Origin of the sequence: Acrocarpospora catenulata, assembly GCF_018476525.1 — a bacterium.
Classification (GTDB): Bacteria; Actinomycetota; Actinomycetes; order Streptosporangiales; family Streptosporangiaceae; genus Acrocarpospora; species Acrocarpospora catenulata.
Genome location: NZ_JAHCST010000002.1, coordinates 114,207 through 229,549 on the forward strand (window position 1 = coordinate 114,207; position 115,343 = coordinate 229,549).

A 115,343-nucleotide genomic window follows, 5' to 3' on the forward strand; every position below is an offset into this window, starting at 1 on the left:
GCCCGCAAGTTCCTCGGCCTCATCCCGGCCGGTATCCGCGACTATTTCGCGAAATTTCAGAGCGCCCAGAAGCACCTGGACGACATCGTGCGCGCCCTCCGCTCCGGCCAGGACGAGCTGCGCAAGGACAACGCGGCCATCGATGGCGAGCGCCGCCTGCTCTGGGAGCAGATGCAGAAGCTCCAGGAGTACGTGGTGCTGGCCGCCGCCCTGGACGCCGAGCTGGAGTCCAGGATCATGGTCGCCGACGAGGAGCAGGCCACCGCGCTCCGCTCCGACGCCCTGTTCTACGTGCGCCAGAAGCACCAGGACCTGCTCACCCAGCTGGCCGTCTCGGCCCAGGGCTACCTCGCCCTCGACCTGGTACGGAAGAACAACCAGGAGCTCATCAAGGGCGTCGACCGGGCCACCACCACGACCGTCGCGGCGCTGCGCACCGCGGTCACGGTGGCCCAGGCGCTGGCCGGCCAGAAGCTGGTGCTGGACCAGATCTCCGCGCTCAACCAGACCACCTCGGACCTGATCGTGGCCACCTCCGAACTGCTGCGCACCCAGGCCGCCGAGGTCCAGGCGCAGGCGGCGGGCACCACGGTCAACATGGACGCGCTCCGCAAGGCGTTCGACAACATCTACGCCACCATCGACACGATCGACACCTTCCGGGCGCAGTCCGTGGAGAACATGGCGTCCACGGTGAGCAGCCTCAGCGTGGAGCTGGAGCACGCCCAGTCGTACCTGAACCGGAGCAACCGGAGCGCCGAATGAGGATCCTGCTGGCGCTGGTGCTCGTCCTGGGCCTGGCGGCCTGCTCGCCCGGCGACGGCGGGGACACGCTGAAGATCCTGGCGGGCAGCGAGGTCAAGGACCTGGAGCCGCTGCTCAAGGAGTCCGGCATCGACGTGGAACTCACCTACACCGGCACACTGGACGGCGCCGAGCAGGTCGCCTCCGGCCGGGCCGGGGAGTACGACGCGATCTGGTTCTCCTCCAACCGCTACCTGTCGCTGATCGACGGCGCCCGCGCCCGGCTGGGCACCCAGACCAAGATCATGGTCTCCCCGGTGGTGCTCGCCCTCAAGCCGGAGAAGGCCGCCGAACTCGGCTGGACGGGCAAGACCGTCTCCTGGTCCGACATCGCCACCGCCGCCACCGCCGGACGCTTCACCTTCGGCATGACCAACCCGGCCTCCTCCAACTCGGGCTTCTCCGCCCTGGTCGGGGTGGCCGCCGCGCTCTCGGACGCCGATGAGGCGCTCAGCGCCGAGCAGATCCACGCGGTGACGCCCCGGCTGAAGGGCTTCTTCTCGGCCCAGCGGCTAACCTCGGGGTCCTCAGGGTGGCTGGCGGAGGCGTACACCAAGCGCCCGGACGTGGACGGCCTGATCAACTACGAGTCGGTGCTGCTCGGCATGGGGGGCAAACTCACGCTGATCTACCCGAGCGACGGCGTGGTGACCGCCGACTACCCGCTCACCCTGCTCACCAGCTCCCCCAAGAAGGAACTGTACGACCGCCTGGCGGCCTGGCTGCGCACGCCGGAGACGCAGCGGAAGATCATGACGACCACGTTCCGCCGCCCGATCCTGCCCGAGGTCCGGCCGGACGACCGGTTCGGCGCCGCGCCCCTGCTGGAACTGCCCTTCCCCAACCGGCGCTCGGCGGCCGACGAGCTGATCGGCGCGTACCTGAACGAGGTGCGTCCCCCGGCCAGGACCAGGTTCGTGCTGGACACCTCGGGGTCGATGGAGGGGGACAGGATCGACGCGCTGCGCCAGGCGCTGGTCACGCTGACGGGCGCCGACACCTCCGCGTCCGGCACGTTCTCCCGGTTCAGCAACCGGGAGACGGTGACCCTGCTCCCGTTCAACAACCTGCCGCAACCGGGGCGGGAGTACGTCGTGCCCGAGAAGAACCCCGAGTCCACGCTGATGCTGATCCGCGGGTACGCGGGCGGCCTCCGGGCGCAGGGCGGCACTGCCATCTACGACGCGCTCCGGGAGGCGTACCAGAAGGAGGTACGGCCGGGCGGGTACACCTCGATCGTGCTGATGACCGACGGCGAGAACACCGACGGCTCCTCGCTGGCGGACTTCGAGCTGTTCTACCGGCAACTGCCCGAGGCCAACCGGGCGGTGCGCACGTTCGTGGTGCTGTTCGGGGAGAGCGACGTCGCGGAGATGACCCGGATCGCCGACCTGACCGGCGGGGCCGTCTTCGACGCGCGGCAGGGCTCACTGGCGGCGGCGTTCAAGGAGATCCGTGGCTACCAGTAACCGGGTGCTGGCCTACCTGGGGTCCCCCCGCAACATCGTGGGGTCGATCCTCGGGCTGATCGGCGTCGGGCTGGTGTTCCTGGGCGTGGCGGGCGCGTACTGGCCGGTGGTCGTCTTCGGCCTGTACGGCGTGGGCGCGCTGCTCGCCCCGGCCGGCCGCACCCGGGTGGTGATCTCGCACGCCGAGCTGGAGACGGCGGAGCTGCGGGAGGACCTCGACCGGCTGGTGGCCGGGGTGCCCGGCGCCTACCCCGCCGACGTCACGGCCAAGGTGAGCGCGCTGGCCGAGCTGCTGAGGGACGTACTGAAACGTGCCGAGGTGCTGACCGCCTCCCCCGACCAGCTGCACGTGGTCGCCCAGGCCATCCGCGACTACCTGCCCACCAGCCTGGCCGCCTACCAGAACCTGCCGCCGGCCAGGCGGGTGGCCGCGCACCCCGAGCTGCTGGCCCAGCTGGACACGCTCGCCGCCGGGCTCGGCCGGGTCGCCGACGCCGTCTACCAGGGCGACGAGCAGGCGCTGCGCGCCCATGGCCGGTTCCTTCAGGACCGGTTCGGGGGCTCAGAACTGGACCTGTAGAGCAGGTCGGCGGCCTGGGCGGGCGTGAGCGTCCCGGCCAGGACCTGGCGTTCCACCTCGGGGGCCAGGTCGCGGGTGCGTTCCCGCAGGTCGGTCAGCACCCGGTCGCGGACCATGGCCCAGGTCCAGTCCACCGCCTGGGCCTGGCGCTTGGCCACCAGGTCGGTCTGCTCCTGGTGGTGGAGCACCTGCGCCCAGAGTTCGGACAGTCCCTTGCCGGTCAGGCCGCTGCAGGTCAGCACGGGGGTGTGCGAGCGGAGCAGGCGGAGCGCGCCGCTCAGCTCGCGGGCGGCCCGAAGGGCGGCCGTCTCGAACTCGCCGTCGGCCTTGTTGACCGCGATCACGTCGGCCAGCTCCAGCACGCCCTTCTTGATGCCCTGCAGCTGGTCGCCGGTGCGGGCCAGGGTGAGCAGCAGGAAGGTGTCCACCATGGCGGCCACCGCGGTCTCCGACTGGCCGACGCCGACCGTCTCCACCAGCACGGTGTCGTACCCGGCGGCTTCGACCACGACGATCGCCTCGCGGGTGGCCTTGGCCACGCCGCCGAGCGTGCCGGCCGTCGGCGAGGGGCGGATGAACGCGTTCGGGTCGACCGACAGCCGCGACATGCGGGTCTTGTCGCCCAGGATGCTGCCGCCCGACCGGGTCGAGGAGGGGTCCACGGCGAGCACCGCGACCGAGTGGCCGAGGCCGGTCAGGTGGGTGCCCAGCGCCTCGATGAAGGTGGACTTGCCCACCCCCGGCACGCCGGAGACGCCCACCCGCCGGGCCTTTCCCGCGTACGGGGTCAGCTCGGCCAGCAGTTCCTGGGCCAGCTCGCGGTGGTCGGGGCGGGACGACTCGACCAGCGTGATCGCGCGTGCGATCCACCGGCGCGAGCCGTCCAGCACCCCGGCGGCGTAGGTGGCGAGGTCGGGGGTCATCCCTGCGGGGCGAGGTCGCGGAGGAGTTCCAGCGCGGCGTCGGCGATCACCGTGCCGGGCGGGAAGATCGCGGTGGCCCCGGCGGCGCGCAGCTCGGCGAAGTCGCCGGGCGGCAGCACCCCGCCCACCACGATCACGATGTCCCCGGCGCCCAGCTCGTCCAGGGCCTTCTTCAGCGCCGGGACCAGGGTCAGGTGGCCGCCCGCCAGCGAGGAGACGCCGACCACGTGCACGTCCGCCTCGACCGCCTGCCTGGCCACCTCCTCGGGGGTCTGGAAGAGCGGGCCGACGTCCACGTCGAAGCCGAGGTCGGCGAAGCCGGTGGCGATCACCTTCTGGCCCCGGTCGTGGCCGTCCTGGCCCATCTTGGCGACCAGGATGCGGGGCCGCCGCCCCTCCCGCCGCTCGAACTCGGCGCAGACCTCGCGGACCCGCTCGACATCCCCGACCTCATCCCGGTACACCCCGGAAATGGTACGGATGCGGGCCTCGTGCCGCCCGAACACCTTCTCCAGCGCGTCGGAGATCTCCCCCACGGTGGCCTTGGCCCTGGCCGCGTCCACCGCCAGCGCGAGCAGGTTGCCGGTCCCGGCGGCGGCCTCGGTCAGCGCGGTCAGCGCCGCCTCGACCCGGGCGGGGTCGCGCTCCTCGCGCAGCCGGCGGAGCTTGGCCAGCTGCTGGTCGCGGACCGAGGTGTTGTCCACCTTGAGGACCTCGATCGGCTCGTCGGCCTCGGGGCGGTACTTGTTGACGCCGATGACCGGCTGGCGTCCGGAGTCGATGCGGGCCTGGGTACGGGCGGCGGCCTCTTCGATGCGGAGCTTGGGCAGGCCCTGGTCGATGGCCTTGGCCATGCCGCCGTACGCCTCGACCTCCTGGATGTGCGCCCAGGCGCGTTCGGCGAGTTCGGCGGTGAGCCGCTCCACGTAGTAGGAGCCGCCCCACGGGTCGATCACCCGGGTGGTGCCGGACTCGTGCTGGAGCAGCAGCTGGGTGTTGCGGGCGATCCTGGCGGAGAAGTCGGTGGGCAGCGCGATGGCCTCGTCCAGGGCGTTGGTGTGCAGCGACTGGGTGTGGCCCTGGGTGGCGGCCATCGCCTCGATACAGGTCCGGACCACGTTGTTGAAGACATCCTGCGCGGTGAGCGACCAGCCGGAGGTCTGGGAGTGCGTGCGCAGCGACAGCGACTTGGGGTTCTTGGCGCCGAAGCCGCGGACCAGTTCGGCCCAGAGCAGGCGGGCGGCGCGGAGCTTGGCGACCTCCATGAAGAAGTTCATGCCGATGCACCAGAAGAACGACAGCCGGGGGGCGAAGGCGTCGATGTCCAGCCCGGCGCCCACTCCGGCGCGCAGGTACTCCACGCCGTCGGCCAGCGTGTAGGCGAGCTCCAGGTCGCAGGTGGCTCCGGCCTCCTGGATGTGGTAGCCGGAGATGGAGATCGAGTTGAACTTGGGCATCCGCTCGCTGGTGTACGCGAAGATGTCGGAGATGATCCGCATCGACGGTTCCGGCGGGTAGATGTAGGTGTTGCGGACCATGAACTCCTTGAGGATGTCGTTCTGGATGGTCCCCTGGAGCTGCTCAGGCGCGACGCCCTGTTCCTCGGCGGCGACGATGTAGAGGGCGAGGATGGGCAGGACCGCGCCGTTCATGGTCATCGAGACCGACATGCGGTCCAGCGGGATGCCGTCGAAGAGCTGGCGCATGTCGTAGATGGAGTCGATGGCCACGCCCGCCATGCCGACGTCCCCGGCCACCCGGGGGTGGTCGGAGTCGTAGCCGCGGTGGGTGGCCAGGTCGAAGGCGACCGAGAGGCCCTTCTGGCCGGCGGCGAGGTTGCGGCGGTAGAAGGCGTTGGACTCCTCGGCGGTGGAGAATCCGGCGTACTGGCGGATGGTCCACGGCTGGTTGACGTACATGGTCGGGTACGGCCCGCGCAGGAACGGGGCCGTGCCCGGATATGTCGGGAGATAGCCGGGGAGGTCGTCGGGGCCGTAGAGGGGTTTGACCGCGATGCCCTCGGGGGTCTCCCACGGCTCCCTGCCGGGGATCGTGGTGTGGTCCCGCCCGGCCCCCAGCTCGATGCCGGAAAAATCAGGAATTGTCGTCATTTCATCCCCCCGGCCGGAAAGTCGCTCGTGATGCCCAGGTCGGCGAAGGTGGTGTGCAGGACCTCCAGCGCGTCCGACCCCGCGTGCAGGGTGGCGTCCACGCCGGGGAACTCGCCCCGCCCGGCCAGCCAGATCTTCTTGGCTCCGGCGGCGCGGAGCGCGGCGGCCACGGCTTCGGCGTGGTCACCGTACAGGCGGTCGCTGGAGCACAGGCAGGCGACGGGCGTGCCCGCGTCGCGGAAGGCCTCCGCCATCGCGGCGGCGTCGGTGCCGGGGCCGCTGGTGACGGTGGCGATGCCGCCGGCCGCGAACAGGTTGGCCGCGAAGGACGCCCGCCCGGTGTGCACGGCCACCGGGCCGATGGTGGCCAGGAAGACCAGCGGCCGCTCCGGCTGGGCGTCGGCCAGGTCACGGAGCGCCTCGAACTCCTCGGCGTACCGGACGAGCTCCCCCGAGACGGCCAGGCCGCGGCCAGGCTCGCGGGTGAGCGGGCGCTCGGTCAGGTGCGGGAACTCGCTGACGCCGGTGATCGGGTGCTTCCTGCGGGCGATGGCGCGTGCCCGGGCCGCCCGGGTCTCGGCCACCCGCTCGGGAATCAGCCGCTCCCTGGCCGCCGCCAGGCCGCCCGCGCGTTCGATCTCCTGGAACCAGGCCCAGGCGCGCTCGGCCAGTTCGCCGGTGAGGCGCTCCACGTACCAGGAGCCGCCCGCCGGGTCGGTGACCCGGGCCACCCCGGCCTCCTCCACCAGCAGGGACTGGGTGTTGCGGGCGATCCGGCGGGCGAAGCCGTCGGGCAGGCCGAGCACCGCGTCGAACGGCTGCACGGTCACCGCGTCCGCCCCGCCGACGCCCGCCGCGAAGCAGGCCAGCGTGGTGCGGAGCATGTTCACCCAGGGGTCGCGGGCGGTCATCATGGCCGAGGAGGTCACCGCGTGCTGCGCCTGGACGGCGGCGGGGGCCCCGCACACCTCGGCCACCCGGGCCCACAGGCGCCGCGCCGCGCGCAGCTTGGCGATGGTGAGGAACTGGTCGGCGCTCGCCGCGTACCGGAACTCCAGCTGGCCGAAGGCCTGCTCGGGGGCGAAACCCGCGTCGGTGAGCGCGCGCAGCGCGGCCACCCCGCCCGCGATCGAGCAGCCCAGCTCGACCACCTCGCCCGCTCCCGCGTCGTGGTACGGCAGCGCGTCCACCACCACGCTCCGCAGCGCGGGCTGCTCGGCCAGGCACCGGTGGGCGAACTCCCCCAGCTCCGGCATGAGCGGGTCGGCGCCCAGGTTCCCTCCGGCCAGCGCGGTCCCGGAGGCCAGCGCCAGGAAGCTCGCGGCCGCCTCGGGGGTGCGCGGGCCCGCCTCCAGCACCACCGGGGCCAGGTCCAGGAAGACCCCGTCCAGCACGGCGGGCAGCGCCGCCGGGTCCAGCGCGGTCAGATCCAGCCAGAGCGAGGTGACGCCGTTCTCCAGGTCGGCCAGGATCGCCTCCCTGGTGACCGCGGGGTCCGGGTGCGCGTGCCGCTGCCGCACGTCCCACGCTTCCCCCGGCCGCACCACGCGGGGGCCGTCGGGAAGCCGGTCGTAGAGCGGGTCGATACGGATGCCGTCGTCGGTCGTACTGGCGAGCCGGCCCTCGGGGTCGTCGCCCTCGTAGCCTGATTTGCGCAGCACACCGAGGGCGAGCTCGCGCCACCGTTCCCGGGTGCCGGGCGGGAACGCGGCGGCGAGGTCAAGAGGTGACACCGTCATGCATACGGATGCTAAGCCGCCCGCCTGCCTACCTATGCCACCGGGTCGGCCAATCCGCGGTCACGGTTTGGCCTTGAACGAGGCTTCCCAGGTCAGACGGCCCACAACGCCGTCATCTTCAAGGTTCACCCGCCGCTGGAAGGTCTTGCACACGTTCCTGGACTGCTGCCCGTAGGCCCCGTCCGCGTCCAGCGTGAACCCGAGGCGCTTCATCTGCGCCTGCCAGGTCCGCACATCGTCGCCGCGCATCACCGGCGGGTAGGTCAGCAGCCGTCCCGGCCACGCCGGCGTCGTGGGATCGGTCGGCGTGCTCCCGCCTCCCCCGGGCCGCGGCGCGCCCTGCTGCACCCACTTGTACAGCGGCTCCCCGGGGCAGTCGGTGGAGTACCCGTCCCGGTGCCCCTTGATCTCCCGCCCGGCGCCGCCCTCGGCGCGCAGGTACTCGATGGCGTCCAGGATCGCGTGCAGGATGGTGTCGGTGGGCTGGATCAGCCCGGCGTTGCCGACCAGGCCGAGCACGGCGTAGTGGGCGGAGTTGAGACCGGAGCCGTTGGCGGCGGGCACGTGGCGGGGGCCGCGCCCCACGAACACCTTGCGATGGGGACAGGCGATCATGGAGTAGCCAATGTCTATCCAGCCATTTCCATCCATGTGGAAATTCTGAATGGATTTCACCATCTCAACGCATTTGTTGTGGTCGTTGACGATGGCGGGGTCGACCCGGCCGCCGGTGTAATGCACCTTGACACCGCGGGTCGAGGATAACGGCGAGTAGGAACCCTTCGGGGCTCGCGCGCCCCAGGCATTTCGGGTCACGAGGTCGATGGCCACGAAGATCTCCCGTACGTTGTGAACGGCAACCGAGCGTAATGCGGAACGCGCTGGAGCAACTGCCGATTGCCCAGATTGGAATGTTCCATGTCCGGCCGGGCGAAATCTCCGCCCGGCCGGACCGGTCCGCAGCACCCTAGCCGGGGGTCGTCACATACGGGCGGCGAGGTCGAGCAGGGTCTCGTCGTGGCCGCGGGCCGTCATCAGGGTGAGGCCCAGGGGGCGGCCGTCCAGCAGGCCCACGGGCACGCTCAGGGCGGGGGTGCCGGAGAGGGCGGCCAGGCAGGTCAGCCGTACGGTGGCCAGGCGGCGGGCGGGGTCGGCGGGGCGGTCCAGCGCGGGCGCCGCGCCCGGGGCGGAGGGCAGCACCAGCACGCCGCCGCCGTCCAGCAGGACCCTGATCCGGTCGGCGGCCTCGGCCACCGATTTGCGGGCCAGCGTGACCTCCTCGCCGGTGAGGCTCTCGGCGCGGCGGAACCGGGCGGCGACACCCGGGCCGAACTCGGGGCGTTCCCTGGCGATCCACTCGCCGTGGCTCGCCCACGCCTCGGCGGCCTGCACGACGGTGAAGGCGTCGGTGACCTCGTGCCCGAGGGGGGTGCGGTGCACCGGGAGCCCCAGCCTGGCGATGGCGGGGGCGAGCGCGGCCCCGACCCTGGGCGACAGTTCGCCCCACAGGTCGGCGGGCACCTGCGCCCGGGTCGGCTCGCCGGTGCCCCCGCCGCCGTCCAGTAAGACGGCGGCGGCCCGGGCGAGCAGGCCGAGGTCCCTGGCGAACAGTCCCGGCACGTCGAAGGAGGGCGCGAGCGGCACGATCCCGGCACGGGAGACCCGCTCGTGGGTTGGCCGGTACCCGTAGATCCCGGTGTAGGAGGCCGGCACCCGGATCGACCCCGCGGTGTCGGTGCCCAGCCCGAGCTCGGCGCTTCCCCCGGCCACGGCCGCGGCGGACCCGCTGGAGGACCCTCCGCAGACGTGTCCGGGCGCGATGGGGTTCTCCACGACGCCGTAGTGCTGGTTGGTCCCGCCCAGGCTGTAGGCGAGCTCGTCGCAGTGCGTCTTCCCGGTCGGTACGGCGCCCGCCGCGCGCAGGCGGGCCACCACCGCCGCGTCCTCTCCCGGGATCTCGTGCGTCTCCAGCCACCGGGGATGTCCCGCCCCCGTCGCCACCCCCGCGACGTCGACGACATCCTTCACGGCCACTCGCACCCCGTTCAGCGGCCCGTCGCCCGACTTTCCCGAACATGTCCCCCACGGCACGTACGGATCGATGCCCACCCATCCTCCCAACTGGCCCTAGGCGGTTACTCCCCACTCCTACGCCTCAGCAATTTCACCCCCGGTCTACGCCGGTTTCAGGGAGGTTACACCTAAGATTCACGCCCGTACGGCGCCTGGAAAATGCTTCGACAGTGAAAGGGGTTCGTCGGGATCATTGCGATATGACCGTGGTTAAGGAGGTTCAGTTCCCCGCTTCCCGTGAAGGTGCGCGTGAGGTGTCACGTGAACCGCTCCCGATGAAGGTGTGGATCGACGACAGCGACAGCCCCGCCGACGTCATCGACGCGATGGCGTTGTCCCCGTTCGCCACCGGCACGCAGCCGTGGGCGCGGACGGTGAGCCTGGACCGGGTACGGGCCGACGCCCCGCTGGCGGTGTCGCGGGGGCGGCTGCTGCGGGCGGCCGACGCCGTGGACGGCCCGAGCTCACGACTGTACGCGGGGGACGGCTGGACGCTCCGGGTGCAGCGGTACAGCAACCAGGCCGCCACCGTGGGGGTGACGGCGGTCTCCGAGGAGCTCGCCAAGGCGATCATGGACGAGGTGCTCAAGGACGCCGAGGAGCCGGTGCCCACCAACGCCGACGTGGTCTCCATGGGCTTCTGGTGGATGAGCGAGCACGGGCGGCGCCGCTCGGGCAAGAAGATCACGACCTCGTCCTGGGAGTCGGTGCGGGCGAACTACCCCCGGGCCGCGGCGGACCGGCTGGACCGGCTGATGGCGGCCCGCCCTGCGGACGTGAACGGCAGGCTGCTGCTGCTCCACGGCCCGCCGGGCACCGGCAAGACCACGCTGATCCGCACGCTGGCCCGGGAGTGGGCGGGCTGGTGCCAGGTGGACTGCGTGCTCGACCCGGAGCGGCTGTTCAACGATCCCGGCTACCTCATGGAGGTGGCGGTCGGCTGCGAGTGCCCCGACCACGAGGAGGGCAAGTGGCGGCTGCTGGTGCTGGAGGACTGTGACGAGCTCATCCACGCCGAGGCCAAGCAGTCGACAGGGCAGGGTCTTTCCCGGCTGCTCAACCTGACCGACGGGCTGCTCGGGCAGGGCAGGGACGTGCTGGTGGCCATCACCACCAACGAGGACCTGGCCCGGCTGCACCCGGCGGTGGTCCGGCCCGGGCGCTGCCTGGCGCAGATCGAGATGGGCCGGTTGGAGCCCGACCAGGCGGCGGCCTGGCTGGGGACCTCGGAGGGAATCGGGCCGAACGGGGCGACGCTCGCCGAGCTGTTCGCGCTGCGGGCCGGTTACCTGTCGTACGAGCCGGAGCCGACGGGCGGCATCGGCCTGTACCTGTAACCCCAGTGGTGATCTCGGCGACCGGCGCGGGGGCCCGGTCGCCGCAGTTCGGCCTGCTTCCGGTCAAGGTTCCGCTCTTGGGACAACTCGCCCCCCAGAACGCGATCTCCTGGGCCCGTATGCAGCAGAATGTCACGGGTGACGCGAACCGAGGCCGCCGAGATCTGCTCGAACCTGATCAGATTCGACACCACCAACCCGGGCCGCGGCGAGCGCCCCGCCGCCGAGTACGTGGCCGAGTTGCTGGCCGAACGGGGCATCGAGCCGATCGTGCTCGAATCCGCCCACCGCCGGACCAACGTGGTGGCCCGCATTCCCGGCGACTCCCCTGACGCCCTGCTCATCCACGGCCACCTGGACGTGGTGCCCGCCGAGGCGGCCGGCTGGAAGATCCACCCGTTCTCCGGCGAGATCGCCGACGGCTGCGTACACGGCCGGGGCGCGGTGGACATGAAGGGCAGCCTGGCCATGACGCTGGCCTGGGCCCGCCAGGGCGTCCGCCCCAAGCGCGACATCGTGCTCTGTTTCCTGGCCGACGAGGAGTCCACCGGCGAGTACGGCTCCCGCTTCCTGGTCGACCACCACCCCCACCTGTTCGAGGGCTGCTCGGAGGCGATCAGCGAGTCCGGCGGCTTCACGGTCACCGCGGACGGGGCCAGGATCTACCCGGTGGCGCTCGGCGAACGCGGCACCGCCTGGATGAAGGTGACCGCGCACGGGGTCGCCGGGCACGGCTCCAAGCCGCCGACCGACAATCCGGTGGCCGAGCTGGCCCGCGCGCTGACCCACCTGGTGGAGTACCAATGGCCGATCCGGCTGACCCCGGCGGTGGCGACACTGATCGAGAGCCTGGGCCGGGCCCTGGGCACCCCGATCGACCTCGACGACCTGGACGCGGAGCTGACCCGCCTGCCGCCCGCGGCGACCGCGCTGTTCCGCGGGGTGATCCGCAACAGCGCCAACCCGACCATGCTCAACGCGGGCTACAAGGTCAACGTCATCCCGGAGACCGCCGAGGCCCACATCGACGGCCGTTTCGTGCCCGGCACCCAGGAGGAGTTCCTGGAGACCGTCGACCGGCTGCTCGGGCCGAAGATCACCCGCGAGTTCGTGAACCTGGAGGAGGCGCCGTCCGCCCCCGCCGAGGGCATCTTCCACGAACTCGGCGCCGCCCTGCGCGCGGAGGACCCGGCCGCGATCCCCGTGCCGTACGTGATGTCCGGCGGCACCGACGCCAAGAGCTTCGCCCGCCTCGGCATCCGGGGGTACGGCTTCGCGCCGCTGGAGCTCCCGCCGTCGCTGGACTACTTCGCGATGTTCCACGGAGTCGACGAACGTGTGCCCGTGGCGGGGCTCGACTTCGGCGTACGGGTGCTGAACCATCTTCTGGGCGGGTGACGGAGGGGGTCGGCGATGCGGGTCGCGGTAACCGGGCACATGGACCTCACCTCGGAAACCACCCGCCTCGTCCGCACCGCGATGCGCGACCTGCTCACCCGGTGCGGTAAGGCCCTGACCGGCATCTCCTGCCTGGCGCCCGGCGCCGACCAGATCTTCGCCGAAACGGTCCTCGCCCTCGGCGGCCGGCTGGAGGCGGTCATTCCCTCCCTCGACTACGCCGACGACCTGCCCGACCACGCCAAGGCGACGTTCGAGCTCCTCCTCGGCCAGGCGGAGACGGTGCACAGTCTCCGCTATCCGGTCGCCACGCCCGCCGTCTACAAGGCCGCCAACGACACCATGCTGGACCTGGCCGACGCGCTGGTGGCGGTCTGGGACGGCAGGCCCGCCCGAGGTGAGGGCGGCACCGCCGAAGTCGTCGGCGACGCCCGCCGCCGTGCCATCCGGGTGGAGATCCTCTGGCCAAATGGCTCATCCCGCCTCGGAACACCACAAAAAGCTTAAGAACATCGCATTAGGCAGTCGAAGAAAGAAAGATACCCGGACTGCGAACGGCTCATCAGGGCTAACGTACGCAGAGTTCGGATGGGACCGACGACAAGAGGCTGAGCCGCGGTGCGCGAATGGCCGCTTGGCATGGATGTCCAACGGGTGCGGCGCGGCTGGCGGGCGCGGCGATCCGGGCGTCGGAGCAGGAGTGGGTCCGCGCGGCGGCCGCCGCCGTGATCGGCCGGGTGGCGGGCGCGACCACGACGCGGCGATCTCGGTGAGCATGAGGAGGCCATACTGCGGCTGGAACGCGCTCATGGCCGGCGGGTGACCGTACCGGCGGGGGCGTGGGTGGACCCTTGCCGACCCCGGTAGCGCAGCCGAGCGGGGCGCTCGGGAAAACGCTCGAAGAGCGGGTCAACTATTCTTTCGCCGTGCCGGTTAGGAAAGGGCAGTTGCCACCTGAGATATGCGAGCTCTTCGCCGACCAGGGCGAGGGGCGGTGCCTGAGTGTGGAGTTGCCCGAGGGGGCGGCCGTGTGGCCGGATCCCAACTTCGAGCGGCGGCGGGCGCATCGGCGGCCGGCCTTCTGGCTGAGCGACGATCCGGTGTCGGGAGAGCTGTGGGGGCGGTTGCGTGCCGAGCATCCGGAGTCGGGGCTCTGGCCGCTGCTGCTGGAGGAGTCGGTGCAGCCCTGGTCGATCGGGCAGATCGCGCCGGACATGGCTACTGAGATCGACAATTTCCGGGCCGGGGACTTCATGGACGAGGTCTGGGCGGACTGGGTGGAACAGGCCGATCCCGACCAGATCGGCAACCTGGAACCCTTCGGACCCGTCTCCCCCGGCCTGGCCGAACCCGGTGTGCTGATGGCCGATCCCGGCGTCGTCGCCGACTGGTACGCCGGGATCCTGGCCCGTAACGGCACCCCCCTGGGCCTGGTCGCGGCCGACCGCGGCGCCGACGCCCTGGCCGTCATGGGCTGGCAGGGCGCCATCAACCACAACGAGTGGACGGTTCCGCTGGCGGCGGTCATCCGCAGCTGGGAGGACCGCTTCGGCGCCCGCGTCGTCGGCGTCGGCTTCAACACCCTCGAACTCAGCATCGCCGCCCCGCCCTCCCACCACCTGCACGCCCTGCACGTGGCCGCGGAACACTGGACCTTCTGCCCCGACAGCATCATTCAGGGCCCCGGCACTCTTGAGGACTACGCGGAACAGATCCGCGGCAAGAACGCCTGGTCCTTCTGGTGGGACTAGCCGGGCTGGTGGGACTAGCCGGGCGTCAGCCGGTAGACCAGGCCGGCCTTGTCGTCGGTGAGGTAGATCGACCCGTCCGGTCCCGGCACGGCGGTCACCGAGCGGCCCCACCGGGAGCCGTCGGCGTTCTGGAACCCGGTGACCAGCTCCGCCGGCGCGCCGAGCGTCTTCGTCGCGTCGTTCCAGGCGCTGTAGGCGACGTACGGCGGACGGGGCGGCTGCCGGTTCCAGGAGCCGTGCGCCGTGATCAGGGCCCCGTTCCGCAGCGGCTCCGGCAGCTTGGAGTCGTGGGTGAACGCGAGCCCGAGCGGGGCGCTGTGCGCGGGCAGGCCGACCATCGTCCTGCCGATGCCGCCGCAGTTCAGCGCCCGGCCGTTGGGGTTGTTGATCGGGTCGTCCGCGTACGGCAGGTTCAGCAGGTCGCGGCTGCCACGGGTGTCGGGAACGCAGTACGGCCAGCCCAGGTCGGTGCCCGGCGTGATGCGCGAGACCTGGTCGACCGGGTTCTCGTTGATGTACTCGCGAACCGTCTGCCCGTACCGGCCGGTGCGGTCGTGGAACGGGTAGGGCTGGTTGTCGCTCTGGTTGACCGCCGCGAAAAGGGTGCCGTCCGGGGCGAAGGACAGGCCGAAGCCGTTGCGGACCCCGGTGGCGATCGTGCGGTTGGCGGTCCCGTCCAGGTCGACCTCCGCGATGATGGCGCGTTCCGGGGTGGAGGTACGGTCGACCGGGTCCCGGTTCGTGCCCGAGCCCACGCTGTAGTGGACGATCCCGTCCCGGACGGCCACCGCCTTGCCGCCGTGGCCACCGCCGGGCAGCCCGTCGAGGATCACGCGGCCCTTCGACACGGCGCCGTCGGCGTAGTCGAAGGCGACCAGCCGGGTCTCCTCACCGACGACGAGGATCGTCCGCCCGTCCTGCCGGGTGAACGCGAGCCCCTGCGGGTTGGCCAGGCCGTCCAGCAACGTCGCCACGGTCGGCGCCTGCCCCGCCGCGCCGGGCGTGAGGATCGACACGACGCCGCGGTCCCCGGTCGAGACGACCAGGCGCCTGTCCGGCGCCCACGCCGCCAGGCGCGCCTTCGGGACACTCGCCCACACCTGCGCGGTCCAGCCGGCCGGCAGGTTCAGCGAGCGGCCCTTCGCCGCGCCCGCGTCTACTCCGTCGGCGACCGCGAGCGGTACCGGGGTGAGCGGCCCGGCCCCTTGTTGTCCGATCGAGGGGAACTCGGGCGAGGTGGCGGGCGGAGCGGGCGGCAAGCCCGTCGCGCCGCCGTCTCCCTCGCTCGCGCAGGCGCTGAGCCCGATGAGCGCGATTGACAGGGTGGCGGCCGTACTGATCGTGCGGAGGCTTCGCGTCGTCTGTGATCTGGTCGGCATGGGTCGACGCTACGGGTGACGGTCTCGGGGAGGCAGGCCGCGTGACCACCCCTTTACGTGAGCTACTGCGGGCGGCGACGGATTGGCCCGGCTCCGCCGGGCACGGCGGCCCGCTGCCAGGAGAACGGCGACACCGCCGGAGGTGTGTCTCCGGCGGTGTCGCTGTTCTGGGGATCGCTAGTTGATGTTGAGGGTGAAGGTCGATGTCGTGTTCTTGATGTTCTGGAAGTTGTTGCTCATCACCAGGTTGTTGAAGGTCGCGGAGCCGACCGCCGGGCCCTGGCCGGGTTCGGGCAGTTCGTTGACCCAGATGCCGAAGCCGGACTTGGCGTCGAAGGCGTCGCCGCTCTTGCGGGCACCGGTGATGGTGATGTTGGTGAAGATGGTGTCCGTGACCGGGTTCTCCGGGTTGGGGCCGGTGTACTTGGTCTGGAACATGATCCCGGAGTAGGTCGGGTCGATGATGTCGACATCACTGACCCGGATGCCCTGGAACACCTTGGAGGCGGAGAAGACCCAGATGCCGGGGAAGGTCTGCTGGCCCCAGAAGTGGCCGCCGGCCCGGACGATCGAGATGTTCTCGAACCTGGTGGGCGGGTTGGCGCCGAAACCGTTCATCGGGTACCCGAAGTCCAGCGAGCTGATGGTGATGCCCGAGTAGACCAGGGTGTCCGCGATGTAGATGTTCCGGAACGTGTTCGCGTATCCGCCGTACACCGCGATGCCCGCGGCCCGCCAGGTCAGCGTGGTGGACAGGTTCTCGTAGACGTTGTCCTTCATGTCCGCCCCGCCAGCGTCGATCGCCGAGAACAGCGCGAAGCTGTCGTCACCGGTGGCCCGGGCGTCGTTGTTGCTGACCAGGTTGTTGGTGCTGCCGTTGGTCATGTTGATGCCGTCGGCGAACATGTTCCGGATACGCGAGTTCTTGATGGTGATGAAGTCGGTGTTCGCCCCCCAGTAGAGGCACACCATGTGCTCGTTCCAGATGTTGTCGATCGTGATGTTGGCCACGTTCTGGAAGTCGAACACCTTCCCGGGCCCGTCGATCCGCGAAACATAGTTACCGAAGTACGCGAATCCGGAGAACGAGGACCCCGCGGCACTGTTCTCCGCCCGGAACCCGATGTCGGTGTTCTCCTGGTTGGACGGTGCGAAGAACTGGGTGTACCAGGGTCCCGCGCCGACCACCTGGACGGCCTTGCCGTACACCTGGAACTTGCCACCCGTCTGGTACGACCCCGGCGGCAGGTAGACGCCGATCAGGTTGCCGGTGGTGTCCATGCGCACCCGGTCCAGGGCGTCCTGCACGTTCTGGTGGGTGAAGCCGGTGGGCACCGTGTACCGGGCGGGGTTGGGGTTGGCGATCGGCGACACCTGCTCGGTGTTGATGAAGTCGATCGCGTACTGGCTGGTGTTGGCCGCGTCCTTCTGCAGCTTGATCTTGGTGCCCGCCGGGAACGACGCGTCCAGCATGATGTTGGCCTCGTCGTAGATGTGCCGCGGCCCACCGGACCCGGGCGAGTTGCCCGGCGAGGCCTCGTCCCCGTACAGCCAGGCGTACTTGGAGGTCAGCTGGATCGCCTTGTGGAAGGTCCCGTTGACGTACACGTTCAGCGAGGCGTTGGTGCCGCCGCCACCCGCGGCGTCCGGGATGGAGAACCGGGTCACCAGGGTGTTGGTGCTGGACTTGGTGGTGAACTCGACGAAGGCGCCGTTGGTGTTGAGGGTGACCGCCTTACGGCCGCTGGCCTCGCCGGCGATGTCGCCGATGGTGCGGTTGGGCCCGACCACCTGCGCGCCGCCGCCGACCACCGCGTCCTCGGCTTCGAGCATGTCGTACGGCATGTTGGCGCCGCGCCCGACGAAGAACGGGTGGTTGGTGGTGTTGTTGGCCCGCTTGACCGGGACCTCGTTGCCGTCGTCGGCGAGCACCACGCGCACGGTGTACTTGCCGTTGACGGCCGTCCAGGTGCCCAGGTTGATCGGGCTGGTGGTGGCGCCGGCCGCGATGGCGCCGCTGTAGGAGCCGGTGAGCGTGGTGACCGTCCCGCCCTGCTGGTTGAGCAGGGTCAGCGTGATGCCGTGCGCGCCGGAGGCCGAGGCGATGGTGCCCTGGTTCTTGATGGCGACGCTGAAGGTGACCGGCTTCCCGGCCGCCGGGTTGCTCGGCGTCCAGGCCACCGGCGAGGCGATCAGGTCGGAGCTCTGCACGGGGGTGACGGTGAGCGAGGTCGGGTTGGCGAAGGAGTTGTTGGTGTCGTTCTGCTCGATCACCGTGTTGGCCTCGTCCACCTTGGCGCTGACCGGGTAGGTCGCCGCGTCCCGGGTGCCGATGTTGGCGTTGACCGTGGCGGTGGCGTTGGCGGCCAGGCCGGGCACGTTGGCGGTGCCGACCAAGGTGGTGCCGAGGTAGAAGTTGACGTTGCTGGCCGGGGAGGCCGCGTTGCCGATGTTGCGCACGGTGGCCGACAACGTGATGGGGTCAGTCTCCACCGGGCTGGCCGGGGTCCACGACATGCCGGTGATGGTCAGGTCCGGGTTGGGGGCCGGGACACCGAACACCTGGAACTCGGCGACCTGCCCGCCCGGGGCGCCGGTGTTGCTGTTGAACTTCAGCTGTACGTCGGCGACGGTCGCGTTGAAGGTGACGGTGACCGAGTTTCCGGTGGCCGGGTTGAAGATGTAGTTGGCGGCCGAGACCAGGTTGGTGTAGCCGGTGGCGCTCTGCTCGCGGCCCAGGATCTGGATGTTCTGGGTACGGGTGCCCCATTCGGTGCCCGGGTTGAGCTTGAGCACCACGGAGCTGACCACGGCGTTGGCGCCGAGCTTGACGGTCAGCGTGTTGGGGAAGGCGCCGGAGTTGCCCTCCCAGTAGGTGCTCAGGTTGTTGTCGTTGGCGTTGGCCGCGACGAACGTGTGCACGTGCCCGGATTCCACCATCTCCTTGCCGATGGCCAGGTTGGACGGCGGCTGCCCGGTGCCGTTCCGGGTCACGCTGTTGCTGTTGCCCGACTCGTTCCCGGCCGCGTCCTTCGCCCGGACGAAGTAGGTCACCGTCGCGCTGTCCGGCTGGTTATCGGTATAAGTCAGGACATTTCCGGCTACTGAGGCGCGGAGGGCGTTGTTGGCGTAGATGTCGTACCCGGTGACCCCCACGTTGTCGGTGGAGGCGCCCCAGGTCAGCCGGATCTGGCCGCTGGCGGGCTGGGTGTAGGCCAGGTTGGTGGGCACGGTCGGCGACTGGGTGTCACCGGTCTGGCCCTGCCGGGTGACGCTGTTGCTGTTGCCCGACTCGTTCCCCGCCGCGTCCTTCGCCCGGACGAAGTAGGTCACGGTCGCGCTGAGCGGCTGGGTGTCGGTGTAGGTGGTGACGTTGCCGACGCTGGCCCGCAGCTGGTTGTTGGCGTAGATGTCGTACCCGGTGACGCCCACGTTGTCGGTGGAGGCGTTCCAGGTCAGCTGGATCTGGCCGTCCGTGGGCTGGGTGTAGGCCAGACCGGTCGGGGCGGTGGGCGGGCTGGTGTCGACCGGGCCGCCGGGGCCGTAGATCTCGAACTCGGAGATCTGCCCGGCCGGCCAGCCGGTGTTGGCGGTGATGTTCAGCCGCACGTACCGGGTGCTGGTGGCGTTGAAGTTGATCGTCGCCTGGTTGCCGGTGTCCGGGTTGAAGACGTACCCGGCGGAGGCCACCAGCTGGCTGAAGGTGGAGCCGTTGGTGCTGGTCTGCACCGAGAGCGTCTGGGTCCTGGTCTGCCAGGACGGGGAGGCGGGCAGCTTGAGGACCAGGCGGTTGATGCTCACCGTGGCGCCCAGGTCGACCTGGAGCCATTGCGGGAAGGCGTTGTTGGTGCTCTCCCAGTAGGTGGCCTGGTTGGCGTCGTTGGCGTTGCTCGCCACGTACGTCTGGGAGACGCTGCTGCCGGTGATCGTCTTACCGATGGCGAGGTTGCTGGAGCCGGTGCTGGTGCCGTACACCTCCAGCTCGGAGAGTTGCCCCGCGGGCCAGCCGGTGTTGGCGGTGATGTTCACCCGGACGTAGCGGGTGTTGGTGGCCGGGAAGTTGATGGTCACCGAGTTCCCGGAGGCCGGGTTGAAGGTCTGCCCGGCGGAGGAGACCAGGGTCTGGAAGCTGGTGCCGTCCTGGCTGCCCTGGATGGACAGGGTCTGGGTGCGGGTCTGCCAGGCGGAGTCGGCCGGAAGTTTCAGGATGACCTGGTCGATGCCGGTGCTGGCGCCCAGGTCCACCTGGGCCCACTGCGGGAAGACGTTGTTGGTGCTCTCCCAGTACGTCGCCTGGTTGCCGTCGTTGATGGCGCCGGCCGCGTGGCCGCCGGTGGCGGAGCTGGCGGAGGTCGCCTTACCCAGGGAGAGGTTGGGCCCGCCGGCGGCGGTGGCCGGTACGGCCCCCAGCCCCATGACGAGCAGACAGGTCGCGACCGCGGTCGCGACCAGCCGTAACGGTCCGTGCTTCTTTCTCATCGCGTTCTTCTATCTCTCGGCAGGAACGACAGGGTTGGCCGGGGAGGCGGGCGGCCTCCGGCGGACGCGGGTGGGGGGAGGTGCACGGACGCAGTGCAATCCCTGAAGTTGCGAGGAACAGCGAGAAATTGAACATGACTTTGCAAGATTCTTGCGCAGCGCTGGCCAAAGGTTACATACGTGATTCGCGGTCGTCAACGGGGTGTTGACTACCGTGTTTCACGGCGGGAAACGATGATCGTTAAACCTGCTGTTCTCTCCCGAGGGATCCCAGGGCGACGAGTGGCCCTCTATGCCCGATTGATCGGGGCAATTAGCCTGATCAGCATGTCGACCGCGCATGACACCCAGCAGATCGAGTTAGCCAACAACTCCGGCAAGACACCCGTGGTGTTCGTCCACGGGCTGTGGCTGCTGCCGAGCAGCTGGGACCGGTGGGCGGAGGTGTTCGCCGAAGCCGGGTACGCCCCGGTCACCCTCGGCTGGCCGGACGATCCGGACACGGTGGCCGAGGCCAAGTCCCACCCCGAGGTGTTCGCCAACAAGACCGTCGGGCAGATCGCCGACCACCTGGAGGGCCTGATCGGCGGTCTGGAGCGGAAACCGGCCGTGGTCGGCCACTCCTTCGGCGGGCTGCTCACCCAGATCCTGGCCGGGCGCGGGGTGTCGGCCGCCTCGGTGGCGATCAGCCCGGCGCCGTTCCGAGGAGTGCTGCCGCTGCCGCTCTCCGCGCTGCGCGCGGCGGCGCCGGTGCTCAGCAACCCGGCCAACGCGCACCGGGCCATCCCGCTCACCTACGACCAGTTCCGCTTCAGCTTCGGCAACGCGGTCCCCGAGGAGGAGGCCAGGGAACTGTTCGAGACGTACTCGGTGGCGGGTCCCGGCGCGCCGCTCTTCCAGGCCGCCACGGCCAACCTGAACCCGTGGACCGAGGCCAAGGTGAACAGCCGCAACCCCGAGCGCGGGCCGCTGCTCGTCATCGCCGCCGACCGGGACCACACCGTGCCCCCGGCCATCGCCAAGGCCTCGTACAAGAAGCAGCAGCGGAACGAGGGCGTGACCGAGTACGTGGAGATCCCCGGCCGGGGCCACGCGCTCACCATCGACCACGGCTGGCGGGAGGTCGCTGACACCGCCCTGACTTTCATCGGCCGCTTCATCTCATGATCCGCTTATTGTGGTAAATAAGCGGACATGATGGGACAACCGGGAGACCGGGCCATCGCGCCCGGTTCGCTCGCGCTGGTGCAAGGATTTGTGAACAGCGTCACCATCGAGACCGGCCAGGATGAGTTCGCCGACCCCGAGGACATGGCGGCCTGGCTGTTCCGTAACGGGCTGGGCGAACTCCGCCCGGATCCGCTCGACCGGCGGGACGCCGTCACCCTGCGCGAGGCACTGCGCGCCCTGCTGCGCGAGAACAACGGCGGCGACCCCGACCCCGAGGCGCACCGCACCGTCGCCCACGTGGCCAGGGACTGCCCGCTGGTGGTCACCGGGTCGCTCGGGCTCGGCCCCGCGATGACCGACATGCGCGGGGCGCTGGCCACCGTACTGGCCTCGGTCGCCCTGGCGGTGGCGGACGGGTCCTGGCGGCGGCTGAAGGCGTGCGGCGAGCCCCGGTGCGAGTGGATCTTCTACGACCGGTCCCGGAACCGGGGCAGCCGGTGGTGCTCGATGGCGGTCTGCGGGAGCCGGGCCAAGATGCGCGTCTACCGTCAGGCCAGGCGCGCGTCGCGGTGACACTCCCCCGGGGTGTCCACGGCGACCGTGGCGGTGCGCCCGGCGGCTGAGATCTCGTACGTGCCGGGGAAACCGGTGAAACGGGCGGTGCCGTCCTGGCCGGTGCGCAGCGTGGTGGGCGGCAGCCACCATTCGCCCTTGATCAGGTCTTTCAGTGCCTGGTAGGAGGGTTTGGGGCTGCCGTCCAGGCGAACCAGGCCGCCGGGGGCGCCGAGCCAGGCGCCCTCGTCCGCCATGCCCCAGTACGTCAGGGCCTGGACGGCCGGGTGGGAGACCACGGTGCGGTAGTGGCGGACGATCTCGTCGGCCTGGCGGGCCTCGCCCTCGGGGGTGGTGGGCCACTCGGGGATCTGGTAGTCGTTCAGGTCGACGATCTCCGGGGGCATCTGGTGGCCGGAGAGCAGGGTGGTCTCGGTGAAGTGAATGGGCAGGCCGTACCGGGCGAAACGGTCGATGGTGGCGAGGGTTTGCTCCTCGCCCCAGTAGCCCTGGTGCATGTGGCTCTGGAGGCCGAGGGCGTCGATCTTGATACCGGCTTCGAGCACGCCCTCGATCAGGCACTCGTACGCGGCGGACATGTCGAAGTCGTTGAGGAGCAGGGTGGCGTTGGGGCCGGCCTCGCGGGCGGCGTCGAAGGCCATGCGGATCATGGGGATCCGGCCGATGTCGCGGCAGAGCCGGGTGATGCCGTTATCGTATTTATCGAAAATGGGCATGATGACGACTTCATTGATGACATCCCAGGAGTCGATAACCCCCTCGAATTCCGAAATTTCGCGCTTTATGCGGTCTACTTGGACGCGGGCGATCTCCTCGGTGGGGAGGTCCAGGAGCCAGTCGGCGGTGACCGTGTGCCAGGCCAGCGGGTGGCCCTTGACCACGCAGCCGCGGTCGGCGAACCAGCGGGCGGTGCGGAGCAGGCGGGCGGTGTCCGGCTTGCCGCGTTCGGGTTCGAAACGGCCCCAGTAGAACGGCAGGGTCACCGCGTTGAACAGGTCTAACCACAGGTCGGCGAGGGCCTCGGTTTCCGGGGTGCCCTCGCCGTTGGCCAGCGGGATGAAGTCGAAGCCGATGCAGCCGAAGAGGAAGGCGTGGTCGCGCTGGGCGACGACGATCTCCTGCTCGGCCGGCGGTGCGCCGTCCGCGGTCACGGCCACCACCACCTCAGCCAACCGCTTTTCCACGATTTCTCGCGACATTTGCTGACTCCTTCGCACGGGCTTCCGTCCGGAAATATCACGATTCTTGCGTCCGAAAGGGGTGTCGGGTAGCAGCGCTGGGTGAGATCATCTCCACCCGGGGTGAGCAGCACCAGGTCCGCCTATCCTGGGTTAGGTGTACGCGGATAGTACGGTGACCTGCACCGACAGCGAGTTGATCATCAACCGCTACTACTTCCCGTGGGGAGCGGCCAAGCGCATCCCGCTGCCCGCCATCCGCGCCGTGATCTGGCTCCCCCTCCCGAACGGCAGCTGGCGGATCTGGGGCTCCAACGACCTGGTGCACTGGTTCAACCTGGACGCCAACCGGCCGCGGAAACGCACCGCCCTCATCATCGACACCGGCCGGAGAATCCTGCCCGCGATCACCCCCGACCACCCCGGCCGCCTGGTCGCCGAACTGACCGCCCACGGCATCATGACCAACAGCGCCACCGGCGACGGCCCCACCCACTCCGCCTGACCACGCTGGGACCTCCCCCGACGTCAGGCTCAGGTCCCCTGGTACGGATCGGTGATCTCGCGGAGCCGGGTGAGCGCCTCCCGGAGCTGCGCGGTGGCCCGCCTGCCCAGGTGCTGGGCCCATTCGGCCTCCACCTCCGCCTCCACCCGCCTGGCCAGCGCGACCGCCTCCTCCCCCCGCGCGGCGATCTTCACCAGCCGGGCCCGGGCGTCCGTGGGATCGGGCACCCGCTCCACGTATCCCGCGCGTTCCAGCTGATCGACCAGGAAGGTCGCGGTCTGCTTGGCCACCCGCGCCTGTTCCGCCAGGTCGGAGACGCGCGTGCCGGCCGGCCCGATGCGCTGGAAGATCCGCGCCTGCGCGAGCGTGATGTCGTCGAACCCGGCCGCGGTCGCCGCCGCCATCACCCGGGTCTCCATCGCCCGGTACGGGAAGAAGCAGAGCAGGCCGAGGTTCACCTGGTCATCACCCACCGGGCGACCCCCTTGACAATAGACAGATTATCGAACCAATATGGTTCCATTATCGTACCAAATGGAGGGACGGGGGATGGACCTCGACCAGGTATGGCAGGCGATCGACCACGAACGGGCTCGCCTCGCCCTGCTCTTCGACGAGCTCACCGACGAGGAGTGGGACACCCCCTCCCTCTGCACCGGCTGGCGCGTCCGCGAGGTCGCCGCCCACCTCACCCTCGCCCACACCGGCGCGCTCACCGTGACCTACGAACTCCTCAGGGCCCGCGGCAACTTCAACCGCATGATCCACGACACCGCGCTCCGCCAGGCCCGCCTCCCCATCGAGAAATACAGCGAACTCCTCCGAGCCATGATCGGCTCCCGCAAGAAGGCCCCCGGCATCACCCACCTAGAACCCCTGATCGACGTCCTAGTCCACGCCCAGGACATCACCATCCCTCTCGGCCGCCCGTACCCCATCCCCCCAGAACCCGCCGCCGCGGCCGCCACCCGAGTCTGGACCATGGGCTGGCCCTTCAACGCCCGCCGCAACCTCACCGGCCTGAAACTGACCGCCACCGACCACCCCTGGACCCAGGGCCACGGCACCCCACTCGAAGGCCCCATGGGCGCCCTCCTCCTCCTACTGACCGGCCGCGGAAACCCCCTCAACCAACTTTCCGGCCCCGGAATACCAGAACTCCTGTCCCGCCAAACCAGCCGATAGCCTCTTTGTTTCCACCGGAACAGGTATTCCTCTTTCGGGCACCCCTATTGTGGGGCCGTACCAAAAAATGTTGACCGCAGCCAATACACGCCCTCCGCAGGGAAAGGCATGCGCTCATTTCGTCGCCAGAGCAATCGGACGGGATGGATAAAGCGACGCGTCGATGAGGACGCGGTCGCCCAATGGCTCGTCGAGGGTGACGGTGAAGGGGGTTTGGGGGTTGCCTGGGCAGGTGGCGGTGTCGAGGTGGCGTACGCCGATGGTCAGGTGGATTTCGGTGGGGGTGGATTGGATTTCGGCCAGTTGAATGCGGCCGTCGGCCGGCTTTCCGCTGGCGCATTCGTGTTCGGTGATCAGGAGGGATATCCGGCGGGAGTCGGGGGCGGGCGGGGTGGCGGGGTCCAGTTGCACGTCGGCGGGGCTGAGGGAGCCGAGGTCGTAGTAGAGGTTGCACCGGGTGGAGGCTCTCATGTGCCAACTGGGGCGACTGGTTTGGCCGGGTGGGGCGACGCGTTCGATGGAGAGGAACTCGTGGGTGCGTTGGCCGCCCGGGATGTTCGGTTCGGGGGTGGACTTTTCGCGGATGATGGCCACGCGGGTGTCGGTCTCTTCGGCGATGGTCCAGGTGGATAGGTCGTCTATCGGGCGGACTTCGGTGCCTTTGAGCGCTGCCCGGCCGTTCGGGCCCAGGTTGGTGGCTGGTATGGGGTTCTTCAGGGCTTGGAGTGGTATCTCCTCGTGGTGGCAGAGGACGGTCTCCTGGCTGAGGCCGGGCAGGTCGCATCCCGTCAGCAGGAGCATGATCAGGACACCTGAGATCAGTCTCGCCATCGTCACCCCGTTCATGATCTTCGGAACCGGGCCATTGTGACCTGATTTCAGCGGGGTTTGATAGAACTCGGGCACACGGAAGGGAAGGGTGATGTCGGATTACCTGCAGGTGGCCACCACGGTGGAGAGCGACGAGGATGCGCGTCGGCTCGCCCGTGGTGTGGTGGAGGGGCGGCACGGGGCGTGCGTTCAGATTGTGGGGCCGATCCGTTCTGTGTACTGGTGGCAGGGCGAACTGGAGGAAGCCCAGGAATGGCAGTTGCTCGTCAAGACGACCGCCGACGCCTACCCGTCTCTTGAGGCGTACCTGAAACAGCACCATTCCTACGAGACCCCGGAAATCATCGCCACCGCGATCGTCACCGGGAGTCCGGAATATCTGGCGTGGATTGCGGCCGAGGCGACATCGGGTGGCGGTTCCGCTTAGCGGCTCACGATTGATGCCCAGCTCATCGAGTCCGGTGTGCTCGGAAAGGGACCTGCGGGTCAGCCGCCGATGTGGAGCACCGCCGCGCCGTTCACCCGGTCGGCGGCCAGGTCGGTCAGGGCGGCGGCGGCCTGGTCGAAGGCGTACGGGGTGGTCGTGACCTGGAGCGGGTGATCGGCGGCGAACCTCAGGAAGGCGTGGCCGTCCTCGCGGGTGTTGGCGGTGACCGAGCGCAGGGTGCGCTCCTCGAACAGGTGCCGGTCGTAGTTGAGTACGGGGATGTCGGTCAGGTGAATGCCGGCGACGGCGAGGGTGCCGCCCCGGTCGAGGGCTTGGAGGGCCACCGGGACCAGGTCCCCCACTGGGGCGAAGAGAATGGCGGCGTCGAGGGGCTCGGGGGGCGCGTCGTAGGCGCCTCGCGCGGAGGCGGCGCCCAGTTCCAGGGCCAGCTCCTGCGCGGCGGTGGACCTGGTCAGCACGTGTACGGCCGCGCCCTGCGCGATCGCCACCTGCGCCGTGAGGTGGGCCGAGGCGCCGAACCCGTAGATCCCGAGCCGCCCGCGCGGCGGAAGATCGGCCCGGAGCAGGGCGCGGTAGCCGATGATCCCGGCGCACAGCAGCGGGGCCAGCGGCTCGGCCGGATAGTCCTCGGGCAGCGGGTAGACGTAGTCCTCGAGCGCGACGAGGTACTCGGCGTAGCCGCCGTCCGCGTCCCAGCCGGTGTAGGTGGAGTTGGGGCAGAGGTTCTCCGCGCCGCGCGCGCAGTACCGGCAGACACCGCAGGTGGACCGCAGCCACGCCACCCCGACCCGGCCCCCGACCGGCCCGCCGGAGCCGTGCGCGACGACCCGGCCGACGGCCTGGTGCCCGGGCGCGGTACGGGGCCGGCGGGGTTCCAGGTCGCCTTCGGCGAGGTGCAGGTCGGTACGGCAGACCGCGCAGACCTCGACTTTGACCAACACCTGGCCAGGCAGCGGAACCGGAACGGGCAACCGGGTGAACTCCAGCGGCCCACCGGCCATCGGCCCGGGCTGGGCGACCACCCAGGCGTTCATCTCCGCCGGGATCCGTACGGGACTCTCAGCCGGGTTCTCCGTCATGGCTCCGACGATAGGACGACAGCCCGGCCCGTTTGTCCGTGTTCGCCCCGCCATTTGGCCAATGTTGGCCCAGCCCTTGGCAGAGGCCCCGACAGCGGGGCCGGCCCGCACGAGCTCGGCGGCAGGTGTGACCCGCCTGGCGGCGGCAGCGCCGGGCCCCTCGGTTCAGCAGCCGCACCCGCAGGTTGGGGTGGTCGTGGGGTTGTGCGGCGAGGTCATCGGGGTGGGTCCTCCGCGAGTTCGGCGTAGGGCAGGGGGCAGTCGGCGCAGGTGCAGTTGGTCAGGCTGTCGCAGCGGGCGGCCACGACCTGGGTGAGGGTGTCCCGGATGGTCACCAGGTCGGCGATCCTGTGTTCGATCTCGGCCAGCTTGGCGATGGCGCGTTCTCGCAGGTCGGGGCGGGGATGGCCGCGGCGACCGGCTTCCAGCAGTTCCGCCACCTCGTCCAGGGTGAATCCGAGCCGCTGCGCCGCTTTGATCACCCCGAGCAGGGTGACGGTCTCCGGCGGGTACGTCCGATGCCCGCCCAGGCTCCGCTCGGGTTCGGCGATCAACCCCCGGCGTTCGTAGTAGCGCAGGGTCTGGATGTTGACCCCGGCCCGCTCGGCCACCTGGCCGGTACGCAACCGGCGCGTGATCTCGTACGTCATGCGGCGTCCCCGAAGAGCGCCGTGACGAGGTCGCGGGCCGCGTCGGGCGCCTGCGCAGTGAACGCCATCCCGGCGGGGCCGATGCTGAGGGTGAACGTGAAGAACGAGCAGCATTCGTACTCGACGGCGGCCAGCCGGCCGAGTTCGCCGGCGAGCCGCGAGTCGTGCTCGAAGGTCAGCGTGACGCCCCCGGCGGCGGGTTCCCGGTCGGTGGCCTGGGAGATCGCCGACCGCCAGTCGGCCAGCCGTGCCTGCCTGGCCTCGGGTCCGCCGGCCAGTGTGCACACCAGGGCCGGTCCGTCGTCCTCCCGTTCGGGAGTACAGCAGGCGCATCCCGTCATCAGAGCCTCCTAGTGGTCGTGAGCGCTCTTCGACGGTAAGCCTGTACCTGGGTACCGGATTCAAGGCCGAGCATTGGTGACCTGGGTCACATCAACCCCCAGGCGCATTCCACCTTTATCCGCTCTTTGTCGGCTTTTATGTTCTTGTGTCCACTTATCGGGCATGGCGGCGGATTGAGGAGGATCAACCAACGCGGATCTTCTCTGTGTGGCGTTTGCGCTTGACGTCGGTTCGGGTGCCGAAGCCGCCGGAGGGAGGACAGGACAATGAATCGTGTCAAGCTGGCACTCGCCGTCGTCATCGGGTACTGCCTGGGCCGTCATCGCAAGCTGCGGATGGCCGCCGGAGTGGCCGTGGCCGTAGCGGTAGGGCGGTCACGGGCCAAGAAGGGTGGCCTGGTGGAGCGGGGCGTCGGCGCCCTCGGCTCCCCCGAGTTGACCGAGCTCACCGGACGGCTCCGCCAAGACCTGCAGGAGGTCGGGAAGTCGGTGGCGATGGCGGCCGCCAGCAAGCAGATCAACGCCCTGAGCGACGCCATCCACGAGCGCGCCGAGACTCTGCGGCACCCGGAGGAGCACGTCATGGCGGCCGCCGGCGCCGGCGAGGCGGTCGGCGCGCAGGCCACGCAGGCCGCGGGTCAGGCCGGCGAGGCGGCGGGAAAGATGGCGGGGAAGCTCACCGGGGAGCAGGCCGAGCGACTGCGTAAGGCCCCCGAAGAGGAACCGGAAGAGGCGGAGACCGGCCCGTCCGCGAGAAGCACCGCCAAGTCCGGTTCGCGGGGGTGACGACGATGACCGTCACGGAGAAGGAGAAAGGAAAGGAAAGCAAGCTTCCCGGAACCGGCGGGTTGCCGTGGAACCGGCTGAGAGGCGAGGTCGGCAACCTGCTGGGCGCCCTCGGCAAGCGGGGGCTGGGTTCGATCACCAATCGGGTCACCTCGGTGACGGACCGCCTGACCGAGTACGCCGGCGAAGGGACGGCGAAGAAGGTCGGCGAGGGCGGCGGCTTCCTCGCCCGGATCGGGCAGGTGGTCAAGGGCGCCACCACGATGGCCAAGGGCGCCGGGCAGCTCGTCAAGGGTCTGACCGGCAAAGGCAAGAAGGCGGGCCAGGGCACCCGGGTGACCAACATGGTCGAGACGATCGACATCGGGGCGCCGCTCCAGGTCGTCTACAACCAGTGGACCCGGTTCGAGGACTTCCCGAGCTTCATGAAGAAGGTGGAGAGCGTCAATCAGGAGTCCCCCGAGCAGGTCAGCTGGAAGGCGCAGATCTTCTGGTCGCACCGATCCTGGAAGGCGCACATCATCGAGCAGGTGCCGGACGAGCGCATCATCTGGCGTTCCGAGGGCGCGAAGGGCTACGTGGACGGCGCGGTCACCTTCCACGAGATCGCGCCCGGCCTCACCCGCGTCGTCCTGGTCCTGGAGTACCACCCGAAGGGATTCTTCGAGCACACCGGCAACCTCTGGCGCGCCCAGGGCCGCCGCGCCCGCCTGGAGCTCAAGCACTTCAGGCGCCATGTCATGACCCAGACGATGCTCCGCCCGGAGGAGGTCGAGGGCTGGCGAGGCACCATCCACGAGGGGCAGGTCGAGGAAGGCGAAGCCGAGCGGGCAGCCGAAGAGCGCGAGCCAGAGCCGACCAGATCCTAGAAGGCGGGCGGCGCCCACCCAGGCGCCCGGTTCGGGCTGCGCGACCTGGGCCGGGCGCCCCGCCGCGCGGGAGCGCACCGTCGGCACGGCCACCGAGGAAATGGGCGCTTGACTCGCATAACCGGCATTTCCTACTCTGAATGTAGGTAAAGAGTGCCGACGCCAAGCCCCGGCTGGTCGGCCGGCAACCCTCGCTCCCGCATGGGGTGCCCCGGGGAAACCTGGCGGCGACGACCGTTCGCCGCAATGCGCGGGCCCTCCGGGCTCATGGTCGTGAGGCGCCCTGGCGCGCCTCCGGAGAGGTGACCCTCTTGCCCTCTTTCCGCTCCCCCCTGGCCGCCCTGGCGATCCTCCCGATCCTCGCCCTCACCGCCTGCGGCGGCGGCACCCCTCCCGCCCAGACCGAGACAGCCGGAGCGCCTGTCAAGGGCGGCTCCCTCGTCTTCGGCGTCAACACCGAGCCCCTCAACCTCGACCCCCACGCCAGCCCCCAGGACGTGACCGGCCTGTTCACCCGCCCGGCGCTCGACTCATTGGTGGCCCTCGACGACCAGGGCGGCATCCACCCCTGGCTCGCCTCCTCCTGGGAGATCTCACCGGACGGCAGGACGTACACCTTCAAACTCCGTCAGGACGTGAAGTTCACCGACGGCGGGGTCTTCGACGCCGAGGCGGTCAAGACCAACCTGGACCACATCGTGGACCCGAAGACCAAGTCGCAGCTGGCGGCCGCCGCCTTCGGCCCGTACGAGAGCACGGAGGTGATCGACGCCCAGACGGTCGCGGTGAAGTTCAGCAAGCCGTACTCGCCCTTCCTGGCAGCCCTGGCCACCGCATATTTCGGCATACAGTCCCCGAAATCGCTCGCAGAGGGGCCCGAGGCGCTGGCCAAGAAGGTCGTCGGCACCGGCCCGTTCATCATCGACGCCTTCGTCCCCCACCAGGGCATCACCTACCACCGCAACCCTGACTACAACTGGCCCCCGGCGGGCGCCAAGCACACCGGCCCGGCCTACCTGGAACGCCTGGAATTCAAGATCCTCACCGAGGACGCGGTAAGGCTGGGCGCGCTCACCAGCGGCCAGATCGACGCCATCGCCAGCGTGCCCCCGGTCAACGTCAAGCAGGTGGAGGCCGACCCCCGGCTGGCCATCGTGCGCAAGCAGGCCCCGGGCGGCAACTACAACTACTACCCGAACACCGCCTCGGGCGTCTTCGCCGACCAGAAGGTACGCCAGGCCTTCCGGGACGGCATCGACTTCGCCACCATCGTCGGCAAGCTCTACTTCGGCACCTTCGACCCCGCCTACAGCCCGATCTCCCCGGCCACCCACGGCTACGACGCCGCCACCGAGACCCAGTGGCGGCACGACCCCACCGGCGCGGCGCGACTGCTGGACGAGGCGGGCTGGACCGGCAAGGACGCCGAGGGCTACCGCACCAAGGACGGCAAGCGGCTGACCGTGCGCTGGCCGTTCCTGAAGTCCTTCGCCCGGGAGCAGCGCGGCACGCTCGCCGAGCAGGTGCAGGCCGAAGCCAAGAAGCTCGGCTTCGACGTGGTCTTCACCGACGTGACCCCGACCGACTTCGCCCCCAAGGCCATCGCCGGCGACTACGACCTGATCGACTTCAGCTGGCAGCGCGCGGACGGGGACGCGCTGCGCGCCCTGTTCGCCATCTCCAACATCCCGAGCGCCTCGTTCTTCGGCCAGAACCTGGCCCGGTACAAGAACACCGAGGTGGACGGCTGGCTCAGCGACGCGCTGGCCACCACCGACCTGGCCGACCGGGCCGCCCTGTACGCCAAGGTGCAGCAGCAGGTGAACACCGACGTGGCGGTCTTCCCGGTCTACGTCTTCAACTACCTGCTGGGCGTGTCGAAGAACGTCCGGGACATCGCCTGGGAGCCGCAGGCGTACCCGACCTTCTACGACGCCTGGGTGTCCAAGGCATGACCAAGCGGATCCTCACCCGGCTCGGCACCTCGGTGCTGGTGCTCTGGGGGGCGGTGACGGTCTCCTTCACCGCCCTGCACCTCACGCCCGGCAACGTGGTGGACGTGCTGATCGGCAGCTCGATCGTCACCCCCGAGGTGCGGGCGCAGATCATCGCCGACTACGGGCTCGACCGGCCGCTGCCCGTGCAGTACGCGACCTACCTCGGCCGGGTGCTCCGCGGCGACCTCGGGCAGTCCTACCAGTTACACGAGTCGGTGGCCACCGCGATCGGCACCCAGCTGGGGCCCTCGCTCCAGCTGGCCGGGGCCACGCTGCTGGTCACGGTGGTGGTGTCGACGACGCTGGCGCTGCTCACCGCCCGGCGCAGGCGGTGGATCCGCGGCCTGTCCTCCGGCCTGGAGCTGGTCGGCGTCTCGATCCCCACGTTCTGGGCGGCGATCCTGCTGCTGACCGTCTTCTCCTTCCAGCTGGGCTGGTTCCCCGCGGTCGGCGCCGACGGCTGGAGCGGCCTGGTCCTCCCGGTCATCGCGACGTCGATCCCGATCACCACCATGCTCACCCAGCTGATGCGGGAGAGCCTGGAGCTGACCCTGGAGGAGCCCTTCGTGCTGACCGCGCGCTCGCGCGGCATGTCCGACCTGGGGGTACGGCTCCGCCACGCGCTTCGGCACGCCCTGGTCCCGGCGGTGACGCTGCTCGGCTGGGTGGTCGGGCTGCTGGTGGGCAGCATGGTGGCGGTCGAGCAGATCTTCTCCCGGCAGGGCATCGGCCAGCTCACCCTGGCCGCCGTCACCGGCAAGGACCTGCCGGTGGTGATGGGCGTGGTGCTGGTCACCGCCGTGCTGTACGTGGTGGTCAACATCGTGATCGACCTGCTCTACCTGGTCATCGACCCCCGGTTGCGGAGCGCGGCGTGAGGGCGCGGGTGGGGGTCGGGGCGGCCTCGGCGGTGCTCGCCCTGATCACGCTGGCCGCGCTGGCGCCCGGCCTGCTCACCGGCGGCCCGCCGGACCAGGCGGACGCGCTGGCCGCGCTGGAGGGCCCGAGCGCCGCGCACTGGTTCGGCACCGACGCCAACGGCCGGGACGTGTTCACCCGCGTGGTGTACGGCGCCGCGCCGTCGCTGCTGGCCGGTCTCGGCGCGACCGCGCTGGCGGTGACGGTGGGCACCGCGCTCGGGCTGCTGGCCGCGCTCGGCGGCCGGGTGCTGGACGAGGTGGTGATGCGGCTGGTGGAGGTGGTGCTCGCGCTGCCCACCCTGCTGCTCGCGCTGCTGGTGATCACGGTCACCGGCCCGGGCACGGTCAACGTGATCCTGGCCATCGCGCTCTACACCGCGCCCAGCTACGCCCGCCTGGTCCGGGCCCAGACCATGGTGATCCGCCGGGCGGGTTACGTGGAGGCGGCCACCTCGCTGGGCCTGAGCCAGGGCCGGATCATCCTCCGCCACGTGCTGCCCAACGCGTTCGAGCCGCTGCTGGTGCTGGCCACCATCGAGGTCGGCATCGCCCTGGTGGCCGCCGCCTCGCTCAGCTACCTCGGTCTCGGCCCGCAGCCACCGGCGCCGGAGTGGGGCGCGATGCTCTCCGGCGGCCGGGACTACTTCTCCGTCGCGTGGTGGATCGCCATCTTCCCCGGGGTGGCGATCACGCTGACCGTTCTGTCCATCACCGTCGTCGGGCGGCACCTGCAGCGGAGGATCTCGTGAGCGTACCGGTGGTGGAGGTCGCGGACCTGCACGTGAGCTTCGGTCCGGTGGCGGCCGTGCGCGGGGTGTCGCTGGCGGTGCATCCGGGCGAGTGCGTGGCCCTGGTGGGCGAGTCGGGCTCGGGCAAGAGCGTCACCGCCCGCACCCTGCTCGGCCTCACCGGGGAGCAGGCCGAGGTGAGCGCCACCCGGCTGCGGATCGAGGGCCTGGACGCCTCGGGGTTCAGCGAGCGCCAGTGGCGGTCGGTCCGGGGGCGGCGGATCGGGTTCGTGCTCCAGGACGCGCTGGTCTCGCTGGACTCGCTCCGCCCGGTGGGCAAGGAGATCGCCGAGACGCTCCGGCTCCACCGCGCGGTCCCCCGCGACGCCGTACGGGGACGGGTGCTGGAGCTGCTCACCGAGGTCGGCGTGCCGGAGCCGGAGCGCCGCGCCCGGCAGTACCCGCACGAGCTCTCCGGCGGGCTGCGCCAGCGCGCGCTGATCGCCTCGGCGATCGCCTGCCATCCCCGGCTGCTGATCGCCGACGAGCCGACCACCGCGCTGGACGTCACCGTGCAGGCGCAGATCCTGCGGCTGCTGGGCGAGCGCAAACGGGCGGGCACGGCGTTACTGCTGATCAGCCATGATCTGGCGGTGGTGGCCGAGCTCGCCGACCGCATCCTGGTGATGAAGGACGGCGTGGTCGTGGAGAGCGGCCCGGCCCAGCGGGTGCTGCGCGAGCCGGAGCACCCGTACACCCGGGGGTTGCTGGCGGCGATTCCCACGGCGGCGGCCAAGGGCGCCCGGCTGTCGGATCCCGCCGCTCCCCCGCTGCGGCGCGCGCCCGCGGGCGAGGTCGTGATCGAGGCGCGTGACCTGGCCAGATCCTTCCGCGGGCACCGGGCCGTGGACGGTGTGTCGTTCGAGCTGCGCGCCGGGGAGACGCTGGGCATCGTCGGGGAGTCCGGCTCGGGCAAGACCACCACCGCCCGGCTGGTGCTCGGCCTGCTCGCCCCGGATCGGGGTTCGGTCGCGATCGACGGGCAGCCGTGGGCCGGGCTCACCCCTCGACGGCGGCGCGAGCTGCGGCGGCACATCCAGGTGGTCTACCAGGATCCGCTCAGCTCGTTCGACCCCCGGTTCACCGTGCGGCGCATCCTGGCGGAGGCCCTCGACGTCGGCGGCCGGCCCCGGGGCGAGGCGGTGCGGCTGCTGGAGCAGGTCGGCTTGGACGCCGGCGTGCTGGACCGACGTCCGTTGCGGCTGTCCGGCGGGCAGCGGCAGCGGGTGGCGATCGCCCGCGCGCTGGCGCCACGCCCGCGCGTGATCGTCTGCGACGAGCCGGTGTCGGCGCTGGACGTGTCCATCCAGGCCCAGGTGCTGGACCTGCTCGCCGAACTGCAGGCCGAACTGGGGGTCGCCTACCTGTTCATCTCCCACCACCTCGGGGTGGTTCAGCACGTCAGCGACCGGGTGCTGGTGATGAAGGACGGCAGGGTCGTCGAGTCCGGCGACGTGCACCAGGTCCTCACCGCCCCCACGGCCGCCTACACCCGCGAGCTGCTGGCCGCCGTTCCGCAGCTCGACACCACCGCATCCCTGGTCAGGAGGGCGTCATGACCAAGCAGATCCATCTGGCCGCGCACTTTCCCGGCGTCAACAACACCACAGTCTGGTCCGACCCCCGGTCGGGCAGCCAGATCGACTTCGACTCCTTCCGGCACCTGGCGCAGACCGCCGAACGGGGGAAGTTCGACTTCTTCTTCCTGGCCGAGGGACTGCGGCTGCGGGAGATGAAGGGCCGCATCCACGACCTGGACGTGGTCGGCCGCCCCGAGTCGCTGACCGTGCTGGCCGCCCTGGCCGCCGTGACCACCCGTCTCGGTCTCGCCGCCACCGTCAACTCCACCTTCAACGAGCCGTACGAGGTGGCGCGGCGGCTGGCCTCCCTGGACCACCTGAGCGGAGGCCGGGCCGCCTGGAACGTGGTGACCAGCTGGGACGCCTTCACCGGCGAGAACTTCCGGCGCGGCGGCTACCTGGCGGAATCCGACAGGTACACCCGCGCGGCCGAGTTCCTCCAGACCGTCAGGGAACTCTGGGACTCCTGGGCCCCTGACGCGATCACCGCCAAGGACGGGCAGTTCATCCGGCCCGGCGGCATCAGCACCTTCCACCACGACGGGCTGCACTTCACCATCACCGGCCGGTTCAACGTGCCCCGCCCCCCGCAGGGCCACCCGGTGATCATCCAGGCCGGGGACTCGGAGGAGGGACGCGACTTCGCCGCCGCCTCCGCCGACGTCATCTTCAGCCGGCACAGCAAGCTGGAGGAGGGCCGCGCCTTCTACAAGGACGTGAAGAGCCGGCTCGCCCGGTACGGCCGCGAGCCCGGCGACCTGAAGATCCTGCCCGCGGTCACCTACGTGCTCGGCGACACCCAGGAGGAGGCCGAGCGGCACGCGGCCGAGATCCGCAGGGCCCAGGTCAGCCCGCAGACCGCGATCTCCTTCCTGGAGGGGATCTGGGGGCGCGACCTGTCGGCGTACGACCCGGACGGGCCGCTGCCGGACATCGAGCCGGACCTCGGCAAGGGCGTCTCCGAGGGCCGGGCGCAGTTCCGGGGGGACCGGGGCGCGGTGGCGGCCAAGTGGCGGGCGCTGGCCGCCGAGAAGAACCTGTCCATCCGCGAACTGGTCATCGAGACCGCCGCGCCGCAGACCTTCGTCGGCACGGCCGCCACGGTGGCCGAGCAGATCAACACGTTCGTGCAGACCGACGCCGCCGACGGCTTCATCTTCGTCCCGCACCTGACCCCCGGCGGCCTGGACGACCTGGTGGACAAGGTCGTGCCGCTGCTCCAGGAGAAGGGCGTGTTCCGCGCCGACTACACCGGCCCCACCCTCCGCGACCACCTCGGCCTCAAGACGAAGGAGCTGTGATGACCCTGCACCTCGCCGTAGCCCTGGACGGCGCCGGCTGGCACCCCGCCGCCTGGCGGGCCGAGGGCGCCCAGCCCGACCGGCTGTTCACCGCCGGGTACTGGGCCGAACTGGTCCTGGAGGCCGAGCGCGGCCTGCTCGACTGGGTGACCTTCGAGGACTCCCTCGGTCTGCAGTCCGCCCGCTTCGACGGCCCCGACGAGCGGCTGGACCAGGTGCGGGGACGGCTGGACGCGGTGCTGCTGGCCGCCAGCCTGGCCCCGCTGACGTCCAGGATCGGGCTGATCCCGACCACCAGCGTCACCCACACCGAACCCTTCCATGTGGCGATCGGCATCGCCTCCCTGGACTACGCCAGCCGGGGCCGGGCGGGGTGGCGTCCCCGCGTGTCCGCTCGTCCTGACGAGGCCGCGCACTTCGGCCGCCGTGAGTTCCCGCCGATCGACCTGGCCAGCCCCCAGGTGGCGGAGCTGTTCGCGGAGGCGTCCGACGCCGTGGAGGTGGTACGGCGGCTCTGGGACAGCTGGGAGGACGACGCCGAGATCAGGGACGCCGCCACCGGCCGGTTCATCGACAGGGACCGCCTGCACTACATCGACTTCGAGGGCAGGTTCTTCAAGGTCAAAGGCCCGTCCATCACCCCGCGCCCGCCGCAGGGGCAGCCGCTGGTGACCTCGCTCGGGCACAACACGGCGCCGTACGAGTTCGCGGCGCGCGGCGCCGACGTGCTCTACATCACCCCGCAGGACCGGGACGACGCGCGCAGGATCACCGAAGAGGTCAGGGCGGCGGAGGCGACCGTCGGCCGGACCGGGCCGTCGCTGAAGGTCTTCGCCGACCTGGTGGTCTTCCTCGGCGGTCACAAGGCCCGCCTGGACGACCTGGACGGTGGCGCCCTGGAGTCGGACGCGCACATCTTCGAGGGCACCCCGGCGGAGCTCGCCGACCTGCTGCTGGACTGGAGGCCGGCCGGCCTGGACGGCTACCGCCTCCGTCCCGGCGTGCTCCCCCACGACCTGGCGGCGATCACCCAGGGCCTGGTGCCGGAACTCCAGGCCCGGGGGGCTTTCCGGAAGGCGTACGAGACGGCGGACCTGCGCGGGCGGCTCGGCCTGGCGCGGCCCGGCAGCCGGTACGCGAGGGCGTCTTGAAGTTCCTCGCGCTCACCCTCGCCTTCCACACGCCGCATCCGGTCACCGGTGAGCTCACACCGGTCAGCCGGCGGTTCCGCGAGGTGGTGGCGAGCGCCGTCCAGGCCGAGGAGCTGGGGTTCGACGGGTTCGCCTTCGGGGAGCGGCACGAGCGGCCGTTCCTGTCCTCCTCGCCGCCGGTGGTGCTCAGCCACATCGCCGCGCTGACCTCGAAGATCCGGCTGTTCACCGCGGTGACCACGCTCAGCCTGCTGGACCCGGTCCGGGCGTACGAGGACTACGCGACCCTCGACCACCTGTCCGGCGGGCGGCTGGAGCTGATGATCGGCAAGGGGAACGGCACCGCGCAGGCCGAGCTGTTCCACGTGACCGAGCAGGACCAGTGGGATCGCAACCGGGAGGGCTACGAGCTGTTCCGGCGGCTCTGGCGGGAGGACCGGGTGACCTGGTCCGGGCGGTTCCGGCCGCCGCTCGCCGAGGCCGAGGTGCTGCCCCCGCCGCTGCAACGGCCGATCCGGGTCTGGCACGGCAGCGCCACCAGCAAGGAGTCGGTCGAGCTGGCCGCCTACTACGGGGATCCGCTGTTCTCGGCCAACGTCAGCAATCCCGTCGAGCCCTATGCGGAGCTGGTCGCGTACTACCGGGAACGGTGGGAGCACTACGGCCACGACCCGGCGGACCTGCTGGTCGGGGCCGGCAGCGCGGGCTACTACAGCACGCCGCGCTCCCAGGACGCGATCGAGACCTACCGGCCGATCTTCGAAGCGCGGCTGAAGTTCTTCGCCTCGCGTGGTCTCGACCCGGTCTTCCCCACGCTGGAGGACGCCATCGAGCGCAGCTCCCTGCTGGTGGGCAGCCCGCAGCAGATCATCGACAAGATCCACCGGTACCACGAGCGGCTCGGCCACGAGGTGATGCACCTGTCCGCCGAGGCCGACGGGCTCACCGAGGCCCAGCACCGGGCCTCACTCGAACTGTTCCAGGGGGAGATCGCCCCCGTGCTCCGCAAGGAGATCCCCAGCAGGCCGCTATCCCCGGGAGGGCTCACATGACCCGGCTGTCCATCCTCGACCTGGCCCCCATCGTCGCGGGCGGGAACGCGCGGGAGGCGCTCAGGAACACCATCGACCTGGCCCGGCGGGCGGAGGCGGCGGGCTACCACCGCTACTGGCTGGCCGAGCACCACCTCACGCCCGGCGTGGCCAGTTCGGCCCCGGCCGTGCTGATCGGCGCGGTGGCCGCAGCCACCTCGCGGATCCGGGTGGGGTCGGGGGCGGTGCAGCTCGGCCACCAGACCGCGCTCGCCGTGGTCGAGCAGTTCGGCACGCTGGAGGCCCTCCACGCGGGGCGGATCGACCTCGGGCTCGGGCGGTCCGGGCAGCGGGCCAAGGAGATGCGCGCCGAGGCTCCTCCCCCGCCGCCGCCCACCGAATCGAAGGTGGTCGACGGGCTGCTCATCCCGCCGCCGTTCTCGTTCGCCTCGATCGCCAAGTCGCCGATCTTCCGGTTGTGGGCGAGCCTGCTCCAGCAGCCCGGGGCCGAGTCACCCGACTTCGCCGAGCAGGTGGACGACATCCAGGCGCTGATCGCCGGGACGTACCGGTCGGCGGAGGGGTTGGAGGCGCACGCCCAGCCCGGGGAAGGGGCCGATCTGGAGATCTGGGTGCTCGGCAGCAGCGGCGGGCAGAGCGCGCAGGTGGCCGGGGAGCGGGGGCTGCCGTTCGCGGCCAACTACCACGTCAGTCCGGCCAGCGTGCTGGAGGCGGTGGAGGGCTACCGGGACGCGTTCAAGCCGTCGGAGATCCTTTCTGCGCCGTACGTCATGGTCTCGGCGGACGTGGTGGTGGCCGGGAGCGACGCGGAGGCGCGGCGGATCGCGGAGCCGTACGGGCTGTGGGTGCGGAGCATCCGCACCGGCGCGGGTGCGATCCCCTTCCCGACTCCGGAGGAGGCGGCCGCTTACGCGTGGACCCCGGAGGACCGCGCGCTGGTCGCCGACCGGCTGGACACCCAGTTCGTCGGATCACCGCAGACCGTGACGGAACGGCTGCGTGTGCTCCGGGACGCGACCGGCGCTGACGAGCTGCTGGTCACCACCATCACCCACGATCACGCCGACCGGGTGCGCTCGAACGAGTTGCTCGCCGCGGCCTGGCACTGAGGAGACCCACCATGAGCGAAACCGATTGGCAGCACTGGCGGACCGCCCGCGCCGAGGAGGCTCGCGGGCTGCTGGCCCTGACCGGGACCTACTGGATCGACGGCGAGACCGCCGTGCCGGGAGTGCCGGGGGTGTGGCAGCCCTCGGCTGCCGGGGGCGTCGAGCTGAAGGCGGTCGCGCCGGACGGGCTGACCCTCGCCGGGGAGCCGATCAGCGGCACGGTCACCCTCGCCCCTGATGTGGCCGGCCTCCATTACGGCCCGGTACGCCTGTCGGTGCTCGTCAAGGACGGCCTGCCGGTCGTGCGCACCTGGGACCCTGACTCGCCCGCCCTGCGTGCCTTCGCCGGGATCGACGCCTTCCCGTACGATCCCGGCTGGCTCCGGCCCGCCGTGTTCACGCCCTACCCCGCGGAGCAGGCCACGGCCGTACCCACCGCCGACGGCCGGGAACGCGACCTCGTGCTCGCCGGGGAGGTGGCGGTGATCCTGCCGGACGGCACCCACACCCTGGCCGTGAGCCGGGCGGGCGACGGCCTGACCGCCCAGTTCAGCGACCTGACCAGTGGCGAGTCGACCTTCAAGTTCCGCACCTTGCCGCTGCCCGCCCCCGACCCGGACGGCTCACTGGTGGCCGACTTCAACCGGGCCTACCTACCCCCGTGCGCCTTCACCGACCACTACCTCTGCTTCTTCCCGCCCGCGGGCAACCGGCTCGACGTCGGGGTGACCGCGGGCGAGAAGGCTCTACTCACCTAAACCGGGACCTCGGCGGGCACCTGCACCACCCGGAAGCTCATGGTGCGGCGCAGCCGGAATCCCAGCGTCTGGTACAGCCGGATCGCCCCAACGTTGTCGGCCGTGGTGTGCAGGAACGGCGTCTCCCCCCGCGCCCGTATCCCCGCAGCCACGGCCAGCACCAGCCGACCGGCCAGCCCCTGCCCCCGGTGCTCCGGATCAGTGCACACCGCGCTGATCTCCGTCCACCCCGTCGGATGCAGCCGCTCCCCCGCCATCGCGACCAGCGCACCACCCCGTCTCACCCCGAGGTACGTACCAAGCTCAACGGTCCTCGTCAGAAACGGCCCCGGCTGAGTCCGCGCCACCAACTCCAACATCTCCGGCACATCCGCCCGCCCCAACCGAACCGGTTCCTCCCACTCCGCCCCCATGACGTCCTCCCCGGACATCTGCACGCCCTCCAACGTCATAGGCTCCCCCCACCCCACCGGAGGCGCGGCATCCACCCCCGCAAGCGGCACCATCCCCCCCGGCCCCGCCAACGCGGCAGCATCCGCCCAATCCTGCGGCCCCGGCTCCCCCTCCAACGCCAGAAACGGCGACACATCAGCCGGATAACGCAGCACCCGCCCCAACCTCTCAGCGAAGCGCGCATGCCCACCGGTCAACGAGGCCCACACGGGATTGTCCAAGGGGTGCCGATCACTACTCATGAACACGCCTTCCCATCCATTCCCGACAAACTCTACCTGTTTACCCGGATAATCCCCAGCCCGGGACCCCGCCATTCTCCCCCTCCCACCCGACCTGACAGGCATCCGCGCACCACTGCTCGCTAGATGACCATGTGATGCGGCCCGACATATCCTGCGGCAATGCCGGGTTTCGCGGGCCGTCCGTTGTTGTTCCTCGATGTTGACGGCCCCCTCATTCCGTTCGGGGCTCCCGGTGGGTACGCGGGCGGCCGGGCAGCGTCGTCAGGGGCGAACCCACTGTTGGGCAGGGTCGATCCTCTGCAGGGGGTGCGGCTGTCGGCGTTGCCGTGTGAGTTGGTGTGGGCGACGTCTTGGATGGGCGATGCGAATGAAGTGATCAGTCCGTTGCTTGGGCTGCCCGAGTTGCCGGTGGTGGAGTGGCCGGAGTCGGATGAGGAGGGGGCGCTGCACTGGAAGACGCGTGGTCTGGTCGGCTGGGCGGATGGGCGGGCGTTCGTCTGGGTTGACGATGAGATCACTGATGCTGATCGGGATTGGGTGTCTGTGCATCATCGCGGGCGGGCGCTGCTTCATTGTGTTGACGCTCGGCGGGGGCTTACGGACAGCGACTTCGTTGCCATAGGTGACTGGTTGGCGCGGTTGTAGGCGATCAGGCTGAGGGTAAAAGTGAACTCGGTTTGCTTTTAAACTGGGTTTGGTTTTACGTTGTGTGGGTGAGTGGGCTGCGGGAGCGGAAGAAGGAGCAGACGCGGCGGCGGATTGCTGAGGTGGCTCTGCGGTTGTTTGTGGAGCGGGGGTTTGACGCGGTGACGGTGAATGAGATCGCTGCTGCCGCGGAGGTTGCGAAGGTGACCTTGTTCAAGTACTTCCCGACGAAGGAGTCGTTGGTGCTTGAGGGGGTGGCTGGGGAGGACCTGGCGGGGATCGTTGCGAAGCGGGGGGCTGGGGAGTCGCCGCTGGTGGCTCTGCGGGGGTATTTCGTGGCGTCGGCGACGCGGGATGAGGCGGGGGACTGGTGCGCGGAGGTCGATGACGCGGGCGGGGAAGGGCAGAGGCAGGCGCGGGAGGCGTTGGTCTCGCGGATGCGTTTGATTTTTGAGAGTCCCGCGTTGGCCAGTGCGGCCAATGAGTTGCTGTACCGGCAGCGTCAGGCGCTGGCGGAGGTGCTGGTCGAGGAGTACGGGGAGTTGGCGGCGGCGCTGATGGCGGCGCAGATTTGCGCTTCTGTGCTGACTGTTCAGGAAGTGTTCTATCGCCGGCTCGTGGCGGGGGCTTCGCTCGCGGAGGCGGGGCAGAGGCTTGAGGACGACGTCGAGCTTGCCTTCGATCTGCTGGAGCACGGGATGGACCGGTTGGACCGGCCGAAAGGACGATGAGGATGCGCGCCAGGGGGATCAACTACGACACGGGCTTCCTGCCCGGTGAGCAGATCAGTCGCCGGCATTTTGACCTGCGGGCCGTTCAGTACGACATCGACGTCATCGCGAATGAGCTGCACTGTGACGCCGTTCGCATTTCGGGGAGGGATCCCGAGCGCTTGACGAAGACGGCGGAGATCGCGGCGGCTGCCGGGTTGGAGGTCTGGTTCGCGCCCTTCCCGGTGGATCTCCCGGCCGGGGAGATGTTGCCGCTGTTCACCGACTGTGCTCGGCGGGCGGAATCCATCCGTCGTTCCGGTGCCAGGGTCTTCTTCGTCACCGGTTGTGAGATCAGCGCGTTCGCGAGCGGGTTCATGCCGGGTGCGACATGCCAGGAACGCATGCACACCATGGCGACCGCGGATCTGGAATGGTGGTTGTCCCTGGGGCCGATCATCGAGAGCCTCAACGATTTCCTGGGGCAGGCGGCGGCCACCGTCCGGTCGCATTTCGACGGTCCTGTCACGTATGCCTCCGCCCCCTGGGAACCCGTCGACTGGAGTCCTTTCGATGTGGTCGGGCTCGACGCGTACCGGGCCGAGTACAACGCCGAGTCCTTCGCGACGGAACTGCGGGAGCAGCACAAGCACGGGAAGCCGATCGCCGTGCTGGAGTTCGGCACCTGTGCGTATCGGGGTGCGGGCAAGCTCGGCGGGATGGCCTGGCAGCCGCCCAAGGATGCGGTGCGGGACGAGTCCGAGCAGGTCAGGTACTACACCGAGCTGATGTCCATCTTCGAGCAGGAGTCGGTGGATACCGCCCTGTGGTTCACCTTCGCTGGTTTCACCCGGACAGGCGAGGCCGACCTGGGCTCCTACGGCATCGTCACCATGCTCGACGAGACGAAGTGGCAGCCTAAGGCGGTTTTTCACACTATGTCCGCCTACAACAGATCACATTAGGGCGACTGACTGCGGGTCCCACGAGACCGTGGGACCCGCGAGCGAGTCAGGCGATGGATGTCTCGCCGCACAAGTGGACCTCGACACCGAGTTCGGCGAGGAGGGCCTTGTCGGCTGTCGCGGCGTCGGGGGCGTACGCGACGGTCAGCAGGTGGAGTTGGTCTGGGTGAGCAGGCCAAGACGCCACGGCAGCGAGTTGTAGTCGCCGCCCGCGTTGGGGTCCAGGCCTTGGTAGAGGTAGCGCAGGTTGCAGGGGCTGATGGTGAGGGTCTGGTCGGTCTGGGTGCGGACCATCTCGCCGTGGCTGATGTCGCGGGTCCAGGCGGTGCCGGTGAAGGTCACGTTGTTGGCCCGGGCGAACGGGTTGCTCTCAGTGGCCGCGAGCGGTGTCCAGGATCCGGCGATGCTGGAGGAGGTCCAGGACCGGAACCAGCGGCGGCCGTCGGAGCCGATGGCCTCGACGATCAGCAGGTACTGGTTCTGCCCTTGGATCTTGTAGACGTTGGCCGCTTCGAACAGGTTGTTGCGGTTGGCGTCCTGGAGGGCGATGACGGTGTTGGTCATGCCGTTGGGGAAGTTGGCCAGGGTGGTCTGGGAGCGGTAGAGGTGGCCGTTGTCGTCGGAGGAGAACAGGTAGCAGTTGGCGCTGTCGCAGATGACCCACATGTCGACCCAGTAGCCGTTGCCGATGTTCTGCTGGATGATGGCCGGCATTGAGGAGTAGAAGTTCCTCGGGGCGCTCCACCCGTTGGGGTTGGAGATGTCGGGGTTGGTGGAGTAGGAGGCGTTCCCGGTCTGGTACACCAGGTACCACAGGCCCTGCGGCGCGAAGTAGAACACCTGGGGTGCGGCCCGGTAGCCCGACCCGATCGGGGTCCGGTCCAGGTAGTAGTGCGTGGCCGAGGCGGCCTGCGACCAGTCGGTGAAGCTCAGGTACACCATGTTGTAGCCCGAGGCGTTGGCAGTGCTGGCGAACACGTGGTACTTGCCGTTGTGGTACACCACGGTCGGGTCCTTGATCCCCGCCACGTTGTGGGTGCTGTCCGACTTCGGCGAGATCAACACGCCACTGGAACTCCACCGGAAGCTCGACGGCAGCGTCCCGGTGCCGCCCGAGGGGCTCGGGGAAGGCGAGGGACTCGGAGTGGGGGTGGGCGTCGGAGTCGGAGTCGGGCTGGGGGTCCCCGGGGAGCCCGTGCAGGCCACGCCGTTCAGGGCGAAGGAGGTGGGGACGGGGTTGGAGCCGCTCCACGAGCCGTTGAACCCGAAGGAGGTGTTGCCGCCGGACGGGATGGCGGCGTTGTAGCTGAGGTTGGTCACCGTCACCGACGAGCCGGACTGGGTGCGGGTGGCGTTCCAGATGTCGGTGATCTGCTGGCCGGCCCCGAAGGACCAGGTCAACCGCCAGCCGCTGACCGCGTCGCCGAGGTTGTTGATCGTGACGTTGACGTTGAAGCCGCCCGGCCACTGCGAGGCAATCGAGTAATCGACCCGGCAGGCGACGGCGGCCTCCGCGCGCGGCGCGCCCAGTAACCCGGTCGCCGCCGTGAGCAGCAGCGGTGCCGCCATGATCGCCACCCTCCGGCGCAGGGCCTGACGAGGTGGCGTGGTCGGCGCGATGGCGGAGCGGCGCGCTCGCCGAAACAGGTGCATGCCTGAGCCTCCATTGATGGCTGAGTGAGGAAGACGCGGGAGACACCCGCGGAGTTGAACGCGATCCGGCGCCGGACGGCGTCACGAATCGCGCCTTGCCACTCACCATCGACCTCGCCAGGAGGAGGCCGCCCGAGGAGTCAGTGTGGAAATCTCCGTAAACCATGTCAAGACCACCCCGGGAGACTCCCGGAAGGCCGCATGCTGCGCCGACAGTCGTAGCTGAAATTTTCACCACGGCCCACCTGCGGGAAATGCGAACACGGCCAGAGAGGAGAAGGCGGGCCTTCGTCGTCGGAGGTCCGGCACAGGTGCCGCGCTTGACGGGACCTGTCACCGTCGTATTGGCTCCGCCATGCCATCACCAACCGCCCAAAACGAAGTCCGACCACGCGGAAACCAAGGAAGGCTGGCTTAGCAGTGCAAATGTTAGCGCTAACAGGAATTCGCCATTGGCCACCGGAATAGGGCCACCCTGCTACCGGAGCGCGACGGGCGGCCCGCGCGCTCCGGTGTGAACACTTTTGCCAGGTCAGGCAACCCCGACGGCGAGTGCGTTCTGCGGGAACAGGCCGTCGAACACCGCGGTCCGGTCGAAGGCCATGGCGTAGGCGCGGGCGCGAAGCTCCATTTCCTGCCGCTCGGCGGCGGACATGTCCAGGACCACCCGGTCCACGGTCGCGGCCAGCCCGGCGACGTCCCCGGGCTCGACCAGGACGGCGGTGTCGCCGACCGCCTCCAGGGTCCCGCCCGTCGTGGTCGTGATGATCGGGCCACCGCCGGCCAGCATCTTCTCGGCCAGGGCGATGCCGAACGTCTCCACGAACTCCGGTTCCGGCTTGGTCGGCAGCGCGTACGCCGCGCAGCCCCGCATGAGCAGCGACTTCTCCTCGTCGTCCACGTCGGTCAGCACGACCACCCGCTCGTCCCGCGCCGCCACCGCCTGCACCTGCGCCAGATCGGGTCCGGTCCCCGCGACCACCAGTTTCACCCGCGACCGGCAGCGCATCCGGCCGTACGCCGCCAGCAGGTCGTGAATGCCCTTCGCCCGGGTCACCCGGGACAGGAAGAGCACGTACCCGTCCCGTTCCAGGCCGCGCCTGGCGAGCGCGGCGTCCACCCGCGCCGGGTCCAGGTCGAGGAAGGCGGCCGAGTCGATCGGCGGATAGCTGACCGTCACCCGGCGGCGGCACTCCTCGGCGAACCTCGTGCCGCAGGCGGCGTCCACCTGCTCGGCCGCGGCGACGATCTCTACTCGGGTGTACTCGGAGACCGCGACGACCTCGTCGTTGGCCAGGAAGGTGGTGAACAGCAGGGTCGCCGCGCCGAACCGGCCTTCCCGCAGGCAGGACCGGATCACGTTGGTCACGTCGGAGCCGACCGCCTTCACGACGGTGTGCACGTTGGGCGCGAACCCGGCCGCCCGCGCGGAGGCGACCGCGTCGATGACCACCGCGGCGTGCGGCATGAGGTACATGGACAGGCAGGTGGTGGGCACCGGTTCGGAGAGCAGTTCGATGAGGCGGCCGGTGAGACCGGCCTGGTGGCGCCCGTCCGGCACCCGGTAGTCCCCGATCGGCTCCGGCCGCTCCACGGTGATCCCGGGACTGTACGGCAACAGCCGGTCCAGCGGCTTGAGCGGCAGCCCGGCCGCCTGCAACGCCGGAATCGGCCAGGTCAGCAGCCGTACGTCATCGAACCCGCGGGTCAGCGCCACCTCGGCGAGGTTGCGCGCCTCACCGGAGTGGCCGCAGATGACCGGATCGGCCCTGACCACGATGACGAGACGGCGACGGGGGTGGCTCATCGTGTTTCCTCCGATGTCACAAGCGGATCGGAAAGGGATGGTGGGCGGACCCCCCGCCCCCACGCCGACGGCTCCGGGCCCAGCCGCAGGTGCAGCCGGCCGCCGCGGTGCACGGTGGCGGCGCTCAGGTGCGCAGCGTGCAGGGGTTTCCCGTTGAGGGTCGCCGACTGGACGTACTGCGCCGGCGGGTCACGGTCGATGCCGTCGACACCGATCGGCGTCTCGCGGTGCCCGCTGGTCTCGATGACGAACTCGTTGCCGCCTGCCCGGAGCACGGCGCGGCCGAACGCGGGCGCGTTGACCAGGAACAGGTTCTGCCCGGCGATCGGGAACAGCCCCAGCGACGCCCAGACGTACCAGGAGCTCAGGCCCCCGGAGTCGTCGTTACCGGGCAGCCCGCCGGAGCCGGTGCCGAACTGCCAGGTCAACGCCGCCTGTACCACCTCGGCCGTACGGTCGGGCCGGCCCGCGTAGTGGTAGGCCCACGGCGCCTCCATGTCGGGCTCGTTGTTCAACCCCTCGAACCGGTTCAGGGCGTAGCCGGCCGCCATCTCGGCCGGCTCCGGGCGCCGGCCCGGTTGCTTCACCGGTGCGGCGCCGAAGCCGAAGAACCTGTCCAGCTTGTCGATGAAGGCCTGGTCGCCGCCGGCCAGCGCGATCCTCGCCGCCATGTCGTGCAGCAACCGGAACGAGTAGTTCCACTTGCCGCCTTCGTAGAACTCCGAGTCGCGCAGCAGTCCCGTGCTCGGGTCGAAGGCGTTGGACCACTGGCGGCTGCGGGCCTCGAGGTCGTCGGCCAGGCGCCAGTCGTTCAGTGCCCGGGCGACCTTCGCCGTGCAGTGGTGGCCGTAGGCGAGGTCGAGGGTGTGGGTGATCGGGTGCACCACTCCGTGCTCGAAGAAGTCCTCGCCGTACAGGCGGCGCAGGTCGTCGACCATGTGCACGAGCGCCCAGTTCCAGTCCAGGCCCGCGAGGCCGAGCGCGTGGGCGTCCGCCAGCGCGGTGTGCGCCAGCGCGCTGGCCTGGCGGAAGAACCGGTCGGCGCCGCGCGCCATCCGGTACCCGATGGGAAAGTTGCCCTCCTCCTCGCAGACCCGGATCAGCGACTCCAGCAGATCCGCGGCCCGGTCCGGGACGATGGCCGCCAGCAGCGGCAGCTGCGTCTTGTAGATGTCCCACATGGTGCAGACGTCGAACGCGTACGGCCCGGGGTTCGGCCAGAACGGGCTTTCGTCGTCGGCGACGCACGGCTTGATCAGCGAGTGGTAGAGCGCCGTCGCGAACACGGTACGGCGGGCCGGCGTGCCCCCCTCGACCTGGACACGGTCGAGGTGTTCGCCCCAGCGGAGCCGGGTCCGGGAACGCACCCGGTCGAAGGCCGGCTGCCCCTGCCCGCACTCGCGCTCCAGGTTCTGCCGCGCCTGGTCGCACCCGCGCAGCGAGAACCCCAGCCGCACCTCGATGGTCTGTCCCGCCACGGCGCGGCCCATGAAGAGCATGCCGAAAGGCCGCAGCGTGGTGTGCCGGATGCTGTCGAAGTCCAGGCGGGTGCCGCCGTCGATGAGCCGCCGGTCGTACCAGAGCATCTGCCGCCAGCCCGTGGGGCTGTCCACGTCCAGGTGTACCGACAGCGGAACGCCCTCCATCACCACCGTGCCCTGGGCCCGGCCGTGGCCCATGCTCTCCACCTGCGCCCGCAACGGCACCGTACGGCCGTGCTCGATGGCCAGGCCGCCGCAGGACAGGTCGATCACCACACGGGCGCTGCTGTGCTCCGGAAAGGTGTACCGGTGCACGGCGACCTTGGTGCCCACGGTGACCTCACAACGAACCCCCGTGTCCAGGGTCGCCGCGTAGTACCCCGCCTCCGCCACCTCGTCGCGCAGCGGCCAGGCCTCCCCCAGCGCGTCCAGCGGCTGCACCATCGGGGTGACCCGGACGTAGTTGTAGTACTTGCGGATCGCGCCGGTACCGGACTGCTGGAAATGGGTGAACCCGGAGGCCTGCAGCCGCTCGAACATCTCCTCGGGCACGCCCTCGGTGTTCTTCGTGTACCGCCCGTACCCCGTCGGGTACGCACCCGAATAGGCACAGGCCGACACCATGCCGAGCGGCGACGTGGCACCCGGGTGGGTATTGCCCACCTGCGGTTTCGGCCACCACCAAGTCGCGGCGAGACCACGTGCCGAAGGCAGGTCGGTAGCCGCGATGCCGATGAAGGGATCAACGTTGTCTAGGATGGCGAGACTCTACCCAGAGGGGTTCCCCCTTAGGTTTCGGCGAGATGAAATCCTCCGTCCAGCGATTCAAAAGTCTCGACACAAGGTCCCAGTTCAGGGGTTGTCGGGCTCGGCGTCGAACACCGCCCCTGCCTCGTAGAGAGCGGTGCGCTCGGACTCGTCGATGCCGAGCTCGTCCAGGAGAGCCCGGGTGTGCCCGCCCGGGACCTCGAACCACCGCGAGGGCGGCACTCCACCGTCCACGTTGATCGGCGTGGCGAGCTGCCTGACCAGGCCAAGCGTCGGGTGCTCGACCTCGTTGACCAGGCCACGGTGTTCGATGTGCGGATCGGCCAGTAGGTCGGTCAGCGAGAGCACCGGTGTGAGGCCGAGTTGATGCTGCTCGCCGACCGTCTGCCAGTGGGCACGCGACTGCCGGCCAAAGATCGCCACCAGCTCGCGCCGCACCCTTTCGCGCTCCTCGGGATCGAGCAGCGCCGCTTCGAGGTCCGGCCGCCCGATCGCGGCGCAGAACCGCTTCCAGACCGAGGGCTCCACCGCGCCCAGGACGATCGCCTTGCCGTCCGAGGTGGCGTAGGCGCCGTTCGCCGGGGAGCCGCCGAACTCCTCGATCTCCGACGGATCGGCGATGCCCTGCCGCCAGAAGTACTGCGCGTCGTAGCCGAAGAGCGAGATCACGGCGTCCTGGATGGAGATGTCCACGCAGGCGCCGAGGCCGGTGCGGTCCCGCCGGTGCACGGCGGCGAGCACCGCGACAGCGGCGTACAGGCTCGCGACGGAATCACTCAGCGGGAAGGGGAGGATCGCCGGGTCGCCACGGTTGGCGGCGGCCATGGCCGCCGTGACCCCGCCCATCGCCTGGTAGTTCATCTCATGGCCGCCGAGACCCGCGTACGGACCGGTCTGACCGAAGCCGGTCACCGAGGCGTAGACCAGATCCTTCTTCACCTTGCTCAGCGAACCGTAGTCGAGGCCGAGCCGCGCCGCCGTGCCGGGCGCGAAGCCCTCGATGACGACATCCGCTTCCGCCACGAGGTGGCGGAGCACCTGTCTTGCCCCGTCCTGCTTGAGGTTCAGGCCGATGCTCCGCTTGTTGCGGCTGTGCCAGAGCCAGCGCGGATGCTCGATGGAGGTCAGCATCGGCACGTCGTCCGGATACGACGAGCGCGGCCGGTCGATCTGGATGACGTCGGCGCCGAGGTCGGCCAGCACGGTGGTGCCGAACCGTACCGGCGAGAACGTCGACAGGTCCAGGATCCGCATCCCGTTGAGGAGACTCACCGCGCGACACCCTCGGTATAGGTGATGACGCCGGCGTCGAACGTCTGCGTGAGCACGTTCTGTTCGACGAGAAGCTCCAGGTGGGCCGACGTCTCCACGACCGCCAGCATGCGATGGAAGACCGGCAGCCCGTCGAAGTCGACCCGCCGCCTGGTCCATGGGAGCTCGCGCGCCACCTGGAACCCGGTCGTACACCCCGCGCGCACGGCCGTCAACGTGTTCCGGAGGCGCTCGTCGTGGTGCGTCAGCAGCTCGTCGACGCGGGCGTGGGCGGAGGGCGCGACCGGGCCGTGCGCCGGCAGCAGCAGCGCGTCCGGAAGCCGCCGCACCCGGCGCAGCGCCCCGAGGAAGTCGCGCAGCGGCGATCGTCCGGGGACCGGCTCCAGGCCGATGGACGGGGTGATGTGCGGGAGCACGTGGTCACCGGCGAAGAGCAGACCCGCGTGCTCGTCGTGGAAGACGAGATGGCCCTGCGTGTGGCCGGGGGTCGGCACGGCGTGCAGCCGCCGGTCGCCGACCTCGATGATCTCCTCGTCCACGATCCACGAGTCGGGTGCTTCCCACAGGTCGGCCGCGATCCCCTGGGCCTTGGCGTCGTCGCCGATCTCGTCGGCGAGGGCCTCGGCGCCGTTGGCGCGCAGCAGCGCCAGCTGGGCGGCGTACGCGGGCCAGTCGGGACTGCCGAGTGCCGCCAGCGCCGGGGCCTCGCGGATGCCGACGCGCACCCGCGAACCGTGGTCGCGCCGCGCCTGGGGGCCGAGCGTGTAGTGGTCGCGGTGGGCGTGGGTGACCAGGAACTCGCGTACGTCGCCGACCGCGTACCCGAGGGACGACAGCGCGTGTTCCAGGGCGGCGCGTGCCCGCCGGAGCGCCTGGCCCGCGTCGATCAGCGTCAGCCCGTCGGGGCGCTCCAGCGCGTAGACGTTGACCGCCGCGAGCTCGTCCGGCAGCGGCAGGGGGATCCGGTGCACCCCGGGCGCCACCGGCTCGGCGCCGGGCTCGGACCACGATCCGGCGCGGGCGGCCGTTGCGGTCTCAGATGACACTGGCTGCCAGGATCTCGTGACGCGGGTAGAAGTCGATCGCCTCCGGCCCGTTCTCGGTGATCACGACCATCGTCTCCAGGCGTACGCCGGCCTTGCGGTGCACACCCTCGATGCCCTCGACCGCGATCACCATGCCGGCCTCGATCTCCTCCGGGTGTTCGAAGGACCACTGCCGGTTGATGATCGGCGGGTTGTAGTGCACGAAGCGCGACCCGGCGTTCACCAGGCCGATGCCGTGCCCGAACTCGATGGTGAGCAGCTCCGCCTCGTCGGTGTAGCCCCACTTGCTCGCGGGCGCGAAGTGCCGGGCGGCGTCGGCCGTGCTGGCCCCTGGCCGCAGCTCGCCGATCACCGAGTCGAGCCGGTCCCGCAGCGTGTCGTACCAGCCGGACTCCTCGGCGGTCGGGCGGCGGCCAACGATGTACTGCCGGTAGAGGCACGCCGTGTAGCCGAGGTAGGAGCTGCCGCAGGTGAGCACGTAGGCCAGGTCACCGTACTCGATGCGCCGGTCGCTGCTGCTGATGCCGCGCTCGAACGCCAGCGGGCCGGCCATCACCTTCGAGGCCCCGAACTCGGCGCCGGCGTCCTCGACCGCGCGCTTGACCTCCTTGGCGACCGTGCTCTGCAGGACGCCCGGCCGGAGGGTCTCCAGCGCCCGGTGGAAGCCGGAGGAGCTGATGGAGGCGATCATCCTGAGGCAGTTGATCTCGTCGCGCGTCTTGACGCGGGCGCTCTCCATGAGCAGCGGCAGCCCCGGACGCACGTCGATGCCGACGCCGATCAGGGCGGACACCGCCCGCTCGCCGAACTCGCTGACGGCCAGCGGTTCCCGGCCGAGGCCGCGTTCGTTGAGCTCCGCGGCGATCTCGTCGGCGAAGAGCTTGGACTCGGCCTCGGCGGCCGACTGCGGCACCGGGCCCTCCAGCCAGGTGCGCGCGATCCGCCACTCGGGGATCCACGGGGCCTGGTCCGGCATCTGGTGGTAGGAGCCGGCCGGGGCGTAGACGACCGGTGGATGGTCCACGAAGAACAGCGCGTACCCCGCCTGGAGCTGGAACTCTGACCAGAAGAACCCGCAGAGGTACCGGACGTTCTCCGCGCCCGTCACCAGCAGCGCCGGGATGTTCGCCGCGCGCATGATCTGCCGCATCCGGGCGGCGCGCTCCTCGCGCATCCGGTTGGTGTCGATGCCCTCGTGGGTGTCGTTGGTCGTCGGCCCGAAGTGCAGTTTGTCCGCGTACTGCAGGGGCGGCGGGACGTGGTCGGGGTGGGGGTGCTGTGACACGTGGATCTCCCTTGGGCGGAGGGTCGGGCCGGCTGGTCAGTGCTGGGCGGCGGCCAGCTCCGTCTCGATGGTCTTGTGGAAGTGCTGCAACGCGGGCTCGTTGCGGCCGAAGTAGAACTTGTCGATGGCCCCTTCGGCGATGTTGCGATGGCACTCCTCGGCCATCGGGATGTCTTCGGCGGTGAGGATCCACTGCGTGTTGTGGAACCGCTTCTCGTGCACGTCCGCGTTCGACCAGTCGGTGTAGGCGAAGTAGTTGTGATGCATCACGTTCTCCGCGACCGACCGGCCCGGCAGGATCAACGAGTACTCCACGTGGTCCTGCATGACCGACAGGATGACGTTGGGGAACAGGAAGTAGATGAGCTGCACGTGGCGCATCAGGGGCCAGTCGTCCTCTTCGACCTCGGCGAGCTCATTGATCTTGCGGCCGAGGAAGCCGCTCATGACGTGCGGCCCGTAGAGGTCGACGGTGGCCTGGTTGGAGTTGTTGTACTTGGCGACGGTCGTCTTGTGCAGCGAGGCGAAGTGGTACGGCTCCAGGTAGCCGTCCACGGCCAGCTTCCAGTTCGACGCGGTGACGACCGGCGGGTGGATGGCCGGTGTGGCCAGGTCCATCTCCAGGCCCCACTCGGCGAACTGCGGGCCGAGCCCGCACAGCGCCTCGTCGACGTCGATCGGCTCCGGGTTCTCGGCCAGGCGCGTCCCGCGCACGAAGATCAGTCCGTACTTCTCCGCCACCGGGACCTGCGCGAGCCCGGTGCATCCGGGGTCGAGCTGCCCGAAGTTGTCCCCGCCGCGCACTTTCCGCAGTGAGCCGTCCAGGTTGTAGGCCCAACCGTGGAACTTGCACACGAAGGTACGCGCCGCCCCGGCATCGTAGGCGACGTTGGCGCCGCGGTGCAGGCAGGCGTTGACGAAGGCCCGCAGCGAGCCGTCCGCCTGCCGGGCGATGACCAGCGGGCAACCGGGCAGGTCCAGGGTCTTGTAGGACCCGGGGGCAGGCAGTTCCACGCTGAGCCCGGCGAACACCGGCCGCCCGCGGAACAGCACCTTCTTCTCGAGCTCGAACCGGTCCAGGTCGAGGTACCGGCTCGCGGGCTGCTCATAGATCGAGTCGGCCTGCTCGTTGGCGTGGTTCATCACCAGTGAAAGGCCGCGTCGCGCTACGTCGAGCGCCTTCGAGTGGCGCTGCCGGGCAGATCGGCGGTCCGGTGACTGGGTCTCGATGGTCACGAGCGCTCCCTGTCCGCCGCGGAACGGCGTTGATCGTTTACACTCATGGTGTATGCTTTCACTCATGCGTCTTAGGTGTCAAGGTCAAACTTGCCCGGTAGCGCGGTTGCAGGGGGTTCGATCACGACATCTCTTGCACTTGTAATTCAACATATCGGCACCCCTGGTGCATGGTCATCAGAGACGAGGGGAGCACGGGTGACCCGACTTACGGTCGATCTCGAGCTGTGCGAGGGCTACGGCAACTGCATCTTCGAGGCCGACGACTACTGCGAACTCACCGAGGACGGCGTCGTCCGCCTGGTCCGCCAGGATGTCCCGGCGGCCGACCTCGCGCGGGTGGAGCTGGCCGTCGCGAGCTGCCCGGTCTCCGCGCTCCAGCTGGAGAACAGGTGACCGGCGTCCTGATCGTCGGCGGCTCCATCGCCGGCGTCCGTACCGCCCAGCGGCTGCGCGCCGGCGGGTACGCAGGGAGCATCACGATCGTGGAGCGCGAACGGCACCTCCCCTACGACCGGCCGCCCCTGTCCAAAGAGGTGCTGCTGGCCGACGAACCGGTCTTCCCGTCGCTGCTGACCGCCGAGGAGACCGAAGAGCTGGAACTCACCCTCGGCGTGGCGGCGACCGGCCTCGACCTCACCGCCCGCGAGGTCAGGCTCTCCGACGGGAGGTCGATCGGCTACCAGGACGCGCTCGTGGTGGCCACCGGCGCCCGGGCGAGAACCTCACCGTGGCACGGCCTGGACCGGGTGCTGGACGTGCGTGGCTGGGAGGACGCGGTGAACCTGCGGGCCGCCCTCCGGCGAGCCCGGTCGGTCCTGGTGGTCGGCGCCGGATTCATCGGCGCCGAGGTCGCCTCCGCCGCACGGGGGCTGGGGATCGAGGTGCACCTGGTCGACGTCGCCGAGGTGCCGATGGCGCGGCACTTCGGCGCCGAGATCGGTTCGCTGTTCGTCGATCTGCACCGGCGCCACGGGGTTCACACCCACTTCGGGACCGCGGTCGAGGAGATCGCCGAACACGGCGGACGGCTCCGCGCACGCCTCGGTGACGGCACCACGATCGCCGCCGACGTGGCCGTGGCCGGTCTCGGCACCGAACTCAACACCGAGTGGCTGGCCGGCTCGGGACTGGCCGTCGAGTCGGGCGTCGTCTGCGACGCGGGAGGCAGGGCCCGGAACGCGACGGACGTCTACGCCGTCGGCGACGCCGCGCGCTGGTGGCACACCGCGCGCAGGCTGCACGCCCGATCGGAACACTGGACCAGCGCCGTGGAGCAGGCGGCGGTCGTGGCGCACAACATCCTGAACCCGGAATCACCCCGCGAGCACCTGTCCCTCGACTACGTCTGGAGCAACCAGTACGACTGGAAGATCCAGATCGCCGGGACCCCGTGGACCGGAGTCCGCCACCAGGTGGTGAGACAGGAACGCGGGGAACGGTTCGCGGTCCTCTGGGCACGGGAGGACGACGAGCTGTGCGGCGTGCTGGCGGTCAACTGGCCGCAGGCCGCCGTACACGGTCGTCGCTGTCTGGCCGCGGGCCAACCCATGAGCCGGCTGGCCGCACAGGTCGCCGGACGCCCGGCGCCGCCGACGAGCACGATCACCCAAGGAGCATGAGATGGCCGGTCGCAGCACACCCTCAGAGCCCTCGTTGACGCGGCTTTCGAATGGCCGCCCATACGATAGCGTCGCCGCCATGAAACAGGGAGACGACAGTCTCGACGCCGTCGCGCTCGGCGGGCTCATCAGGGAACGGCGTCAGGCCCAGCGGATGAGCCTGTCCCAGCTCGCCGAACGGGCCGGGGTGTCCACAAGCTTCGTCAGCCAGGTGGAACGCGGCGTCGCCAACCCCACCCTGTCCAGCCTCAAGTCCCTGGTCACCGCACTCGGCTTCAGTGTGGGGGAACTGCTGGAGAACGCCGGCCCCAAGGTGACCGGCCAGCAGCACATCGACGACGAGGTCGCGGTGCTCCGGGCCGGGGAACGGCGACGCATCGTGTACCCCGGAACGCAGATCGCCAACGAACTGCTTTCCCCCAACCTCCAGAAGCGCATGGAGATCATCTGGGTCGAGGCGGCGCCGGGGCAGGGCAGCGGCGGACACCCGCACGTGCACGAGGGCGAAGAATGCGGCGTCGTGATCTCCGGCGCCATGAAGTTCGCCGTCGGCAGCAACGAGTGGGTGCTCAACCCCCGTGACGCGATCTACTTCCCCAGCACCCGCCCGCATTCCTGGGAAAGCGTCGGCGACGAGGACCTCGTCGCGATCTGGGTGATCACCCCGCCGACGTTCTAGGTTCCGGGCAGCAGAGCCGCGACGCCGGCGGCCAGCGCCGTGTGCGTCGCCGCCGCGCCACGCGCCCTGGTCTCGACGCCGTACCGTTCGACGACCGCGAAGGCCTCCAGGCCCCGGCCTGCGTGCGCCGCGACGCGGACCAGGAAGGGACGGACCAGCCGGTCCTGGGGCGGGATCCTGACCACCAGGATGCTTCCGTGCGACTCCGTGGGCGTGGCGCCGGGGACGGTGACCTGGTGCACGGACAGCCGCTCCGGGACCGGGAAGACCCGCTCCTCGATGAGGCGACGGACGAGGCCCGGCCCCTCGTCGCCGTCGAGGGGGGTCAGCCGTGCCCTCTGGTCGCCCGGCATGCGGTCGGCGCCCACCACGATCGTCCCGCCGCGGACCCCGTTGGCGAAGGCGCACACGTCGGCCGCGAAGTAGAGCTCGCCGTCACCCTCGGGCAGGGCCGCCCACAGCTCCAGGACGGCGGAGGGCAGCCAGCCGAGCACCGCGTGGGCGTCGCCGTCGGCGATCAGCCGCCGGACGTCCTGTTCGCTTCCCCACCCGGTCATCGACAGCTCGGCCGTACGCAGCGCGCGGGTCCCCAGGTCGACGAGGTCGTGGACGGTCCGATCGGCGGCGGGCACCGCGAACGTCGCGTTCCACACGTCGGGCAGGGACCGGGACCGGTCGTTGAAGACCGACAGCAGTTCGGCGCCGGATTCCCGCGCCCACTCGGCGAGCACGCCGCGCGCGGTGGACCGCCACTCCTCGCCGACCGTTGCGAGGTCGGATCCCTGGAACTCGACCTCGAGCGTGACCCGTCCGTCCGCCCACACCTGAATCTCGACCGGGTCGCGGTTGCTCAGCTCCGGATGGAACCGTACGGCGGAGTCGCGCGACACCACCAGCGACGCGACCGGGAACGGCGCCGGGGAGCCAGGACCGGCCGGTGCGGTCAGGTGCGACTCGGGGCGCCAGCCGGTCAGCACCGAGGCGACCAGCAAGGAGATCGGCACGTCCCCGACCGCCTCGATCGAGGCGAAGCACACGTCGGGGTAGAGCACGGCCACATCCGGGCGGTCGGCGAGCCGGAACCCCTCGATGCCGGCCTTGATCGCACCGGCGGTCGTGCCCCTCGGCCCGTCGGTCATCATGGTCCTAGACCTCCCCCTTCGGTGCCACGACCACCCGCCGGATCGAGCCGTGGTGACCCCGGAGCAGTTCGAGGGCCGATTCCGCCTCGTCGAGTCCCAGCACGTTGGACACGGAGCGGGAGAAGTCCAGCCGACCGGCCGCCACCAGCGCCACGAGCTGCTCGATCGTGTCCAGCCGGAACCCACCCGAGCCGATGATCGAGATCTCCCGGCGGGCGATCGACGCCGAGGGCGGCAGGACCACGTTGTCGTCGGTCAGCCCCACCACGACCAGGCGGCCGCCCTTGCCCACCGAGCGGAACGCCGCGGCGATCGCCTCCGACGAGCCGGCGAAGACACCGGCCAGGTCGACCCCACGTCCACCGTTGGCCTCGCGCATCCGGTCGCCGAGCGACTCGTCGCCGGCGAGGAAGGCGTGGTCGGCCCCGAGCGACCGGGCGTGCTCCAACTGCTCGGCTCTGGTGTCTACGGCGATGATCCGCGCCGCGCCGAACGCCTTCGCCAGCTGGACGGCGTGCTGGCCGAGCCCGCCGACGCCGAAGATGGCGACGGTCTCCCCGGGCTGCAGCCGCCCGCGCTGGTACAGCGCGTGAAACGGCGTCGGTATCGCGTCGGTCAGGATGGCCCCCACCTCATCGGACACCCCGTCGGGCAGACGGACCAGGTTGACGGCCGGCGCGGTCATGTACTCCGCGACGGCGCCGTCGTGGTTGAGGCCGATGACCGAGCCGCGGGCGCAGATCTCGCTCATCCCCCGGGAGCACAGGTGGCAGCGTCCGCAGCTGACGATCGACGAGGCGGCCACCCGGTCGCCGGTCGCCCAGCCGCGCACCGTCCGGCCCAGGGCGACGATCCGGCCCGCGGGCTCGTGCCCCAGAGTCAGCTCCGGCCTGGTGATCAGCCCGGCCCCGGGACTATAGGCGGCCTGCACATCGGTGCCGCACAGTCCCGCCGCGCTGACCTGGATGAGCACCTCGTCGTCCCGCGGCACCGGGACGGGGACCTCGGCGAGGCGGGCGCCCACCTCGCCCCGGGTCACGCGCAGCGCCTTCATCGTCGTCCTTCCTGGCCGGGAGCCGTCACGCCCGGCCATAGTCGTCGGCGACGACCACGGCGGTCGCGGACGCGGTCGGCTCGCCGAGGTGGTTGGTCGCCGTTAGTTCCAAGGTGTACCGCGAAGCGGCCACGCCGACGACCGTGCCCCCGATGCGGACCACGTCGCCGAAGATCTCCGGACGCCCCAGCCTGACGTTCAGTTCGGCCAGGAAGGCGCCGTCCCCCATCCAGTTCGACACGCAGTGGGCGAACCAGCCGACGCGTTGCGGGCCGTTGTTGTAGGCCCCCGGCATGCCGAGCTCACGGGCCGCGGTGGTGTCCTGGTGGCCGATGCTCGGCAGCACCCGCTCCCAGAAGTACGAGGGGTCGTAGTTCGACGGCAGCCGCCGCGGATCGGTGCGCGCCCATTCGCGGTACTTCCAGGCGAGCTCGACGGACTTGTAGCCAGGGCTTCCCGGGCATCCGGCGTAGTACGCCGTCATGTCGATGCGTCCGATGGGCCCCTTGACGACGGCGGGCACCTCCTCCCCTACCGCCACACCACTCAGCGCCTCCGGCCCCCGCCGGTACTCCGACACCGCCTCCGACCGGATCTCGTCGAGCTGGGCGTCGGACCACACCGTCTCGTCGCGGGGCTCGAACGACAACCCGTCGGTCGCGGCGCGCCGGGGAACCCGGAACGTGCGGGCGACGGACTCGGCGATCAGTTCACCGTCCTGGTTCTCGTAGCGGCAGAGCGCCGACTGGATGACCATGTCGGCCGCGTTGCGCCCGGACCGGCGGACGACCGGGCCGAAGGCGGCGGACGCGATGACGCGGTCGCCTCGCCTGACCCGCCGGTGGAAGGTCCAGTCGGTGCCCGCGTAGATCGGCTGGACGCCGGGCATTCCCGCGCCGATGGCGCCGTCGAACGCGGTGAACGGGAACGTCGGCGGAGCGATCAGCGTGCCGTACGGCGTCGCCTCGGCGTACCCGGGGTCGCAGTAGAGGGGGTTGTCGTCGCCGAGACCCCAGGCGTAGTGCCGGACCGAGTCCCAGGACGCCTCGTGGTTCCACTGCTCGATCCGGATCGGCGTTCCCTCGAGCGACCGAACGCGCGCGATCTCCGCTTCGGTGATGTCCGAGATCAGGTCGAAGTTGACCGCTGTCATGCTGATGCCGCTCCTTCTGGGCTGTTGGTGGTCGCCGGCCGACCGGCCGCGTCCACGAGGCTGATCCCGTTCTCATGCACGATGACCGGATTGAGCTCAAGGAACTCCAGGCCACCCGCGACCGCGGCGAGCGCCTGGGACACGACTCGGGACAGCTCCTCGATGTCGTAGCGTTTTCCGCCTCGGTAGGACTCCAGCAGCTCGCCGATCCGGGAGGCGCGCAACACATCGAGCCGGCGCCGCTCCGGCCAGCCGCTCCAGACCACCGCCTGGCCGGACATCAGCTCGGCCAGGGTCCCGCCGGGCCGGACGAACGCCACCGGCCCGAACTCGGGATCGTCGAGCACGGAGACCAGGACTTCGAAGCCGTCCGGCGCCAGGTCCTGCACCATGACCGCGTCGCCGTACCGCCGGCACACCGCCCGGACGGCCTCGACGGCCTCGACGGCCTCATCCGCCGTACGCACGACGCGCACGGCGCCCAGTTCCGTACGGTGCAGAATCGTCCTGCCCGCGGCCTTGACGACATAGGGAGGCACCGCCAGGTCGACTGCCGGTTCGTCGGCGAGCACCCGCCAGCGAACCCAGGGCAGATCGTCAGGGAGCCGGTCGGCCACCCACTCGATCCCGCGCAGGTCCGCCGGACTCGTATGGTCGTGTTCCGGCTCGGTGTCTCCGGTGGGCGCGGCGGCACACAAGGCGATCGCGCGCACCGCCCGGTCGACCGTCGGCAGGTAGGCGATGCCCGCGCCGCGAAGCGCCTCGGTCAGGTGCGCGGGCATGGTGTCGTCCTCGGACAGGGAGGTCAGCACGACGGGCGCGGCGGGCGCGGCCACCACCTTCGCGACGAGTTCCTCGCGGTCGTGCGCGAGCGAGGATTCCACGCCCACCACGATGTCCACCGACCGGCTGGTGCCCATCGCGCCGACGGCGTCGGTGAAGACACCGGTCTCGTTGATGAACGGCACGTCGAGCGGGTTCTGCGGGCGCAGCCGGTCATCCAGCGGAAGGTGCTCGCCGGCGACCGCGGCCATACGCAGCCGAGGGTCCTGAGCCACCCGGTCCGCGCCGATCACCCCGGCGGCGCCCGAGACGGACACCAATGACACCGACGGCAGCGCGGTACGCAGCAGGCCGGGGTTCGCCCCGGCCACGACGAGGGCGTCGGCCAGCTCCGCCAGGCTGGCGACCTGCCGGACACCCGCCTGCGCGAGGATCGCCTCCGACGCGTCCGCCGACCCCACGACGCGACCGGTGTGCCCGGCCGCCGCCATGCGTCCGCTCTCGCTGTGTGCCGCCTTGAGCAGGAACAGCGGTTTGCCCGTCGAGCGGAGCACGGACTCCAGCCGACCGAGCCAGTGCCGGTCGGTCACGCCTTCGAGGAACATCCCGACGGCGTCCACGTCCTGGCGCTCCAGCAGCCCGGTGGCGAGCTCGATGGCGCCGGTGTCGGTCTCGTCACCGGTGCTGAACCACTGGTTCAACCCCACGTGCCGGCGGATCAGGCTCTGCAGCAGGCTGTTGCCGAGGGCTCCGCTCTGGGTGACCAGTCCGACCCTGCCCGGCCGCGGCACGTCCTGCAGCAGCACGCTGGAGAAGGTCAGGTACGACGACGCGGCCACCCCGAGGGTTCCGACGCAGTTGGGACCGATGATCCGCAGTGTGCTCGACGCCGCCAGGCGGTCCAGGTCCCGGCGGGCCGGCCCGTCGCGGTCCTCGAAGCCGCTGGCGATGACGACCGCGGCCCTGGCTCCGATCTCCTCGGCCTGGCGCAGCGCGGCGACCACTCCCTCCGCGGGCAGGGCCACCAAGGCGACGTCGACCGAGCCCGGCTCAAGTTCGAGCAGGGACCGTACCGTGGTGACGCCCGGCAGGTCGGCCCGCGCGTTGACGGCGTAGATCCGTCCGGCGTACCCGAGCCTCTTGAGGTAGTCCAGCGGCCGGCCGGACAACCGCCGGGGGTCGGCCGACGCACCCACCACGGCGACGCTCGCCGGCCGCGCCAGCAGCTCGACAAGCGCGCTCCCTTCCAACCGCACGCGGCCACCCCTTTTCTGCCCATCAGATTGCTTTCATTCACAGTACAAGATTTGTACTGACAGTGCAATCATTCGCGGGCCCGCTGGCGGAGCACATGCTTCTGCAACTTTCCGGTGGAGGTCTTGGGGATCTCGCCGAACACGAAGGCCTTCGGAACCTTGAACCCGGCGATGTGCTCGCGCACGAAGGCCACCAGCTCATCGGGTGACACCGCACAACCCGGGCGTACGCTCACGTAGGCGACCGGCACCTCTCCCCAGCGGTCGTCCGGCACCCCCACGACCGCGCTCTCCAGCACCGCGGGATGTCCGTCGAGAACGCGCTCGACCTCGACGGAGGCGATGTTCTCGCCGCCCGAGATGATGACGTCCTTGCGCCGGTCAGTGATCTCGATGTACCCGTCGGGATGACGCACGGCCAGGTCTCCGGTGCGGAACCAGCCGTCCGGGACGGCCGCGGCGGTCGCCGCTTCGTCCCGGTAGTAGCCGAGCATGACGTTGTTGCCGCGTACGGCGATCTCGCCCGAGGTCCGGGCGTCGGCCGGCACGTCCCGCCCCTCCGCGTCGACGACGCGGACCGGCGTGGCGATCACGTTGCCCACGCCCTGACGCGCCTTCAGCCTGGCCACCGTCTCCGGGGAGCCCGCGTCCCACCGGCTCTGCCAGTCGTTGACCACGATGGGCCCGAACGTCTCGGTGAGGCCGTAGAGATGCTGCACCGACATGTTCAGCGCCTCGAACCGCTTCAGCAGCGCCGGAGAGGGCGGCGCGCCTCCGGTGCCGACGCGGACCGGTGACGGAAGCCGCGGCCCGGCGGCCCCGTCGGCGTCGGCGATGAGCCGCAGCACCGCGGGCGCCCCGCTCAGGTGCGTGATGCCGTCGGCGCGCAGCCGGCGCCAGATCAGCGCGGGATCCACGGCACGCAGGCAGACGTGCGTGCCGCCCGCCGCCGTGACCGCCCAGGTGAAGCACCATCCGTTGCAGTGGAACATCGGCAGGGTCCACAGGTACCGGCTGTCCGAGCTGAGCGACGCGTGGAACGCCATCGCCAGCGCCTGCAGGTACGCGCCGCGGTGGTGGTACATCACGCCCTTGGGCCGTCCGGTCGTGCCGCTGGTGTAGTTGATCGCGAGCAGACCCCGTTCGTCGTCCACGGGTACCGTCGCCGGTGCGGCACCGGCCATTGCGGACTCGTACTCGTCCGCCGCCTCGCCGGCGACGAGCAACCGTGCGCCGGTCCGTTCGGCCACCGCCCGCGCGACGGCGGCCAGCTCATCCGTCGCGACCAGCAGGCGCGCCCCGGAATGGTCGACGATGTAGACCAGCTCGTCCACGGCGAGCCGGAAGTTCAGCGGTACCAGCACGGCGCCGCGCATCGGGACGGCGTTGTGCAGTTCGAGCATCACGTGGCTGTTGGTGCACAACGCGGCCACCCGGTCGCCCGGTCCCACGCCGTACGCCGCGAGCACGCCGGTCAGCGCGAGGCTGCGCGCCCCGAACTGCGCGTACGTGAAGGTGCGGTCGCCGTCCACGACCGCGATGCTCTCGGCGTGGACGTGCGTCGAGCGCCGGAGGAAAGCCGTCGGCGTCAGGGGTTCGAACCCGGGTTGCGGCTGCTCCACCGGGTCAAGCCTTCGCTGAGGCGCGTTGCCTGGCCAGTTCCACGAAGGGGCCGAGCGCCTCGGGGTTCGCCAGCGTGCCGCGGCTGGTCACGGTGTCCGGATCGGCGCCTTCCAGGATCCGGCGGATGGGCACCTCCAGACGCTTGCCCGTGAGGGTCTTCGGCAGGTCCGCGACGGCGTGGATGGCGTCGGGCACGTGCCGGGGCGACAGGCGCCTCGCCAGCTCGCCTCTGACCCTGTCCGCCAGGGACGCGTCCAGCCGGACCCCGTCCGCGAGGACCAGGAACAGCATGAGCTCGCCGTCCTTGCTGGAGCCCGACTGGACGTGCACCACGACGCTCTCGCAGATCTCCGGCATCGCCTCCAGCGCGGCGTAGTACTCGGACGGGCCGAGCCGCACGCCGGCCCTGTTCAGGGTGGCGTCGGACCGGCCGATCACCGCGCACGAGCCGTCCTCGTAGAAGATCGCCCAGTCCTGCTGGTCCCAGACGTCCGGGAAGTTCTGGTAGTAGGTCTCCCGCAGCCGGGTCTCGCCGTCCTCACCCCACAGCGCCTTGGGCATGGACGGCAGCGGCGTCGTCACCACGAGCTCGCCGGGCGCACCGATGACCGGTTTGCCTGCCTCGTCCCACGCCTCGACCCGGACGCCGAGGTACACGCAGGCCTGACGCCCGGACCGGACCGGAACCAGCGGGGAACCCCCGATGAACGTCCCGGCCACGTCGGTGCCTCCGCTGGAGCAGCCCACCAGGATGTCGGCACGGACCTCGCGGTAGAACCATTCCCAGCCCTCGGGCGGGAACGGCGACCCGCCGATCAGCGCGACCCGCATCGGCGCGAGGTCGAAGTCCCTGCCCGGCTTCATGCCCGCCTCCTTGCACGCCAGCACGAACGCCGTGGACGCTCCGAAGTGGGTGATTCCGAGGTCGCCGATCATCCGCCACTGCTTGTCGAGCCCGTCGTGGGTCGGGCTCCCGTCCATCACGACGATGGAGGCGCCGGCCGTGAGCGCGGAGATGCTGATGTTCCACACCACCCAGCCCGTGGTGGAGAACCAGAAGAACCGGTCGCCGGGGCCGAGGTCGGCGTGCAGGCCCAGCCACTTGTGGTGCTCGAGCAACGGACCACCATGCGAGTGGGGCACCGCCTTGGGCAGGCCGGTCGTGCCCGAGGTGAAGAGCACGTACAGCGGGTGGTCGAAGGGGACGCTCTCGAACTCGACCTCGCCGGGCTCGGCGAAGACCTCGTCCCACGTCCTGATGCCCTCCGGCTGGCGGTCGGGTCTCAGGTACGGCAGCCACACCACGCTCTCCACGCTCGGCAGCGCGGCCAGGATCTCGCGCACCAGGTCGCCGCGGTCGAAGTCCCTGCCGCCGAACCGGTAGCCGTCGACCGCGATGACGACCTTCGGCGCCACCTGGCTGAGCCGGTCCACCACGCTGTTCACGCCGAACTCGGGCGGGCACACCGACCAGATCGCGCCCAGGCTGGCCACGGCGAGAAAGGCGGCGATCGTCTCGGGGATGTGCGGCAGGTAGCCGGCGACCCGGTCGCCCTTGCCCACCCCCATCTCGACCAGGCCGCGGCGGATGCGCCCGACCATGTCACGCAGCTCGTCGGCGGTCACGTCATGCGCGCCGCGCGCCTCGGACACGGCACGGATGACCGTGCCCTCCGGCATGCCGCGGAACACGTGCTCGGCGTAGTTCAGGGTGGCCCCGACGAACCATTCCGCGTCGGGGACCCGGAGCGTCGTGAGCACGGTCTCGGGAGGCGTGTCGAACCGGACGCCGGCGAACTCGGCCAGCTCGGCGTAGAAGGTCCCGACATTCTCCACCGACCATCGCCAGAAGGCGTCGTAGGTGTCCAGGGCGACGCCGTGGCGCATCTCGATGCGTTCCATCAGCCGACCCATCCTGGTGCGCTGCCTGGCGTTCGCCGGCGGCGTCCACAGCACATCGCCGTCCATCGGGCCTCACTTCCTTTTTTGCACTGTGGGTGCAGCTTTGCATTGTGAATTTAACGTGTCAACCGTCACAGCTGCCCGAGGATCACTGCTGATGGGCCAGGAGACGCACGAACAGCCCCATCGCCTCGGCGAGAATTTCACTGTCAGATCTCAGGGCTCCGCCGACGAACACCTTGCGCCCCTCGATCCGGCTGGTGTGCGCGGTGACGATCAGCTCGGTCTCGATGGGAACGACGCGGCGGTAATCCACACTGAGCGACGCCGTCCGGGCCCGCGGTTTCCCCGGCGCGTTGGCCACCTGGCCGAGCAGGTCGTCGAACACCAGCGAGATCGCCCCGCCGTGTACCGCGCCGTTGCTCCCCAGGTAGAACCGCCCGAAGGAGACCCGGGCCGTGACCGAGTCTCCGTCGAACGCGTCGATCTCCAACGGCGGAACGAACGTCTGGCCTCGCGCGACCGCGGCGAACTGGCGGCCGGCCACCTGGTCGGGCTCCCCGACCTGGTACCGCGCGAGCGCGGCGACCAGTTCCTCGATGGTGTCCGCCGAGCGAGCCGCCAGCGCCGGTGGCGGGCGCGAGGCGGTGAACTTGTCCTGCAGTCCGCGGACCGCGTCGGCCATCCGGGTAAAGGCGGGATCCTCCGTACCGGGCGGCTGGCGCCGGCCGAGCCAGAGGTTGAAGTGCTCGCGCACGCCAGGGACCTCCGAGGCGCTCATCGCGCGGACGCGGACGACGGGATCCTGACCGGCAGCGACTCCGGCCCGCGCGTGTTGCCACCGCTCCAGCGCACCTCGGGTGACGCCGGTACGAACTCCGGGATCCGGGTGAGCCACTCCTCAAGCGCCACGCGCAGTTCCATCTGTGCCAGCTGTGCGCCCAGGCATCGGTGAATGCCAAGACCGAACGCCAGGTGACGCGGGCGGTGCGCGGAGATGCGCACCTCGCTCGACGCCGGATGCACCGCCGGGTCCAGGTTCGCCGCGGCCCACGGCAGCACCACCCGATCGCCCGCACGGAGGGTGCGGCCCCCGATCGTGGCGTCCCTGGTGACCACCCTGCCGATCGTGACGGGGGCGTACACCCGCAGGAACTCCTCGACGGCGTTGGGGATGAGCTCGGGCCTGCGCGCCAGGAGCCGGCGATGTTCCGGGTGCGCGGCCAGGTGCCACAACGCCGACCCGAGTGCGCTCCACGTGGTGTCGATGCCGGCGATGAGCATGAGGAAGCACATGCCGACGATCCGCTCGTCGCTCAGCGGCTCGCCCTCGGCCCGCCTGCGGAGCAGGTGGCCCATGACTCCCCCGGCCTCACCCGGCGTCGAAGAGTGCAGCCGGGCCCTGAAGTAGCTCTGGATGGCGCGGACGGCCTCGGCCCTTGCCGCGTAGTCCTGCGCGCCGTCCTTGAGCATCCGGAGCGTCCATTGCCGGAACAACTCCTCGTCGGCCGCGGGCAGGTCGAGCATCTTCGTGGTCACCACGACGGGGATCACGCGCGCGTACTCCGCGACCGCGTCGACCGGGTGGCCCGCCCTGACCGCGTCGGAAGTCACGATCGACGCCACCAGCTCGCGGGCCGTGCGCCGGGTCAACGGTTCGAGCCCGGCCACCGCCTCCTTGCCGAACAACGGCATCAGCAGCCTGCGGTCGCGTGCGTGGTCCGGCGGATCGGAGCTGACCGGCGGGATCTTCAGTTCGCGTCCGGGCGCCGGCACCGGCCCGGTGACCTCACCCGCTCGGGACGAGAACGTGTCGGGATCGAGGGCGACGGCGCAGATGTCCCCGTGCCGCGAGAGCAGCCACGCACCGCCGCGACTGTCGCTGTGGGCGACCGGGCAGCGGTCCCGCATCGGCCTCCAGATCGACTCCGGGTCGGCCAGGTAGCCGGGGTCGTAGAGGTCGAAGCCGTCGAAGTCGGTGCGCTCACTCATTGGCGTCCCCTCGCGCGATGACCTTTGCCGCCCGCAGATCCGCGACATCGGCGGCGGAGAACCCCCAGTCGGCCAGCGCCTCGGCGGTGTGCTCGCCGGGACGGGCGGGTGGCCGGGTCAACCGGGCCGGGGTACGGCTGAACCGGGGCGCGGGGGCGGGCTGCAGAACGCCGTCGTTGCGTACGAAGGTGCCGCGCGCGCTGAGGTGCTCGTCCGCCTCCACCTCCTCGGGACCCAGAACGGGCGCGACGCACGCGTCCAGGCCGGCGGCCAGCGCACACCACTCCTCGCGGGTGCGGCTCCTGACGACGGCCGCGAAGGTTGCCTTCAGCTCCGGCCAGGTCGCCGGATCGTCCCGGTCCGGCAGGTCCACGGCGTCGAGTTCGAACAGCTTCAGCAGGGCGGCGTAGAAGCGCGGCTCGACGGCGGCGACGCTGAGCCAGCGGCCGTCCGCGGTCTCGTACACCTCGTAGTAGGGCGCCCCGCTGTCGATCATGTTGGTCCCCCGATCGAGCGACCATTCGCCGGTCTGCACCCAGCCGAAGAACTGCGTCGCCAGTACGGCGGCGCCGTCCACCATGGCCGCGTCGACGACCTGACCCCGACCCGACAGGTTTCGTTCGAGCAGTGCGGCCAGCAGGCCAAAGGCCAGGATGAGGCCGCCTCCGCCGATGTCGCCGACCAGGTTCAACGGCGGTGTCGGCGGCTGTCCGTGCCGGCCGACCATGCTGAGCACGCCGTTGGCGGCGATGTAGTTGAGGTCGTGGCCGACGGTCTGCGCGCCGGGCCCGTCCTGGCCGTAACCGGTCATCCGGCCGTAGACCAGCCGCGGATTGCGGGCCAGGCACTCCGCCGGCCCGATGCCCAGGCGTTCGGCCACCCCCGGGCGAAAGCCCTCGATCAACACGTCGGCCTGTTCGACGAGGCGCAGCACGACACCGGGGCCGTGTGGATGCTTCAGGTCGACCCCGGCCGAACGCCGGCCGCGGTTCATCAGCTCGTGCGCGTGGTCGCTGCCGGGCCCGACCGGTCCCGCGCCGTCCAGGCGGTCGACGCGGATCACCTCGGCGCCCAGGTCGGCGAGCATCATGGCGCAGAACGGCCCGGGGCCGATCGACCCGATCTCGACGACACGCAGGGCCGCCAGGGGCCCGTGGGGGTCCCGCGCGTTCACGAGGTCACCGCGCCCTGCCGCGCCCGGGACTTGCCGCTGAGCCGGATCCCCGCCTTCTCCCGGTCCCAGCAGCCTTCCGTGCCGGCCGCCCGGATCTTCTCCTTCTGCATCTTGCCGCTTGGCGTGAACGGCAGTTCGCCGAGGAACTCCACGTACCGCGGGACGGCGAAATACGGCATGTTCGCGATGCAGTGCTCGATGAACTCCTCGTAGCCGAGGGTCGCCCCGTCCCTCAGCACGACGCTGGCCTTGACCTCCTGTTCGGCCATCTCGCTCCGCACGCCGACGACGCCGACCTGCAGCACCGCGGGATGGCGGATGATCGCGGTCTCCACCTCGTACGACGAGATGTTCTCGCCGCGCCGCCGCAGGTAGTCGTCCTTACGATCCTCGAAGTAGAAGTAGTCGTCCTCGTCGATGCGCCCCAGGTCACCGGTGTGGAACCACAGGTTTCTGAACTTGAGGGCGGTCGCCTCGGGTTCGCCGTAGTAGCCCTCGAAGATCGAGTGCGGCTGCATCGGCCGGACGACCACCTCGCCGACCTCGCCCCTCGGCAGCTCGAAGTCGTTGTCGTCGAAGACGCGCACGTCGAAGTACTCCCGCACGATCTTCCCCGACGATCCCGGCCGCAACGGGATGTCCGGGCCCGTGCGCGAGAGCGGGGCCGCCTCGCTCAGGCCGTAGACGCTCTCGAACTTGCATTTCCAGCGTTCTTCCATCGCGGGTTGCAGCGAAGGGGGTGGCGCCGGCACCCCCACCACGGTGTCTATGCCCTCGTCGTCGGACGGCTCCCGGGTCCACAGCAGCATCGCCACGGAACCGAGCATGAGGGTGGCGTTGCAGTTCTCCTCCCTGATCCGCCGCCAGAACCCCGAAACGCTCAGGCGCTCGTCCTGGACGCAGCGCACGCCGCGCCGCATCGCACCCAGCACGGCGATGCCCTTCGCCGCGAGATGGAACAGCGGCCCGCAGGAATAGAAGGTGTCCTCGGGGCCTCGGTACCAGATCTGTGCCTCGATCTCCGCGAAGTTGCACAGGTAGTTCTGGGTCATCGTGGCGCCCTTGGAGGGGCCGGTCGTCCCGGACGTGAAGGTGATCGTGGACGGGTCGGTCCACCGGGGATCGACCAGGTCGGAGAGTGGTCCGTCGTCGCAGTCCCGGAGCGCGGCGACGGTGCTCACGGTCACGCCGGGGACGCGCGGCGTCTGGTGGCCCCGCACCACGAGGTGGCGGAGCGAGGGCACCTCGCCGAGTATCTCCAGCACGGTCGGCACCAGCGCGTCATCGACCACCATCACCTCGGCGCCGCTGGCCCGGAGCTGGTGTGAGAGGAACGTGCCACGGTACGCGGTGTTGATCATCACCTCGATGGCCCGCAGCCGGGCCGTGGCGAACTGGATGAGCACCTGGTCGGCGCAGTTCTCCGCCAGCACGGCCACCACGGAGCCGCGCCCGACACCGAGCTGCCGGAGCCCGCGCGCCATGGCGTTGGAGCGGCGCACGAGGTCGGCGTAGGTGAGATCGTCGCCGACGATGGTCAGGGCCACCTTCTCGGGCGCCGCCTCCGCCTGCTTGAGCAGCATGCCGGTCAGGGTGCGGTCGAGAAACAAGGAGGAGTCGGTCATTGGACCTCCGGCTGTCGTCGATTTCAGGCTGACTCGGACACGTCTGCGTGGGTGTCGTCGACACCGAGGTAGGCGGCCAGCACCCGGGCGTCGGTCGCGATCACCTCCGGGGTGTCGACCACGATGCACTCGCCCCAGTCGAGGACGGCGACGCGATCGCTGACCTCCATCACCAGGCCCACGTCGTGCTCGATGAGAACGACCGAGCACGAGCCTTCCCCGCGCAGGTGTTTGATGATCCGTACGAGGGCGGCGCGGTCCGCGTCGCTGGTCCCGGCGGCCGGCTCGTCGAGCAGCAGGGTGGTCGGGCGCAGGGCCAGCGCCCGTGCCATCTCGACCCTCTTCTGCAGGCCGTACGGCAGTGAGCCGGCCCGCTCGTCGGCGGCGTGTTCCAGATTCAGCAGTTCGAGCAGCGGCTCCACCTCGCCACGCAGCCGGCGTTCTGCCCGCCGCGCCGGTCCGATCCCGAGGGCGGCCTTGACCACCCCGTAGCCGAGCCGGAGGTGGCAGCCGAGCAGCACGTTCTCGCGCACGGTCAGGTCGCCGCAGAGCTGGTTGTGCTGGAAGGTCCTGGCGATCCCGGTGGCCACGATCGACTCCGGTGACAGGCCGGTCAGCGGCGTTCCCCGGTACCGGACCGAACCCGCGCTGGGTGGGTAGATGCCGGTGACCGCGTTGATCAGGCTGGTCTTGCCGGCGCCGTTGGGGCCGATGATGCCGAGCACCTCGTCCGGATGGTGCGTGAGGGAGACCTCGCGCAGCGCGACCACGCCGCCGAAGCGCAGACCGAGCCGGTCGATCACGAGTTCGCCCGGAAGCGAGCCTTTCACAGCAGTTCCTCCGATCGGCTCAGGTCCGCGACCCCGAGGTAGCGGGCCGTCGTGTCACCCGCCTGCCGCAGTTCGTCACTGGTGCCCTGGGCGACGACCGTCCCCTGGTCGAGGACGTACGCGCGGTCCACGAACCGCAGGGACATCACGACCGCCTGCTCGATCATGAGGACGGCGGTTCCCTCATCGGCCGCGCGCGCCGCCAGGCCGTCGAGGATCTCCGTGACGATTCGCGGCGCGAGTCCGAGGGAGAGCTCGTCGGCGACGATCAGGCGGGGTCTGGCCAGCAGGGCGCGGGCGACGGCCAGCATCTGCTGCTCGCCGCCGGACAGCAACCCCGCCATGGATCTGCGACGCTCGCCGAGCACCGGATACATCGCGTACGCCTCGGCGACGGCGGGGCGACGCGAACGGGGCATCGCCGCGAGCACCAGCCGCAGGTTGTCCTCAACCGTCATGTTGCTGATCACGCCACGGCCCTCGGGTATGGTGACCACCCCCGCACCGAGCACCCGCCAGGCCGGCCACCGGGTCATGTCCTTGCCGGCGAGCGAGATCCGGCCATGGCGGACGGTGGCCCGGAAGGCGGAGGACAGGCCGGTCACCGCACGGGCCACCGTGGTCTTGCCCGCGCCGTTGGCGCCGACGATGCCGACCCGCTCGCCCGCGCCCACCTCGATGGAGACGCCCCGCAGGGCGTGTGCTCCGCTGGCGTAGGCGACGTCGAGGTCGCGAACCGAGAGGAACTGCTGCCGCACCGGTGTCACCTGCCCTGCCGTACGCGGACAACCCGGTCCGTCGCCGATCGAACCAAGCCGATCAGCCCGTCGGGTTTGAGGAGGACGAAGGCGATGATGATGAGCCCGTAGATGACCGTCTGCAGCTCGTGCGGATAGGCGAGGATGCCGCCGCCCTCGCCGCCGTACGCGTCCGAGAGGTGGTTGACGCCCACCGGCACGAGCGTCACGAAACAGGCGCCCAGGAGCGAGCCGCCGAGGCTGCCGAGTCCGCCCACGAGGATCATCGCGACGTACGTGATCGCCAGGTTGAGCGTGTAGTACTCCACACTGGCGGAGCCGAGGTAGTACGCCTGCAGGACTCCCGCGGCAGCGATCATCGCCGAGGTCAGCGACCACACCCACAGCTTCGCGCGGGCCACCGAGATCCCGCAGGCCGCGGCGGCCACGTCACGAGCCTTCACCGCCTCCAGCGCCCGGCCATGGCCGCTTCGCATGATGTTGGCGATGATCAGTCCGATCAGCGCCGCGAACACGGCGATGACGAAGTACATGGACCGTTCGCCGCTGAGGTCCACGCCGGCGATGCGCAGCGGCGGAAAGATCGCACCGGCGGCGCCGAACTGACTCGTCTGGAACTTCAGGGCGGCGAACACCAGGATGTAGTGCGCGGCCAGGGTGGACATGAGGAGATAGGCGCCGCGCAGGCGGAGCGACGGGAGCCCGACGATGAGTCCGACCAGCGCGCCGGCCGCCGCGGCCGCCAGCATGGCGATCGGGAGCTCGAGGTCGAAGGTGAACGTGACATATGCCCCGGTGTACGCGCCGACGACCAGGAATGCCGCGTTACCCAGCGAGAACTGACCGGCGTTGCCGGTGAGCAGGTTGAGCGGCGCCGCGATCGCGAACGCGAGTGCGGCGTTGGTCGCGACGGTCGTCCAGTACGGCGAGACCACCAGTGGCAGGACGGCGATGATCGCGACGGCCAGCGCCGCCAGGACCGTCCGCCGCCCGGCCGCCCGTGGCCGGGCCAGGGGTGGGGCAAGGCTGGTGGATTGCGTCATGGCCGGACCACCTCCGGGGTGCCGAACAGGCCCTGTGGCCGGACCATCAGGAAGACCATGAGGACGACCATCGTCGAGGGCAGCCGGAAGTCGTCGCCGAGGTAGGTTCCGGCCAGCAGCTCGGTGACGCCCACCAGGATGCCGCCGAGGAACGCCCCGCCGAGGCTGTCCACGCCACCGACGATCATGGCTGCGAAGGCGCGCAGGGCGAAGGCCGCGATGGAGATGTCCGCCACGGTCAGGGAGGCGAGCAGCGCGCCGGCCAGCGCGGCCAGGCCGCCGGCGACCGCCCACGCGTAGGTGAAGATCCGCCCGGGGTTCGCGCCGAACATCGCCGCCACCTCCGGCCGTACGGCCGCGGCGCGAAGCTGGAGGCCGACCGAGGTCCGCCTGAACGCGACGGCCAGCAGAGCCGTCGCCGCGGCCGACAGCCCGAAGGCGACCGCCAGCGTGCTGGACATCGACGTCCCGAACGGGAGTTGGAAGGTCGGAACCCCGATCGGATCCGCCAGGAAGCGCGGCTGCCGTCCGAAGAGGATGCCGCTGCTTCCTTCGATGACGCTGGTCAGACCGATGGTGACCATGACACCGGGGAACAGGCCACGTCCCAGGAGGGGGCGCATGACCGTGAGGTTGGCCACCGCCCCCACCCCCGCGACGGCCACGACGGCGATTCCGGCGGCGATCCAGAACCCCTGGGCGCCGAGGCCGGCCGCGACCACACCGCCCACGGCCATCAGGGCCCCGCCCGAGAAGTTCAGGATTCCGGTGCTCTTGAAGATCACGACCAAGCCCAGCGCCACGAGTCCGTACAGGGCGCCGAAGCCGGCGCCGCTCAAGAGGGCGTTGAGGAAGTCAGTCATCGTGCTGCTCCGTACGCGGCCGTCGCTCAGGGACTCACGACTTCGACGATGCGCTGGGTGCCCGGGTCGAAGGTGAACGCCTTCACCGCCGACGCGTCAGCCAGCCCGTTCTTCTTGCTCCAGTTCACGTCGGCGCTGTAGCCGCCGGTCTGGAATCCCTCCGGGGAGCGCAGCGCTTCGATGAAGGAGGCGCGGGTGGGATCGTCGCCGGCTCGCTTCAGCGACTCCACCACGACCTTGCCGATCACCCAGCCCTCGGCGTAGTTCTTGTCCTGCTTGAACTCCTCCCAGCTGCCCACCTCCCGCATCGCGGACTCCAGCTCCGCGCGGCCGGGCACGTCGCTGTCCGGCGGGGCGAACGCGTCGAAGGCGTAGGTGTTCGCGGCGAGCGCGCCGGCGCTCTTCCACAGGGTGGGCCCGTTGGCGCCGAAAGTCGAGTAGACCGGGACCTCCAGCCCGCCCGTCTGCATCGACTTCAACAGGGCGATGCCGCCGCCGCTGCCGGCGTGCAGCGTGACCGCGGCGACCCCGTCCCGCTTGAACTGGGCGACCTGGGCCGCGGCCTCCACCGCCGCCGGTTCGATCTTCTGCTGGCCGGTGACCTCGGCCTGAATGTTCGGCGCCTCCTTCTTGACCAGGTCGAACCACTCGTCGCCGGACGCGGTGCTGATCCGGGCGACCCCGACCTTCGCATTCGCGCCGAGTTGCTTGGCCAGGAACTTGGTGATCGCCTCCGCGCTGGTCGGCAGGTCCGCCTGCGCGTTGTAGATGTAGGGGTTGGCGAGGGTGACCTGGGTGACGCCGGTCGGCCCGATGACCGGCACCTTCTCCGCGGAGATGCGCGAGGTCAGCGCCTCGAACATCGAGGAGACGTTGATGCCGAGGAGGGCCAGCGCGGGCTGCTCGCTGGTGTACTTCTTGAAGAGCGTCACGGCCTGCGCCGTGTCGAACCGGGTGTCGCCGGCCTTGAGGTCGATCTTGCGACCGTTCACGCCGCCGTTCGCGTTAGCCCGGTCGATGGCCAGCTTGATGCCCTCGTAGTAGGTCTTCTCGACCTTGGCGTCGGGGCCGGACAGATCGCCGATGTAGGCGATGGTCACGGTGGAGTCGGTGACGCCGACCTTGTTCGCCTCACCGGCACCGGCGTCGGTCCTGGTGGCGGCTTCCTTCGTACCCGCCGAGCAGGCGGCAAGCGCCATGACCGTGAGAACAGCCGCGATCGTCGAAGCCGAGCGCGCCGTGCCGGCCCGCCCATACCTGATAAATCCAAACACGCGCCCGGCTCCTGTTCTTTGTACTGGTTGCACTCAGAGTGCAAAGGTTGCATCCTCGTTACATGTGTGTCAAGGATCACTTCCTCCCAGGACATTTCCGTACCATCCGCATTCCTCTAATGACTCAGAGTGATTTCCGATGGCCAAGGCAAGCCCCCGTGGGACATCCACGCGTTCACGAAGACCCGCGACTAGCGGGAGACCTTCACCACCAAACAGGAAGCCGAGAACAAGAAGGCCGAGGTCGCCTCGGCCCGCGCACGGATCACACCCGATCGGGTTCGACAGGTACGAATCCGGTGCCGACCCGGTAGTTGGGCGACTGATGACGGAAGTAGGTGTTGTAGACCTGGCAGTAGCGGCCGCCGCGAGCCAGCAGGGCTCGGTGGTCGCCTTCTTCCACGATCTGGCCGTGGTCCAGGACGATGATGCGGTCGACGTGCTCGATCGTGGACAGTCGGTGGGCGATGACGATCGAGGTGCGGCCGGCCAGCACCACGTCCAGGCCCTCCTGGATCTGGGCCTCGGTCAGTGGGTCGACGCTGGCCGTGGCCTCGTCCAGCACCACGATCGCCGGATCCTGGATGAGCAGGCGGGCCAGGGCGACGAGCTGGCGCTGGCCCATGGACAGGGCGCGACCGCCTTCGCCGACGTCGGTTCGCAGGCCGTGGGGCAGGGCGTCGAGCCAGTCGCCGCCGCCGACCGCCGCCGCGGCGGCGAGCACCTCCTCCTCGCTCGCCTCCGGTCTCGGGTAGCGGATGTTGTCGGCCACCGTGCCGTCGAACAGGAAGGGGACCTGCGGCACCGCGCCGATCCGCCGGCGGTAACCGGGCAGATCCAGGGTTCGGATGTCGCGACCGTCGATCAGCAGCCGGCCTTCCTGGAACTCGTAGAACCTGGTGATCAGCTTGCTGAGCGTCGACTTGCCCGCGCCGGTGTGGCCGACCAGCGCCACCGTCTCACCGGCCTCGATGACGAGGTCGAAGTTCCGCAGCACCGGACTGGCCGGGTCGTAGCCGAAGGTGAGGTCCCGGAACTCGATGCGGCCCGCCAGTTCGCCGACGGGCTCGGCGGCGGTCTGCACCACGCGCGGCGTGGCGTCGATCAACGCGAAGACCCGCTCAGCGGCGGACAGACCCTGCTGGAACTGGGACCAGAAGGCGGCGATGGACGTCAGCGGGAACCAGAAGAGCATCACTCCCTGCAGGAAGAGGTACCAGTCGCCGGCGGACAGGCGGCCCGCGAGCACCGCGGTGCCGCCCAGCTGCACGAGCCCCACCGTCGCCAACCCGGCCACCAGGAAGAGCACCGGGAAGATGGCCGAGAAGACGAACCCCTGCCGGAGCGTCACCTGGTAGCTCTGCCGGTTGATGGGCTGGAACTCGTCGTAGACCTGCCGCTCCTGGCGGAAGTTCTTGGCCACGGCGATGCCGCCCATGGTCTCCTGCAGGTTGGCGTTGACCCGGCTCAGCGAGCGTTGGGCCTGGCGGGTGCCGGCCCTGGCCACGCGTCGGAACAGCAGCGCGAGGCCCACCACGATGGGCACGATCAGCAGTGTCAGCAGGGCCAGCTCGATGCTGCGCAGGAACAGCAGGACCGTGACGAACCCCACCATCAGCACCTGGCTGATCAGGTCCATCGTCAACGTGGACACCGTGGCGAAGTCGTCGGTGTCGGAGGTCACCCGGCTGACGATCCTGCCGGACGGCGTCTCGTCGTAGAACGAGAGATCGCGCTCCAGCACGGCGTCGAAGGCGTCCTCGCGCAGGCGCAGGACCACGTCGCCGGTGACCTTCGCGCTGTAGGCCTGCCGCACGTAGTTGAACAGCCAGCCGAGCGCCCCGGCGAGCAGGAGCGCCAGGATGAGCTGCCAGCCCACCTCGCCGATCGTGCCGTCCCCGATCGCGTCCACACCCCAGCTGGCCACCAGCGGCATGACCGCCTGACTCGCCGAGGACAGCACGATCATGACGGCCACCAGGAGCATCGCGCCCAGCTTCGGCCGGAAGTAGGACGTGATCCGGCGGAGCAGGTCACGGTCGCCGTAGGTGCGGTCGTAGTCTTCGGCGTCGAGGCCGTCCATGAGGAAGCCCATCAGCGCGCCACCTCCTCACCGGCCAGGACCGGGGCCTCGGCCGGGTCCGTGATCTCGTCGTAGTGTGCGAAGATCCGCCGGTACAGGCGGTTGCCGGACAGCAGCTCGTCGTGGGTGCCGTAGCCGACCAGCTCGCCGCGTCTGAGCAGCAGCACCTTGTCGGCCCAGCGGATCTGCGAGAGTCGGTGAGTGATCATGAGTGTGGTGCGGCCGTCGAGGACGCGGCCGATCGCCTGCTGGATCTTGTCTTCGGTGGCGGAGTCGATGGCGCTGGTCGAGTCGTCGAGCACCAGGATCGCGGGATCGGTCAGCAGCGCCCGCGCGATGGCCAGGCGCTGGCGCTGGCCCCCCGAGAGGGTGACGCCTCGCTCGCCGATGACCGTGTCGTAGCCCTTCTCCAGCTCGCCCACGAACTCGGCGGCCTGGGCCTCCTCCGCCGCCCTGACCACCGACTCCCGGTCGGCCCGCTGGCCCTGGCTGAAGGCGATGTTCTCGGCCACCGTCCGGGAGAAGAGCACGATGTCCTGCTCGATGGTGGAGATCTGGGAGCGCAGCGAGTCGAGGTTCCAGTCGCGCACGTCGACACCATCCACGAGAACCCGGCCCGAGGTGGCGTCGTAGATCCGGTTGACCAGCTTGGTCAGCGTGGTCTTGCCGGAACCGGTCTCGCCGACGATCGCCACCGTCTCTCCCGGCCGCACGGTGAAGGACACCCCGCGCAGCACCGGATCCCCCTCGTCGTGGCCGAACGTCACATCGTCGAAGACGATCTCGCCTCTGATGGGGGCGGTGTGGCCGTCGGCCCGCTGCTCCAGCTCGCTCTCGGCATTGATGACCTCCAGGATCCTGCGGCTGGACACGATGCCGATCTGGACCAGCGAGAAGGTGAAGATCGATATCTGGGTCGGGAAGCCCAGCATGCCCATGAGCCCCATGAAGGCGACCACCTCACCGACGGTGATCACCCCCGTGCCGTACAGGTGCAGGGCGTGCCACAGCGCCCCGGCCATGGCCACGGCGAACAGGAGATTGGGCAGGTAGCGAGCCTGGACCAGACCGTTGCGGACGAAGGAGTCGCGGTAGCGGCGCGCCTGGGCCCGGAAGCGCCGCCGCTCCTGCCCCTCCTGGGCGGTCACCTTGATGACCTCGATGCCGCGCACCGCCTGGCTCAGCCCCGCGTTGAGGTCGCCGAACTCCTCGCGCATGCGGGTCGCCACCGGATTGAGCTGCCGCATGTAGTGCCAGAGCGCGACGGCGAAGACGGCCGCGAAGATCGCGGGCACCAGCAGCAGGCGCGGGTCGATCACGGCGATGAAGAAGAAGGGCACCAGGCCGTTCAGGCCGGAGTCGACGATCAGGTCCGCACCCGGCGTCACCATCATGGACAGCTGCCGGATGTCGTTGGCCGCCCTGGCCATGAGGTCGCCGACGCGCTGCCGGTTGTGGAAGGTCTGGCTCTTGCCGAGCAGGCTCACGTAGAGCTCGTCGCGGGTGTCGCGCTCCAGCCGCTTGGCCAGCACCTCACTCGACAGCCGCGCCACCAGGTCGAACAGACCGCGGCCCAGCACGATCGCCAGCAGCGCCAGCGCGATCAGGCCCAGCGTGGACGCCGCCTCGCCTCGCCCGCCCAGCACGGCGTCGAAGGCCACACCGGTGAGCTGGGGGACCACGGCGTTGAGCACCACCATGACCAGCGAGCCGCCGAGGAACCCGGCCAGGTGCAGCGGATGGCGGCGCAGATGGGACCAGAGCCAGCGAACCGGCCCGCGCCGGTCGGAGCGCGGGCCGGATACCTGGAACTCCGAGTTACTCATGGTCACCACATGGCCCCCCGACCGCGGTCAACGTCAGCTGTCGAACCTGTTTTCTATCACCGGGGTCCGACAGTTTCGCAACAGGTTTCCGCGCAGGCGGGAGGGGCGGAGGTTTGTTGGGTTATGTACGTAGTTTCGCTGATGTGCGCAGACAGCTGGGCGAACAGGGTGGTGATGACGCCGCGAAGCGGATAACAGTCCCCCTGTCGTTTGAGGTGCAGATGCGTTACGAACTGCTTGGGCCACTCCGCGTGTCCGATGGCCGTGAGTCTCACTCCCTGAGCGCTCCCAAGATGGAGATGACCTTGGCCATCCTGCTCGTCAGAGCGGAGCGGGTCACGACCAAGGACCAGCTCGTCACGGAGCTGTGGGGTGAGCAGCCGCCGCAGCGCGCCTCGGCGGCGCTGCACGTTTATATCTCCCAGTTGCGCAAGTTCCTCGCGGCCGCCGGGCAGGGCGACGGCAAGGCGATCGTCACCAGATCCACCGGGTACGTGCTGCGGCTGCAGGGCGCCGAGTACGACGTGGCCGACTTCCAGCGGGCCGTCAGCCACGGCAGGCTGTACCTGCAGGCGAACCGGTACCAGGAGGCGCTGAACCAGTTCGAGGAGGCGCTGCGCCTGGTGCGCGGGCCGGTGCTCGATCACCTGCCGGAAGGGCCGGTGCTCGCCGCCTTCGCCGCCTGGGCGGAGGAGGAGCGCCTGGACTGCCTGGAGCTGTCGATCGAGGCGCGGACCGCCCTGGGCCGGCACCGTGAGGTGATCGGGCTGCTCAACAGCCTGATCACGCAGTACCCGCTGCGCGAGTCGTTCTACCGGCAGCTGATGCTGGCGCTGTACCGGTCGGAGCGGCAGGCGGACGCGCTGCAGGTGTACCGGACGGCGCAGCAGGTGCTCCAGACCGAACTCGGCGTGCAGCCGTGCCCCGCGCTGCGCCACCTGCACCACGCGATCCTGACCTCGGACGCCCTCCTCGATCTGCGCGCGGCAAGCTGACCGTGGTGGCCGATCGGCCGCGCGAGCGGCAGGAGACCTGGGTCAGGCGGTTCCATCCCGGCTCCGGCGCCACGGCGGAGCTGGTCTGCTTCCCGCACGCGGGCGGCGCGGCGGCGTACTGGTTCCCGCTGTCGGCGTCGCTGAGCCCCGAGATCGAGGTGCTCGCCGTCCAGTATCCGGGGCGGCAGGACCGGCACCGGGAGCCGCCGGTGACCGACCTGCACGTGCTGGCCGACCTGCTCGCCGAGGCGATCGGCGAGCCCGCGTCCCGGCCGCGGGTGTTCCTCGGGCACAGCATGGGGGCCTCGCTGGCCTACGAGGTGGCCGCGCGCCTGGAGGGACAGCCGGAGGCGGCGCCCACCCTGCTGATCCTCTCCGGCCGCCGGGCACCGTCCCGGTGGCGGCCGTTCCACGAACCGCTCGACGACGCGGCGCTGGTGGCCAAGGTTCGGGCGCTGGGCGGCACGGACGCGGACCGGCTGGACGATCCGGATGTGCTGGAGCTGGTGCTCCCCGCGCTGCGGGGTGACCACCGGGCGCTCGCCACCTACCAGGACACGCCCGGCGCGGCCGTCTCCTGTCCGGTGGCGGCCCTGGTGGGTGAGGCCGACGGCGAGGCGTCCGTCGAGGACGTGGCGGCGTGGCGCCACCACACCACCGGCGCCTTCCAGCTGCGGGTCTTCCCCGGAGGGCACTTCTTCATCGCCGACGAGTTGCCGGAGAAGGCGAGGTTCATCGTGGGCCTGGTCCGGGACGCCGGCCCGCCCTGACGTACGGGCGGGTCAGGTGGCGCCGGCGAGCAGGCGGGCCAGGGCGGCGCGGGAGCTGACGCCCAGTTTGGCGTAGATGCGGGTCAGATGGACGTCCACCGTACGGGGGCTGATGCGCAGACGCTCCGCGATGTCCTTGGTCTTCAGGCCCTCCCCCGCGAGGTGGGCGACCTCGCGCTCGCGCATGGTGAGCTCGTCGAGGCCCGGCAGTCCGTGGGCGGCGCTCCGGGTGGCGGCACGCACGAGTTCGCGGGCCCTGGCGGCGGCGGGGCTGCCCTCGCCGAACAGGCCGAGCGCCTGCGCGTAACATCTGGCCGCCTGCTCCCACTGCTGCTGACGGCTGAACGCGTGCCCGCGCGCGAGCAGCGCGTGCCCGCCGGCCTCCGGCAGCCCGACGGCGACCGCGGCCTCCACCGCGGCCTCGGCCCACCGATCGATACGGCCGGAGTCGCCGGAGTCGGCCCGCAGGCAGGCGGCGGCGAGCAGTTCGTAGCACCAGGCCGCGTACACCGGCACCGGCTCGGGCACCTGCCAGACGTGCTCGTGCGGGAGCAGCAGCGCCAGCGCCCGGAAGGCCTCGCCCGCCGCGAGCGCGGCCTCGGCGAACAGCAGGGCGTTGAGCGGCGTCCTGGAGGCGATCTCCTCCGACGCCTGGGCGGGCACGTACTGGGGGTGCGTCAGCGTGGGGCGGCCGAGCCTGGCCCAGGAGGCGGCGATCACCGCGTCGGCCAGGCCCACGTGATCGCCCCGGCCGATCCGGTGCGCGGCGGATCGGGCCTCCAGCGCGGCGGTCTGGGCGTCGGCCAGCTGGCCCAGGTGGTAGTGCGCGTAGCCGAGGGTGGCCAGCAGCGGGGCCATCAGGTGGAGGTCGCCGCGTTCGCGCGCCCCGGACAGCGCGCGCTCGGTGTGGGCGCGGCCCTGTTCGTACCAGCCCATCAGGGCCTCGGCCCAGCCCAGGGCGAGCAGGTACCCGGCCTGCTGGGGGCCGGCGGGACCGCGGGCCTGGTCGGTGTCCAGGATGCGGGCGGCGGCCCGCAGCGGCTCCTCGGCCTCGCAGGCGTTCCCGGCGATGATCGCGCACATGCCGAGCAGGGCGAGCCGGCCGGCGGAGGTCACCGGGTCCTCCTGCCCGGAGTGCCGGGCGAGCGCCTCGACGTCGGCCCGCGCGGGCACCTCGCCGGACAGCACCTTGGCGAGTTGGGCCTGTACGTGCAGCAGCGCCCTGGCGGCCGGGTCGTGGACGCCGGTCAGTTCGGCCTTGATGAGCGCCTGCGCCTCGCCGCCGTCCCCGAGCGCGGCCAGTACGGTGGCCAGAAACGCGACCTCCTCGGCGCGGCCCCCGGCGACCCGCCCGCCGAGCACCTCGCGACGGAGCACCTCGCGGCCGAGGGCCCGGATGCGGGTGGCGTCGGCGGTGGCGGCCAGCGCGCGGACCACGGGCCGCCACAGCTCGGGGCCTGGCTCCTGGGCCGCAGGGCCAGCCGTCGCGCGGTGCAGTCGCAGGGCCGCGCTCACCCAGTGCGCCGCCTCGGCCGGGCGGCCGAGGCGCAGCGCGTCGTGCGCCGCCGCCGCCAGCACCACGCCGTCGGAGGGCCGCATCTCGGCGCCGGACCGTTCCGCGTGCCACGCCAGCTCGGTGGAGGAGGTGGCGATCCCGGCCAGGTGAGCCATGGCCCTGCGGTGCGCGGCGGCCCGCCAGCAGGAGTCGATGGCCGCGTACAGCGCGTGCCGCACGAGCGGGTGCCGGAAGGTGAGCGTGCCAGGGTCTCCCGCGGCGGGCCGGATCAGGTCACGTTGCCGCAGCTCGACGAGTACCCGGCAGGCCACGTCGCGGTCGATGGCGGCCACCGCGGCGGCGGCCTCGACGTCGAAGGTGTCGCCGAGGACGGCCGCCGCGTTGAGGACCGCGCGCGCCTCCTTGGCGAGGAGTTCGGTCTCCATCAGCAGCCGGGCGCCGATGCTGCCGCGCGTCCACAGCGCGGTGTTGTCGTCGGCCGGGCCGGGGGTGGCGAGCGTGGTGAGGTAGAGCGGGTTGCCGGCGGCGCGCTCGTGCAACCGCCGCAGGGTGCCGGGCTCGGCCACGAGTCCGTCGAGCAGCCTGGCGGACTGGCCGGGGCTCAGCGGCCCGAGTTCGATCGACTCGACGGCGCCGAGTTCCAGCACCGAGCGCAGCCGGACCGGCGACTGCCGGGGGCGGCGGGCGACGACGACGGCCAGCTTGCCGTCCATCGGACGGCGGACCAGCATCTCCAGGAGTCCCAGCGAGGAGGGGTCGGCCCAGTGGAAGTCGTCCAGGACCAGCAGGACCTCTCCGGGCGCGGCGGCCAGGCAGTCGGCGAGGGTCCGGCGCACCGTGACGAAGAACTGGTGGCGGCGGTTGAACGACATGGTGTCGGTGCCGTCGGCGCCGCCGAGCGCGTCCATCAGCGCGGCGGCCGGGGGCACGATCCTGCCGCCGGCGCCGCGCCAGGTGCCGAGCGCGTGGATGAACGGGTGGAAGGGCAGCTCGGTCTCGGCCTCCGCGCACCGGCCGTACAGGACGGTGACGCCGTCGCGCCGCGCCTGCCGGGTGAGGGCGGTGAGCAGCCAGGTCTTGCCTGATCCTGGGTCGCCGGTCAGTTCGGCGACGAGGCCGTAGCGGTCACGCGCGGCCTGGACGAGATGCGTCAGGCGGTCGAGCTCCAGACTTCGGACGATGGTGTTCTGCCGGGTCTCGTGAGCACGGGTAATGACCGTCATCTCCGCAAGTGCCTCCCTGCTGTCACCTCGGTCGGCGGCCGAATGACCCGCGCGGAAAGCCGCGCCCCTCGCCCGCCTGGAATGTCGCACTTCGGCTTTTTCCCCATAACCTACAGGGATTATCGGATAGCATACCCTCCCGCTCTTCCGGGGCCTAATTTGGTGCAATCACAAATCTGGTTATTGCCGGACCGAAAATAGGGCGCCACTCCATAAAAGGGTGTGAACGGGATTCTGGGGGCGTTAAGGCCAGCTTTAGAAGCGCGGCCGAGGATGAGCGCGCCGACCCGGACCGTAAGCGGGCGGCAGACCGGCGGGTTCACCGAACGAACCGATTCGAGGAGTGAGCAGCTGTGCCCACGCTCCGGGACGTCCACACACGCCACGCCGTACGGCGAATTCCCCTTGGCGACCTCAGCGAGGTGCTGATCGACCTGCGCGACGGCGAGCTGATCCTGCGCCGGCTGGGTTTGGTGATCGCCGGCACCGGCCACCACCTGAGGCTGATCCTGGAGCACCGGAGCGGGTCCCGCACCCGGGCCGGTTTGCAGATCACGCCGGAACCGACGCTGGACGCGGCGGGCGAACCGGTCGTCGTGGACGACCAGGGGCGGGTCACGACCCTGCACCGCGACGCGGACGGCCTGATCACGAAGATCGTCGATCCGCTGGGGGCGCAGGTCGCCGCCTTCACCTACGATCCGGCCGGGCGGCCGACCCGGCAGACCGACGCCACCGGCGGCGCCACCACGTTCCGGTGGGACGAGGAGGACCGGCTGACCGGCCTCGACGACCCGGCCGGCGGAACGCTGAACTTCGCCTACGGCCCCGGCTCCGCGGTGACCGCGGTGGACTGGCGCGGCGACGGGGGCTCGGGCCGGATCACCTTCGGGTACGCGGCGGGACAGACGACGGTGACCGACGCCGCCGGGCGTACCACGGTCCACACGTTCGACGAGCGGGGGCGGCTGGTCGCGGTGACCGACCCGCTGGGCGGCGTACGGCGCTGGACCTGGGCGACGCGGACCCCGGACACCGCGGCCGAGGAGACCGACGCCCTCGGGGCCGTCACCGCCTACGACCACGACGACGAGGGCCGCCTGGTCGGAGTGCGCCTGCCTGCCACGGCCGGCAGCTCGGCCGAGTACGGCCATCCCGGCGGGCAGCCCACCGTGCTGCGCGACCCGGCGGGCAACGAGCTGCGCCTGGAGTACGACGCGGCGGGCCGCCAGGCGCGCGCCCTGGTACCGGGGCGGGACGAGCCGCTGGACGTCCGCACGTACCACCCGGCGCACGGCAGACTGCTGACGCTGACCGACGGCAACGGCCAGACCACCTCCTTCGGCTACGACGAGGCCGGGAACCTGGTCACGGTGACCCCGCCGGAGCCGCTGGGCCCGACCCGCTACGCCTACGACCGGCTCTCCCGGATCGTCGGGGTGATCGACGGCAACGGCCGCCGCACCGGCTACCGGCACGACCAGGCCGGCCGCCTGACGGAGGTCACCGACGAGGACGCGGGCACGGTCCTGGCCTCGCTCGCCCACGACGCACTGGGACGGGTGACCCGCCGCTCCGGACCCGGCTGGTCCTACGCGTACGACTGGACCCGCACCGGCCGGGGCTCCCGCCTCGCGCGGGCGGTGCGCACGGCGGACGGCGAACCCGCCGAGGAGGTGCGCTACACCCACGCCCCCGACGGTGAGCTGCTCACGGTGACCACACCCGGCGGCACCACGCGGTACACCTACGACGGCGCGGGCCGCCCGGCGACGGTCACCGGCCCGTCCGGGCACACCGCGAGGCTCACCCACGACGCGGCCGGCCGGCTGGTCCGGATCGAGTTCGGCGGCGACGCCGTACAGGAGATCGGCTACGACGCCGCCGGACGGCGGACGTCGCTGACCGTGCGCGGCGCGGACGGCGGGGAGCGGCTGACGGCTCGCTACGCCTACGGCGACCGGGACGTGCTGCAACGGGCCGAGCTGGACGGCGAGGTCACCGAGTACACCTACGACGAGCTGAAGCGGCTGGCCAGAGCCGGCGCGACTGAGTACGTCTACGACCGGGCGCACAACCTGCTGCGCCTCGGCGAGGTCCGCTTCACGCTGAACGCGGCCGGCCAGGTGACGCGGTTCGGCGAGACGGAGTTCGCCTACGACGGCGCGGGGAACTTCGTCGACGAGGTCAACCCGACGGGTTCCTTCACCTACAGCGCCACCCACCAGACCTTGACCGGCGTGTTCGGCGGCCGGCGGGTGGTGGACGTCGCCTACGACGGGCTCGACCAGCGCACGCCGCGCCGGATCACCGAGACGACCGTGGACGGCCGGACCGTCACCCACGTGCTGACCTGGTCGGAGCTCGGTCTGCTCCGCGTCACCGACGACGGCGTGCCCACCGACCTGGTCCGCTCTCCCGACGGGGTCCCGCTCGCGGTGCTGACCGCCGACAAAAGCCACTACTGGACGGTGACCGACCAGCACGGGTCGGTGCTGGCGCTCCTCGGCGAGGGCGGCGAGGTCGTGGCGCGGTACCGGTACACCCCGCACGGCGCGGTGACCGCCTCAGGCCCTGCGGCGGCCGCCGGGCCGCTGCGCTTCCGCGGCGGCTACCAGCTCCTGCGCAGCGCGCACCTTTTGGACGACCACCTCTACAACGGCCACTGGGGGCGGTTCACCCAGCCGGACCCGACCCGCCGCGCCTACGCGCCTTACACCTTCCGCGACAACGATCCGGTCAACACCGGGACGTGGACCCGGCACGACTTCTGGGCAGTGCTGGCCAGCGGGGTGGCGGCACGCTTCTTCCCCGCGCCGCCCGAGCACTCGCCGTACGAGCCGGGCGTCTCGACCGCGCCCGGGATCGCGGCCGACCGCACCCCGCTGGTCGCGGGCGAGCCCCCGGACCGCTTCCCGCTCCATTCCTGACCCCGCGCCGGGCGGGACCGCCCCGCCCGGCTTCCCACCAGATAGAGAGGACCAGCACATGGCCGACCAGATCGTGATCCGCGCGCCCAAGGAGATCGTGGTCAAGGTGGTGGACGACGTGACGGTCGCCGATCCGCAGATCGGTCAGACCGGCACCTTCGACGATGAGATCTACGACGAGAGCGGCGCGCTCCTGGGCACCTCGCACGGCTCGTTCCGCATCGAGTACACCCGGCCGGGCGACGGCGGCCTGATGACCTACTACACCGAGGACATCACCCTGGCGGACGGCACCATCCACGCCGAGGGCTGGGCGGACTTCAACGACGTGCGCACCAGCGAGTGGGTCTACTACCCCGCCACCGGCACCAGCGGCCGGTACGCGGGGCTGACCGGTTTCCGGACGTGGCGGATGACCGGCGTGCGGGCGTCCGCGGAGGCGCGGATCCTGCTCTCCGACTGACCGGCGAGCACGGCCACCAGGCCGAGAAAGGGGGGCTCATGCCCGGCCGGGACGTACACATTCTGTCGGCGGCCTCGTCGCTGCCCGGATCGCCCGTGGGCAACGCGGCGCTGGCCAGGCGCTTCGGCATGGACGCGCTGTGGGAGCAGTGGGTCGATGTGTTCATCGGCACCAGATCCCGGCATCTGGCGCTGGATCTGGAATCGGGGAAGGTCACCACGTCGCTGGCCGACCTGGCCGCCGACGCCGGCGGCAAGGCGCTGGCGGCGGCGGGCGCGGCCCCGGGCGAGGTGGACGCCGTGGTGCTGGGCACCGCGACCCCCGACCGGTTGATGCCGGCCACGGTGAACATCGTGGCCGACCGGCTCGGCATCGACCAGGTGCGCTCCTTCCAGCTCCAGTCCGGGTGCTCGGGCGCGGTGCAGGCGCTGGACGTGGCCAGGCAGCTGCTGCTGGCCGGGGAGGCGCGCACGGTGCTGGTGCTGGGCGGCGACGTGATCGCGCGGTTCTACGACGTGACCCGCGACCTGCGTTCGGCGGCGCCGGCCGAGCTGGTCAACTACGTGCTGTTCGGCGACGCGGCGGGCGCCGCGGTGGTCGCCAACCGCCCAGGCCCCGGTTCGGCGACGGTGCGGGCCCTGTTCACCCGGCTGGTCGGGCTGGGCCGGGCGCCCGGCGCCGTACTGGAGTGGTTCGGCCCGGCCGACCGGGACAGCGACCGCCCGGCCGCGACCGAGGACTACAAGGCCATCGAACAGCACGTGCCCGTCATGACCGAGGAGGTGCTGCGCGAGCTGCTCGACGGGCTCGGCTGGAAGGACGGGGACGTCGACCTGGTGCTGCCGCCGCAGCTGTCCGGCCGGATGACCCGGCTGATCACCGACCGGCTCGCGCTGCCGGAGGCGCGGGAGATCTCCTGCGTGGACGAGGCGGGCAACTGTGGCAACGCGATCGTCTTCCTGCAGCTGGAGCGCGCGCTGGCCGAGCTGGCGGCCGGCGGGCGCGCGGTCGGCGTGTCCATCGAGTCCAGCAAGTGGATCAAGGCCGGGTTCGCCCTGGAAGGCGATGGAAGGTGAGCGACACGCTGGCGGAACTGCACCGGGCGGGCCGGCTGGCCGCGGAGTACCCGTCCGTACGGGGCCTGCTGGCCGAGCTGCCCGACGACGCGCTGCCGCGCGCCGGGCGCTTCCTGGCCAGGCTCGACCCGGCCGAGGTGCTGGCCGCCCACCCCGCCACGCCGAGCACGACCCTGTACGTCACCGGGCACGGCACGCTCGCGGCGCTGACCCCGGCGCTGACCGCGGAGTTCGCCAGGCACGGCCTGCTGGCCCAGGTGCGGCTGTCGGACTTCGACGGCTGGGTGACCGACCTGGCCGACCCGGGCAGCACCCTGTACGCGACGCTCGCCGCGGCGGCCGGGCCGGCGTTCGCGCTGTGCGTGCTCGACCCGGCGATCGTGATCGGCGAGCTGAAGCCGCCCTGGCGGGCCGAGGACGTCCACCGGGTGCTGACGGAGAAGGTCGCGCTGGTGGAGCGGCTCGCCGAGGTGTTCGCCCGCACCACGCGGGGGGCCACGCTGGTGCTCAACACCCTGCCGCTGCCCAGGGAGCTGACCGGGCAGCTGGTGGAGCTGCGGGACCGGGCCAGGCTCGGCGCGGCGTGGCGCGAGGCCAACGCGCGGCTGCTCCGGCTGGACCGCCCCGAGGTGGTCGTCGTGGACCTCGACCCCCTGCTGGCCGACGGGATCCGCGCCCGCGACCCCCGGCAGAGCGTGTACGCCAAGGCCCACCTGTCCGGCGAACTGCTGGCCGGGTACGCCAGGGAGGTCGGCCACCTGGCCAGGCAGGCGGCGGGCCTGGCCAAGAAGTGCCTGGTGCTGGACCTGGACGAGACCCTGTGGGGCGGCGTCCTCGGCGAGGTCGGCCCCGAGGGCATCGAGGTGGCCGAGGGGTACCGCGGCGAGGCGTTCCACCGGTTCCAGCGGGTGGTCAAACAGCTCGGCTCCCAGGGGGTGCTGCTGGCGGCGGTCAGCAAGAACGACCAGGAGCCGGTGGCCAGGACGTTGCGCGAGCACCCGGGCATGCTGCTGCGCGAGGAGGACTTCGCGCAGGTGCGGGCCAACTGGCGGCCCAAGCACGAGAACCTCGCCGAGCTGGCCCGCGACCTCAACCTGGGCGTCGACAGCTTCGTGTTCGCCGACGACAGCCCGTTCGAGTGCGGTCTGGTACGCCGTGAGCTGCCCGGCGTCGCCGTGGTCCAGGTGAGCGGGGAACCGGCGCTGCACGTGGAGGCGCTGCTCCGCGACGGCTGGTTCGACGTGCCGCGACTGACCGCCGAGGACCTGGCCCGCCCGGCACGCTACCGGGAGGAGCACGCGCGGCAGAGCTTCCTGGAGAGCTTCGACTCCCTGGAGGCCTATCTGCGCGAACTGGACATCGAGGTACGGGTCGCGCCCGCCGAGCCCGCGCAGCTCGCCCGGGTCTCGCAGATCACGCTGCGCACCAACCAGTTCAACCTGACCACCCGCCGGTTGCCGCCGGCCGAGGTGCGCGCGCTGACCGAGGACCCGGACGCCCGGGTGCTGACGATCGCGTCGGCGGACAGGTTCGGTGACAACGGCCTGGTCGGCGCGGTGCTGCTGCGCCGGGACGGCGACGTGCTGCGGGTGGAGAACTTCCTGCTGAGCTGCCGGGTGTTCGCCCGTGGGATCGAGCAGGCGGTGCTGGGCGCGGTGCTGGCACACGCGCGCGGGTCCGGCGTCCGCGAGGTGCGGGCCGGATACCGGCGTACCGCCAAGAACGGCAAGGTCGCCGACTTCTACCCGAGGGCCGGCTTCGAGACCGTCAGCGCGGGACCGGCGGAGGCCGAGTTCCGCCACGACCTCGCCCGGACGCCGGACGCCGTGCCGCACATCCGCCTGAGCGCGGATTTCGGAGAACAGAGCCCCGCAGGGCGCCGGCCAGCGGCCGTCGGCCCGGAACAGGACACGCCATGATTTCCGTCGACGAGTTCGTCTCGCTGCTACGCGACGAACTGGCCCTGCCCGTCACCGCCGAGGATCTCGGCCGCGCCCTGGACGCCGTGGACTCCTGGGATTCGGTGCACCTGCTGGCGCTGTGCACGATCCTGGAGCGCGAGACGGGCCGCACGCTGCCGTTCGCCGAGGTTCTGGAGGCGCCGAGCCTGGCGGCGGTCTACCGGCTGGCGACCGCGTCATGACGGCCCACATCGAGGTGGCGCCGCCGTACCGCGAGCGCCGGCACACGCTGTTCTTCCTTGAGGTGATCAGGGACTTCTCCCCCGTCTTTCTCGACACCGAGGTCGACATGTCCCGGGTGCTCGCCCACCGGGCCGCCGCCGAGGAGCGCGAGGGCGTCCGGTACGCGGTGACCGCCTACGTGCTGCACGCCGCCGGCCGCGTGCTGGCCAAGCACCCGGAGGCCAACGCGGCGATCCAGGGCCGGCTGCGCCCCCGGGTCGCCCGCTACCCCTTCGTCAGCGGCAAGCTGACGCTGGACCGCACCCTCGGCGGGCGCCGGGTGGTGCTCGGGACGGTCGTGCCCAACCTGCACGAGGCCGCGCTGTCCGACATCCAGGCGCACCTGGCCCGGGTGCGCGACGGCGACCCCGAGCGGCTGCCGGACTTCGCGGGCGTACGGCGGCTGCACCGGGCCCCGTGGGCGCTCGGGCGGTCCCGGTTCCGCAAAGCCGCCAGATCGCTGGCGCTGCGCCCGCACCTGACCGGCACCTTCGCGGTGACCTCGCTCGGCCACCGGGCCGTGGACGCCTTCCACTCGGTCGGCGGCACGACCACGACGTTCGGCGTGGGCCGGATCGCCGACCGGGTCGTGGTCAGGGACGGCGCCCCGGCCGTGGCGCCGGTGATGCGGCTCAGTCTGTCCTTCGACCACCGGGTCATCGACGGTGCCGAGGCCGCCGACGTGCTGACCGAGGTCAGAGAAGCTCTGGAGAACCAGTGAACGACCTGGCGGAACTGAAGAACTTCGTGGTCGCGCACGCCCGCTCGCAGGGGATGCCGCCCGAGCACTCCGCCGCGATCCTCGACCGGATCCGCGACGACGGGAACGGCACGCCGGGCTCGTGGGTGCGCGAGTGGAGCGACGAGGGGGACCGGCTGGCGGGCGAGGGCCGGGCGCTGGAGGCGAACGCGCACTACATCATGGCGCGCTTCCCCTTCGCCGACGGCTCGGCGCGGCAGCAGGCGGCGGCGCGGAGCCGGGCGGCGTTCAACCGCTGGCGCGCGGACATCCCTGCCGTCCAGCCGCTGGAGGTGACCACGCAGGAGGGCAGGATCCGCGCCTGGACCGTCGGTCTGGACGCGGCCGACCCCCGGCCGCTGCTGGTGATGACCGGCGGCATCATCTCGGTCAAGGAACAGTGGGCGCCGGTGCTGCCGCAACTGGACGCGCTGGGCTTCGCCGGGATCGTCACCGAGATGCCCCGCGTCGGCGAGAACACCGTCCCGTACGACGGGGACGGCTGGCGAATGTTCCCCGCGCTGCTGGACGCGGTGGAGGGCCGGGCCGACACGGCGAGGACCTACCTGCTCGCGCTGAGCTTCAGCGGCCACCTGGGGCTGCGCGCCGCCCTGCACGACGACCGGATCAGGGGTGTGGTGGGAGCGGGCACGCCGCTGTACCACTTCTTCACCGACGAGGCCTGGCAGCGGCGGGTGCCCAGGGTCACCACCGAGACGCTGGCCCACCTGGCGGGCGTCGACGCGGCCAAGGTCTACCCCCTGATCCGCGACTGGGCGCTGACTCCCGGGGAACTGTCGGCGCTGCGCGTTCCGGTCGCGCACGTGACGAGCCTGCGCGATGAGATCATCCCGTCCGGCGACGCCGCGCTGCTGCGCGAGCACGTGCGCGGGGTGCGGGTGCTGGAGCACGACGACGTGCACGGCGCCCCGTCCTCGTTCGGGCAGACCCGGTTGTGGACGCTGCTGTCGATCCTGCGCATGCACGGCGGCTTCGCGGCCGAGCGCACCGCTCTGACCAAGGAGTTCTCCCGCCTGCGCTACGCGGGGAAGCAGCCGTCGTGACACGGCGGCGGGCTCACTCGCCGAACGCCCGCAGGAACGTGTCCACACCCGCGACGGCGACCTTGTCCGCCTCCTTGGGGTCCAGCGGGCGGGAGCCGAACGTGCTGAGCGTCGGCAGCTCCTCGTAGACCAGGGCGATGAACTGGTTGGCGGCGCGCACCGGGTCCTCGATGCGGAGGTGGCCGGCGTTGGCGAGGCGGGCCAGCCGACCGGCCAGGGCCTCGATGAACTGGTCGGGGCCGCTGGCGCGCACCTCGTCGAACAGGTCGGGGAAGCGCACGGCCTCGGCGTAGAGCAGGCGGCGCACGGCCTGGGACTGCTCGTCGCAGTAGCAGGCGACCAGCTTGTGGGCCACCTCCTCCAGGCCGGGGCGCAGCCGGTCGACCTCGTTGGGGAAGGAGTCCAGGACCTCCAGGGTCTTGCCGTTGGCCCGGGCCGCCGTCTCGGTCATCACGTGCCGGAACAGGTTCTCCTTGGAGCCGAGGTGGTTGTAGATGGTCGGCTTCGCGACCCCGGCCTCGGCGGCGATCATGTCCAGGCTCGCCTGCGCGTAGCCGACCCGGGCGAAGACCCGCAGCGCCGCCTCCACGATGGCCCGGCGCTTGTCCAGTCGGCCCCGCTCGGACGGGGCCGCGGTCGTCTTCTCGGTGTCGCCAACGCTCATGGGGCCATGCTACCGTCCAAGGCAGGATATTGAACTCCTCAGTTCATTTCCATTGACCACCCGGTTAAAAGGAGTTTCCATGTCAGAGCAGAGCGGGCCCGCCCGGCTCGACCGCGCGCTGCTCACGCTGATCGGCGTGATGGTGCTCGGCGGGATGATGTCCTACCTGGACGCGACCATCGTCAACGTCGGGATCAGCACCCTGTCCGGCGAGTTCGAGGCCACCCTCGCCACCATCGAGTGGGTGACCACGGGCTACCTGCTGGCGGTCGCGCTGGCCATCCCGCTCGCCGGCTGGGCGACCCTGCGCTTCGGCGCCAAGCGCATGTGGCTGCTGGGCCTGACGGTGTTCCTGGCCGGTTCCACCCTGTCCGCGTTCGCCTGGAACGCCGAGAGCCTCATCGCGTTCCGCGTCCTGCAGGGGTTCGGCGGCGGCATGGTCGACCCGATCATGCTGACCGTGGTCGCGGGCGCGGCGGGCCCGCAGCGCATGGCCCGGGTGATGGGCCTGATCTCCGTCCCCATCACGCTCGGCCCGGTCGTCGGCCCGATCGTCGGCGGGCTGATCCTGGAGAACCTCTCCTGGCAGTGGATGTTCCTGGTCAACATCCCCTTCGCGCTCGCCGCGATCGTCCTGGCCGTGGTCGTGCTGCCCGCCGACCCGCCGGGGAGCGGCCAGTCCACGCCGCTCGACTGGCTGGGGGTCTTCCTGCTGTGCCCCGGCTTCGCGGCCATCGTCTTCGCCCTGTCCCGGGCCGGGGGCGACGGCTTCGGGAGCGGCTCCGTGGTCGCCGGGCTCGCCGTCGGCCTGGTGCTGTTCGCCGGTTACATCCTGCACGCGCTGCGCACCGCCAAGACCCCGCTGCTCGACCTGCGCCTGTTCCGCAGCAAGGGCTTCAGCGCCAGCGTGACCACGATGTTCCTGATCGGCGGCGGCCTGTTCTCGCTGCTGTTCCTGCTGCCGCTGTACTACCAGCAGGTGCGCGGGAACTCCGTGCTGACCTCCGGCCTGCTGCTGGCCCCGCTCGGCCTGGGCACGCTGATCGGCATGCCGGTGGCCGGCAACCTCGCCGACAGGTTCGGCGCGCGGCGGCTGGTCCCGGTCGGCGCGCTGCTGATCGCCCTCGGCGCGCTGGTGTTCACCGGCTCCGACGCCGGCACCTCCCAGGTGGCGCTCACCGCCGCCCAGCTCGCCGCCGGATTCGGCCTCGGCCTGGTCGGCGCCCCGACGATGGGCTCGGTCTACCGTACGGTTCCCGGTGAGTCGGTGGCCGGGGCCACCGGAGCGGTCTTCATCCTCAACCAGATCGGCGCCTCCCTCGGCATCGCCGTGGTCGCGCTCATCCTGCAGGGCGGCGGCGCGCACGCCACGCCCACCCCCGACTCCTTCGGCGACGCCTTCTGGTGGCCGGTGGCCGCGGCGGCCGTCGTGTTCGCCGCCGGTCTGCTGCTGCCCGGCAGGCCGCAGCCGCCCGCGGCGGACCCGGTGGCCGCGCCGTCCGAACCGGTCTCCGGCAACGCCTGAGCCTTCCCCAGGGAGCCCACCATGACCAGCCTGACCGGCATCCCCCTGTCCGTGCTCGACGTCGTGCCCGTCTTCGAGGACGGCTCGGCCACCGGGGCGCTGCGCGACACCGTGGCGCTCGCCCCGAAGATCGAGGAACTGGGCTACCTGCGCTACTGGGTGGCCGAGCACCACAGCACCCCGAGCCTGGCCACCTCCGCCCCCGGCATCCTCGCCGGGCGGCTGGCCGCCGCGACCACGACCCTGCGGGTCGGCTCCGGCGGGGTGCTGCTGCCCAACCACGCCCCGCTGGTGGTGGCCGAACAGTTCGGCACGCTGGAGGCGCTGCACCCCGGCCGGATCGACCTCGGTCTCGGCCGGGCCCCCGGCACCGACCCGCGCACCGCACGCGCGCTGCGCCGGACCTCGGAGGGCGGCGACGACTTCACCGCGCAGCTCGCCGAGCTGAGCGGCTACTTCGCCCCCGCCGACCGGTCGAGCGGCATCGTCGCGGTCCCCGCCGCCGACGCCCGGCCCGACCTGTGGGTGCTCGGCTCCAGCCCGTCCAGCGGGCAGCTCGCCGGCGCGCTGGGCCTGCCCTACGCCTACGCCCACCAGATCAACCCGTACGCCACCACGCAGGCGCTCGCCGCCTACCGGGCCGCCTTCCGCCCCTCGGCCCAGCTCGACCGGCCGCGCACGCTGGTCGCCGCCCTGGTCACCGTCGCCCCCACCGACGAGGAGGCGTTCACGGCGGCCTCCTCCTACCTGCTTGGCAAGATCCTCATGCGGACCTCGCCCAGGTTCGACGCCTTCCCGGCCGCGGCGAGGGCGGCCGGGCACAAGTTCTCGGCGGCCGAGCGGGAGTTCCTGCACGGTCTCGTCGAGCCACAGCTCATCGGCGGCCCGCACACCGTGCGCGAGAAGCTGGCGCGCCTGGTGCAGCAGACCGGCGCGGACGAGCTCATGGCCCTCACCGTGGTGCCCTCCCAGCAGGAGCGGCTGCGCTCCTTCGCGCTGCTGGTCGAGGCCGCCGCCACGGTGCGCCCGGGGAGCGTCGCCGACGTTTCAGCGCCGCTTTAGAAGGACTCCGGATAGTTCGAACGGTTCCAATCTCGACCGCACTCTGGAGTTCTCATGCCTCCATCACGTGCCGCGCTGCCGGCCGTCCTGCTTCTCGTCCTCCCTCTGGTCACCGCGGCGTGCGGCTCGGAGGGCTCCGGCAGCGGCACGGGGGCCGCCAAACCACGGACCGCGACCACTCTCACCCACGCGGTCGAGCAGGAACCGGACTGCTGGGATCCGCACGTCAGCGCCCAGGACGTCACCTCGTTCCTGCAGCGGCCGGTCTACGACTCGCTGGTGTACCAGACTCCCGACGGGAGCCTGGAGCCCTGGCTGGCCACCCGGTGGCAGGTGAGCCCGGACGGCAAGGAGTACACCTTCACCCTGCGCGAGGACGTCGTCTTCCATGACGGCAGCAAGCTGGACGCCGCGGCGGTGAAGGCCAACTTCGACCACATCACCGACCCGAAGACCAATTCGCAGTACGCCGCCGGGCTGCTCGGCCCGTACAAGGGCATCAAGGTCTCCGGCCCGTACGAGGTGAAGATCGAGTTCGAGCGCCCGTACGTGCCGTTCCTGCAGGCGGCGAGCACCACCGCCCTGGGGATCGCCGCACCCGCCTCGCTGGCCGCGGGTTCCGACAAGCTGTGCGCGGCCGGGGACGGCTCGGTGGGCTCCGGCCCGTTCAAGTCCGGTCCCTACGTGCGCGGCCAGGAGCGGACGTACCTGAAGAATCCGGCCTACGCCTGGGCGCCGAAGAGCGCGGGGCACGCCGGGCCGCCCCGGCTGGACTCGCTCAAGGTCAGGTTCATCACCGAGGACGCCACCCGGATCGGGGCGCTGACCTCCGGTCAGGTCGACACCGCCAGTGCGATCCCCGCCAACCAGCTGACGCTGGTCAAGGACAACCCCAAGCTCGAGGTGCTGGACAAGCAGGTGCCCGGCGCGGTCAACACCTTCTACCTCAACACCAAGAGCCCCCTCTTCTCCGACCGGCGCGTCCGCCAGGCGTTCCAGCGCGCCATCGACATCGACACGATCGTGAAGTCGGTGTTCCAGGGCCTCTACCCCCGCGCCTGGAGCGTCCTGTCCCCGACCACCCCGGCCAGCTACGACCCCACCCTGGAGGGAACGTGGCCGCCGGACCCGGCGCTGGCGGCGAAGCTGCTCGACGAGGCCGGCTGGACCGGGCGGGACGCGGAGGGCTACCGCACCAAGGACGGCAAGCGGCTCACCGTCGTCGCCCCCATCTACGGCAAGCCGAGCACCTTCTCCCAGGCGGTGCAGGGCGACCTGAAGAAGAGCGGCATCTACCTGCAGCTGGCCGCCTCGACCGACGCCATCGAGGTCGGCAGCCGGCTGGACGAGGGCCGCTACGACGTGGTCGAGCTGTCCTGGGCCCGCGGCGACGGTGACATCCTCAGCCACTTCTTCTTCTCCGACCAGACCTCCAAGAACAGCGGCCACAACTTCGCCCAGGTCGCCGACCCCGAGATGGACCAGTGGCTGACGGCCGCGCAGACCGCCCAGGACCCCGCCGAGCGCGCGGCGAACTACGCCAAGGCGCAGCGTTGGGCGATCGACCAGGCGGCCGTCGTCCCGACCTACATCGACACCCAGAACGTCGGGTTCAGCACCCGGGTGCACGACCTGCGGCTCGGCATCTCCGCCCACCCCGAGTTCTACGCCGCCTGGGTCGAGGCCCCCTGATGGGTGCCGTCCGGCTCGTGGCCGTCCGGCTGGTGAGCGCGGCCCTGGTGGTCTGGGCCGCGGCCACCTGCGCCTTCCTGGTGCTCCAGCTCATCCCCGGCGACCCGGTGTACGCCATCGTCGGCTCGGACGCGCTGGTCTCCGAGGAGCAGCACGAGGCCATCCGCCAGCAGTACGGGCTGGACGAGCCGCTCATCGTGCAGTACCTGGCCTACCTGGGCCGGTTGGCGACGGGCCGGTTCGGCGACTCCTACCAGCTCCAGCAGCCCGTGGCGACGGTGCTCGCCGACCAGTTGTGGCCGACCGTGCAGCTCGCGCTGGGGGCCACGCTGCTGGCGCCGCTCCTGGCGGTGCTGGTGACCGTGGCGACCTCGGGGCGGGCCAACTGGCCACGCAGGGTGTCGGCCGTGGTGGAGCTGGTGGTCGTCTCCACCCCCTCCTTCTGGCTCGGCATCATGCTGCTCACCATTTTCTCCTTCCGGCTGGGCTGGCTGCCGGTGGCGGAGACCGGCGACTTCGCGTCGCTGATCCTGCCGACGATCACCCTGGCGCTGCCGATCGCCGCGGTGCTGACCCAGGTGCTGCGGGAGGGCCTGCTCGGCGCGCTGGAGCAGCCGTTCGTGATCACGGCTCGGGCGCGCGGGCTCCCCGAGCCTGCGGTCAGGTACCGGCACGCGCTGCGGCACGCCGCGCTGCCCGCGCTGACCCTGGCCGGGTGGTTCACCGGCACCCTGCTGGGCGGCACGGTGATCGTGGAGAACGTCTTCGCCAGGTCCGGCATCGGGCGGGTGACCCTCCAGGCCGTCGGCGACCGGGACCTGCCGGTCGTGCAGGGCGTGGTGGCGCTCTCCGCGGTGGTGTTCGTCGCCGCCAGCGCGCTGGTCGACGTGCTGTACGCGGTCGTGGACCCGCGGCTGCGCAAGCGTACGGGGGTCCAGGCCGCATGACGACGGAACAAGTCGATCCGGCGTCCCGTCAGCGGCCACGGTTCTCGCGGCCGCTGCCGGGCCCCGCGGTGCTGCTGTCGGCGGCGCTGCTGGCGCTGCTGCTGGTGGCCGCCGTCCATCCGGCGCTGCTGGCCGCGGGCAGCCCCACCGACACCGACCCGTTGCAGGCGCTGCAGGCCCCGGACGCCGCCCACCTGTTCGGCACCGACCAGCTCGGCCGGGACGTCTTCACCCGCGTCGTGCACGGCGCCCGCTACTCCCTGTCCATCGGGGCGGCGGCGACCGCCGCGGGGCTGGTCATCGCCCTGGTCTGGGGTCTGGTCGCCGCCCTGTCCGGCCGGTTCGGCGACGCGGTGCTGATGCGCGCGGCCGACGCCCTGCTGGCGCTGCCCGCGCTGCTGCTGGCCCTGCTGGTGGTGCTGATCACCGGCAAGGGCGTGAGCGGGGCGACGATCGCGGTGGCGGTGGGCATCGCGCCCGGCTTCGCCCGGGTGGTCCGCGCCCAGGCCATGGTGGTGCGCAGGTCCGGCTACGTGGAGTCGGCGATCGGGCTGGGCGTGCGCCGGCCGCTGATCGTGCTGCGGCACGTGCTGCCCAACACGGTGGGCCCGCTGCTGGTCCTGGGCACCATCACGCTCGGCGCGTCGATCTCCACGGGCGCCGCGCTGAGCTATCTCGGCCTGGGCGCCCAGCCGCCGACGCCCGAGTGGGGAGCCATGCTGACCGAAGGCCAGGGCTTCCTCCATCAGGCCTGGTGGATCGCGCTGTTCCCCGGGCTGATGCTCGTCTGCACGGTCGTCGCGGTGACCGTGGTGGGCCGCCACGCGCAGGCACGATCCGAGGGACGGTACGCGTCATGACCGAACAACCGCTGCTCGATGTGGACGGACTGCATGTCCGGTTCGGTGCCGGCGCCACCCAGGTGCACGCCGTACGCGCCGCCTCCCTGCGCCTGTACGCCGGACGCTGCCTGGCCCTGGTCGGCGAGTCGGGCTCGGGCAAGTCGGCGCTGGCCCGCTCCCTGCTCGGGCTGGCCGGACCCACGGCGAGCGTCACGGCCGACCGGCTGCGCGTCGCCGGGCAGGACGCCCTCCGCTTCGGCCCGCGCGACTGGCGGCGGATCCGCGGCCGGCACATCGGCCTGGTCGCCCAGGACGCGCTGGTCGCGCTCGACCCGCTGCGCCCGATCGGCACGGAGATCACCGAATCCCTGCTCGCGCACCGGACGGTGCCCCGTAGCCAGGCCGCGGACGCGGTGGTCGGCCTGCTCACCCGGGTCGGCGTACCGGAACCCGAGGAGCGGGCCCGGCAGTACGTCCACCAGCTGTCGGGCGGCCTGCGGCAGCGGGCGCTCATCGCCTCGGCCATCGCGGCCGGCCCCGGCACGCTGATCGCCGACGAGCCGACGACCGCGCTGGACGCCGCCGTGCAGGCCCGCGTGCTCGACCTGCTCGCGGAGCTGAAGGAGCAGGGCACCGGGCTGCTGCTGATCTCGCACGACCTGGCCGTCGTGGAGGCGCTCGCCGACGAGGTGGCGGTGATGCGCGCCGGCGTGATCGTCGAGTCGGGGCCGACGGAGCGGGTGCTCGACGACCCGCGGCACGACTACACCAGGGAACTGCTCGCGGCGGTGCCGGGCAGCCGTCCCCGCCCTGCGCGGGCGGCCCCGCCCGCGCCCGGCGAGGACCTGCCGCTGCTGAGCGTCACCGGCGCCGTCAAGCACTTCGCCGGTGGACGCGGGGCCAGGCGGACGGCGGTGGCCGGCGTGGACTTCACGCTGCGCGCCGGCGAGACGCTCGGCCTGGTCGGTGAGTCCGGCTCCGGCAAGACCACGCTGGCCCGCATGGTGCTCGGGCTGGTGCGGCCGGACGAGGGCACGGTGCTGCTGGACGGGCTGCCCTGGAGCGGGGCGCCGGAGCGAGCGCGCCGGGCCAGACGGCGCACGATCCAGCTCATCCCCCAGGATCCGCTGAGCGCCTTCGACCCGCGCTGGCCGGTGTCCCGCGTCATCGGCGAGGCGCTGGCCGCGACCGGCGTCCCGCGCCGCGACCGGCTCGGCCACACCGTACGGCTGCTGGAGCGGGTGGGCCTGGCGCCCGACCTGCTCGACCGGCGGCCCGCGGCCCTGTCCGGCGGCCAGCGCCAGCGGGTGGCCATCGCCCGCGCCCTGGCCCCCGAGCCCCGGCTGCTGGTCTGCGACGAGCCGGTGTCCGCGCTGGACGTGTCGGTGCAGGCCCAGGTGCTGGCCCTGCTCCGCCGCCTGCAGAACGAACTGCGGCTGGCCACGCTGTTCATCTCGCACGACCTGGCCGTCGTGCGCGAGGTGTGCGACCGGGTGCTGGTGATGAAGGACGGCCGGGTCGTGGAGTCCGGCCCCGTCGAGGACGTGTTCGCCGGGCCCGCGCACCCGTACACGCGCTCGCTGCTCGACGCGGTGCCCAAGCGAGCGCGGCGGATCTCCCGCGAACCGGCACAAGAACGGCTTTAGACCGGGCCAATACCCGGCTGCCAGCCTCGTCAGGGCAACCCCGGCCCACGGCGATGGGCCCGACTCCTTCCAGCCCCGGGAGCGATGCTCATGACGAGCTCACCAGAACAACCACGCGGCGCCCGACTCCCGTCCCTGACCGGACTGCGCTTCATCGCGGCGCTGCTCGTGTTCGCCTTCCACACCACCTGGCAGACCAGGTTCATCGACGGCGCGGCGGGGGACGCGCTCGGCACGGTGTTCGACAACGCGGGCTTCTACGGCGTCACCTTCTTCTTCGTCCTCAGCGGGTTCGTGCTCACCTGGTCGGCCCGCCCGGACGACACCGCGCCGCGCATCTGGCGGCGGCGGCTGGTGAAGATCTTCCCCAACCACCTTGTGACGTTCGTCGCGGCCGGGGTGCTGATGCTGCTGACGGCGCAGCAGTTCACCACCACCGGAACGCTCGCCAACCTGTTCCTCCTCCAGTCGTGGATCCCCGACATCACCGTCCCGAACACGATGAACTCGGTGAGCTGGTCGCTCTCCTGCGAGCTGCTGTTCTACCTGAGCTTCCCGGCGGTGCTGCGGGTGCTGGGACGGTTCTCGGCGCGGGCGCTGTGGATCACGGCCGTGGCGCTGGTCGCCGTCACCCTCGCCGCACCGCTGGTGGCGACCTACGCGATCGGCGGCACCCCGCTGCCGTTCATCGCCGACGGATCGCTCTCCTTCGAGCAGATCTGGTTCGTGTACTTCTTCCCGCCGATCCGCGCGGCCGAGTTCGTACTCGGCGTGGTGGCGGCGCGGCTGGTGCTGGACGGCTCCTGGCCGCGGCTCGGCCTGCTGCCCGCGCTGCTGATCGCCACCGTGGGCTACCTCGTGCAGGCCAACGTCCCCTACCTGTTCGGTATCGCCGGCACCGCCGCGCTGTGGCTGACCCCGCTGGTGGTCGCCGCGGCCCAGGCCGACCTGCACGCCAGTCGCTCGCCGTTCCGGGGCAGGGCCCTGGTACGGCTCGGCGAGCTGTCCTTCGCCTTCTACATGGTCCACTTCATGGTCGTCACCTACGGCCACCGGTACCTGGTCGAGGGACGCGACCTGGCCCCCGTCGCCGGGGCCGGGCTGCTGCTGCTCGCCCTCGCGGTCAGCCTGGTGCTCGCCTACGCGCTGTTCCGATGGGTCGAGTCGCCCGCCGTCCGCCGGCTCAGCCTCTCCCGGCGGGACTCTGCCACGCCCGCGGCTCCCGCCCCGATCACCGTCTTGGAGGCCAAGGAATGACCGCCGGGATCCCCGAGTACCCCCAGCCCCGCGGCTGCCCCTACCACCCGCCGGCCGGGTACGCCGAGTACGACCGGCACGGGCCGGTGTCCCGGGTGCGGCTGTACAACGGCCGCCAGGTGTGGGCCGTCACCGGCCACGCCGAGGCCAGGCGGGTGCTGCTCGACCCGGCCACCTACTCCTCCGACCGGGTCCACCCCCACTACCCGGCGCTGGCGCCGCGCTTCGAGTCCGCCCGCAAGGTGCGCAACTTCATCGGCATGGACCCGCCGGAGCACACCGTGCAGCGCAGGATGCTGCTGTCCAGCTTCACCGTGAAGAAGGCGCAGGCGCTCCGCCCGCGCATCCAGGCGCTGGTGGACAACCTGATCGACACCATCGAGGCCAAGGGCCCGGTGGCCGACCTGGTGCCGGAGTTCGCGCTGCCGGTGCCGTCCATCGTCATCTGCGAGCTGCTCGGCGTGCCGTACGCCGACCACACCTTCTTCGAGCAGCAGTCCCGGCGGGTGGTCACCGGCAGCACCAGCCTGGAGGAGAGCGCGGACGCCTTCGCGCAGCTGAGCGCCTATCTGGACGGGCTGATCGGCCGCAAGCAGCAAGACCCGGGCGACGGGCTGCTGGACACGCTCATCGCCGAGCAGGTGGAGACCGGCGTGCTGACCCGCCGCGAGCTGGTGGACATCGCGCTGCTGCTGCTCGTCGCCGGGCACGAGACCACCGCGAGCGCCATCGCGCTGGGCGTGCTCACCCTGCTGGAGCATCCCGATCAGCTCGCCGCGCTGCGGGCCGACGCGTCCCTGCTGCCGACGGCGGTGGAGGAACTGCTGCGGTTCATGGCCATCGCGGATGGCATCGCCCGGTTCGCCACCGCCGACGCCGAGCTGGCCGGGCAGCGCATCCGAGCCGGGGACGGGATCGTGGTGGTCATCTCCACCGCCAACCGCGACGACGCGGCGTTCCCCGGCCCCGCCGATTTCGAGATCGAGCGGGGCGCCCGCAACCACGTCTCGTTCGGGCACGGCGTGCACCAGTGCATCGGGCAGAATCTGGCGCGCGCCGAGATGGAGATCGCCCTCGGCACCCTCTTCCGCAGACTCCCCGGTCTGCGGCTGGCCCGGGACTCCGGAGAGCTTCCGATCAAGGAGGCCGGAGGCGTGCAGGGCATCTGGGAACTGCCCGTCACCTGGTAAACGCCCATCGCGGGAAGCCACCTGAGGAAGAGGACACCGAATCATGCGTATCACCGCCGACCAAGGCCGCTGCCTGGGCGCCGGGCAGTGCGTGCTGTCCGCGCCGGACCGTTTCGACCAGTCCGAGCTCGGACTGGTCGTGGTGCTCGACCCCGAGGTGCCCGACGGGGACGAGCGGCGGTTCCGCGCCATTCTCGACCTGTGCCCGTCACAGGCCCTTTCTCTGGAGGTGTGACCATGCCGATCACCGGCACCCTCGCCGACGCGGTCCTCGACCGCGCCGGTACCGCCCTGCGGCCGCTGCACGAGCTGCCGGGATTCGAGGCCGTCGCGGTCAGCGAGCGCTCCGTCCCCGGGCCGGCCGGCGCGCCGGACGTGCTGGTGCGGATCTACCGTCCGCACGGGCTGACCGCGCCTGCGCCCGCCACCCTGTGGCTGCACGGCGGCGGGTTCGTGCTCGGCAACCTCGACCACGTCCACCAGGGCGCGGCGCAGGCGGCGGCGTACGCGTCGGTCATCGTCGTCGCGGTCGGTTACCGCCTGGCGCCCGAGCATCCGTACCCGGCCGGTCTGGAGGACGCCTACGCGGCGCTGCGCTGGCTCGCCGCCGACGCCGCCTCGCTCGGCGTCGATTCGGCGCGGCTCGGCGTGGCGGGCGCCAGCTCGGGCGCCGCGCTGGCCACCGGGGTGGCGTTGCTCGCCCGCGACCGGGGCGGGCCGCCGCTGCGTTTCCAGCACCTCAGCACCCCCGCGCTCGACGACCGGCTGAACACCAGGTCGATGATCGAGCTCGCCGACGTGCCGATCTGGAACCGGCGGCTGGCCGAGGAGAGCTGGCGGTTGTACCTGGGCGGCGACCACACGGCACCGGCGTACGCGGCCCCCGCCCGGGTGGAGGACCTGTCCGGGCTGCCCCCCGCCTACATCTCCACCGCCGGTCTCGACCCGCTGCGAGACGAGGGCATCCTGTACGCCCTGCGGTTGTCGCAGGCCGGTGTGCCGGTCGAGTCGCACAACTTCCCCGGGCTCTACCACGCGTTCGGCGCGCCCGACCGGCCGGCGGAGCAGCGACGCATCGCCGTCGAGCACCTGGAGGCCCTGCGGCGCGGCCTGCACGGGGTCGACTGACCGTCCCGGCCGAAACAGAGCAATTCAGACAGACAACTTCACATGGTCCGATTTAGAGCGGAACAAGGCCACCGTTAGGGCCTCCGCCGAGGCTGGTATGCGAACGACCCGCACGTACGCACGCCGTGTCGTCCTCGACGAGAGAGCCAGCAGCAGACAATGCGCGAAAACCACTCGGCCACCGTCTCCGACAAATCCTCCGCGCCGGCGGAACCCATCGCCATCATCGGTCTCGCCTGCCGGCTGCCCCAGGCGGCGGACGTCGCCTCCTTCTGGCGGCTGCTGGCCGAGGGCCGCGACGCGGTGGGCGAGGCGCCGGCGGACCGCTGGTCGGGGGACGCGCCCGGCCGCGGCGCGTTCCTCGACGAGGTCGACCGCTTCGACGCCGCCTTCTTCGGCATCTCCCCGCGCGAGGCGGCGGCGATGGACCCGCAGCAGCGGCTGCTGCTCGAACTGGGCTGGGAGGCGCTGGAGGAGGCCGGCATCGTCCCGGCCCGGCTGGCGGGCAGCCGCACCTCGGTGTTCGCCGCCGCCATCTGGGACGACTACGCGGCCCTGCACCACCGTCTCGGCGCGGCGCCCGGCCGGCACTCGGTCACCGGGCTGCACCGGGGCATCCTCGCCAACCGGCTGTCGTACGTGCTCGGTCTGACCGGGCCGAGCCTGACGGTCGACGCGGCGCAGTCCTCGTCGCTGGTCGCGGTGCACCTCGCCTGCGAGAGCCTGCGCCGCGGCGAGTCGGACCTGGCCCTGGTCGGCGGGGTCAACCTGATCCTGTCCCCCGACAGCAGCGCGCGCAGCGCCCGGTTCGGCGCGCTCTCCCCCGACGGCCGCTGCCACACCTTCGACGCCCGGGCCAACGGGTACGTCCGCGGCGAGGGCGGCGTGACCGTCGTGCTCAAGCCGCTCGGCCGGGCGCTGGCCGACGGCGACCGGATCCACTGCGCGATCCTCGGCAGCGCGGTCAACAACGACGGCGCGTCCGCAGGGCTGACGGTGCCGGACCGTGCCGCCCAGGAGGCCGTGATCCGCGAGGCCCACGCCCGCGCGGGCACCGAGCCGTCCGAGGTGCGGTACGTCGAGCTGCACGGCACCGGAACGCCGGTGGGGGACCCGATCGAGGCCGCCGCCCTGGGCGCGGCCCTCGGCGCGGGACGCCCTGCCCCGCTGCCGGTCGGCTCGGTCAAGACGAACGTCGGGCACCTGGAGGGCGCGGCCGGGCTGGTCGGCCTGCTCAAGACCGCGCTGAGCATCGAGCACCGCACCCTGCCCGCCAGCCTGAACTTCCGCGAACCCAACCCCGCCATCCCCCTGGACGACCTCGGGCTGCGGGTGGTGACCGAACGCGGCCCCTGGCCCGGGGACGGCGACGGACGTCCGCTGGTGGCCGGGGTCAGCTCGTTCGGCATGGGCGGCACCAACGCGCACGTCGTGCTCGGCGAGGTGACGGACCAGCTCGAGTCACCGGCGGGGGACGCCGGAGGGGATCGCGGGCCCTTGCCCTTCGTGGTGTCCGGCCGTGGCGCGGACGCCCTGCGCGGACAGGCGGCTCGGCTGGGCGAGCGACTTCGGGACGGGGGGCAGGGCCGCCCGGTGGACCTCGCGTACGCGCTGGCCGCCACCCGCACCCGCTTCGCGGACCGGGCGGTGGTGGTCGCCGGGGACGCCGAAGGGCTCGCCGAAGGAATCGCCGCGCTGGCGGAGGGCCGGGAACATGCGTCCCTGATCCGGGGAGAAGCGGCCGGTCAACCTCGCACCGCGTTCCTGTTCACCGGACAAGGCAGCCAATACCCCGGCATGGGACACCAGCTCTACCAGACCCATCCCGTCTTCGCCGCAGCCCTCGACGAGGTCACCGCCGCCCTGGACGCACATCTCGACCAGCCCCTGCGCGAGATCATGTTCGCCCAACCCGGGAGCCTCCAGGCCGCTCTACCCGACCAGACCGCTCTGCCCGACCAGACCGCTTTGCTCGACCAGACCCGCTACACCCAGCCCGCGCTGTTCGCGCTGGAAACCGCCCTGTTCCGGCTCCTGGACTACCTGGGCGTCCGCCCGGACATCCTCACCGGCCACTCCATCGGCGAACTCACCGCCGCCCACGTCTCCGGCGTGCTCTCTCTGCCCGACGCCGCTCTCCTGGTGGCCGCCCGCGCCCGCCTCATGCACACCGCCCCCGCAGGCGGAACCATGATCGCCATCCAGGCCACCGAAGAAGAAGTCCAGCCCCACCTCACCCCTGCCCTCAGCATCGCCGCCGTCAACGGCCCCACTGCCGTGGTCATCTCGGGCGACACTCCTGTCGCCACCCAGGTGGCCGCCTTCTTCACCGCCCAAGGCCGGCGCACCCGCCGGCTGACGGTGAGCCACGCCTTCCACTCACCCCACATGGACCCCGTCCTCGACGAGTTCCACGCCATCGCCGCCACCCTCACCTACCGCCCGCCCATCATCCCGATCATCAGCAACGTCACCGGACGAGTAGCCACCACCGACCAGCTCACCGACCCCGTCTACTGGACCAACCACATCCGCCAGCCCGTCCGCTTCCACGACGCCATCACCACCCTCCACGGCCACCGCATCACCGCCCACCTCGAACTCGGCCCCGACGCCGTGCTCTCCGGCATGGTCAGGGCCGCCTCGACCGGCCAGGCCACCGTGCACGCCACCCTGCGGCGGGGAAGGCAGGAGCCCGCCACGCTGATCCACGCGCTGGCGGGCGTCCACGTGCGCGGCGTCGAGGTCGACTTCGCGGGCCTGCTCGCCGAGTTGGGCGGCCGGGCTGTTCCCCTGCCGACGTACGCGTTCCAGCGCGAACGCCACTGGCTGGACACCACAGACGAGCGAACCGGCCCGCAGCCGGAGCCCCTGAGCGAATCGCAGACCGGACGGCGGCCCGGGCCTCGGAGCGAGCCCCAGACCGGACAGCGGCCCGGGCCTCGGAGCGAGCCGCAGGCTGGACGGCGGCCCGCCGCCGAGCCCGCTTCTCGGCGGGCCGTGGCGTCACAGGACCTGCTCGACCTGGTCCGCACTCAGACGGCCATCGTCCTGGGCCACGTCACCGGTGACGCCGTGGACAGCGACCGGACCTTCAAGGACCTCGGCTTCGACTCCTTGGCCGCCGTCGAACTACGGGACCGGCTGCAGGACGCGACGGGCCTCGTCCTGCCGTCCGGCCTGGTCTTCAACCATCCGACGCCACGTGCGGTCGTCCAGTCACTGAGCGAGGAGCTGATCGGCGGCGCGGAGGCCGCGGCCGTCCTCCCCGCACGTGCGGTGCGGGACGAGGACCCGATCGTGATCGTGGGGATGGCGTGCCGCTACCCCGGCGGCGTCACCTCGCCCGAGGACCTGTGGCGACTGGTCGCGGACGGCGTGGACGCCGTCGGCCCTTTCCCCGGCGACCGGGGCTGGGACCTGGACAGGTTGTACGACCCCGACCCCGACCACACCGGAACCTCCTACACCCGCCAAGGCGGATTCCTGTACGACGCGGCCCAGTTCGACCCGGCCTTCTTCGGGATCAGCCCACGCGAGGCGGCGGCCATCGACCCACAGCAACGACTCCTGCTGGAGACCGCCTGGGAAACCTTCGAACGGGCCGGCATCGACCCCGACTCGCTTCGCGGCTCACGAACCGCCGTATTCGTCGGCGGGACGGCACAGGACTACGGCCCTCGCCTGGACGAGCCCGCCGACGGTTTCGACGGCTACCTGCTCACGGGGAGCACCGTCAGCGTCGCCTCCGGCCGCCTGGCGTACACGTTCGGGCTCGAAGGTCCCGCCGTGACCGTGGACACCGCCTGCTCATCCTCACTGGTCGCCCTGCACCTGGCCGTACAAGCGCTCCGCCAGGGCGAATGCGACCTGGCCCTGGCGGGTGGAGTCACCGTCATGGCGACCGCGGGCATGTTCCTGGAGTTCAGCCGCCAGCGCGGCCTGTCGGCCGACGGCCGGTGCAAGGCCTTCGCCGCCGGCGCCGACGGGACCGGCTGGTCGGAAGGGGCGGGTCTGCTTCTCGTCGAACGGCTCTCCGACGCGCGGCGCAACAACCACCCGATCCTCGCCCTCGTCCGTGGCACCGCGATCAACCAGGACGGCGCCAGCAACGGCCTCACCGCACCCAACGGGCCCGCGCAGGAACGCGTCATCCAACAGGCGCTCACCAGCGCCGGACTCACCCCCGCCGACGTGGACGCCATCGAAGCCCACGGCACCGGCACCCGGCTCGGCGACCCCATCGAAGCCGAAGCCCTGCTCGCCACCTACGGGCGGAACCGGCCCGCGGACCGGCCGGCGTGGCTGGGATCGCTCAAATCCAACATCGGTCACACCCAGGCGGCCGCCGGGGTCGGCGGCGTCATCAAAATGGTCCAAGCCCTGCGACACGACCTGCTGCCCCGCACCCTGCACATCGACGAACCCACCCCGCACGTCCGCTGGGCGACCGGCGCGCTCCGCCTGCTCACCGAGGCGACCCCCTGGCCACGAGACGATGACCGCCCCCGCCGCGCCGCCGTCTCCTCCTTCGGCATCAGCGGCACCAACGCCCACGTCGTCCTCGAAGAACCACCCACCCCGTCACAGGCGATCAAACTCACTCCGGCGACGGCCGACACACCACAGACCGACGGCGACACCACGGCGACACCCGACATATCACAGACCGATGGCGACACCCTGGCGACGCCCGACATATCACAGACCGATGGCGACAGGCTGGCGGCGCCCGGCACGCAGGTGCCCTGGCTGCTGTCGGCGCACACGCCGGACGCCCTCCGCGCCCAAGCCCTGCGCCTGCACACCTATCTGGGCCGGCGGCCCCACACCGACCCTGCCTCCACCGCACAGGTACTCGCGACTGGCCGCGCCGCCCTCCCCCACCGCGCCGCCGTCATCACTGGCGACCGAGACCAGCTACTCGCCACCCTGGACGCGTTGGCGGAGGGCCGGGAGCATCCATCTCTGATCCGGGGAGAAGCCGCCGCCCCACCTCGCGTCGGCTTCCTGTTCACCGGACAGGGCAGCCAGCGCCCCGGCATGGGACACCAGCTCTACCAGACCCACCCCGTCTTCGCCGCCGCCCTGGACGAGACCGTCGCCGCCCTGGACCCCCACCTGGACCAGCCTCTCCTGCAGCTCATGTTCGCCCAGCCCGGTACCCCCGAAGCCGCTCTCCTGGACCAAACCCGCTACACCCAGCCCGCACTGTTCGCCCTCCAAACAGCCCTCTTCCGGCTCCTGGAAGACCGAGGCCTACGACCAGAAGCAGTGCTCGGCCACTCGGTCGGATCCATCGCCGCAGCCCACATAGCCGGAGTCCTGGACCTGACGAACGCCGCCACACTGGTCACCGCACGCGCCCGGCTCATGCAGGCCCTCCCCACAGGCGGCGCGATGGCCGCGCTGTCGGTGAGCGAAACGGATGCGGTCACGCTGCTGGAAGGACTCACCGAACACGTCTCACTCGCCGCGATCAACGGCCCCCGATCGACGGTGGTGTCCGGCACCGAGGAGGCTGTACTGGCGGTGATGAAGCGTGCGGCGGCACGTGGCGCGAAGCACAGACGCCTGACCGTCAGCCACGCCTTCCACTCACCACTGATGGAACCCATGCTGGCCGACTTCCACGCGATCGTCGCCGACCTCCACTTCACCGCACCGCGCATCCCGATCGTGTCGGACCGCACCGGCCGCCTCGCCACCGCCGACGAACTCGCCTCACCCGACCACTGGGTCCGACACGTACGAGAACCCGTCCGCTTCGCCGACGGCATCCACACCCTGGCCGAAACCGGCATCGAAACGTACCTGGAGGTGGGCCCGGACGCGGTACTCACCGCGATGACCGCCGACATCCTGCCCGACACCGACCCCCGGCCAACCCTCCGCCGCGACCTACCGGAACCGGCCACCGTGACACGGGCGCTGGCCGCGCTCCACACCACGGGCGTTCCGGTCAACTGGGCACGACACCTCGAAGACACCTCAAAGAACACGGTGGACGCCCCGGCCAAGTCCCGCGTGGACGCCCCGGCCGAGTCTCGCGTGGACCTGCCGACCTACCCCTTCCAGCGACAGCGCTACTGGATTCTGCCGGACAAGCGGCATGCGGGGCCGGAGGTTCTCGGGCTGACGGCGGGTGATCACCCGTTCCTCAGCGCGTCGGTGGAGCGGGCGGACGACGGGGGCGTGCTGTTCACCGGGCGGCTGTCGCTCGATACGTACCCGTGGCTGGCCGGGCACCGGATCGCCGGCGCGGTGCTGCTGCCCGGAACCGCGTTCGTGGACCTGGCGCTGGCGGCGGGCGAGCGCGCGGGATCTCCCCGGGTCGAGGAGCTCACGGTCGAGGCTCCGCTGGTGCTGCCGGCCGACGGGCCGGTGGCTCTGCAGCTGTCCGTCGGCGCCCAGGCGGACGACGGGACCCGCACCCTGACCGTCCACGCCAGGCCGGACCGCGAGGACGAACCGTGGCGTCGGCACGCGACCGGCCTGCTGGCCCCGGCCACGACGGCCCCCACACCGACAACCGCGTCGACAACCGCGTCGACAACCGCGTCGACAACCGTCCAGTGGCCGCCCGCCGGTGCCGAACCGCTCGACCCGGACCTGCTCTACGCCGAACTGGCCGAGGCGGGGTACGCGTACGGACCCACGTTCCAGGGCGTGCGCGCGGCCTGGCGACAGGGCGCGGACCTGTTCGCCGAAGTGGCACTCCCGGACGACGAGCCCGGCGTGGATGGCCAGGACCCCAGGCTCGGCGCGGGTGGCCAGGATGCCGGGCCCGGCGGGTTCCCGCTGCACCCCGCGCTGCTCGACGCGGCGCTGCATCCTCTCGTCAGGCGGGAGATCTCGGCGGGCGACGGGCTCCCGGTGCCGTACTCGTGGACCTGCGTGGAACTGTCCGCCAGCGGGGCCGCGACGCTGCGGGTCCGGTGGTCGGCGAGGCCGGGCGGCGGCTGGACGCTGACGACCGTGGACGAGGCCGGTCTGCCGGTGCTCACGGCCGAGTCGGTGGCCCTGCGCTCGGTGCCCGCGGACCTGTTCGGCACGACCGCCCGGAGGGACCTGTATCGGATCGGGTGGTCGCCCCTGCCCGTGCCCGCCACCGAGCCAGCGGGTGGGACGCGCGGTGCGGCCGACGACGCGGAACGCCTGGCTGCGACGAGCGACGCCGGCCTGCGGGTCGTCCTCGTGCCGGAGGGCGCCCAGACGGTGAGCGCGGCCGGATCCGCCGATGTGGTGGCGGTACGTGTGCCGTACGGACGGGAGGCGGCGAGGTTCGTCCTGCGGACGCTGCGGGACTGGGCGGGGGACCAGCAGGGAGGTGCCTCGCGGCTGCTCTTCCTCACCCACGGCGCCGTCGCGGCCGTCGACGGTGACCCGGTCGACGACCCGTGGGCGGGGGCCGCGTGGGGTCTGCTGCGGTCGGCGCAGACCGAGCAGCCCGGCAGGTTCGCCGTCGCCGACGTCGCGCCGGACGCCGTCGCGGCGAGCCTCACCGCACTCGCGGACCTGTCCGGCGACGAACCACAGCTCGCGGTGCGGGACGGCGTCGTACTGGTCCCGCGCCTGGTGCGGGCGAGCACCGCGACGGGCCCGGCGACCGGATTCGCCGACCGGACGGTCCTGGTCACCGGCGGCACCGGAGGCCTCGCCCGCCCGGTGGTCCGGCGCCTGGTCGAACGGCGCGGCGCGCGGCACCTGCTGCTGCTCAGCCGCGGCGGCCCGGCCGCCGAAGGGGCCGGGGAGTTCGCCCGCGAGCTCGCCGCGGCGGGAGCCGAGGCGAGGTTCGTCTCCTGCGACGTGACCGACCGCGCCGCGCTGGCGGCCGTGCTGGCGTCCCTGCCGGAGGACCGGCCGCTCGGCGCCGTCGTGCACCTGGCGGGCACGCTCGACGACGGCACCCTGGAGTCGTTGACCGAGGAGCGTCTCGACGCGGTGCTGCGCCCGAAGGCCGACGCCGCCGCCCTCCTCCACGAGCTCACCGAAGACCTGCCTCTGGACGCCTTCGTCCTGTTCTCCTCCGTCACCGGCATCGCGGGTACGGCCGGGCAGGCGAACTACGCCGCCGCCAACGCCTACCTCGACGCCCTCGCCCAGCATCGCCACGCCCGCGGCCTGCCCGCCCTCTCCCTGGCCTGGGGCCTGTGGGAGCAGGCCGACGGGATGGCCCGCGGGCTGGACGCGGCGGAGCTGGCCCGCTGGTCCCGCTCGGGGCTCGCCCCCCTCGCCGAGGCCCACGGGCTGGCCCTGCTCGACGCCGCCCTCGGTTCCCGGAAGGATGCGCTGCTCGTGCCGGTCCGGGTCGAGCCCGCCGCGCTGCGCAGGCGCGCGGCGGACGGGCCGCTCCCCGCTCCCTTGCGCGGACTGATTCCCCCGGCCCGGCGAAAGGGTGCGGGCAGGGCGGCCGACGGCGGGGCCTCCTGGGCGGAGCGCACCGCCGGACTGGCCGCGCAGGAGCGGGCCCGGGCCGTCGCGGAGGTGGTGCGGACGGCGGCGGCGATGGTGCTCGGCCACACCACCGCCACGAGTATCGATCCGGGCCGTGCGTTCAAGGACCTGGGCTTCGACTCGCTGACCGGGGTGGAACTGCGCAACCGGCTCGCCACCGTGACCGGCCTGCGGCTGCCCGCCACGGTCATCTTCGACCATCCCTCGGCCGAGGCGCTCACCGCGTACGTGCTTAGCCTGCTGCAGGGGGAGGTCACGGCCCCCGCACCGGTCCGTACCGTACGGGACGAGGATCCGATCGTGATCGTGGGAATGGCGTGCCGCTATCCCGGCGGGGTCGCCTCGCCCGAGGACCTGTGGCAATTGGTCGCGGACGGCGTCGACGCGGTCGGCCCCTTCCCCGGTAACCGGGGCTGGGACCTGGAGAAGTTGTACGACCCCGACCCCGACCACATCGGCACCTCCTACACCCGGCAGGGCGGCTTCCTCCACGACGCCGCCGACTTCGACCCGGCCTTCTTCGGAATCAGCCCACGCGAGGCGGCGGCCATCGACCCGCAGCAACGACTCCTGCTGGAGACCGCCTGGGAAACCTTCGAACGGGCCGGCATCGCCCCGGACTCGGTGCGCGGCTCACGGACCGCCGTCTTCACCGGGGTCATGTACAACGACTACGCCGCGCGGCTGCGTCAAGCGCCGAAGGAGTTTGAGGGGTATCTGCTGACGGGCAACACGCCGAGCGTCCTCTCGGGGCGCCTGGCGTACACGTTCGGGCTCGAAGGTCCCGCCGTGACCGTGGACACCGCCTGCTCGTCCTCGCTGGTCGCCCTGCATCTGGCCGTGCAGGCGCTCCGCCAGGGTGAATGCGATCTGGCCCTGGCGGGCGGCGTGACCGTGATGGCCAGCCCGGGGACGTTCGTCGAGTTCAGCCGTCAGCGCGGGCTGTCGGCCGACGGCCGGTGCAAGGCTTTCGCCGCCGGCGCCGACGGAACCGGCTGGTCGGAAGGCGCGGGGCTGCTTCTCGTCGAACGACTCTCCGACGCCCGGCGCAACAACCACCCGATCCTCGCCCTCGTCCGTGGCACCGCGATCAACCAGGACGGCGCCAGCAACGGGCTCACCGCACCCAACGGGCCCGCGCAGGAACGCGTCATCCAGCATGCGCTGGCCAGTGCCGGGCTGACCCCCGCCGACGTGGACGCCGTCGAAGCGCATGGCACCGGCACCCGGCTCGGCGACCCCATCGAGGCCCAGGCCCTGCTGGCGACCTATGGACGGCACCGCCCGACCGACCGACCGCTGTGGCTGGGGTCGCTCAAGTCCAACATCGGGCACACGCAGGCGGCGGCCGGGGTCGGCGGCATCGTGAAGATGGTCATGGCGATGCGGCACGGCACCCTGCCGCAGACCCTGCACATCGACGAACCCACCCCGCACGTCGACTGGGACAGCGGCGCCATCCGCCTGCTCACCGAGGCCACCCCCTGGCCACGAGACGACGCCCGCCCCCGCCGCGCCGCCGTCTCCTCCTTCGGCATCAGCGGCACCAACGCCCACGTCGTCCTCGAAGAACCACCCACCCCACCGCAGACCGACGGCAACACCACGGCGACGCCCGACACACCACAGACCGACACCCTCGCGACGCCCGGCATGCAGGTGCCCTGGCTGCTGTCGGCGCACACGCCGGACGCCCTCCGCGCCCAAGCCCTCCGCCTGCACGACCACCTGACCGGCCACCCCGACCTCGACCTGACCACCACCGCACACGCGCTCGCGACCCGCCGCGCCACACTCCCCATCCGCGCCGCCGTCACCACCGGCGACCGCCAGGAACTTCTCGCCGCGCTCACCGCCCTGGCCGACGACCAGCACCATCCCACACTCATCCGGGGGGAAGCGGCTGCTCAACCGCGCACCGCGTTCCTGTTCACCGGACAAGGCAGCCAATACCCCGGCATGGGGCACGAGCTGTACCAAACCAACCCGGTGTTCGCCGCCGCCCTCGACGAGACCATCTCCGCCCTGGACCCCAACCTCAACCAACCCCTGCGCGAGATCATGTTCGCCCAGCCCGGCACCCCTCAGGCAGCCTTACTCGACCAGACCCGCTACACCCAGCCCGCGCTGTTCGCGCTGGAAACGGCGCTGTTCCGGCTCCTGACCCACCTCGGCATCCACCCCGACATCCTCACCGGCCACTCCATCGGCGAACTCACCGCCGCCCACGTCTCCGGCGTGCTCGCTCTGCCCGACGCCGCTCTCCTGGTGGCCGCCCGCGCCCGCCTCATGCACACCGCCCCCACCGGCGGAGCCATGATCGCCATCCAGGCCACCGAAGAAGAAATCCAGCCCCACCTCACCCCTGCCCTCACCATCGCCGCCATCAACGGCCCCACCGCCATCGTCATCTCCGGCGACGCCTCCGCCGCCACCCACGTGGCCGCCAACTTCACCGCCCAAGGCCGACGCACCCGCCGACTGACGGTTAGCCACGCCTTCCACTCCCCCCACATGGACCCCGTCCTCGACGAGTTCCAAGCCATCGCCGCCACCCTCACCTACCACCCGCCCGCCATCCCGATCATCAGCAACCTCACCGGGCAGATCGCCACCATTGAACAACTGACCGACCCCGCCTACTGGACCACCCACATCCGCCGGCCCGTCCGCTTCCACGACGCCATCACCACCCTCCACAACCACCACATCACCACCCACCTCGAACTCGGCCCTGACGCCGTGCTCAGCGCCCTGACCACCAACGCCACCCCCCTCCTCCGCAGGAACCATCACGAACCCACCACCCTCGCGAAGGCCATCGCCACCGCCTACACCAAGGGCAGCACCTGGGACCCCACCCGCCTCACACCCCACATCTCCAGCCACCCCGACGACCTGCCCACCTACCCCTTCCAACGACAGCGCTACTGGCTGGACGCCGCCAGTGAGGACACCGAGGGGTTGTTCGATCAGGGCACCGAGCTGGCCGGAGACAGCGGGGTGCTGTTCACCGGGCGGTTGTCGCTCGACACGTACCCGTGGCTGGGTGACCACCGCATGGCCGACGCGCCGTTGGCGCCCGGCGCGCTCTTCGTCGAGATGGCGCTCCAGGTGGGCTCGCAAGTGCAGAGCCCGGTGGTGGACGAACTGACGCTGGAAGCACCGCTGGTCCTGCCCTCCGGGGGATCGGTGCAGGTGCAGGCGCTGGTGGAGAGCCTCGATGAGGACGGCAGGCGGGCGCTCACGATCCACGCGAGGACCGGTCAGGACGAGCCGTGGGTCCGCCACGCCTCCGGGTACCTGGCACCCGGGATCTCCGATCCCGCCGTACCGGACACCGCATGGCCGCCACCCGGAGCCGTCCGCACGGATGTGGCGGACCTGTACGCCCACGTCCGAGGGCTCGGCT

Annotated in this window: 90 protein-coding genes and 1 riboswitch (2 of these 91 cut by a window edge); of the genes, 50 read left to right on the forward strand and 40 right to left on the reverse strand. The window is 71.1% G+C overall.

What is annotated here, in order from left to right:
- The 3 genes in view from KIP79_RS02475 to KIP79_RS02485 are tightly spaced (each overlapping or abutting the next) and all read left to right on the forward strand, a layout consistent with a single transcriptional unit that may run on beyond the window.
- Nucleotides 1-765, forward strand: partial view of a toxic anion resistance protein gene (locus KIP79_RS02475; RefSeq protein WP_308169531.1) — the 3' portion only. The gene continues 336 nt to the left of window position 1, outside the view; 765 of the gene's 1,101 nt are visible here — the last part of the coding sequence; its start codon lies beyond the left edge, outside the window; it ends in the stop codon at nt 763-765.
- A complete protein-coding gene (locus KIP79_RS02480; protein WP_214103033.1) occupies nt 762-2,273 on the forward strand; it encodes a substrate-binding and vWA domain-containing protein in 1,512 nt (503 codons plus the stop codon). Before KIP79_RS02475 ends, KIP79_RS02480 begins: the two co-directional genes overlap by 4 nt.
- Nucleotides 2,260-2,853 carry a hypothetical protein gene (locus KIP79_RS02485; RefSeq protein ID WP_214103034.1) on the forward strand — a complete coding sequence of 198 codons (594 nt, stop codon included), beginning with the start codon at nt 2,260-2,262 and terminating at the stop codon, nt 2,851-2,853. The genes KIP79_RS02480 and KIP79_RS02485 overlap by 14 nt, the downstream gene beginning before the upstream one ends.
- Here KIP79_RS02485 and meaB read toward each other — a convergent pair.
- The 5 genes from meaB to KIP79_RS02510 form a co-directional block, all read right to left on the reverse strand.
- Nucleotides 2,817-3,776: a methylmalonyl Co-A mutase-associated GTPase MeaB gene (gene meaB / locus KIP79_RS02490; protein ID WP_214103035.1), complete on the reverse strand. Its 960-nt coding sequence runs from the start codon at nt 3,774-3,776 to the stop codon at nt 2,817-2,819. The genes KIP79_RS02485 and meaB overlap by 37 nt on opposite strands.
- On the reverse strand, nt 3,773-5,887 hold the full coding sequence (gene scpA, locus KIP79_RS02495; RefSeq protein WP_214103036.1) for a methylmalonyl-CoA mutase: 2,115 nt from the start codon (nt 5,885-5,887) through the stop codon (nt 3,773-3,775). Before scpA ends, meaB begins: the two co-directional genes overlap by 4 nt.
- The gene (locus tag KIP79_RS02500; RefSeq protein WP_214103037.1) at nt 5,884-7,626 is read right to left on the reverse strand and encodes a methylmalonyl-CoA mutase subunit beta; all 1,743 of its coding nucleotides are present in this window, start codon (nt 7,624-7,626) and stop codon (nt 5,884-5,886) included. The genes scpA and KIP79_RS02500 overlap by 4 nt, the downstream gene beginning before the upstream one ends.
- 60 nt (nt 7,627-7,686) lie before the next feature.
- Nucleotides 7,687-8,457, reverse strand: a complete 771-nt coding sequence (locus KIP79_RS49165; RefSeq protein ID WP_214103038.1) for a peptidoglycan recognition protein family protein — start codon at nt 8,455-8,457, stop codon at nt 7,687-7,689.
- Between the two features lie 150 nt (nt 8,458-8,607).
- The gene (locus tag KIP79_RS02510; protein ID WP_214103039.1) at nt 8,608-9,735 is read right to left on the reverse strand and encodes an amidase family protein; all 1,128 of its coding nucleotides are present in this window, start codon (nt 9,733-9,735) and stop codon (nt 8,608-8,610) included.
- Nucleotides 9,736-9,953: 218 nt separating this feature from the next.
- Here KIP79_RS02510 and KIP79_RS02515 point away from each other — a divergent pair, with 218 nt between their 5' ends.
- From KIP79_RS02515 to KIP79_RS02535, 5 genes are all read left to right on the forward strand, one after another.
- Nucleotides 9,954-11,036, forward strand: a complete 1,083-nt coding sequence (locus tag KIP79_RS02515; protein WP_308169532.1) for a DUF5925 domain-containing protein — start codon at nt 9,954-9,956, stop codon at nt 11,034-11,036.
- A gap of 129 nt (nt 11,037-11,165) precedes the next feature.
- Complete coding sequence (locus KIP79_RS02520; RefSeq protein WP_214103040.1) at nt 11,166-12,434, forward strand: M20/M25/M40 family metallo-hydrolase; 1,269 nt, start codon at nt 11,166-11,168, stop codon at nt 12,432-12,434.
- 15 nt (nt 12,435-12,449) lie between these two features.
- Nucleotides 12,450-12,941, forward strand: a complete 492-nt coding sequence (locus tag KIP79_RS02525) for a hypothetical protein (RefSeq protein WP_214103041.1) — start codon at nt 12,450-12,452, stop codon at nt 12,939-12,941.
- 119 nt (nt 12,942-13,060) lie between these two features.
- Entirely contained in the window at nt 13,061-13,207 is a 147-nt protein-coding gene (locus KIP79_RS02530; RefSeq protein ID WP_214103042.1) for a hypothetical protein, read from the forward strand.
- Between the two features lie 174 nt (nt 13,208-13,381).
- The gene (locus KIP79_RS02535) at nt 13,382-14,185 is read left to right on the forward strand and encodes a DUF4253 domain-containing protein (RefSeq protein ID WP_250212573.1); all 804 of its coding nucleotides are present in this window, start codon (nt 13,382-13,384) and stop codon (nt 14,183-14,185) included.
- Between the two features lie 14 nt (nt 14,186-14,199).
- On the opposite strand, the gene KIP79_RS02540 is transcribed toward KIP79_RS02535, so the two are convergent.
- Both KIP79_RS02540 and KIP79_RS02545 read right to left on the reverse strand, forming a co-directional pair.
- Nucleotides 14,200-15,564, reverse strand: coding sequence for a PQQ-dependent sugar dehydrogenase (locus tag KIP79_RS02540; protein ID WP_214103044.1), 1,365 nt, complete (start codon nt 15,562-15,564; stop codon nt 14,200-14,202).
- 177 nt (nt 15,565-15,741) lie between these two features.
- Nucleotides 15,742-20,043, reverse strand: a complete 4,302-nt coding sequence (locus KIP79_RS02545; protein WP_250212574.1) for a discoidin domain-containing protein — start codon at nt 20,041-20,043, stop codon at nt 15,742-15,744.
- Nucleotides 20,044-20,370: 327 nt separating this feature from the next.
- On the opposite strand from KIP79_RS02545, the gene KIP79_RS02555 reads away from it, so the two are divergent.
- Nucleotides 20,371-21,210, forward strand: a complete 840-nt coding sequence (locus KIP79_RS02555; RefSeq protein WP_214103045.1) for an alpha/beta hydrolase — start codon at nt 20,371-20,373, stop codon at nt 21,208-21,210.
- A 30-nt stretch (nt 21,211-21,240) separates the two neighbouring features.
- Nucleotides 21,241-21,786: a CGNR zinc finger domain-containing protein gene (locus KIP79_RS02560; protein ID WP_250212608.1), complete on the forward strand. Its 546-nt coding sequence runs from the start codon at nt 21,241-21,243 to the stop codon at nt 21,784-21,786.
- Here the strand turns inward: KIP79_RS02560 and KIP79_RS02565 are convergent.
- The gene (locus KIP79_RS02565) at nt 21,762-22,985 is read right to left on the reverse strand and encodes an endo-1,4-beta-xylanase (protein ID WP_214103047.1); all 1,224 of its coding nucleotides are present in this window, start codon (nt 22,983-22,985) and stop codon (nt 21,762-21,764) included. The genes KIP79_RS02560 and KIP79_RS02565 overlap by 25 nt on opposite strands.
- Before the next feature lie 136 nt (nt 22,986-23,121).
- Here KIP79_RS02565 and KIP79_RS02570 point away from each other — a divergent pair, with 136 nt between their 5' ends.
- Entirely contained in the window at nt 23,122-23,469 is a 348-nt protein-coding gene (locus tag KIP79_RS02570) for a hypothetical protein (protein ID WP_214103048.1), read from the forward strand.
- A gap of 29 nt (nt 23,470-23,498) precedes the next feature.
- Here the strand turns inward: KIP79_RS02570 and KIP79_RS02575 are convergent, their stop codons facing one another.
- Nucleotides 23,499-23,942, reverse strand: coding sequence for a MarR family winged helix-turn-helix transcriptional regulator (locus KIP79_RS02575; protein ID WP_308169533.1), 444 nt, complete (start codon nt 23,940-23,942; stop codon nt 23,499-23,501).
- Nucleotides 23,943-24,018: 76 nt separating this feature from the next.
- Here KIP79_RS02575 and KIP79_RS02580 point away from each other — a divergent pair, with 76 nt between their 5' ends.
- On the forward strand, nt 24,019-24,654 hold the full coding sequence (locus KIP79_RS02580; protein ID WP_214103049.1) for a maleylpyruvate isomerase family mycothiol-dependent enzyme: 636 nt from the start codon (nt 24,019-24,021) through the stop codon (nt 24,652-24,654).
- Between the two features lie 114 nt (nt 24,655-24,768).
- Here KIP79_RS02580 and KIP79_RS02585 read toward each other — a convergent pair whose 3' ends face one another.
- On the reverse strand, nt 24,769-25,485 hold the full coding sequence (locus KIP79_RS02585; protein WP_214103050.1) for a hypothetical protein: 717 nt from the start codon (nt 25,483-25,485) through the stop codon (nt 24,769-24,771).
- Between the two features lie 91 nt (nt 25,486-25,576).
- Between KIP79_RS02585 and cutA the strand changes: the two genes are divergently transcribed.
- Nucleotides 25,577-25,912 carry a divalent-cation tolerance protein CutA gene (gene cutA / locus KIP79_RS02590; RefSeq protein WP_214103051.1) on the forward strand — a complete coding sequence of 112 codons (336 nt, stop codon included), beginning with the start codon at nt 25,577-25,579 and terminating at the stop codon, nt 25,910-25,912.
- A 59-nt stretch (nt 25,913-25,971) separates the two neighbouring features.
- Here the strand turns inward: cutA and KIP79_RS02595 are convergent, their stop codons facing one another.
- The 3 genes from KIP79_RS02595 to KIP79_RS02605 form a co-directional block, all read right to left on the reverse strand.
- Nucleotides 25,972-27,012 (reverse strand): zinc-dependent alcohol dehydrogenase family protein, encoded by a 1,041-nt coding sequence (locus tag KIP79_RS02595; RefSeq protein ID WP_372453509.1) that lies wholly within the window; start codon nt 27,010-27,012, stop codon nt 25,972-25,974.
- 215 nt (nt 27,013-27,227) lie between these two features.
- On the reverse strand, nt 27,228-27,662 hold the full coding sequence (locus tag KIP79_RS02600) for a MerR family transcriptional regulator (protein WP_214103052.1): 435 nt from the start codon (nt 27,660-27,662) through the stop codon (nt 27,228-27,230).
- Nucleotides 27,659-28,003 (reverse strand): hypothetical protein, encoded by a 345-nt coding sequence (locus tag KIP79_RS02605; protein WP_214103053.1) that lies wholly within the window; start codon nt 28,001-28,003, stop codon nt 27,659-27,661. Before KIP79_RS02605 ends, KIP79_RS02600 begins: the two co-directional genes overlap by 4 nt.
- A gap of 267 nt (nt 28,004-28,270) precedes the next feature.
- On the opposite strand from KIP79_RS02605, the gene KIP79_RS02610 reads away from it, so the two are divergent.
- From KIP79_RS02610 to KIP79_RS02660, 11 genes are all read left to right on the forward strand, one after another.
- On the forward strand, nt 28,271-28,789 hold the full coding sequence (locus tag KIP79_RS02610) for a hypothetical protein (protein WP_214103054.1): 519 nt from the start codon (nt 28,271-28,273) through the stop codon (nt 28,787-28,789).
- Between the two features lie 5 nt (nt 28,790-28,794).
- Nucleotides 28,795-29,658, forward strand: a complete 864-nt coding sequence (locus tag KIP79_RS02615) for an SRPBCC family protein (RefSeq protein WP_214103055.1) — start codon at nt 28,795-28,797, stop codon at nt 29,656-29,658.
- A gap of 145 nt (nt 29,659-29,803) precedes the next feature.
- A riboswitch (SAM riboswitch) is annotated at nt 29,804-29,915 on the forward strand.
- Between the two features lie 54 nt (nt 29,916-29,969).
- Nucleotides 29,970-31,613: an ABC transporter substrate-binding protein gene (locus KIP79_RS02620; RefSeq protein ID WP_214103056.1), complete on the forward strand. Its 1,644-nt coding sequence runs from the start codon at nt 29,970-29,972 to the stop codon at nt 31,611-31,613.
- Nucleotides 31,610-32,533 carry an ABC transporter permease gene (locus KIP79_RS02625; protein WP_214103057.1) on the forward strand — a complete coding sequence of 308 codons (924 nt, stop codon included), beginning with the start codon at nt 31,610-31,612 and terminating at the stop codon, nt 32,531-32,533. Before KIP79_RS02620 ends, KIP79_RS02625 begins: the two co-directional genes overlap by 4 nt.
- Nucleotides 32,530-33,324, forward strand: a complete 795-nt coding sequence (locus KIP79_RS02630; protein WP_214103058.1) for an ABC transporter permease — start codon at nt 32,530-32,532, stop codon at nt 33,322-33,324. Before KIP79_RS02625 ends, KIP79_RS02630 begins: the two co-directional genes overlap by 4 nt.
- Nucleotides 33,321-34,922: a dipeptide ABC transporter ATP-binding protein gene (locus tag KIP79_RS02635; protein ID WP_214103059.1), complete on the forward strand. Its 1,602-nt coding sequence runs from the start codon at nt 33,321-33,323 to the stop codon at nt 34,920-34,922. The genes KIP79_RS02630 and KIP79_RS02635 overlap by 4 nt, the downstream gene beginning before the upstream one ends.
- Entirely contained in the window at nt 34,919-36,244 is a 1,326-nt protein-coding gene (locus tag KIP79_RS02640) for an NtaA/DmoA family FMN-dependent monooxygenase (RefSeq protein ID WP_214103060.1), read from the forward strand. Before KIP79_RS02635 ends, KIP79_RS02640 begins: the two co-directional genes overlap by 4 nt.
- Nucleotides 36,244-37,395, forward strand: coding sequence for an LLM class flavin-dependent oxidoreductase (locus tag KIP79_RS02645; protein ID WP_214103061.1), 1,152 nt, complete (start codon nt 36,244-36,246; stop codon nt 37,393-37,395). The genes KIP79_RS02640 and KIP79_RS02645 overlap by 1 nt, the downstream gene beginning before the upstream one ends.
- The gene (locus KIP79_RS02650) at nt 37,392-38,447 is read left to right on the forward strand and encodes an LLM class flavin-dependent oxidoreductase (RefSeq protein ID WP_214103062.1); all 1,056 of its coding nucleotides are present in this window, start codon (nt 37,392-37,394) and stop codon (nt 38,445-38,447) included. Before KIP79_RS02645 ends, KIP79_RS02650 begins: the two co-directional genes overlap by 4 nt.
- Nucleotides 38,444-39,556 carry an LLM class flavin-dependent oxidoreductase gene (locus KIP79_RS02655; RefSeq protein WP_214103063.1) on the forward strand — a complete coding sequence of 371 codons (1,113 nt, stop codon included), beginning with the start codon at nt 38,444-38,446 and terminating at the stop codon, nt 39,554-39,556. The genes KIP79_RS02650 and KIP79_RS02655 overlap by 4 nt, the downstream gene beginning before the upstream one ends.
- A gap of 11 nt (nt 39,557-39,567) precedes the next feature.
- Complete coding sequence (locus KIP79_RS02660) at nt 39,568-40,314, forward strand: DUF1684 domain-containing protein (protein WP_214103064.1); 747 nt, start codon at nt 39,568-39,570, stop codon at nt 40,312-40,314.
- On the opposite strand, the gene KIP79_RS49170 is transcribed toward KIP79_RS02660, so the two are convergent.
- The gene (locus tag KIP79_RS49170; protein WP_308169534.1) at nt 40,311-41,114 is read right to left on the reverse strand and encodes a GNAT family N-acetyltransferase; all 804 of its coding nucleotides are present in this window, start codon (nt 41,112-41,114) and stop codon (nt 40,311-40,313) included. The two genes, KIP79_RS02660 and KIP79_RS49170, sit on opposite strands and share 4 nt — an antisense overlap.
- A 57-nt stretch (nt 41,115-41,171) precedes the next feature.
- Here KIP79_RS49170 and KIP79_RS02670 point away from each other — a divergent pair, with 57 nt between their 5' ends.
- The 3 genes from KIP79_RS02670 (at nt 41,172) to KIP79_RS02680 (ending at nt 43,332) form a co-directional block, all read left to right on the forward strand.
- Nucleotides 41,172-41,657, forward strand: a complete 486-nt coding sequence (locus KIP79_RS02670; protein WP_214103066.1) for an HAD domain-containing protein — start codon at nt 41,172-41,174, stop codon at nt 41,655-41,657.
- Between the two features lie 68 nt (nt 41,658-41,725).
- On the forward strand, nt 41,726-42,388 hold the full coding sequence (locus KIP79_RS02675) for a TetR family transcriptional regulator (RefSeq protein WP_214103067.1): 663 nt from the start codon (nt 41,726-41,728) through the stop codon (nt 42,386-42,388).
- Nucleotides 42,389-42,390: 2 nt separating this feature from the next.
- On the forward strand, nt 42,391-43,332 hold the full coding sequence (locus KIP79_RS02680; RefSeq protein ID WP_214103068.1) for a glycoside hydrolase family 113 protein: 942 nt from the start codon (nt 42,391-42,393) through the stop codon (nt 43,330-43,332).
- Nucleotides 43,333-43,476: 144 nt separating this feature from the next.
- Here KIP79_RS02680 and KIP79_RS02685 read toward each other — a convergent pair whose 3' ends face one another.
- The 7 genes from KIP79_RS02685 to KIP79_RS02715 form a co-directional block, all read right to left on the reverse strand.
- Nucleotides 43,477-44,985, reverse strand: coding sequence for a glycoside hydrolase family 62 protein (locus KIP79_RS02685; protein WP_214103069.1), 1,509 nt, complete (start codon nt 44,983-44,985; stop codon nt 43,477-43,479).
- Nucleotides 44,986-45,517: 532 nt separating this feature from the next.
- Nucleotides 45,518-46,792 (reverse strand): glycosyltransferase, encoded by a 1,275-nt coding sequence (locus KIP79_RS02690; protein WP_214103070.1) that lies wholly within the window; start codon nt 46,790-46,792, stop codon nt 45,518-45,520.
- Nucleotides 46,789-49,032 carry a GH92 family glycosyl hydrolase gene (locus KIP79_RS02695; RefSeq protein ID WP_308169540.1) on the reverse strand — a complete coding sequence of 748 codons (2,244 nt, stop codon included), beginning with the start codon at nt 49,030-49,032 and terminating at the stop codon, nt 46,789-46,791. Before KIP79_RS02695 ends, KIP79_RS02690 begins: the two co-directional genes overlap by 4 nt.
- Before the next feature lie 93 nt (nt 49,033-49,125).
- Nucleotides 49,126-50,313 (reverse strand): CaiB/BaiF CoA transferase family protein, encoded by a 1,188-nt coding sequence (locus tag KIP79_RS02700; RefSeq protein ID WP_214103071.1) that lies wholly within the window; start codon nt 50,311-50,313, stop codon nt 49,126-49,128.
- Complete coding sequence (locus tag KIP79_RS02705) at nt 50,310-51,359, reverse strand: MBL fold metallo-hydrolase (protein WP_214103072.1); 1,050 nt, start codon at nt 51,357-51,359, stop codon at nt 50,310-50,312. Before KIP79_RS02705 ends, KIP79_RS02700 begins: the two co-directional genes overlap by 4 nt.
- Nucleotides 51,349-52,644, reverse strand: a complete 1,296-nt coding sequence (locus tag KIP79_RS02710; RefSeq protein ID WP_214103073.1) for a M24 family metallopeptidase — start codon at nt 52,642-52,644, stop codon at nt 51,349-51,351. The genes KIP79_RS02705 and KIP79_RS02710 overlap by 11 nt, the downstream gene beginning before the upstream one ends.
- Before the next feature lie 36 nt (nt 52,645-52,680).
- The gene (locus KIP79_RS02715) at nt 52,681-53,880 is read right to left on the reverse strand and encodes an aromatic ring-hydroxylating oxygenase subunit alpha (RefSeq protein ID WP_214103074.1); all 1,200 of its coding nucleotides are present in this window, start codon (nt 53,878-53,880) and stop codon (nt 52,681-52,683) included.
- 198 nt (nt 53,881-54,078) lie between these two features.
- Here KIP79_RS02715 and KIP79_RS49175 point away from each other — a divergent pair, with 198 nt between their 5' ends.
- The 3 genes from KIP79_RS49175 (at nt 54,079) to KIP79_RS02730 (ending at nt 56,181) form a co-directional block, all read left to right on the forward strand.
- Nucleotides 54,079-54,276, forward strand: coding sequence for a ferredoxin (locus tag KIP79_RS49175; RefSeq protein WP_214103075.1), 198 nt, complete (start codon nt 54,079-54,081; stop codon nt 54,274-54,276).
- Entirely contained in the window at nt 54,273-55,502 is a 1,230-nt protein-coding gene (locus tag KIP79_RS02725; protein ID WP_214103076.1) for an NAD(P)/FAD-dependent oxidoreductase, read from the forward strand. The genes KIP79_RS49175 and KIP79_RS02725 overlap by 4 nt, the downstream gene beginning before the upstream one ends.
- Before the next feature lie 79 nt (nt 55,503-55,581).
- Nucleotides 55,582-56,181, forward strand: a complete 600-nt coding sequence (locus KIP79_RS02730) for a helix-turn-helix domain-containing protein (RefSeq protein WP_214103077.1) — start codon at nt 55,582-55,584, stop codon at nt 56,179-56,181.
- Here the strand turns inward: KIP79_RS02730 and KIP79_RS02735 are convergent.
- The 17 genes from KIP79_RS02735 to KIP79_RS02815 form a co-directional block, all read right to left on the reverse strand.
- A complete protein-coding gene (locus tag KIP79_RS02735; RefSeq protein WP_214103078.1) occupies nt 56,178-57,323 on the reverse strand; it encodes a hypothetical protein in 1,146 nt (381 codons plus the stop codon). The two genes, KIP79_RS02730 and KIP79_RS02735, sit on opposite strands and share 4 nt — an antisense overlap.
- A 4-nt stretch (nt 57,324-57,327) precedes the next feature.
- Nucleotides 57,328-58,377 (reverse strand): zinc-dependent alcohol dehydrogenase, encoded by a 1,050-nt coding sequence (locus KIP79_RS02740; protein WP_214103079.1) that lies wholly within the window; start codon nt 58,375-58,377, stop codon nt 57,328-57,330.
- A 25-nt stretch (nt 58,378-58,402) separates the two neighbouring features.
- Nucleotides 58,403-59,530 carry an FAS1-like dehydratase domain-containing protein gene (locus KIP79_RS02745; protein WP_214103080.1) on the reverse strand — a complete coding sequence of 376 codons (1,128 nt, stop codon included), beginning with the start codon at nt 59,528-59,530 and terminating at the stop codon, nt 58,403-58,405.
- Nucleotides 59,527-61,569, reverse strand: a complete 2,043-nt coding sequence (locus KIP79_RS02750; protein WP_214103081.1) for an acetate--CoA ligase family protein — start codon at nt 61,567-61,569, stop codon at nt 59,527-59,529. The genes KIP79_RS02745 and KIP79_RS02750 overlap by 4 nt, the downstream gene beginning before the upstream one ends.
- Nucleotides 61,570-61,637: 68 nt before the next feature.
- Complete coding sequence (locus KIP79_RS02755; RefSeq protein ID WP_308169535.1) at nt 61,638-63,191, reverse strand: AMP-binding protein; 1,554 nt, start codon at nt 63,189-63,191, stop codon at nt 61,638-61,640.
- Nucleotides 63,192-63,195: 4 nt separating this feature from the next.
- Nucleotides 63,196-65,160 (reverse strand): acetoacetate--CoA ligase, encoded by a 1,965-nt coding sequence (locus tag KIP79_RS02760; protein ID WP_214103082.1) that lies wholly within the window; start codon nt 65,158-65,160, stop codon nt 63,196-63,198.
- 82 nt (nt 65,161-65,242) lie between these two features.
- Entirely contained in the window at nt 65,243-65,875 is a 633-nt protein-coding gene (locus KIP79_RS02765; protein ID WP_214103083.1) for a PaaI family thioesterase, read from the reverse strand.
- Nucleotides 65,872-67,086, reverse strand: coding sequence for a cytochrome P450 (locus KIP79_RS02770; RefSeq protein WP_214103084.1), 1,215 nt, complete (start codon nt 67,084-67,086; stop codon nt 65,872-65,874). Before KIP79_RS02770 ends, KIP79_RS02765 begins: the two co-directional genes overlap by 4 nt.
- Nucleotides 67,079-68,260, reverse strand: a complete 1,182-nt coding sequence (locus KIP79_RS02775; RefSeq protein ID WP_214103085.1) for a CaiB/BaiF CoA transferase family protein — start codon at nt 68,258-68,260, stop codon at nt 67,079-67,081. The genes KIP79_RS02770 and KIP79_RS02775 overlap by 8 nt, the downstream gene beginning before the upstream one ends.
- The gene (locus KIP79_RS02780) at nt 68,257-69,885 is read right to left on the reverse strand and encodes an AMP-binding protein (RefSeq protein WP_214103086.1); all 1,629 of its coding nucleotides are present in this window, start codon (nt 69,883-69,885) and stop codon (nt 68,257-68,259) included. The genes KIP79_RS02775 and KIP79_RS02780 overlap by 4 nt, the downstream gene beginning before the upstream one ends.
- A gap of 23 nt (nt 69,886-69,908) precedes the next feature.
- Nucleotides 69,909-70,715: an ABC transporter ATP-binding protein gene (locus KIP79_RS02785; RefSeq protein ID WP_214103087.1), complete on the reverse strand. Its 807-nt coding sequence runs from the start codon at nt 70,713-70,715 to the stop codon at nt 69,909-69,911.
- A complete protein-coding gene (locus KIP79_RS02790) occupies nt 70,712-71,473 on the reverse strand; it encodes an ABC transporter ATP-binding protein (RefSeq protein WP_214103088.1) in 762 nt (253 codons plus the stop codon). The genes KIP79_RS02785 and KIP79_RS02790 overlap by 4 nt, the downstream gene beginning before the upstream one ends.
- 5 nt (nt 71,474-71,478) lie before the next feature.
- Complete coding sequence (locus tag KIP79_RS02795; RefSeq protein ID WP_214103089.1) at nt 71,479-72,516, reverse strand: branched-chain amino acid ABC transporter permease; 1,038 nt, start codon at nt 72,514-72,516, stop codon at nt 71,479-71,481.
- The gene (locus KIP79_RS02800) at nt 72,513-73,379 is read right to left on the reverse strand and encodes a branched-chain amino acid ABC transporter permease (RefSeq protein WP_214103090.1); all 867 of its coding nucleotides are present in this window, start codon (nt 73,377-73,379) and stop codon (nt 72,513-72,515) included. Before KIP79_RS02800 ends, KIP79_RS02795 begins: the two co-directional genes overlap by 4 nt.
- Before the next feature lie 26 nt (nt 73,380-73,405).
- The gene (locus KIP79_RS02805; RefSeq protein WP_214103091.1) at nt 73,406-74,578 is read right to left on the reverse strand and encodes an ABC transporter substrate-binding protein; all 1,173 of its coding nucleotides are present in this window, start codon (nt 74,576-74,578) and stop codon (nt 73,406-73,408) included.
- A 340-nt stretch (nt 74,579-74,918) separates the two neighbouring features.
- Nucleotides 74,919-76,748, reverse strand: coding sequence for an ABC transporter ATP-binding protein (locus tag KIP79_RS02810; RefSeq protein ID WP_214103092.1), 1,830 nt, complete (start codon nt 76,746-76,748; stop codon nt 74,919-74,921).
- Nucleotides 76,748-78,562, reverse strand: coding sequence for an ABC transporter ATP-binding protein (locus tag KIP79_RS02815; RefSeq protein WP_214103093.1), 1,815 nt, complete (start codon nt 78,560-78,562; stop codon nt 76,748-76,750). The genes KIP79_RS02810 and KIP79_RS02815 overlap by 1 nt, the downstream gene beginning before the upstream one ends.
- Nucleotides 78,563-78,861: 299 nt before the next feature.
- Here KIP79_RS02815 and KIP79_RS02820 point away from each other — a divergent pair, with 299 nt between their 5' ends.
- Together KIP79_RS02820 and KIP79_RS02825 are read left to right on the forward strand one after the other, a co-directional pair.
- The gene (locus tag KIP79_RS02820) at nt 78,862-79,557 is read left to right on the forward strand and encodes an AfsR/SARP family transcriptional regulator (RefSeq protein WP_214103094.1); all 696 of its coding nucleotides are present in this window, start codon (nt 78,862-78,864) and stop codon (nt 79,555-79,557) included.
- A gap of 5 nt (nt 79,558-79,562) precedes the next feature.
- Nucleotides 79,563-80,327: a thioesterase II family protein gene (locus KIP79_RS02825; protein ID WP_214103095.1), complete on the forward strand. Its 765-nt coding sequence runs from the start codon at nt 79,563-79,565 to the stop codon at nt 80,325-80,327.
- A gap of 12 nt (nt 80,328-80,339) precedes the next feature.
- Here KIP79_RS02825 and KIP79_RS02830 read toward each other — a convergent pair whose 3' ends face one another.
- Nucleotides 80,340-83,066 carry a helix-turn-helix transcriptional regulator gene (locus KIP79_RS02830; RefSeq protein ID WP_214103096.1) on the reverse strand — a complete coding sequence of 909 codons (2,727 nt, stop codon included), beginning with the start codon at nt 83,064-83,066 and terminating at the stop codon, nt 80,340-80,342.
- A gap of 353 nt (nt 83,067-83,419) precedes the next feature.
- On the opposite strand from KIP79_RS02830, the gene KIP79_RS02835 reads away from it, so the two are divergent.
- Genes KIP79_RS02835 through KIP79_RS02865 form a run of 7 tightly spaced genes read left to right on the forward strand, consistent with a single transcriptional unit; the run spans nt 83,420 to nt 91,521 of the window.
- Nucleotides 83,420-85,996, forward strand: coding sequence for an RHS repeat domain-containing protein (locus KIP79_RS02835; RefSeq protein WP_214103097.1), 2,577 nt, complete (start codon nt 83,420-83,422; stop codon nt 85,994-85,996).
- 58 nt (nt 85,997-86,054) lie between these two features.
- On the forward strand, nt 86,055-86,459 hold the full coding sequence (locus KIP79_RS02840) for an allene oxide cyclase barrel-like domain-containing protein (protein ID WP_214103098.1): 405 nt from the start codon (nt 86,055-86,057) through the stop codon (nt 86,457-86,459).
- Nucleotides 86,460-86,497: 38 nt separating this feature from the next.
- On the forward strand, nt 86,498-87,535 hold the full coding sequence (locus KIP79_RS02845; protein WP_214103099.1) for a 3-oxoacyl-ACP synthase III family protein: 1,038 nt from the start codon (nt 86,498-86,500) through the stop codon (nt 87,533-87,535).
- Complete coding sequence (locus KIP79_RS49180; RefSeq protein WP_214103100.1) at nt 87,532-89,454, forward strand: HAD-IIIC family phosphatase; 1,923 nt, start codon at nt 87,532-87,534, stop codon at nt 89,452-89,454. The genes KIP79_RS02845 and KIP79_RS49180 overlap by 4 nt, the downstream gene beginning before the upstream one ends.
- Nucleotides 89,451-89,678 carry a hypothetical protein gene (locus tag KIP79_RS02855; RefSeq protein ID WP_214103101.1) on the forward strand — a complete coding sequence of 76 codons (228 nt, stop codon included), beginning with the start codon at nt 89,451-89,453 and terminating at the stop codon, nt 89,676-89,678. The genes KIP79_RS49180 and KIP79_RS02855 overlap by 4 nt, the downstream gene beginning before the upstream one ends.
- Nucleotides 89,675-90,439, forward strand: coding sequence for a 2-oxo acid dehydrogenase subunit E2 (locus KIP79_RS02860; protein WP_214103102.1), 765 nt, complete (start codon nt 89,675-89,677; stop codon nt 90,437-90,439). The genes KIP79_RS02855 and KIP79_RS02860 overlap by 4 nt, the downstream gene beginning before the upstream one ends.
- A complete protein-coding gene (locus tag KIP79_RS02865) occupies nt 90,436-91,521 on the forward strand; it encodes an alpha/beta fold hydrolase (protein WP_214103103.1) in 1,086 nt (361 codons plus the stop codon). The genes KIP79_RS02860 and KIP79_RS02865 overlap by 4 nt, the downstream gene beginning before the upstream one ends.
- A gap of 13 nt (nt 91,522-91,534) precedes the next feature.
- Here KIP79_RS02865 and KIP79_RS02870 read toward each other — a convergent pair whose 3' ends face one another.
- Entirely contained in the window at nt 91,535-92,185 is a 651-nt protein-coding gene (locus KIP79_RS02870) for a TetR/AcrR family transcriptional regulator (protein ID WP_214103104.1), read from the reverse strand.
- Between the two features lie 79 nt (nt 92,186-92,264).
- On the opposite strand from KIP79_RS02870, the gene KIP79_RS02875 reads away from it, so the two are divergent.
- The 11 genes from KIP79_RS02875 to KIP79_RS46400 form a co-directional block, all read left to right on the forward strand.
- Nucleotides 92,265-93,710, forward strand: coding sequence for a DHA2 family efflux MFS transporter permease subunit (locus KIP79_RS02875; RefSeq protein ID WP_214103105.1), 1,446 nt, complete (start codon nt 92,265-92,267; stop codon nt 93,708-93,710).
- A gap of 21 nt (nt 93,711-93,731) precedes the next feature.
- On the forward strand, nt 93,732-94,772 hold the full coding sequence (locus tag KIP79_RS02880; protein WP_214103106.1) for an LLM class flavin-dependent oxidoreductase: 1,041 nt from the start codon (nt 93,732-93,734) through the stop codon (nt 94,770-94,772).
- A gap of 54 nt (nt 94,773-94,826) precedes the next feature.
- The gene (locus tag KIP79_RS02885) at nt 94,827-96,464 is read left to right on the forward strand and encodes an ABC transporter substrate-binding protein (RefSeq protein WP_214103107.1); all 1,638 of its coding nucleotides are present in this window, start codon (nt 94,827-94,829) and stop codon (nt 96,462-96,464) included.
- Entirely contained in the window at nt 96,464-97,411 is a 948-nt protein-coding gene (locus KIP79_RS02890; RefSeq protein ID WP_250212575.1) for an ABC transporter permease, read from the forward strand. The genes KIP79_RS02885 and KIP79_RS02890 overlap by 1 nt, the downstream gene beginning before the upstream one ends.
- The gene (locus KIP79_RS02895) at nt 97,408-98,271 is read left to right on the forward strand and encodes an ABC transporter permease (RefSeq protein WP_214103108.1); all 864 of its coding nucleotides are present in this window, start codon (nt 97,408-97,410) and stop codon (nt 98,269-98,271) included. Before KIP79_RS02890 ends, KIP79_RS02895 begins: the two co-directional genes overlap by 4 nt.
- Nucleotides 98,268-99,899: a dipeptide ABC transporter ATP-binding protein gene (locus tag KIP79_RS02900; RefSeq protein ID WP_214103109.1), complete on the forward strand. Its 1,632-nt coding sequence runs from the start codon at nt 98,268-98,270 to the stop codon at nt 99,897-99,899. The genes KIP79_RS02895 and KIP79_RS02900 overlap by 4 nt, the downstream gene beginning before the upstream one ends.
- Nucleotides 99,900-99,989: 90 nt before the next feature.
- Nucleotides 99,990-101,156, forward strand: coding sequence for an acyltransferase family protein (locus tag KIP79_RS02905; RefSeq protein ID WP_214103110.1), 1,167 nt, complete (start codon nt 99,990-99,992; stop codon nt 101,154-101,156).
- A complete protein-coding gene (locus tag KIP79_RS02910; protein WP_214103111.1) occupies nt 101,153-102,346 on the forward strand; it encodes a cytochrome P450 in 1,194 nt (397 codons plus the stop codon). The genes KIP79_RS02905 and KIP79_RS02910 overlap by 4 nt, the downstream gene beginning before the upstream one ends.
- Nucleotides 102,347-102,389: 43 nt before the next feature.
- Nucleotides 102,390-102,581, forward strand: a complete 192-nt coding sequence (locus tag KIP79_RS02915; RefSeq protein WP_214103112.1) for a ferredoxin — start codon at nt 102,390-102,392, stop codon at nt 102,579-102,581.
- 2 nt (nt 102,582-102,583) lie between these two features.
- Nucleotides 102,584-103,474 (forward strand): alpha/beta hydrolase, encoded by an 891-nt coding sequence (locus KIP79_RS02920; protein WP_214103113.1) that lies wholly within the window; start codon nt 102,584-102,586, stop codon nt 103,472-103,474.
- A gap of 159 nt (nt 103,475-103,633) precedes the next feature.
- Nucleotides 103,634-115,343 carry the 5' portion of an SDR family NAD(P)-dependent oxidoreductase gene (locus KIP79_RS46400; RefSeq protein WP_308169536.1) on the forward strand. It continues 7,412 nt past the right edge of the window, so the window shows 11,710 of its 19,122 coding nt (coding positions 1-11,710); its start codon is at nt 103,634-103,636; its stop codon lies beyond the right edge, outside the window.

Excerpts from the sequence above, each read along its gene's own strand:
- KIP79_RS02555 (WP_214103045.1), top strand. The coding sequence starts at position 20,371 with ATGTCGACCGCGCATGACACCCAGCAGATCGAGTTAGCCAACAACTCC.
- KIP79_RS02760 (WP_214103082.1), bottom strand. The coding sequence starts at position 65,160 with ATGGACGGCGATGTGCTGTGGACGCCGCCGGCGAACGCCAGGCAGCGC.
- KIP79_RS02820 (WP_214103094.1), top strand. The coding sequence starts at position 78,862 with ATGACCTTGGCCATCCTGCTCGTCAGAGCGGAGCGGGTCACGACCAAG.
- KIP79_RS02830 (WP_214103096.1), bottom strand. The coding sequence starts at position 83,066 with ATGACGGTCATTACCCGTGCTCACGAGACCCGGCAGAACACCATCGTC.
- KIP79_RS02530 (WP_214103042.1), top strand. The coding sequence starts at position 13,061 with ATGGCCGCTTGGCATGGATGTCCAACGGGTGCGGCGCGGCTGGCGGGC.
- KIP79_RS02610 (WP_214103054.1), top strand. The coding sequence starts at position 28,271 with ATGAATCGTGTCAAGCTGGCACTCGCCGTCGTCATCGGGTACTGCCTG.
- KIP79_RS02735 (WP_214103078.1), bottom strand. The coding sequence starts at position 57,323 with ATGATGACCGACGGGCCGAGGGGCACGACCGCCGGTGCGATCAAGGCC.
- KIP79_RS02605 (WP_214103053.1), bottom strand. The coding sequence starts at position 28,003 with ATGACGGGATGCGCCTGCTGTACTCCCGAACGGGAGGACGACGGACCG.
- KIP79_RS02805 (WP_214103091.1), bottom strand. The coding sequence starts at position 74,578 with ATGGCGCTTGCCGCCTGCTCGGCGGGTACGAAGGAAGCCGCCACCAGG.
- KIP79_RS02845 (WP_214103099.1), top strand. The coding sequence starts at position 86,498 with ATGCCCGGCCGGGACGTACACATTCTGTCGGCGGCCTCGTCGCTGCCC.
- scpA (WP_214103036.1), bottom strand. The coding sequence starts at position 5,887 with ATGACGACAATTCCTGATTTTTCCGGCATCGAGCTGGGGGCCGGGCGG.
- KIP79_RS02900 (WP_214103109.1), top strand. The coding sequence starts at position 98,268 with ATGACCGAACAACCGCTGCTCGATGTGGACGGACTGCATGTCCGGTTC.
- KIP79_RS02840 (WP_214103098.1), top strand. The coding sequence starts at position 86,055 with ATGGCCGACCAGATCGTGATCCGCGCGCCCAAGGAGATCGTGGTCAAG.
- KIP79_RS49170 (WP_308169534.1), bottom strand. The coding sequence starts at position 41,114 with ATGCCTGTCAGGTCGGGTGGGAGGGGGAGAATGGCGGGGTCCCGGGCT.
- KIP79_RS02560 (WP_250212608.1), top strand. The coding sequence starts at position 21,241 with ATGGGACAACCGGGAGACCGGGCCATCGCGCCCGGTTCGCTCGCGCTG.
- KIP79_RS02885 (WP_214103107.1), top strand. The coding sequence starts at position 94,827 with ATGCCTCCATCACGTGCCGCGCTGCCGGCCGTCCTGCTTCTCGTCCTC.
- KIP79_RS02740 (WP_214103079.1), bottom strand. The coding sequence starts at position 58,377 with ATGAAGGCGCTGCGCGTGACCCGGGGCGAGGTGGGCGCCCGCCTCGCC.
- cutA (WP_214103051.1), top strand. The coding sequence starts at position 25,577 with ATGTCGGATTACCTGCAGGTGGCCACCACGGTGGAGAGCGACGAGGAT.
- KIP79_RS02625 (WP_214103057.1), top strand. The coding sequence starts at position 31,610 with ATGACCAAGCGGATCCTCACCCGGCTCGGCACCTCGGTGCTGGTGCTC.
- KIP79_RS02540 (WP_214103044.1), bottom strand. The coding sequence starts at position 15,564 with ATGCCGACCAGATCACAGACGACGCGAAGCCTCCGCACGATCAGTACG.
- meaB (WP_214103035.1), bottom strand. The coding sequence starts at position 3,776 with ATGACCCCCGACCTCGCCACCTACGCCGCCGGGGTGCTGGACGGCTCG.
- KIP79_RS02765 (WP_214103083.1), bottom strand. The coding sequence starts at position 65,875 with ATGAGCGCCTCGGAGGTCCCTGGCGTGCGCGAGCACTTCAACCTCTGG.
- KIP79_RS02600 (WP_214103052.1), bottom strand. The coding sequence starts at position 27,662 with ATGACGTACGAGATCACGCGCCGGTTGCGTACCGGCCAGGTGGCCGAG.
- KIP79_RS02815 (WP_214103093.1), bottom strand. The coding sequence starts at position 78,562 with ATGAGTAACTCGGAGTTCCAGGTATCCGGCCCGCGCTCCGACCGGCGC.
- KIP79_RS02730 (WP_214103077.1), top strand. The coding sequence starts at position 55,582 with ATGAAACAGGGAGACGACAGTCTCGACGCCGTCGCGCTCGGCGGGCTC.
- KIP79_RS02915 (WP_214103112.1), top strand. The coding sequence starts at position 102,390 with ATGCGTATCACCGCCGACCAAGGCCGCTGCCTGGGCGCCGGGCAGTGC.
- KIP79_RS02800 (WP_214103090.1), bottom strand. The coding sequence starts at position 73,379 with ATGACTGACTTCCTCAACGCCCTCTTGAGCGGCGCCGGCTTCGGCGCC.
- KIP79_RS02855 (WP_214103101.1), top strand. The coding sequence starts at position 89,451 with ATGATTTCCGTCGACGAGTTCGTCTCGCTGCTACGCGACGAACTGGCC.
- KIP79_RS02920 (WP_214103113.1), top strand. The coding sequence starts at position 102,584 with ATGCCGATCACCGGCACCCTCGCCGACGCGGTCCTCGACCGCGCCGGT.
- KIP79_RS02810 (WP_214103092.1), bottom strand. The coding sequence starts at position 76,748 with ATGGGCTTCCTCATGGACGGCCTCGACGCCGAAGACTACGACCGCACC.
- KIP79_RS02670 (WP_214103066.1), top strand. The coding sequence starts at position 41,172 with ATGCCGGGTTTCGCGGGCCGTCCGTTGTTGTTCCTCGATGTTGACGGC.
- KIP79_RS02585 (WP_214103050.1), bottom strand. The coding sequence starts at position 25,485 with ATGGCGAGACTGATCTCAGGTGTCCTGATCATGCTCCTGCTGACGGGA.
- KIP79_RS02745 (WP_214103080.1), bottom strand. The coding sequence starts at position 59,530 with ATGACAGCGGTCAACTTCGACCTGATCTCGGACATCACCGAAGCGGAG.
- KIP79_RS02595 (WP_372453509.1), bottom strand. The coding sequence starts at position 27,012 with ATGACGGAGAACCCGGCTGAGAGTCCCGTACGGATCCCGGCGGAGATG.
- KIP79_RS02680 (WP_214103068.1), top strand. The coding sequence starts at position 42,391 with ATGCGCGCCAGGGGGATCAACTACGACACGGGCTTCCTGCCCGGTGAG.
- KIP79_RS02645 (WP_214103061.1), top strand. The coding sequence starts at position 36,244 with ATGACCCTGCACCTCGCCGTAGCCCTGGACGGCGCCGGCTGGCACCCC.
- KIP79_RS02860 (WP_214103102.1), top strand. The coding sequence starts at position 89,675 with ATGACGGCCCACATCGAGGTGGCGCCGCCGTACCGCGAGCGCCGGCAC.
- KIP79_RS02890 (WP_250212575.1), top strand. The coding sequence starts at position 96,464 with ATGGGTGCCGTCCGGCTCGTGGCCGTCCGGCTGGTGAGCGCGGCCCTG.
- KIP79_RS02875 (WP_214103105.1), top strand. The coding sequence starts at position 92,265 with ATGTCAGAGCAGAGCGGGCCCGCCCGGCTCGACCGCGCGCTGCTCACG.
- KIP79_RS02565 (WP_214103047.1), bottom strand. The coding sequence starts at position 22,985 with ATGTCGCGAGAAATCGTGGAAAAGCGGTTGGCTGAGGTGGTGGTGGCC.
- KIP79_RS02870 (WP_214103104.1), bottom strand. The coding sequence starts at position 92,185 with ATGAGCGTTGGCGACACCGAGAAGACGACCGCGGCCCCGTCCGAGCGG.
- KIP79_RS02780 (WP_214103086.1), bottom strand. The coding sequence starts at position 69,885 with ATGACCGACTCCTCCTTGTTTCTCGACCGCACCCTGACCGGCATGCTG.
- KIP79_RS02500 (WP_214103037.1), bottom strand. The coding sequence starts at position 7,626 with ATGACGGTGTCACCTCTTGACCTCGCCGCCGCGTTCCCGCCCGGCACC.
- KIP79_RS02770 (WP_214103084.1), bottom strand. The coding sequence starts at position 67,086 with ATGAGTGAGCGCACCGACTTCGACGGCTTCGACCTCTACGACCCCGGC.
- KIP79_RS02520 (WP_214103040.1), top strand. The coding sequence starts at position 11,166 with ATGTCACGGGTGACGCGAACCGAGGCCGCCGAGATCTGCTCGAACCTG.
- KIP79_RS02685 (WP_214103069.1), bottom strand. The coding sequence starts at position 44,985 with ATGCACCTGTTTCGGCGAGCGCGCCGCTCCGCCATCGCGCCGACCACG.
- KIP79_RS02795 (WP_214103089.1), bottom strand. The coding sequence starts at position 72,516 with ATGACGCAATCCACCAGCCTTGCCCCACCCCTGGCCCGGCCACGGGCG.
- KIP79_RS02525 (WP_214103041.1), top strand. The coding sequence starts at position 12,450 with ATGCGGGTCGCGGTAACCGGGCACATGGACCTCACCTCGGAAACCACC.
- KIP79_RS02660 (WP_214103064.1), top strand. The coding sequence starts at position 39,568 with ATGAGCGAAACCGATTGGCAGCACTGGCGGACCGCCCGCGCCGAGGAG.
- KIP79_RS02880 (WP_214103106.1), top strand. The coding sequence starts at position 93,732 with ATGACCAGCCTGACCGGCATCCCCCTGTCCGTGCTCGACGTCGTGCCC.
- KIP79_RS02895 (WP_214103108.1), top strand. The coding sequence starts at position 97,408 with ATGACGACGGAACAAGTCGATCCGGCGTCCCGTCAGCGGCCACGGTTC.
- KIP79_RS02480 (WP_214103033.1), top strand. The coding sequence starts at position 762 with ATGAGGATCCTGCTGGCGCTGGTGCTCGTCCTGGGCCTGGCGGCCTGC.
- KIP79_RS02580 (WP_214103049.1), top strand. The coding sequence starts at position 24,019 with ATGGACCTCGACCAGGTATGGCAGGCGATCGACCACGAACGGGCTCGC.
- KIP79_RS02905 (WP_214103110.1), top strand. The coding sequence starts at position 99,990 with ATGACGAGCTCACCAGAACAACCACGCGGCGCCCGACTCCCGTCCCTG.
- KIP79_RS02545 (WP_250212574.1), bottom strand. The coding sequence starts at position 20,043 with ATGAGAAAGAAGCACGGACCGTTACGGCTGGTCGCGACCGCGGTCGCG.
- KIP79_RS02690 (WP_214103070.1), bottom strand. The coding sequence starts at position 46,792 with ATGAGCCACCCCCGTCGCCGTCTCGTCATCGTGGTCAGGGCCGATCCG.
- KIP79_RS02910 (WP_214103111.1), top strand. The coding sequence starts at position 101,153 with ATGACCGCCGGGATCCCCGAGTACCCCCAGCCCCGCGGCTGCCCCTAC.
- KIP79_RS02640 (WP_214103060.1), top strand. The coding sequence starts at position 34,919 with ATGACCAAGCAGATCCATCTGGCCGCGCACTTTCCCGGCGTCAACAAC.
- KIP79_RS02615 (WP_214103055.1), top strand. The coding sequence starts at position 28,795 with ATGACCGTCACGGAGAAGGAGAAAGGAAAGGAAAGCAAGCTTCCCGGA.
- KIP79_RS02655 (WP_214103063.1), top strand. The coding sequence starts at position 38,444 with ATGACCCGGCTGTCCATCCTCGACCTGGCCCCCATCGTCGCGGGCGGG.